Origin of the sequence: Enterobacter sp. MGH119, assembly GCF_001037675.1 — a bacterium.
GTDB classification, from domain to species: Bacteria; Pseudomonadota; Gammaproteobacteria; order Enterobacterales; family Enterobacteriaceae; genus Enterobacter; species Enterobacter hormaechei_C.
Genome location: NZ_KQ089930.1, coordinates 55024 through 170366 on the forward strand (window position 1 = coordinate 55024; position 115343 = coordinate 170366).

Here is a 115343-nt window from a genome sequence, read left to right on the forward strand (position 1 = left end):
CCAACGATTTTGTCCACCGACGGAATGCTCTCCGTTCCCCAGGCCATAGCCGCAATGGCCTGCGCGCCGCCAACTTTGAAAATGCGGTGCGCGCCTGCCAGATGGCAAACTGCAATCATCGCCGGATGGGCGCCCGGGGGCAGACAGGCGATAATCTGTTCACAACCCGCCACCGTCGCAGGAACAATCGACATCACGGGAGCGGAGAGAATCGGATACCGACCGCCCGGCACGTAGCAGCCCACCGTCTGCACCGGGATGATCCGGTGACCGAGATGCACGCCAGGCAGCGTCTCTACCTCCAGCGGCTGCATGGTCGCCAGCTGCGCCTGCGCAAAACGACGCACCTGATTAATCGCAAACTCACTGTCGCGGCGCGTCTGGGCATCCATCCCCTCCAGTGCTTCGGCGATCTCCTGCTCGCTCACCTCAAACTGCGCGGGCACGACCTTATCAAACTGCTGCGAAAAGGCTCTTAGCGCCGTATCGCCTTCGGTTTTCACGCGCTCGATAATGGCGCTGACCTTCTCCGTCAGGGAACGATCGGCCTGCGCATCCTGCCCCTGCGGGCGCTTAATCCAGCTCACCTTATTTAACATTTACGCGTCCTCCATCTGGCCGAGTTTGATCTGCGCCAACAGCGCCAGATGGTCGTAAACCACCCACTCATCAACAATTTTTCCGTTGACGATGTGGTAGTGCGACATGCCCATCACAAACAGTCGTTCTCCGGTCGGCTTGCCCAGTTCGCCGTAACCCAGGTGATGCCCTTCGATGATCCAGCGAACGGCCACTTTGACGCCGCCTTCATCGCACGGGTTGGAACAAATATGCTGCGGCAGCCACGCGCCGTCAGGGATCATCCCCACCAGCGCCAGCGTCTGATGGGTTACCGCCGCGGTGCCGTACAGCTCTTTCATCAGCGGACCGTGCCACTGTACGTTAGGCGCATACACTTCTTTGATCTTGCCAAACATCCGGCGGTTGTAGATCTCATGCAGCCAACGCAGGCACTGCTCCTCAGTATCAGTGTGCGCAATGGATACATCGCACTCCATCTCCGGCGGATATTGCCCCAGCATGCGGCCGTTTTCGCCGATGTCCATCACGCGGAAGCCTTTATCGAACTGCTCTTTTGCCATATTAAATGCGATTTGATCGGTGTTCAGGCCAAGCTGTTTCATTAACGACATGTTGTCGCTGACCACCCACTCCCGATAAATTTTATTCTCGTGGATCATGCAATCCGCCACGGTCCGGGTAACGAAGGAGCGGTTGGTCGGCTTGCCTAAATGGCTGTGCTGGGTATGCCGCCCGCTTCCCGTCACCAGGTGAGAGGTATAAAAACCGTCAACATCATTTCCGTTCCAGATAACCTGGGTTGCCATTCCGCGCCGTTCCGGGAAGGCAATTAAGCGTTGCAGCGTATCCTGTACCACCTGTTCACGGTTATAGAGTGTCCCCAGCGCGTTATACAGCACGCAGTTATGGGTATAGTGAGAATAAATTAAGCCGACATCGCGCTCGTCCCATATTTTATGGGTGCAGCGAACGATATAATCGACAATATCGGTATAGCAGTCATCAAAGCCGCGTAATGATTGCACACGCGGTCTTTTTTCCGGTACCAGATCGACAAAATCACGACGCTCCACCTGTAATACAGGTTCCTCTTTCAGCGATTTCACGCTGCTTTTTTCGGGTACGGCTGGTGCTTTATTTGTTGCTTCGGTGGAAGACATATAAACTCCTGCTCTGTTTTCAGACAATAAGAACCCGCACCCGTAAGTGAGGGTGAATTAAACACGGTTAATATTTGCAGCCGGAATAAGGGGGCTGCCGCCCCATTAATTAAATATTTGCGACCAAATCGCTAATTCATCGATCCCCAGGTATTCACGGAAAATTAAACCATCACGTAATTCAAGCTGGCTGATACCGGTAATTGATATGGGTTTACGGGTCGGCGCACCAAATTTGCCGTAACCGTCATGCCAGGTTAACAACGACCAGCGCAATGAAAGTCGAATCGGCTCATTAGGATCTTTACGCACAATCAGGTGATGAAGTTGCGTTTCGCTGTCGGCAAATGAAGCGCGATAACCGGAAAGCTGTGCGCCAATTTCCTGTTCGCCGGTGCAGAGGCAGTGCCCCGGCGCGTACAGCGTCGCCGCCGGGTGATAGAGACCGGGCACCACGCCGCTGTTACCGCCCGCCCACATCGTTAAGTAGCGCTCAACGACCCCGGCCAGCGCCCCTTCCACGTCGTCGCCCTCGGGCCCGCCCGCCCAGCGGGCGTCCAGCGTCTCAGCAGACACAGATTCCAGCCCAAGCTGCTGGCGCATGGTCGCCAGGTTAAAAGCAAAGTCGCGGACATCCAGCCCCAGTTGCGCCACAATCGCGGCACGATCCTGAAGCAGCCACTCCTGGCGTACGGCACCATCAACACAAATGCGATCGGCCCAGGTGCGGACCCAGACATTTTTCCCCGTCGGCGGGCCAAAAAATCCCTCCCCCTGATGCTGAATGCGGGCTACGGTACGCTGCGCCGCATAGTACTCATCCCCCGGGTTCTGGCTGCACAGAATATCCTCCGTCAGCACCGCTCGCTGCGGGAAGCTGTGCATCGCCTCAAGCGTCAGGCGCATAAACTGGGAAAGCTCATGCAGCTGTTTTTCGGGGGTAGTGAAAACCACTGGCGTGGCGTAAAAATCCGCCAGCTGGCCGATATCTTTCTGCTCCCACACCACGTGCGTCAGCGTCAAAATGAACTGCTGGATAGAGTCGAATTGAGGGCTGAAGCCCCGCAATCTGGTCATGTGCGCTCCTTAGACTGGAATAGCGTTAAACCATTGGTTTCGATAACGCCGCTGCGTGGGCGACGCGCCGAGTGGCGTATCACCAGCGTACCGGGCACCGTAATCTGTTCAGGCTCTATGGTTCCGCTGTCAATTTGTTTCATTAACAGTTCCACCGTGGCATCCACCATCGCGCCGACCGGCTGCGACGCCGAGGTCAACGCATAAGAGGGCCAGCCGGAAGGGCCAATGTCGTCATACCCGACAACGGAGACCTCCTCCGGAATGCGCAAACCAAACTCATAGCGCGCCACATCCATTACCGTGACGGCCATATGATCGTTGGCGACAAAGACCGCATCCGGCGCGGGGGACGTCGAAAACAGGGTATAGGCTGCCCGGGTGGTTTGCTGAGCGTCGTAATTCCCGTGCACCACCCGCACATCGGTGATGCCATGTTCTTCCAGCGTGGAGATGAACCCGCGCTGGCGGGCAATATTGACCGGGGAATCGGCCACGCCGCCCACGTAGGCAAAACGCTTGTGCTCCCCCGCCAGCAGAAACTCGGCAATCTGCCGCGCGGCCGCTTCGTTATTACTGTTGACGCTGGAGGCCATGCCACTCTCTTCGCTGCGGTTAAACAGCACTACCGGGATCCCGGCGGCAAGGCACTCTTCAGATAACTCCAGCGACAGCGTCACCGAGGCCAGCACAATACCATCCACCCGGTACTGCATAATCTGGTCAAAAATACGGTCAACGTTGCCCTCCCGGTCGCCAACGAACAGCAGCAGGTGATAGTTCAGCGTATCCAGCTTTTGCGCCAGCGCCTCCAGCACCTGCGAGTAAAAGGGGTTATCAAAGTAAGAAATGACGACACCGATAATGCGCGAACGAGCCGTGTTGAGCGAACGGGCGATCGCATTCGGGCGATAACCCAGCTCGCGCGCTGCCTTCAGCACTTTTTCACGCGTTGCCGGCGAAATGCTCGCCCCCGGCGTGAACGTTCGCGACACCGCAGATTGCGATACCCCCGCCAGCTGAGCGACCTGTTGGGATGTGACTGCTGCAAAAGTCTTACGTTTCATTACCCCTGATTCCTTATCAACGTCCTGCCCATTTGCGCGTGCTTCAAACGCCTCAGCAAGTGGGTGTTTTTTATACTTACACCACCTTTGCATGCGTATGCAACACAAAAAATTAAAATTCTCACAACAAGATCGAGATCACTTTACAAACATGAAACCTTTTCGTAACTTCAAATCTTGAATACGTATGCAAAGAGTTTTCATACCGTCAATGGTACCGGAGAGAACAGGAGTCGCCCAAAGGATTGAACCGGTAAACGTCGTCCCTGACTGGTTATAACCCATTAATTCTCAAGAGGTTCAAAACCATGTTTCAAGCACTGTTACGCCGTCGGGAAGCCCGGCTCTTTTTTATCATCAGCATCCTGTTCTTTATCTGCATCCATAGCATTGATGCATTCCTGGCCCCCATGATGATCAACCAGGGCATTGAGCCACAGATCATGGGCATCATTATGGGCGCGTCTGGTCTGGCAACCCTTCTGATACGCTTCCCGTTAGGCATTATTTCCGACGTGGTTAAAAGCCGCAGGATCTTCATCCAGATTGGCCTGCTGCTGCCAATTATCGCCTGGCCGATTGCCTGGCTTGAACCCAATGCCATTACGCTGTATCTGGCGAAAGCGGCAGACGGCGTCACGGCGGCGACCTGGGTGCTGTACAACATCCTGTTCATGCGTTACTTCGGTCGCAACGAAGCCCCTGCCGCCGTCGCGCTGCTGGCGCTTGCAGGGCCCATCGGCGTGTTTCTCGGCAACTGTATTGGCGCGGTGCTGATTCACTATTTCGCCAATAACATCGCCTTTTTTGTCTCCTGCATCTCCGCCCTGGTGGCGTTGATCCTGACGACCCGCATTCAGGACGTGCACGACCCGGTTCAGGCCCCCACGCTTAAAGCCTGCATTACCGGCGCGCGCCAGCAGCTGGCCGACCGTTCCGTCTGGCTGATTGGCATTCTGGCGACCGTCGTCATTCTGGTGCCCTTCGCCACCCGCGACACGCTGACGCCGGTCTATGCCGAGCAGCTTGGCGCCCGGGCGGGGATCCTCGCGCTGCTGGGTAACATTCACCTTCTTTTTTACGGGCTGGCCATCGCCCTGTGCAGCTCGGTGTTTTATCAGCGCCTTGGGCTGGTAAAAACCGCCGTGCTCGGCATCGTTTTACAGGTGATATCCACTTTCGGCATTCCCTTCACCAGCAATATCTATGTTATTTACCTGTGGCAGGCGCTGGCGGGGTTCTCGTTCGGTATGGCCTTTGCAGCATTCATGTCGCTCAGCGTAGTGAATACCTCGTCTGATGAACAATCCACGCGAATGGGGCTATTCCAGACCATTTATTCCTGCGGCATGTTTGTCGGGCCGGTAATGATGGGCGTAATGATGCAACATATTAACCTGTCGTCCGGTTATATATTGATTGCCGCCCTTTCCGTTGTGGCCGCTATTGCCACGCCGCTGTCCGCTCGATGGGTATATGCCCGTAAATCGCAAACCTCAGCCCAATTATTAAAAAACGGTGCGTACGCTGCCGCGCCGGATCAATAACCCTTTCTGAAGTAAATACCCTTTCCCGGCTCGCCGGGAGGACAACTGACATCTGAAAAAGGTAAGGAGAAGCGAGTGTCCTGGAAATTAAAAACCGGTAAATCTACCGAAGAGCGCCAGCAAGCCAACCAGCAAATAAGAGAAACGGTTGAACAAATACTTGCGGATATTGAAAAACGCGGAAATAAAGCCATTCGCGAATTATCCATTAAATTCGATCGTTATGACCGTCAGGATTATCGTCTGACGTCCGCGGAGATTGACCGCTGCATAAAACAGTTAAGCCGTCAGGATATTCAGGATATTGAATTCGCCCAACAGCAGGTCGCGAATTTTGCCCGCGCGCAGAAAGAATGTCTGCGGGACCTGGAAATTGAAACGCGTCCCGGCGTTATTCTCGGGCATAAAAATATTCCGATTAACGCCGTGGGATGTTACGTGCCTGGCGGAAAATATCCCCTGCTCGCCTCCGCGCACATGTCGATCATCACCGCCAGCGTGGCGGGATGCTCAAGAATTATCAGCTGTGCCCCGCCGTTTAACGGTCAGCCCGCCCCGGCGATCGTCGCGGCGCAAAAAATGGCTGGCGCAACGGAAATCTATGCCCTTGGTGGCATTCAGGCGATAGGCGCCATGGCGCTGGGCACGGACTCGCTGGCACCGGTCGACATGCTGGTCGGCCCCGGTAACGCCTTCGTCGCGGAGGCCAAACGACAGCTGTTCGGCCGGGTAGGTATCGATCTGTTTGCCGGTCCGACGGAAACGCTGGTGATTGCCGATGACACGGTTGACGCGGAAATGTGCGCCACGGATCTGCTGGGCCAGGCCGAACACGGCGTCACCACCCCTGCCATCCTGCTGACGAACTCGCTCCAGCTTGCCAAAGAGACGCTCAGCGAAGTGGAACGGCTGCTGGAAAAGCTCCCTACCGCCGACATTGCCCGCCAGTCGTGGCAGGACTACGGGGAAATCATCGTCTGCGACAGCTACGATGAGATGCTGCTGGAGGCAGATCGTATCGCTTCCGAACATGTTCAGGTGATGACCGACCGGGACGACTGGTTCCTGGCTAACCTGACCAATTACGGCGCGCTGTTCCTTGGACCACGTACTAACGTGGCCTACGGCGATAAGGTGATCGGCACCAACCACACCCTGCCCACGCAGAAAGCCGCACGTTATACCGGCGGCCTGTGGGTGGGCAAGTTCATGAAAACCTGCACCTTCCAGAAAGTCCTCAGCGACGAAGCCACCGCCGAAATCGGCAGCTATTGTTCGCGTCTGTCGCTCCTGGAGGGGTTCGCCGGACATGCCGAGCAGGCCAATATTCGCGTGCGCCGTTATGGCCAGACGGAAGTTCCCTACGCCACACCGGCCCCGGTCAGGGAAAAGGTGTAAGCCATGACGCTTTTGCAAACGCCCTCTTTCACCCTGCACGGCAAACGCGCGCTGGTGACCGGCGGGTCAAGAGGGATTGGCTTCGCTGCCGCCGTCGCCCTCGCACAGGCAGGGGCAGAGGTCTGGATTGCCGCCCGGGGCCGCGAGGCGCTTGCGCATGCCGCAGGTCTGGCAGCGGAACACAGCCTCGCATTCCACCCGCTGGAACTGGATATTACCGACGCTCAGGAGGTGGAGCGTGTGCTGGCGACGTTGCCCACGCCCGACATTCTGGTGAACAGTGCCGGGCTGGCCCGCCACCAGCCGTTTCTTGAGGTAAACGAGGAAAATTTCGATGCGGTGATGGCGCTTAACCTGCGCGCCACCTTTTTTGTCAGCCAGCGCGTGGCGCGCAGAATGCGGGCGGGCGGTAAGGGGGGATCGATTATTCACATCTCATCGCAAATGGGACACGTTGGCGGCCCCGAGCGTAGCGTGTACTGTGCCTCCAAATTCGCGCTTGAAGGGTTAACCCGAACGATGGCGCTGGAGCTGGGCGATGCGGGGATCCGCGTCAATACGCTGTGCCCGACCTTCATTGAAACCGACCTGACGCGTTCGTCGCTTGCCGATCCGGCGTTCCGCCACTACGTGCTGGACAATATCAAGCTGCGCCGGCCAGGCAGGCTGGAGGACATTATGGGGCCGGTAGTGTTCCTCGCCTCTGAGGCCGCCGGGCTGATCACCGGCAGCGCCCTGATGGTTGACGGCGGCTGGACGGCTACGTGAGGGATGCAATGGAATATCCGCTTCTGGACAATACCGATCTACCGCTGGTGCTGCTTGGTGGCACCCTGTGTAACGCCCGGCTCTGGCAGCCCCTTATTGAAAGGCTGAACATCTCAGCGGTGCTGTGCATCACGCTGACGGGCGCAGAGTCCGCGCCGCAGGCGTCACGGCGGTTATTAAAGGTTCTGCCGCCGCGCTTTCTGCTGGCGGGCTTTTCGCTCGGCGCGATTGTCGCGCTGCAAATGGCCGCCGACGCGCCAGAAAGAGTGAACGGGCTGACGCTGATTTCCGTTAATCCGTTGCCCGTTGCGCCAGACACCCTCGCTTCACGCCGGGAAGCGGTACACACCGCACAGGCGCGGGGCCTGGCCGACTGGCTGGTCTCCTCGCTGTGGCAGAGCTATGTCGCCCCGTCACGTCTGTCCGATCGGATCCTGCAAGAGACTATTTGCCGAATGGCGCAAGAGTGCGGCATTGAGACCTTTGCCGGGCAAACGGAAATGGCCATTCACCGGCAGGACAACCGGACTGCGTTTAACGCCCTCGCCTGCCCCACATTACTTCTAAACGGCGCGCAGGACGTTATCTGCACGCCTCATCATCATCAACTACTGGCAGCAGGCAATGCGAACGTGACCAGGCATACGGTGGAGGCTGGCGGGCATTTTATTCCGCTGGAAACCCCGGATGAGATCGCGCCGCTGCTGCGTCAGTGGATAACGGAGTGCATACAGTGCGCAAAAACAGTTTAAAGACCGCATTTCTGGAAAATACCCCGATCGTTAACGGCTGGCTGGCAATCCCCTCCGGGTATAGCGCGGAAATTATGGGCCATCAGGGTTACGACGCCGTCACCGTCGATTTGCAGCACGGCATGATTGATTTTGCCAGCGCGTTGTCGATGCTACAGGCGCTATCGGCCACGCATGCCGTGCCGCTGGTGCGGGTGGCAGATAACGATCCGGCGCAAATCATGCGCGTATTAGACGCAGGAGCCTACGGCGTAATCTGCCCGATGATCTCCAGCGCGGAACAGGCTCGCCGTTTTGTCGCGGCCTGTCGCTATCCACCGCTGGGGGTTCGCTCCTTTGGTCCGGCCAGAGGTCTACTCTATGGCGGCAGCGATTATCCACAGCACGCCAACGACGAGATCCTGACGCTGGCAATGATCGAAACCCGCCAAGGGCTGGCGGATCTTGACGCCATCCTTGATACCGAAGGGCTGGACGGTGTGTTTATTGGCCCCAACGATCTCTCGCTGACGCTGACCGGCAGTGCCAGCGCCGAATCCCAACATCCCGAAATGCTTGCTGCTATTGAGCGGGTGATTCACTGCTGCCGCCAGCAGCAAAAGATTGCCGGTATTTTCTGCACTTCCGGCGCGGCCGCGGCAGCGCGTATTGCTCAGGGTTTCCAGTTTGTTACCCCTGCAAACGACGTTATGCAGCTGGGTCGCGCCTCACGTGAAGCCATTGCCCTCGCCCGCGGCAACGCCATCCCTACCACCGGTGCATCCGGTTATTAAAAGGAGAAATGATGAAAACTATCCATCTTACCCAGAGCCAGGCACGAACACGGTTAATCGCCCCCGACGATATGGTCTCCTGCAATCTTGCTTTTATTGATTGCAAGCTGCCCGGCTCGCATCTCAAACAAAACTATTCCTTCATCGGCCCGGGTGTAACCCAGTCCAGCGAGCAGGTCGTCAATATTCCCGAGCCGCACGGCTTTAACATTGGCGCGGCGGCTATGCCAAAAGGGGTGACGAATAACCTGCATCTGCATTTCACCGCAGAAGTGTTCCTGATCCATGAAGGGACGTGGCGTTTTCGCTGGGGCGCCAACGGCGAGCATGAAGCTGAATTTAGCGCGCCCACCATCCTCTCAATACCGACCTGGATCTTCCGCGGTTTCACCAACGTCAGTAAAGAAGATACCTGCGGCATGGTATTTACCGTGCTCGGCGGGGACAACACGGGCGGCATCATCTGGCACCCGTCAGTGCTGGCGGCCGCCAGCGAGTACGGTATGTATCTCAGCAAGGATAATATGCTGATTGCGCAGGAGCCAGGTGAGCCAACGCCCGATCCCGCCGCGCTGCTGACGCCGCTGTCAGAGCAATATATTGCCGGTCTGCGTGACTACAGCGTTGAGGAGATGCGCCAGCGTGCGGTAACCGGCGATGACCGCCGCTGGTCAGCACAGGGACTGCTGGATTCGGTGCTGCCGGGACACGGCGGCGAAATTGCGCCGGTTATCGGTTTCGGCATTTCACAGGATCGGGATTCCGCTCCCGCTATCCTGAGCCCGCACGGTTTTTCCGTCGAATGGTTGCGTCTTGCTGACGACCACATTGTCGGTCGCCATCTCTGCCCGGATATTCAGGTGATCATGGTCTTTAAAGGCCAGCTGGAGGTGACCTGGAACGAGGCGGGTAAGGAAGTCAGCATTATCGCCCCGGAACGTTCGGTGATCTCCATTCCGGCAAACAGCTGGCGCCGCTACCGCGCGGTTGATGGCAATGTGGAGTTTATTCTGACGACCCGGGGCGATCAGCGTAAGCGCCTCTACTGGGACGAGGCGATCCTGCACGAGGCGAGAGAACACAATCGCTGTATCGATCCTGATGGCTACGTGGCGGATGCCGACATCCTGCCAGCCACGGCCCGTCGGGCCGGTGCGATACTGGCAAAATGGCTGGCGGAGGCCTGACTGGGCTTGTGCTCGTCATCACGATACTGGCGCAGATTGATCACTGCGCCATTGTGAATACCCACATACAGCCCTGATCGGACCTTCTTAAACGTCACAATTATCCGACCATCCTCTTCTCCAGAACGGTGATATTTTTCCCTGCAATATTTTCTACCGTGAAATTATCCACATACAACAAAATGAGTTTCAGTCCTCTGCCGCTTTCAGCCAAAAGAGAGGCATCGAACGTCGCGTCGTCACGCACCGCCGCGAGACGTTCAGCGGGAAATTTATCGCCATCGTCCGTAAAACGCAGCGCCGCGTCCGAGACGGTAACGATGAACTCCACGGTGAAGCAACGTTCCGGATCCTCATGTAGCGCATGACGAATAATGTTGGTAGCCGTTTCACAGGCGGCGAGATCGAGCGCAAAGCGCCAGTCATCGCTAACGGACAGCGAAGCCATCTGACGCTCAAGCCATGCCGCAAGCGGCGAGACGGAGGTTAACGTGGCGGGAAAAGTAATGTCGTTAGCCACAGTCAACTCACTGATTTAGATGCGAAAGTGCCGTAGCGCGATCCGGGCAAATGCGAAATATGCGATCCATACGGGTCAGGGTGAACATGTTGCGTATACCGGGGTTCAGCGCACACAGCATCATTTCACCTTTACCATTCATCATCTTCAGCAGGGAAACCAGTGCGCCAAGGCCGCTGCTGTCGATAAAATCGATTTTGCTGAAATCGACTATCAGGGCTTTACGATCCACCCCAATCTCCCGGGCAATAGCTTCCTTAAATACCGCCGCCACCGAGGCGTCCAGTCGGCGCACCGAAGGCGTCATAATGTTTACGTCGTCCAGTCGGTCTGTATCAATGTTCATCGTTTACTCCTGTACGCTCAATCACTAATAAGGAAACATCGTCCGCCATGGCCTGCTGTTCACGGTATTTTCCGCTGCGCCAGCGTATAAGATGCTGCGCAAACTGCGGTAAGAGCCGTTCCAGTGCGAGCGTGGCGTCATCCTGAAGCCGACGCTGCAAACGAGCCTGACCAAACTGTTCGTTGTCAGGATTTTCACACTCGGTGATGCCATCGCTAAACAGGCAGAGGCGCTCACCCGGCGCCAGCGAGAAGCTTACGTCTGACCAGCTGAGATCCGGCATCAATCCTACCGGCGCGCCGCCTTCACCTACCGTCCTGACCTCGCCGCCAGGGTTCACAATGAACGGCGTAGGATGCCCGGCCTGGCAAAGCTTGCCTTCACCTGTTGTCAGGTCGATAACACCGTAAATCATGGTGAAATAACTCATTATCTCAACCTCTTCGCTGCAAAAGCGACCATTCAGGATCCGAACGACTTCCGCAGGGGAGGCAACGTCGCTATCGTCTGCAAACAGAAAACGCTCTACCGCCCTGCCATGCAGAAACTGACGGGCCACGGCAAGTGACATCATCGCCGCACCAACGCCGTGCCCCGACACATCTACACAGTAGAATCCCAGGTGATTGTCCAGCGGGAAGACATTGAAAATATCGCCGGACACCCAGGCTGACGGCAAAAAAATCCAGTCTGCAAAGTAATCCCGGTAACGCAACTGATGCGCAGGCAGAACCGACTGCTGGATCCGCGCCGCCACTTCAAGGTCTTGCTCTATCTGCCTTAACGCCTCACTGAGGCGTGCATTACGCGTAGCAAGCGTGGCCTCAAGGGACAGAACCCGTGCCCCCGCGTGCAATCGCGCCCGTAGCTCACTCTGCTCGACCGGCTTGTTGAGAAAATCATCCGCACCGGCGTCAAACCCCACCGTCAGATCGCCCGGCTCTTCGCGTGCGGTAAGCAAAATTAAATAAACATAATGTCCGAACTGACGGCTGCGAACCTCCCGGCACAACGTCAGGCCATCCATTTCCGGCATATCCCAGTCGCTGATCACCAGGCTGACTGGCTGGTTTTCGAGGATCTCAAGCGCGGCAACGCCGTTCTCCGCCTCGTAGACGGTATACCCCCACTGCGTCAGCATTCGGCTAAGCAGGCGACGATAAACCAGTGAGTCTTCAACTATCAGGACGTGCTGTGACAACATACGCCCTCCTAAAGCGGTAAGAACCAGATGACGCTGACGGTGCCTTCCCGGAATTTACCGCTGCCGCTCTGGTGACCGGGGTAACGGGTGCCGGAGTAGTTAGCATACTGAACAGAGAATGAACCTGGCGTATAACCCGCATAGCCAAAACTATAGCTGTAGTCGCCGTTCCAGGGCTGTTGCTGGCTGCTGTCCGGAAACCAGAACGCCGTGGCGCGCACGAAGAAGTGCTGCTTCAAGGTATAACCACACCCGCCCAATACCACGTTCTTGTTTTTGCGGATATCGTTGCTGTCCAGATCGTAATAACGCGGAACCCAGCTGTAGCCCATCTGGCAAATGATAGAGTCGCCTTTGTTAAACAGGAGCGTATTCTCTATCGGTTTCGGCAGTGAAAATTTATACGCCAGCGTCACGGCCCCCTGCTCAAAATAGGTGTGGCGACGGTTTCCTGACGTCCAGAAGCGGTTATCCCCGTAATTGCTGTACACCAGGCTGAAAGTGTTGGCATGCCAGTCATCATAGCCAAAACTGTAACGAAAATCGGCCGTGTAGCGGCTGGTGTCCGTCACCGGCAAACGCGATGTCACGTTCGCAAACCAGTAACTGTAGGGTGAGTATTGCAGGCTGAGATTAAGCGTCTGGTTGTATTTACGTTTCTGCTCTGCGGTGTCCGAGCTGTTAGGAATAGTCATCCACTGCTCTTTTAGTCCCGAACTAAAGCTCAGCGCGCCAGAGAAGACGTCTTCATTACCGGAGAACAGGCGACCCCAGCGGCTGGTGAACACGCCAGCCTGCACCGGCTCGCCGTTCTTGTCACGTAGTGAATCCGCATCGTCCTTCGGCGCCGACTCTGCGCCAGTGGCAACGCACAGCAGTGCGCAGGTCAGCAAAAATTTATCCCGCATCAGCCCTTCCTTAGTTAGGTATCCAGCGCGCGGCGACGTTATATTTCGCCATCAGCCACAGCACGCCCAGCGCCGCAGCGTGAATGAAGGTATTCACTATCCAGTCCTGGCGCCACAGATCGAACGTGACGAACTGGCTTACCAGAAATACGACGTAGACATGCAAAATAAAGGTATAAAGCGAATGTTGACCCAGCGGGATAAGAAACCAGCCTGCGAGGCGATACAGGGGCAGCCAGCACCAGGTCAGCACCAAATAGACGGTCACCATCAGACAGATATCGTTAAGTACCCTGACGGGCCCAAGGCCATTTTTTGCCGCCCAGGTATGATAAAAAGCGTTGAAGTCCTCCGGCGAGAGGCTGTGCATTAGCAGTGCGGGCGGCATAAACGGGTTGGTATGGTTCTGGGCGATAAAGCCAAGAAGCAGCGCAATTATCACCAGCGCCACGAGCACGACCTTACCGGCGGGCGTACGGGCAAAAGAGATCAAATCCTCTTTGTACCAACCGCTGCACATACCCAGCACGAAAATAAACTGCCAGGCCAGCAGCGGAAACGCGAATTCAAACTGAGACGGCGTAGCGCGTACCGGCCACATCTGCCAGCCGCCGTAGACGAGCAACGATAAACCCAGCAGCCAGTAGACGTATCCTTTCTGGAGCATCCCCAAAAACAGGGGGCTTAACAGCAGAAGAAAAATATAGAGCCCAAGGATTTGCGTTTGATGAGGGCCAATTTGCAGGTAGAGGACAATGTTAAACCAGGTTTCTTTAATTTGCGGCGTCACCGGATACAGTGACCAGGTTGTACCTGAGTAACGATCGGTAAAATGGGTCACCTCAAAGACGTTAATAAACGGCAGATATCCTAACAGTAAAAATGAAAGAATAATGATGATATTTATCCGATATATTTTCCATGCACGCAGATAAAGTCCCCAGGATATAGTCAACAATACTGCTTTTTGCAATCTTACACGGTTTAACATTCCCAGCATAAATCCTGAAAGGATCACAAAACCCTCAGCGCCGGTGACCAGACCAAACCTTTCCCAGGTAAATATATTAAATATCGACATCACTTCCGTGTGCGCCACCACCATCATCACTAAGGCGATACCGCGCATAAAATCAATACGTAAATCACGTTTATCCGACGCGATGTAACGCCATGTCGTTGGTTTTTCAACGTCTTTATTTATAAGCACAGGCGCAATCTGGCTCATGGGGCGTCGCGTTCTCCATGCTAAAAAGTTTCTTGTATTTTATTTAGATAGCGTAAACAAAAGCATCTGGCAATTTTTGATAACGCTTCAAATATCATTAAGCGTAGTTAACAGTTATTTTAGCGCGTGTAAACAATCGAGTTTTAACCTCTCTGGAATTATTTCCTCCGCCATCTACACTTACTTTACTTTTTGTTTACGGACGTTATTTTCCGTTTTGCGCTCCCTGTCAGTAACGGGTCTGTTATTAATAACTATCGTGGAAACAGGATATCCTTCTCTATGGATTTTTATTTTACCCGTTTTGAACATCGCCAGCCGCCTGAACCGCTTAAGACACCGCGATGGGTCATGTTAACATGGCAGGTATTGGCGGTTGCCTCGCTGATTTTAGGCGCTAATTATATTTACTGGCGCTGGACAGCTTCCTTAAATACCGACGCGCTGTGGTATGCCATTCCATTGGTGCTGGCTGAAACCCTGGCCTGGATCGGCACAGTGCTATTCACCATAAACCTGTGGAAAGAAGACGATCCGCCGCAAAATCCGCCCCCGATTGAGATCAATGATTGCCTGCGCTCCGAAGACGCGGAAGCCTCAAGACCCATCAAGGTCGATCTTTTTATCGCAACCTATTCAGAAGATGTTGAGCTGGTCAGGCTTTCAATTCGGGACGCCATGAAGATGGATTACCCCGGCCCGCTGGACTACAAGGTGCACGTGCTCGATGATGGCCGGCGTCCGGAGATGAAAGCCGTCTGCGATCAGGAAGGCGCAAACTACATCTCCCGCCAGACCAATATTGGCTTTAAGGCCGGTAACTTGCGAAACGGACTTGAGCAAACCGACGGTGATTTCCTGATCATTTGCGATGCCGATACCCGGGTCTTCCCCACTCTGCTCAGCCACACGCTGGGCTACTTTCGTGACCCTGACGTGGCCTGGGTTCAGACACCGCAGTGGTTCTTCGACCTGCCGGAGGGGGAAAACCTCGCGCGCTGGCTTGGGCGAAAAGCGGGCAAAACGGGATACGGGCTGGGATGGCTCGCCCAGAAGTTCATCGGGCCAGTAACCATCGGCCGCGATCCCTTTTTTAACGATCCGCGCATGTTTTATGACGTCATTCTGCGACGGCGAAACTGGGCCAACGCCGCCTTCTGCTGCGGTGCGGCCTCTGTACACAGGCGCGAAGCGGTAATGCAGGCAGCGCTGCGCAGCTACGTCTGGACGATAGAAGAAGAGATCGATCGCCACACGCGGGACATTCGCGATCCCGTCATGCGTGAAACCCTTCAGGACGCCATGCGTCCCCACGTGGCCTTCGACACGGAACTCACGCCCTATAAATTTCACGTTTCAGAAGATATTTATACCTCCATCCTGCTCCACGGCGATGCCGCCCGCCGCTGGCGCTCGGTAATGCACCCGCGGATCGAATCGAAAATGCTCTCACCGCAGGATATGCTGACGTGGATGATCCAGCGCTTCAAATATGCCGCGGGTTCACTGGATATTCTGTTCCATGACAATATTTTCAGCCGCCGCCGTTTTAAGCTCTCTTTGCCGCAAACGCTGATGTACGCCACCACCTTCTGGTCCTATCTGGCCTGCGTGTGGAACACTGTTTTCCTGATATCGCCCATTGTTTACCTGTTTACCGGCATTCCGCCTGTATCAGCCTGGTCTGAACCCTTTTATCTTCATTTTTTGCCCTTTTTTATTGTTTCGGAGCTGGCGTTTATGTTCGGCACCTGGGGAATATCAGCCTGGGATGGCAGAGCATCGTATCTCTCATTCTTCTCCATGAATTTGCGCGCGCTCAACACAGTCCTGCGCGGAGAGCAGATCAAATTCCACGTTACCCCCAAAGAGAGGCAGACGGGACGGTTTCTATACCTGGTGAAACCGCAAATCGCCATCGTCGTGCTCACGCTGGCGGGGCTGATTTGGGGCGGTATTCAGGTTGCACGTGGGCAGGTTGACGATCCGTCCGGCTACGTTATCAATATCTTCTGGGGTGCAGTCAACATTGCCGCCATGCTGCCGCTGATCTTCGCCGCCATGTGGACTCCGGCTGAAGAAGAGGTGAGCGAATGAGAAAACGCGACGCACTTTTGTCAGCCCGCAGCTACCTCACCATTCTGCTCGGCTTTCTGCTGGGATTCGCTATTGTCGTCTGGGTTGAAAAACAGATGCCGACACGCGTTGAGAGCAGCGCAGGGATATCGCTGAGTAACGATTTCCCACCCTTGCCCGCTCCGCGTGAACTGACATTCGAAGAAGCCATCTGGGCGCGGGTGGCCTGGCAATATTATGTGAACAACACGCAGCCGAATGGCCTGGCCAACGCGCACGACGGCGAACCCTGGCTCAGCCTGTGGAGCACCGGCAGCTATCTTTTTGCGGTTGCAGCCGCCAGGCAGCTCAACGTTCTTACTTCCGAGGAGTTTGATGAACGCATCGCGGCCGCACTGGCGGCCCTCGCAAGCCTTCCACTCAATCCTCAGGGGCTGCCCGCCGCCTATTACCATGCCGACACACTTGAGACCCTGGGCAAACCGGACGCCTCGGCTATCGGCATGGGCCGCCTGCTTAACGCCCTGCAAACGCTGCTGTGGCGTTATCCTCAGCACGCTGGCGCCGTACGCAATCTGCTCGATCGCTGGAAGATGGGCGCCCTGATTGCCAATAACACCACCAGCCAGGCCGCGGTCCCGCTCCACCATTGGGCGCTGGCGACGGACGAGCCGAGAAACAGCTTCGGCTATCGTCTTTATGCAAGCCATACGCTTCGGCTGATCGACAGCGCGGCGGGACTGGCAGTGACGAATCCACCAGAAGGGCAGCAGATGATCGACATCGACGGAATAATGGTGCCCGACGAGGGGCTGCGCACGCCGTGGGGTCGCCAACCTTCGCTTATCAGCCTTCCCTATTTATTAACGGGGCTTGAGCTGGGTTTTGATGCGCAGAGCGCAGAAATCACATGGCGCATAATGCAGATCCAACAGCGTCGACATAGCCTTCGGGTCCGCAAGCCGCCGATCAGCACCGATTACGCCGAGCCCGCGCCGGATTACGTCAACGATCTGCCCAATCGCCAGCCGCTGCAAAATAGCGCTCTGCTTGACGCCACGCCGGAGCAAACGGCGATGACTTCGACCCGCACCGCCTTTGCCTGGTACGCCCTGTTCCGCAACGGCTGGAGCGAAGCACTGCGCCAGCAGGTGCAAAAGCTACAGGTACCAGGCAAGGGCTGGCAGCGCGGGCTTAACCTCAACAGCAGCGTGAACGAGATCGTTGATGCCGATACCAATGCGGTCGTCCTCGAAAGCCTGGCGTACATTGCGCACGGTCAGATGCTTTGTCTGGCCTGCCCTGGCCCCGCCACTCCCCAAACCTCTTCAGCAGGAGCGAAGCCATGAAGCTGAAATCAATACTCTTTTTTCCTCTTCTGGCCGGGCTTGTGGCGTGCTGGCTCTCACTCTCTGCGGCACAGGCAGCGGCTGGACTTCCCGCTTCTGATTACCCACCGCGTAGCGGCGAACTCACGCCTCGCGAGATGGCTATTGCCAAAAACGCCTGGCAATATTTCGTTGCTAACTATCAGCCCACAACCGGCCTGGTAAATGCCGTTAATAAATACCCCTCAACCACTATGTGGGACAGCGCCTCTTATATGGCCGCGATGACGGCCGCAAGGGAGCTGGGGATTATTGATAAAGCTGAGTTCGATCGCAGAATGCTGAAATTACTCGCTACCCTGAACAAACTGGATTTATTCCGCAACGAACTGCCCAATAAAGCCTATAACACCATCACAGGTCAGAAGGTTAACTACCAGAACAAACCTGGCGAGATTGGCTTCTCGGCGCTGGACATCGGCAGGATGTTGATCTGGCTGAAGGTCATTAAGGAGCGCTATCCGGAATACGGCAACAGCATTGATAACGTGCTGCTGGGATGGAACTTCACCAACGTCATCAACCCCTGTGGAATGATGTACGGAGCCTACCTGGAAAATGGCCAGCCAAAGTACGTGCAGGAGGGGCGGCTGGGCTACGAAGAGTATGGTGCAGCGGGCTTTGCGCTGTGGGGCTTTGGCACCTGTCAGGCCAGCCAGCCTCAGCCCTACGAGCTGGCTGAGATCTACTGCGTAATGGTGCCTTATGACTCGCGCGATCCGCGCCTTACCAGCCAGCATAATTACGTCGTAACCGAATCCTATGTGCTTTACGGCCTCGAATTTGGTTTCGACAAACCGACGGACAGGGAAAACAGCCCGCGTGACTACACCCATCCGTGGATGAAAAACTTCGCCGACAGGGTTTACCAGGCGCAGGAGAATCGCTACGCCATCACCGGTATTTTATCTGCTCGCTCTGAGCATCAACTCGATCAGTCACCCTACTTCGTCTACGACACCGTCTTTAGCGACGGCTTCAACTGGAACACCATCACCGATAAAGGCGTGTACGTTCCCAATACGGCCGCCGTCTCTCTGAAAGCGGCGCTCGGGATGTGGGTTCTCTGGAATTCGCCTTATACCGACCGCCTGCTGGACGCCATTGAAAACGCCAACGAGGCGGGCAAAGGCTACTATGAAGGGCTGTACGAAAACGGCGACGGCCCCATCAAAGAATTCACGGCCAATAACAACGGCATCATGCTTGAAGCATTGCTGTTCAAAAAAGAGGGCAAGCTGTTGCAGTTCAACAGCGATAATCCCAAAGATCCCCACTTTGCCCCTTCCCTGTGGGAAAAAAAGCTGGTGGATCTCTTTGAGCCTAATAATGCCTCGCGCAACCGTCCATTCCTGAACAGTACGCCCGCAGTGAAGACATGGTGTGAACAAACCGGGACCACTCTGCGCACCAAACCCGCTTGCCAGGCCTGTCAATGTGCTACCTGTAATACGGACGAGCCTGTGAAACTGCCGCCGGTGACCGCACAATGCTTAAGACCTTAGCCCGCTGGCTGGCTGCCGCCGTCCTCATTCTTATTATCGCCTTCGCCCTGTTCAGCTGCGAAAGCGCAGGGTGGCGCTGGCTGACCAAAGGCGGCTGGCACACCACCGCTCGCATCAGTAGCCTGACCCCACAGGAACGGGAGTGGGCGGGTATCGCCTGGCGCTATTTTGAGAATAACACCCAACCTCAGACAGGGCTGGTCAACGGTAGCGATAAACAGCCACGCGTTACGCTGTGGCAAATGGGCGATACGCTTATCGCCCTGCTGGCAGCCCGCGAGCTGGGTCTGATCCAGGCGGCCGAGTTTGATGCACGGCTGACGCGCCTGCTCGGAACACTCAATCGCCTGACGCTGACCGAAACCCGCACGCCAGGCAGACTCTATTCCAGCCGTACGGCCACGCCCATCGATTTCACAGGAAAACCGGCGCAGCGCGGATGGTCGGCGAAAGATATGGCGCGGCTGATGCTGGCCCTGCGTCTCACTGCCGAGCGAGCACCTGAGTACCGCGAATATCTGGAAAAAATCATCCTGCGCTGGAATTTTTGTCCGGTGATGGATAAAGACGGGGAGCTGTGGTCTGCGTCCGAGCAGAACGAACAGCTGTTGGTACGCGACGAACTGCGGCTGGGTGAAAGCGAATATGCCGCCAGCGCGTTTCGGCTGTGGGGATTCCCGGCGGGCAAGGCATTTTCCCCGCCTTCCCAGAACGTCATCATGTACCAGCGCAGCCTCGCCGTTGACGCGCGCGATCCAAGAACAACCTGGCAGCCATCGCTGCTCTCCACCCTCCCCGCGATGCTCCCGGGTCTGGAGTTTGGCTGGCAGGCCCCCGGAGTGGCCGTCGATATTCAAAAAAGGCTGCGCGCCCGGGCCGAAGGAGTATGGCTCAGCCAAAAAACGCGCTGGGAGCACGACGGCATACTCACCGCACGCGCCGATTTTTACCTCTCTCAGGCGCCATGGCACGTCGAGGACACCGTCTGGGGGAATGGTTACGCCTGGAATACGTTGGGCGATGACGGTAAAAGCTATCCCCGGCTGGCACAGGTGACCACCAAAGCGGTCTTCATGCTCTGGACGCTGTGGGAAAACGAATATACCGATGCCCTGATGGCTATAACCCGACACCTGAATAACCCGCAACAGGGCTGGTTTGAGGGCCGCGTTGAGGCCACCGGCGATATCAACCCGACGCTAACCCTCTCGACGAACGCCATGGTGCTGGAAGCGCTGCTGTACAAACACAACGCCGGACCGCTGTTTGAAAACGGCCTTGTGAAGAATGATGGCTATTTTGCACGCCGCACGTCGGATCCTTTCAATCCGCCCGGCCTCTGTCTGCCCGGCGAACGTGCCTTGAGGGCCGCACCATGAAATTTTATCGCGATCTCTTTGACGCCAGCCTGAACCGCGTCCTGCCGGAGAATGATAAACGGCACTTTTTTGAAACGTTCTGGGAAACGTTTATCCATATGTCACCGGAGACAGAACAGCACTTTGCCCGGGACCAGGGCGGAGATGGCCAGCAGACGATCTTCAAGAGCTTTTTCGCCATGCTTGCCGTTGACGGTGCGCTGTTTGTACCCGATTTTCTGGAACGCCTGGCGCGGGAGCAGAGTGATGAAGGACTAGGCCTGCCACCGCGATTTTTCGGCCTCTGGCGGGAGGCAATGCTCAGGACCGTGCGCGCCTGCGATCCACTTTGCGATGAAGAGATCCTCACAGCCTGGGCGATGGCAATTGCCCCCGGGCTGGAGTTTCTGCGCCGCCAGGCGGAGCTGCACTATAAGGCCAGAGGTGAGTAACCATGCGAGCCACATCCCGTTTCGATCTCAACGCGCTGCCTGTGGGGGTGATGATTTACGATCCCGCCGAGCATCTGCTGGCCTGGAATGACCAGATATCGCGCTTTTACCCGGTGATCGCCCCCTGGCTGATCGCCGGCGCTTCCCTCGAGAGCCTGGCGGAGAAATTTATTGATGCGGGTTATAACATCGACTCCACCCGCCGCCGGACCCTGCGTGAAGCGATCGTTCGCAACTGCCGTCAGTCAAGCCATCGAGAGGTGCGGCAGTCGGGAAACCGGCGGCTCTACGTGCAGCATCAGCGTCTCGCCGATGGCGGCATTCTCAGCCTGCATACCGATATTACCGAGCTTGACGACGCCCAGCGCTCGCGCCAGCAGCTGCACGATGATTTTTTACTGACCGCAGAGTCCATTCAGATCGGCATCTGGAACTGGCAGGTCTCTCACGACAGCCTGGAGGTGAACGATACGTTGCTGGCGATGGTGGGTCAGTCGCGTACGCAGCTGCACTACCCGCTGCGCTTTTTACTGAATCTGGTCCATGAAGAGGATCGTGCCGTCCTGCGCAACGCGATGATCGCCTCCAGGCAGGAGCACATGCCGGTGTTTGAAAGTGAGATTCGCGTGCAACACGCGACGCAGGGCTGGCGCTGGATGCTGGTTTCGGGACAGGTGGTCACCCTCAGTATGCAGCAGCAGGCCGAACGGGTGATCGGCACCCTACAGGACATCACCCGCCGCAAGGAGGCCGAGTTGTTAGCCATTGAAGCGGCGAAAGTGGCCCGGGAGGCCAACGAGGCGAAGAGTGCATTTCTCGCCAACATGAGCCACGAAATTCGCACCCCGATGAACGGCATTCTGGGCATGACTCAGCTCTGCCTCGATACACAGCTCACCCCCGAACAGCGGGAATATCTTTCTCTGGTGATGAGTTCAGCGCAGTCACTGCTGCATATCATCAATGACATTCTCGATTTCTCACGCATTGAGTCAGGTAAGATGACCGTCGATACAGAGCCGCTGGAAATCCGCCCCTTTGTGCAGTCGCTCATCCGCCCGCATATGCCCTCCGCCAGCGAAAAAGGCATTGAACTGCTGGTGGATATCGCTCCGGGGGTGCCGGAAGTGCTCATCGTTGATGGTCCCCGACTACGTCAAATTCTGACTAATCTCCTGGGCAACGCGCTGAAGTTCACCCATCACGGTGAGGTTATGCTGGCAATAGAGCCTACAGAAAGTGAAGGGCACTGGCGTTTTCGCATACGCGACAGCGGCATTGGCATCCCGATGGAGAAACAAAAAGCCATTTTCGAGGCGTTCAGCCAGGCCGATAGCTCTACCACCCGCCGCTACGGCGGTACTGGCCTCGGGCTGACCATTTCTGCTCGCCTGGTAAGTCTGATGGGCGGAGAGCTAACGGTTCAGAGCGAGCCGGGTGAAGGCAGCGAATTTGCTTTTACGTTGCCACTGGAAGGTCAGTTGGCTGTCTCAGCAACCGATGCTCCTGTAGCACGCTTTAACGGCGAATCGGTACTGGTGGTAGACGACAACAGTACCAACCTGCGGCTGCTGGACACCATGCTTCGCCAGATGGGTCTGACACCGACCTGTGTTAACAACGCCGGGGAAGCGTTAAGCCTGACCGCAAAAAGGGGATACTGGCCGCTGATCCTGCTGGATGCCCAGATGCCGGATATGGACGGTGTATCGCTGGCCATTGAGCTCTCTGTTATGCCGCAGGCCGAGCAAAGCCACATCATTATGCTCAGTTCCATGAGCCGCCATTTCGATGCCAATATGCTCAAGCGCATCGGGGTTGCCCACTATTTGCATAAGCCGGTTGCCCAACGTGAACTCTATCAAACCATAGCCAGCGTCCTGGCACCCGCTCCCCTTACCTCTCCCGCGGCTGTGCCCGCTTCTGCGCCCGTTACTGCGCAGGCCAGTCTGCGTATCCTGCTGGCCGAGGACAACCTGGTGAATCAGAAAGTCGCCAGACGCCTGCTGGAGCAGCTCGGCCACCGTTGCGAAGTGGTATCCAATGGCCGTGAGGCCCTCGAACGCTGGCGTGAACAGTCCTGGGATTTGATGTTGGTTGACTTGCAAATGCCAGAAATGGACGGTGAAACGGCCATTCGCCTGCTTCGTGAGGAGACACTGACGCGGGGGCGTAGCCACCAGCCCGCCATCGCGATGACCGCCCATGCCATGCAGGGTGACAAGGCGCGCTGTCTGGCAATGGGCTTCGACGGCTATATTGCCAAGCCGGTAAGTCAGGAGGCGCTCAGGGAGGAGATAGCCCATGTTCTCGCCGGAGAAGATAAGGGTCTGCCAGATGAGGCACAGCTGTTAAAACAGTGCGCGGACGATCCTGAACTGGTTAATGAATTGCTGGCGCTGTTCGGCAACGGTCTTGACGAGGCGGTGGCAGCCATGGCGCTGAACATTGCGCATAATGACCGCGATGCCCTGCGGCGGGCCGCTCATAAGCTTCGCGGCGAAGCCGTCACCCTCGGTTTCATTCGTCTTTCAGAAGTGCTCCAGCAATTGGAGAGTCAGGCGGTCTCGCTGAACCAGACGGGGCTGAGCGTTTTACATGGCGAGCTTATCGAGGAGGCCAGACGCTCTGCGGCCTGGCTGCGCCGCAGAGCACAGGAGGTTAAAGATGATCAGGCTTCTTCTGCTGCTGGCAATTAGCCCTCTGCTGGCCCAGGCCAGCCAGCCCGTCACCTGGTCACTGGCCGGAATGTGGCGCGTGCATGACGCCAACCTCAGCACCTTTGATGGCGCCAGCGCGCCTGACCGCGACTGGCGATCGATTGCGGTTCCGGCCAACTGGTACAGCGCCGGATACGATCATCAGGGTGCCCTCTGGTATCGGCACGAATTTACCCTGCCCAGGCGCGCGCCCGATACCATGGCCACCCTGGTCTTTGATGGCGTGGACTATTTTGCCGACGTCACGCTCAACGGCAGGCATCTTGCCCATCACGAGGGGTATTTTCAGCGCTTCTCGGTAGACATAAGCGATGCTTTGCAGCGACACAATAAGCTCGCCGTGCGGGTGGACAGTCCCTGGGAAGATCCGAAAACAATCTGGCCGCTGCATAAAACGATGGTTAAAGGCGTACTTAACCAGCACGATACCCGCCCTGGCGGGGCCTGGTCAGAGGACGGCCAGGATGCCAACTCCGGGGGGATCTGGTCGCCGGTAAAGCTACATTTGAGCCGCGGAGTGACCATCGACGAGGTAATACTGCGTCCGGACTGGCGTGAAGGGCTGAGCAAACCAGCGCTGCACGCCGAGATCCGCTACCGGGCGTTGTCTGCCGGTGACGTAACTTTGCGCCTGTCGGCCACGCCAGACAATTTTACGGGCCCGCCTGTAAAGCAGAAATTCCCTGTAAACCTTGCGAGAACGGACGGAAAGCCGCAATCGCTTCGCGTCACGCTGCCAATGCAAGGCGCCAGGCTCTGGTGGCCAGTGGGCTATGGCAGGCCAAACCTGTACCGAGTGCGCGCAACCCTGACGGATAAGCAAGGAGTGATGGATACCGCAGTTGCCCGTACCGGGTTACGCAAGATAGTGAAGCAGCCTGACAACAAGGGCTGGCTCTTTAATGACAAACGCCTGTTTATCAAAGGGAGTAATTACATCGGCTCCCCGTGGCTTAGCACCATGACACGCAAAAAATATCGCCGCGATTTCAGGCTGGTGCAGGCAATGAACGCCAACGCGATACGCGTTCACTCGCATGTGGCAGGCCGGGCACTTTACGATGTGGCTGACGAAATGGGGCTGATGATCTGGCAGGATGTCCCCCTGCAATGGGGTTACAATAACAGCGACGCCTTCGCGGATAATGCCGCGCGACAGACCCGCGAGATGGTTGAACAGTTTGGTAATTCCCCGGCCATTATCGTCTGGGGCGGTCATAACGAGCCGCCATGGAATTCACCGTGGATGGAAAAACGCTTTCCCGACTGGAATAAAAACCTGAACCAGACGCTGACGAAACGCGTCGGAGACGCGCTTTCGCAAGATACCTCGCGCATAGTGCATCGTTTTTCTGCGGTGGAAGAACACTACTGGGCCGGATGGTACTTTGGCACCATGCGCGATCTTCTTGGCCCCGCCAAAACCGCGATCATCACGGAGTTTGGCGCTCAGGCGCTACCGCGACTCTCAACCCTGAAAACCATCATTCCCGCCCGCCTGATGTGGCCGAAAAGCACCGCCGCCGACGATCCCGGCTGGACGCACTGGAAATACCATAACTTCCAGCCCTTCCAGACCTTTAAATTTGCCAATATTCCGCGGGGCAATACCATTCAGGAGATGATTGCCAACACCCAGCGTTACCAGGCAGAGCTGGTGGCAATGGCGGCAGAGAGCTATCGTCGGCAGCGCTACCAGCCGGTAACTGCCCTCTTCCACTTTATGTTTGTAGAAACCTGGCCCTCCATCAACTGGGGCGTCGTGGATTATCTGCGTAAGCCGAAAGCGGGCTACTACGCCCTGCAAAAAGCCTATCAGCCCATTCTGCCGTCGATTGAACCCGTGACGGCGGTGTGGCGTCAGGGAAGCGAAGCAACGGTTCGCCTGTGGGCGATCAATGACACCTGGTCCGCCTGTGAGGCGTGTCGTCTGAAGTGGCAGGTGAAGCAAAATGGTCGGGTGCTGGCTAAAGGCAATACAAGCCTCACGCTTCCCCCCGATTCGGGCAGCAGGATCAAGGACATCACCGTCACACCGACCACCAGGCATAACGTTACCATTGAGTATGAGATTTCGGATCGCGCCGGTAACACCGTGGGTTCCAACCAGCGCAATGAGAGAGTGGAAAGCCCTCCTGAGCAATGAATGCTGGCTACCCAACGATGCTATTGATACCCGGCATGTCAGCCTTTCAGCGTGTTAACGAACCAGCATCTGGCCTGGCCGGGCGGATGTTCTTCCAGGTGCACTGCCCGCATGGAAAAACCGGTCCCGACGTCGGGCTGCATCTGCACGTTCAGCGTAACCCGTTTTCCCGCTGCGAAAGCTTCCTCGACCATTGGCAGCGGCATATAACCCCCCCGTCCGTGGAGCTGGCGCCTCAGTTCAACATTCGCGTCACCTCGCTTCAGCCGGGTGCCGTTGAAAGTGAATTATTCGAGCATATCAGTGACAAAAATTATCGTGCACCGATGGAACAGCTGAAGGAGAAGATGACGTTCCTGAAAGCCGATGATGTCGCCGACTCGATTCCTTACGTGTTGCAGGCACCGGAACATGTGAACGTGGCAGAGCTGTTTATTATGCCGCCCGAACAGCCGTGGTAAGAGAGTGAAGCGGGTCAGGCTGATGCCTGACCCGCTACGTTAGTTTGCGGAGGCCGTAGGTCTGATGGTGATTTCGGTGGTATCGACACTCTCAGGCGCCTCGATGATGTGGCGCACGGCGCGAGCGATATCAGCTGGTTTGAGAGCAATAGCCCGGTACGCATCCATCACCGCCATGGTTTCTTCGTGCGTAATGGTCGAGGCCAGTTCGCTTTCCACCACTCCGGGGTTGACGCAGGTCACGCGGATGTTTGAACTTTCCTGACGCAAACCATCGGAAATGGCCCGGACCGCAAATTTGGTCGCACAATAAACTGCGGCCGTGGGCACGACGGACAAGGCACCGATCGAGCCAATATTAATGATCTGCCCCGAGTTCTGGGCTTCCATAATCGGCAGAACCGCGCCAATTCCCCACAGTACCCCCTTAATATTCACGTCAATGGTGCGTTCCCACTCATCCTGCTTGCCAGCCGAAAGCGGAGACAGAGGCATAATGCCCGCATTGTTAATAAGAACGTCAATGCGGCCCCACTTTTCCCGTGCTGCCTCAACGAAGGCGGCCATAGACTGGCGGCTGGTAACGTCTAATACCTGAGCCTCTGCCTCTCCTCCTGCGCTGCGGATTTCATCAGCCAGGGCGTGGATGCGCTCCAGCCTGCGTGCCCCCAGGAAAACTTTTGCGCCTGCCTTTCCCAGCTCTCTGGCAATACCTTCTCCAATACCGCTGGAGGCACCGGTAATTAAGATCACTTTGTTCATGTTTTGCTCCTTCAGTTGAGTTCAAAGCAATCATAGAGTCTCAACATTGTTTCTTGTATCCTGCCTTTACTGGACTCACTGGTTAGCGATGTTAAACAATGAAAATTGATCTTAATTTGTTACCGCTTTTTCTGGCGGTCGCCGAGGAGCGCAGCTTCAGCGCGGCCGCCGGGCGGCTGGGCATCACCCGTTCCGCTGTCAGCCAGGGGATAAGACGTCTCGAAGATGGGTTTCAGACCCTGCTGGTGATGCGCACCACGCGCTCGGTAAGGCTCACCGAAGCGGGTGAACGGTTGCATAAATCGTTGCTGGGGCCCATCGCCAACATTGAGGCGGCCTTTGACGATGTCACCTCGGACAGCATGCCGCGCGGACAGCTCAGGATCGCTGTCACCTCAATAGCGGAAGCGTTTCTTTCTGGCCCACTGCTCGCCTCGTTTGCGGCAGCGCATCCTGCGGTATCGCTTGATGTCTTCGTGTCAGATGAGGAATTCGATATCGTGGCAGCGGGCTATGACGCTGGGGTGAGACTGGGCGAAGTTATCGAAAAAGACATGATCGCGATTCCCCTTACGGGCCAGCAGCGTGAACGGGTGGTGGCTTCACCTTCCTATCTGGCGACACACAGCGCACCGGCGCATCCCCGTGAGCTGGTCGCTCATCGGTGTATCGGCTGGCGCCCTTCCCCGGACGTTGCCCCCTATCGCTGGGAGTTTGAGGAAGCAGGCGTCCCTTTCGATGTGGCAATTGAACCACAAATAACCACTAACGATCTGCGTCTTATGCTCAGCCTCGCGCTGGCCGGCGGTGGCATAACCTTTGCCACCGAGGACACCTTCACACCGTACATTGAATCAGGACAGCTGGTTTCCTTACTGGATGCGTTTCTTCCATCTTTTCCTGGTTTTTATCTCTATTTTCCCCAGCGCCACAATATGGCCCCCAAGCTCAGAGCCCTGATCGAGCACATCCGCCAGTGGCGACAGCTCCCCGCCACGCAACCCACACAGCGTTGAATGGTTCCAACCCTGAATGCAGATTTTCCTCAATCTGCTGCGTCCCTTTGATGAGCATCAACGACAGCACGTCATTACCATGGAAAATGACAACGGACACGATGGGCAGGACTTCACACAAGGATGGAACCTTAAAAATGTACAGACCAATAGTTGTTATCCTCTTTATTCTTTTGACATTAGCCGCCCTCGTGGAAATCGGCTTAATTTCTTTAGGCTAATACCGATTGCCTCTGAAAGGCCACGCTTGCGGCCTTTTATTTATTAAACATGAGAAGAAATCACGTTATTTTTGGAGTGGCAGAAATTAACCCGCACGTAAAAATATATTTTATAAATGAGAGAATTTTAAATATATCATACACCAGATATTTCACCCTAACTTAAATTACTATTAAGCAGAAATTAAACCTAACCAAAATTAAATATTTACCGCACATTTTAATTATTATTATCGCCCCACCAGCACCGTTTTAAGGGTTTCACCTTTAACGCCAAAACCCTTTGCCCACGCGCCCTCATAGCTAACGAAATATATTAACGCTATCAATTAATCGCCCCTGCAATAGCCGTGCTGGGTTTACGAACACTTAATTTGCATATTCAGACATTTATAGCTATATCATTTTCATAACGCAATAAATCAATACCTGCACAAATAATAAGGCTTATAAATCGCAAACATATAAATAAACAACTATTTCCTGTGTAAATAATTAGCTTTGCCCTGAGGTTGCCACTTTTAATCCTGGCGGGCATCGGTCGCGCTAAAGAAAGTAACGGTAAATCCTGTTTATTAAACAGTATTTTCGCCGGGAGCGCGTTCGTCTCTTCAGAAACGATGGCTTTGTTTTACACGCCGTAACCAATCACTCAGCTGGAGTAATAATTGTATGAGCCAAATATCTGTTATATCTAAATTAACTGGCGTGGAAACGACCACGGAAGGGACACAGATAACACTCGATCACTCCTCAATCGTTAAACTTAACGTGGATCGCGCCGACATCTCAGGTTACTCCCGCAGCGGAAACGATCTGGTGATTACCCTCAACTCGGGCGAAGTGATTACCCTCAAGAATTTCTACGTCACCGACGCGCAGGGCGTGAGCCAGCTGGTGCTTGAGGAGAGCGACGGTGCGCTGTGGTGGATTGAAGATCCAACCGGTGCCGCAACCTATGAATCCATCGCCTCCACCGATGCATTACTGGCGGCGTCAGGGAGTGATGCCGGCGGCGCCGCTGCGTGGCCCTGGGTGCTGGGTGGCCTGGCCGCCGCAGGTGGGATTGCTATTGCGGCGGGAACTGGCGGTGGAGGTGGCGGAGATGACGATAACAACAGCCCGAATCCCGGCAATCCGGGAAATCCTTCCGAGCCAGATACCACGCCTCCGGATGCCCCCACCAATCTACAGGTCTCACCTGACGGCAAAACCGTCACCGGTACCGCTGAGCCGGGCAGCACGATTACCCTGAAAGATGCCGATGGCAACACCATCGGAACGGGCAAGGCGGGCAGCGACGGAAAATTTACGATTGATCTCGGTACGCCACTCACCAACGGGGAACAGATCACCGCCACCGCCACCGATCCATCCGGCAATACCAGCCAGGGCGGTCAGGTCACGGCACCGGATCTCACCGCACCGGATGCCCCGGCCAATCTGGAGGTCTCCCCTGACGGCAAAACCGTCACCGGTACCGCTGAGCCGGGCAGCACCGTTACCCTGAAAGATACCGATGGCAACACCATCGGAACGGGCAAAGCGGGTAGCGACGGGAAATTTACGATTGATCTGGGTACGCCGCTCACCAACGGGGAACAGATCACCGCAACCGCCACCGATCCGTCCGGCAATACCAGCCCGGGCGTTCAGGTCACGGCACCGGATTTAACCGCGCCGGATGCACCGGAGATTGTCACCGTCAATGATAACGTAGGCGCCGAAACAGGCCCGCTGAGCAACGGACAACGCACGGACGATGCCCGCCCGACCTTCAGCGGCATCAGTGAAGCCGGCACCGTCATTACCTTCTATGACAACGGGAAACCGATTGGCACCGCAACAGCCGATGCCACAGGGAAATGGAGCTTTACCCCGTCGACCAACCTGTCTGAAGGCAACCACGCCATTACCACCACCGCGACCGATGCCGCAGGCAATACTAGCCCGGCGTCCACGGCGGTAAGCTTCGTGGTCGATACCGTCGCGCCTGGCGCGCCAGCTATCGTCAGCATCACCGATGATGTTGCGCCTGGCACCGGCACACTCGGGAGTGGAAGCAGCACCAACGACCCACGGCCACAGCTCACCGGCACGGCGGAAGCGGGCTCGACGGTCACCATCTATGATAACGGCATTGCCATTGGCACAGCCGTTGTGGGCAGTAACGGAAGCTGGAGCTTTACGCCGTCGGTGAACCTGAGCGAAGGCAGCCACCAGCTTACCGTGCGCGCCACCGACGTCGCCGGTAACACTGGCCCGGCCTCGCCGGTCTTTACCGTCACGGTAGATGTCACCGCGCCGCAAACGCCTTCCGGGTTTATCATTAACGACGACACGGGCGTACTGAAAGGAGCGATCGGTGCCGGGCAGTTTACCGATGCCTCAGAGCCACGTCTGACGGGCAGAGGCGAACCGGGCAGCACGATCACGGTTTACGATAACGGCGTTGTTATCGGCACCACCACCGTTCTGCCGAACGGCACCTGGAGCATCACGCCGACGAGTCCACTGGCAGAAGGCGCACACTCGATTACCCTGCGGGAAACCGATGCGGCAGGCAACCAGAGCGGTCTGTCTCAGCCGATCAACTTTACCGTCGATCTTACGCCGCCAGACATGCCGGTTGCGACGCTCAACTCCGCAGGCACCCAGATCACCGGTACCGCCGAGCCGGGCAGTAAAATCGTCATCACCAACAATGCCGGGCTGCAAATCGGGACCGCCACTGCCGACAGCAACGGCAACTATGTCGTCAACCTGAACCCTGCGCAGACCAACGGCGAGATTATCTCCGTGGTCGCCTCCGATGCCGCAGGCAACCAGAGCTCACCGGCGCTGGTCAACGCAGCGGATATCACCCCACCTGCCGCACCGGGCAACCTGGTGGTGGCGGAAGACGGGGCCAGCGTCAGCGGAACCGCCGAGCCAAACAGCACGATTATCATTAAAGCGCCGGACGGTACGATCATCGGCCAGGCCACCGCCGGCCCGGACGGCACCTTCACCATCCCGATTTCGCCAGCCCAGACCAACGGCGAAGCCCTTGAAGTGACGGCCACCGACGGCAGCGGTAACACCAGCCCGTCTGGCTTTGCCGACGCGCCAGACAGCACCCCACCGCTGGCGCCGGAAAACGTGGTGATCTCTGCCGACGGCACCACCGTAACCGGTACAGCCGAGCCGGGCAGCACCGTCACCATCCGTGAAAATGGCGTGAAGGTCGGGGAAACGGTCGCCGACGATCAGGGGAATTTCAGCGTTGAACTGATCCCGCCGAAAGCCAACGGCGAAGCCCTGACCGCCGATGCCACCGATACCGCCGGAAACACCGGCCCGACCGCGCCGTTTGACGCGCCGGACATCACCGCGGCACAAACCCCGGTCATCACGGGCGTGGTGGATGATGCCCCAGGCGTCACCGGTCCTGTCAGCCAGAACGGTCTCACCAACGACAACACGCCAACCATCAACGGAACGGGCGAGCCTGGCACCACCATCACCCTCTACAGCGGTACTACCGTGCTTGGCACCGCGCTGGTTTCGGCGAACGGTCAGTGGTCCATCACGCTGGAAACCGCGCTACCGGACGGCGGGCACGTGCTGACGGCGACGGCGGTTGACGCCAATAATAACCTCAGCGGGACATCGAACACCTGGAGCATCACGGTGGATACCGCCGCGCCGGGCGCGCCGGCCATTACGCAGGTCATTGATGACGTACCGGGCCGCACGGGTGCGCTCGACACCAATGAAACTACCAACGACACGCTCCCGACGCTGAACGGTACCGGTGAGCCGGGCTCCACCGTGACGATCCGCCTGGACGGACAGGATATTGGTACTGCCGTTGTTAACAGCGGTGGCGCATGGACATTCACACCTGCTACCCCATTAGTGAACGGGCAGCATACGTTCACCGTCGTCGCGAGCGATGCGGCCGGTAACGCCAGCGCACCATCAGCCGGCTTTACCCTTACCGTCGATACCACCCCGCCACCAGCGGCCACCATTGACACCGTCTCCGATAACGTGGGGCCCGTGCAGCTTCCGCTTAACAGCGGGGACACCACCGACGACACGCTGCCGCAGTTGCAGGGAACCGCACCGGACGGCACCACCATCACGATCTATGACGGAACCACCCTGCTCGGCACGGCGGTGCTCGACGGCAGCGGCGGCTGGAGCTTTACGCCAACCACGCCGCTGACGGACGGCCCGCACTCGCTGACGGTCCACGCAACGGATGAGGCGGGTAACACCACCATTTCGCCGCCGTTTGAACTGGCGATCGACACGACCGCGCCTGCAACGCCGGATATTCCTGAGATCACCGTCAACCCGGACGGCGGCACGCCGGGGACGGCCCTGAATCCAGGGGAGACCACCCGGGATACCACGCCAACCCTGAGCGGCTCGGGCACGCCGGGGGATATCGTGAACATTTACGATGGCGCTACTAAAATTGGTGAAGCCGAGATCGATGGCGACGGTAACTGGAGCTGGACGCCGGATGATCCGCTCCCTGACGGCACCTACGATCTCTCCCTGACGGTCACTAACCAGGACAGCGCCGGGAACGAAAGCGCGCCGTCCACGCCGGTGACCATTACCATTGATACTGACGCGCCTGCCCAACCGGGAACCCCAACGGTGACAGACAGCGTAAGCCAGATCACCGGACCCGTGCTGGATGGCGAATCCACCAACGATCCGCGTCCGGTCCTGAGTGGCACCGGTACGCCGAATGACGTCATTACCATCTATGACCAGGTGGGTACAGGCGAGCCGCAGGCCGTGGGCAGCGTTACGGTGGACGGTAACGGTAACTGGAGCTGGCGTCCTGAGAGCAACATTGGCGAAGGGACGCACGAATACACGGCGACCGCCACCGATGAAGCCGGGAATGAATCTGTGCCATCAGCCGGTATCACGATAACGGTCGATACCCTCGCCCCGGATACTCCGGTTATCAGTGCCATTGGTGGCGTGCAGAATGGCGAGTCTACCAACGACACTACGCCAGGCATCGGCGGAACCGGCACCACCGGCGAGACGGTGATCATCTACAACAACGGCGTGGAAGTCGCGCGCGTAGAGGTCGTCAATAATGAATGGTCCTATACCCTGCCGACACAAACCGACGGCCCGCTGAATATCACCGTCGCCGCGGTGGACGATGCCGGTAACGTTAGCCCGGTAAGTCCGGTCTTTACGGTGGAGGTTGATACGCAGGCGCCAACCGTGCCGCAAATTGACGCCGTCTCTGACAGCCAGCTGACCAACAGCGTGCTTTACACCCGCGACGGTACGCCAACCCTCACCGGGATTGGCGAGCCGGGTTCGAGCGTCACCGTCTCCGTTGATGGTGTCGCCTCGCCGGTGGTCGTGGAGGTTCAGCCGAACGGGACATGGTCCTGGACCGCCGACCCTGCGCTCACCGAGGGGCCGCATACCTTCTCAGTGGTCGCGAGTGACGCGGCGGGGAATACCTCCGCCAGCTCCGGCGATCTCAGCGTGACGGTGGATACCCTGCCGCCTGCAACGCCAACGAATATGACCATTGCCGCGGAGGGCACCCCGCTGACCGGGACGGCGGATGACGGAACCACGGTGACGGTTCGTGACGCCAACGGCAATATCATCGGGACCGGGGTCGCGACGGGAGGCTCCTTCTCCATTGCCCTCTCCCCGGCCCAGTTGGATGCCGCGACGCTGACGCTGATCGCCACGGACCCCGCAGGCAATGCCAGCCCGTCAACCACCTTTGACGTGCCGGACTCTCCGCTCGAGCTGCCTGCGGTGCCGGTGATTACGGCGATCAACGATGACGTCGATCCCGTCACGGGCGACGTGAAAGATAAAACCACCAATGACACCACGCCTACCCTTACCGGCACCGCCGATCCGGGCAGCGTGATCGCCATTTATCAGGATGGATCGCTGCTTCCGGTGACCACTGTCGTTGCGGATACCAACGGCAACTGGAGCTACACGCCGCTGTTGCCGCTGACGGAAGGGCCACACACCTTCGCCGTGACCGCTACAAACACCACCACCGGCGCGACCAGCGGGCAGTCGCCTGTCGCGACCGTCACCGTCGACCTTACCGCCCCGACAGCGCCAGCCATCGGTGCGGTGACCGATGACGTAGGTCCGATCACCGGGCCAATCGCCGACGGGCAGAGCACCAACGATAACCGTCCTACCCTGACCGGGACAGGCACGGCCGGGGACACCATTACGGTGTACGATGACGGCGACCCGCTGGGCACCGTTATTGTCGGTCCGACTGGCACCTGGAGCTACACGCCGCCTGCGCTGGACGACGGCAGCCACACCCTGACCGTGACCGCCACCGATCCGGCAGGCAATGAGAGCACCCCGTCGGCCGGGATCACCATTGTGGTCGACACCGTCTCTACCACGCCGGTGATTACCAGCGTGACGGATAACGCAGGCAATGCGGCAACGCCTGTTCCAAGCGGCGATCCAACCAACGACACCACGCCAACCCTGACCGGTACCGCTGAGCCGAACAGCGTCGTCGCCATTTTTGATGGCACCACGCAGATTGGTACCGTGGCAGCAGACGGTACCGGCGCCTGGACATTTACTCCTGAAACCGCCCTCGGCGAAGGGACGCATGACTTTACCGTCAGAGCCACGGATCCGCAGGGCAACGTCAGCCAGCCGTCCAACGCCTGGAGCGTCGAAATCGATCTTACTGCGCCACAGGTGCCGACGATCGTTACGGTCAGCGACAACGCCCCGGGTGGCGTAACCGGCCCGCTTACCGCCGGGCAGGTGACAAATGACACCACGCCAACCCTGAGCGGCACCGGCCAGGCGGGCACCACTATTCACGTTCTGAATAACGGCGTGGAGATTGGTACCACTACGGTCGACGGCAACGGTAACTGGACCTTTACGCCGGATCCGGTCCTGACGGACGGGACGTATAACCTGCGCGTAAACGCCAGCGATGATGTTGGAAACGTCTCCGCCAACTCGCCAGTGTTCGCCTTTACGGTGGATACCACTGGCCCTGCGGCCCCGGTGGTCACCACGGTGATAGACGATGTCAGCCCGGGAACGGGAATCATCGCCAGCAACGGTTCCACCAACGACACCCGTCCAACCTTCAACGGTACGGGGGAAGTGGGCGCAACGGTGCACGTTATTGTCGATGATGTGGAAATCGGCACGGCGGTCGTCAACGCCCAGGGTAACTGGACCTTCACGCCGACCACCGCGCTGGGTGAAGGGCCGCATACCATTACCTTTAACGCCACCGATGCCGCAGGCAATACCGGGGTCACCTCGCCACCGTTCAACCTGACGGTGGATACGACGGTGCCCGAAGCACCGGTCTTTACCCCCGCCACCGACAATGCCGGTCCCGTGCTGGGCCCGGTCGCCTCGGGACAAAGCACAGACGACACCACGCCAACGCTGAACGGCACCGCGGCAGCCAACGCGACCATCACCATCTATGAGAATGGTCAGCAGGTGGGCACCGCCGTGGCGGATGCCAACGGCGTATGGAGCTTCACCACCGGCACGCTGGCAAACGGCAGCCACACCTGGACCGCCACGGCAACCGATGCCGCGGGCAACGTCAGTCCTGCCTCACCGGGCTTTACGCTGGTTGTGGATACGACTGCGCCTGCCGCGCCGGTTATCACCCAGGCGATTGACGATGTTGGCACCATCACCGGGGCGATTGGCTCCGGCCAGACCACGAACGATCCTCTCCCGCGCCTGGTGGGGACCAGCGAGCCGCTGGCCACCGTGAATATCTACGAAGGCACTACGCTGGTGGGCACCGGTACTGCCAATGCTAACGGCAACTGGACCGTGGATATCACCGTGCCGCTGGGCACCGGGTCACACACCTTTACCGCAGAAGCAACGGATCAGGCGGGGAACACCGGCGCGCCGTCCGCCGACTTCAGCCTGACCATTGACACCACGCCGCCAGCGCTACCGGTGCTGACCAGCATCACCGACGACGTCGGTAATGCTGCGACGCCTGTCGCCAACGGCGGGTTAACCAACGATGCACGTCCAACGCTCACCGGTACGGCAGAAGCCGGCGCGACGGTAACCATCTACGACAATGGGGTACAGATTGGCACCGCGGTCGCCACCGGCGGCGCGTGGAGCTTTACGCCGTCCACCCCGCTGGCTGACGGGCCGCATAATCTGACCTTCTCCGCCACCGACGCCGTGGGCAACGCCAGCGCACAGACCGGGGGTTACACCATCAATGTGGATGCCACCGCCCCTGTCGCACCGGCAATCACCTCGATTGTGGATGATGTGGGAACCGTCACCGGCCCTGTCACCGGCACCAACCCAACCAACGACACCCGTCCGACCTTAAACGGTACGGCGGAAGCCAATGCCACCGTACGTATTTACGACGGCACGACGCTGGTGGGAACCGTCACTGCCGATGCCAACGGCAACTGGACGCTGCCGCAAACCAGCACCACGCTGATCGAAGGCGCGCATAGCTTCACCGCCACCGCCACCGATGCCGCGGGCAATACCAGCGCGCCATCGCCGATTATCACGATCAACGTTGACCTGACGCCGCCAGCAGCCCCAACCGGGCTGGCGGTGATCACCAACGGGACGCAGGTTACCGGTACGGCGGAAGCGGGAAGTACCGTCACCATCACCAGCAGCACCGGAACCGTGCTTGGCACAGCCGTTGCGGACGGCAGCGGAAACTTCAGCGCCACCCTCACCCCTCCACAGACCGGCGGGGAGTCACTGATTGTCTTTGCTACCGATAAGGCCGGTAACGCGGGTATCACCACCTCCGTGATTGCCCCGATCACCACGATCCCGAACGCGCCGGTTATCGCTAACATCGACGATAACGTCGGCACGGTGACGGGCAACCTGACCAACGGGAAAACCACCGATGACACCACGCCAACCCTGAGCGGCACGGCGCAGCCGAACGCGACCATCACCCTCTATAACAACGGGGTGCTGATGGGCACGGTCACCGCGAATGCCAGCGGCAACTGGAGCTTCACCACGCCGGTGCTGAGCGAAGGGCCACATGCCTTCACCGCCACGGCGAGCAACGGCTCGGGCACCAGCCCGATTTCCACGTCGACCACCGTCATTGTCGATCTCACTGCGCCAACGGCTCCAACCGGGACCTTCAACGCAGACGGCAGCGTACTGACCGGTAGCGCCGAAGCGGGCAGCACCGTCACCATCCGTCTGGCGGACAATTCAACGGTCACCGCCACGGCAGACAGCAACGGATCCTGGAGCTACACCTTCCTCAATAAACAGACGGAAGGCCAGACGCTGCAAATCACCGCCACCGATGCGGCAGGGAACGTCTCGCTGCCCGGCTCAGCCCTTGCGCCGGTGGTGCCGCTCTCTGCCAGCACCAACGTTGAAGAGCTGGCGCTGACGACCACCGCAACGGTGACCAACTCGCAGTACAGCGACTATGGTTTCCTGCTGGTGGGCGCCGTAGGTAACGTGCTGACGCTGCTCGGCAACGACACCGCGCAGGTAGGTTTCACCGTCGGCAACGGCGGCAGTGCGGATATTGCCGTGAACGCCAACGCCACGGGTGCCGTTCTTTCCCTGCTCAATACCCTTGAGCTGGTGGTACAGCGCTTTGACGCCGCCAACAACACCTGGACCACCGTGGTCGATACCGGACAGCCGCAGTTCGCTGACCTGCTGACCCTCGGCGCGACGGGGGTGTCGCTGAACCTGACCGGTCTGGCGGATGGTCAGTATCGCGTCCTGAGCTACAACACTAACCTGCTGGCAACCGGTTCTTACACCAGCCTCGATGTGGCGGTGAAAGAGACCAGCGCAGGCACCGTGTCCGGCGAAACCAACATTGTCGGTAACGTCATCACCGACGTGGATCCAACCGCAGGCAGCGACAACGCCCCGGCGGGCACCACCGTCACTGCGGTCACCAACGCCCAGGGCACCACCACCAGCGTTACGGCTGACGGCACAGTGATTCAGGGGCAGTACGGCACGCTGACCATCAACCTGGACGGCAGCTATACCTATAACCTGACCAACACCAGCGCCGCCGTCATTGGCCGCACGGAGAACTTTACCTACACCATCACCCACAACGGCACCAGCGCCTCGGCAAATCTGGTGCTGTCGCTGGGCGAAGGCACCAGCAGCAGCGGTATCGTGGCCGTGGACGATACCGCCTCGCTGACCTTCGATACCACCGTGGAGGCGATCAACAACGGCACCTCGTCGCAGGGCGGCTTTACCCTGGTGGGGATCAACCTTGGCAATACGCTGGGGCTGAACCTGCTGGACGATCTGGCCAACCCGATCATCTATAACGTGGAAGAAGGCACCACCCGCACCATGACCGTTCAGGCGTCCGTGGGCGGCGTCGCGCTGGCCTCGGTGTTCGACCTTTACATCTATAAGTTCAACAATGCGACACAGACCTTCGAGCAGATGCGCGTTGAACCCGGCTGGCTGCGCGCGCCGCTGCTGGGCGGCACCTCCCCGCAGCTGACATTGAACCTGCCCGCTGGCGAGTACCTGTTCCTGCTCAATACGGCGGCGGGGATCACCGCGCTGACGGCCTACACGCTGAACGTCTTGCAGGATCATGTCTACAGCGTGGCAAGCGTGAGCGAGAGCACCACCGGCGATGTGCTGGCGGATGATATTGCGCCAGCGGGTACCGTAGTCTCCGACGTTAACGGCGTGGCGGTGAACAGCAGCGGTCTGACGGAGATCACCGGCGAGTACGGTACGCTGCGGATCAACGCGGCCGGAGAGTACACCTACACCCTGAACAGCGGGGTCGGCGCGGACCATATCAGCACGCCGGATACCTTCGTTTACACCATCACCGCGCCTGACGGCTCGAAAGACACGGCATCGTTGAACATCACCCCAACCGCGCGCCCAATGGATGCGGTAAACGATGTCAGCACCGCGATGGACGTCACGACGGTTCACCATACGGCCGCCTATTCCGATACGACGGTCGGGTCGGCGAGCTGGAACGCTGCGCTGCTTGCCTCAACCCAGGGCAGCGGGAGCGGGACCTTCGTGGTGGATCCTAATACCGCGCTGCATAACGTGGTTCTGTCGTTTAACGTCGCCTCGCTGCTGACGCTTACCGGGTTAACGGTGGACTGGACGCTGTCCAACGGCGCAACCACCGTCAGAACCGGCTCGTTTAACGGTGGGTTACTGCTGGGCGGCACGGCGACCATCAACCTGACGGGTCTCGATCTGGAGGCGGGAACCTATACGCTGAGCTATACGGGCAAAATGGGGCCATTGGGGGTAGGAAATATCACCATCACCCCAAGCGTGACCGGCACCAGCTACTCGCTGTCGCAGTTCGACACGACGGGTACCCACACCGTTGACGGCAATATCTTCGACGGCACCGACTCCGCAGGGGCGATGGACCAGCTCCACTCGGTTGATACCCGCGTGAGCATTACCGGCTACGACGGCGTTACCACTACGCTGGATCCGTACACCGGCAGCACGATGTCAAACATCACGGGCCACTACGGGACGCTGGCGATTGCCGCTGACGGCAGTTACACCTACACCCTCAACCCGGGTATTTCGCTCTCTACCATTACCAGCAAGGAGGTCTTTAACTACACCCTGACCGATGCCAACGGTGTTAAAGATACCGCGTCGCTGACCATTGACATGGCGCCGAAATTTGTCAGTTCGGAGCATAACGATGTGATTAGCGGTACGGCCTACGGCGACACGTTGATTTATCAGGTGTTGAACAACACGGCGGGTAACGCCACCGCAGGTAACAGCACGGGCGACCACTGGACGAACTTCTCCCTCACGCAGGGAGACAAGATCGACATTGGCGATCTGCTGGTGGGGTGGAACGGTAGCGCGTCGACGCTGGGGAACTATGTCTCTGTTTCACAAAGCGGTAACAATACTGTGATCTCCATCGACCGTGACGGCACGGGAGCCGCCTACACTAAATCTACACTCGTTACGCTGGACAATGTTCAGACCACCTACGACGAGCTTGTAAACCAGCAACACATCATTACCTGATAGCACCTGCAAGAAATGACCCGGGCGCGCGCAGCGCCCGGGCATAAACAAAAAAGCAGTACTTTTTTATTAGGGACAAGACATGGGAAAGAAGATGCCTTACTGGTGGCTCTCGTGCTGCCTGATATCTGTGCCCGCTATCGCGGCAAACCCTGCGGCGATGATTAATACCGGACAATTAAGCGAAACGCAGGAACTCCCCTCTTTAAATGGCCGCGTGGCGCCCGTAGCCAGCAAAGCCGCCCCCGGCACGCTACAGCTGAATGAAGCGGTTAACCGCGCCGTGACCTGGCATCCGGCCATCAGTGAAGCCGTCGGCAAACTTTATCAGCAGAGCGAAAATGTGGACGTCGCTAAATCGAAATATTATCCGCAAATTAACGCTGGCATGGATAACGGCTATAGCCACGACGGTGACGATAATGGCTTTACCCCCTCGCTGGTGCTTTCTCTTTCGCAAATGCTGTACGACTTCGGCAAAGTCGCAAGCCAGGTGCGCGCGGAAAACGCGGGCGTCGCCCAGCAGCAGGCCAACGTGCTGGTGAGCATCGACACCATCGCCCACGATACCGCCATCGCCATGGTGCAGGTGCAGACCTGGCAGCAGATGGTCGAGACCGCCAAAGAACAGCTGGATGCCCTGTCCTCCATCGGCACCCTGACGAAACAACGTAATGATGAAGGCGCAACGTCACTCTCTGACGTGGTGCAGACCGATGCCCGTATCGAAGGGGCGCGTGCGCAGCTGATGCAGTATCAGGCGAGCCTCGACAGCTCGCGCGCCACGCTGATGAGCTTGCTGGGCTGGGACAGCCTGAACGCGGTCAGCAATGACTTTCCGCAAAGCCTGGCCCGCAGCTACGACATCACCGAGCCGGACGATCGTCTGGTGCCCTCGGTATTAGCGGCCTGGGCGCAGGCCAACGTCGCGCAGGCAAATCTCGATTATGCCAACGCGCAAATGACCCCTACCGTTTCTCTGGAGCCGGAAGTTCGTCACTACCTGAACGACCGCTACGCGGGCAACGAAACGCGGGACCGCACCCAGTACTCCGCGTGGGTTAAAGTGCAAATGCCGCTCTATCAGGGTGGCGGCCTCACCGCCCGGCGTAACGCCGCCGGACACGCGGTGGAATCCGCCCAGTCCACCATCCAGCGCACCCGTCTTGAGGTGCGGCAAAAACTGCTGGAAGCGCGCAGCCAGGTGATGAGCCTGATGAGCACGCTTCAGATCCAGGGCCGTCAGGAAGCGCTCAGCGCCCGCACCCGCGAGCTGTATCAGCAGCAGTATCTCGATCTTGGTTCCCGCCCGCTGCTCGACGTGCTCAACGCCGAGCAGGAGGTGTATCAGGCGCGCTTTACCCAACAGCAAACCGCCGGACAGCTGCATCAGCTTCAGCTCAACTGTCTGTACAACACCGGGCGCCTGCGTCACGCGTTCGATCTTGAAAACCGCACCATCCAGACCGTGGAGATCCAGCCATGAAGCAACGCGATATCCCGCAGGGTGAAAACATGACGGATCAGGCGCTAGAGCAGTGGGCGCAGGCGTTTGGCTACGTGGCGACGCGCTATCGCGTTGCCTGCTCGCCAGGCTCGCTCGTCGCAGGCGCGCCGTGGCTGAAAGGCAAACCGATGGTGCCCGCGCTGACGCAGCTCGCCCGTGAAGCCGGGCTGACATTCCAGTTGCTGACGGCCGATCAGCACGCTATCAACAGCTGGCGTCTGCCGGTGGTGGTGGAGCTGAACGACGGTAAAATCGGCGTCATCGACAATTTCGACGGCGAGGATACGCTTGAGGTCAGCTTTTTCGACGACAGCACGCACACCAACCGCCTGTCGATGAGCGCGATGCTGCCTGCCATCCGCCACGTCATCGCCCTGCGTCCGCTGGCGGCGCTGAAGGACAGCCGCGTGGATGCCTATATATCAAAATACCGCCCGGACTGGCTCTACCGGCTGGTGATGCGCGACCTTCGCCCTTACAGCTGGGTGATGCTGGCTGCACTGTTCATTAACGTGCTTTCCCTCTCGGGCATCGTCTTTTCCATGCAGGTGTATGACCGGGTGATCCCCGCCCAGTCCTATCCGACGCTCTATGTGCTGACTATCGGGGTGCTGATCGCCACGCTGTTTGGCTTTGTGCTGCGCGTGGCGCGCGGACACATTATGGATCTGCTGGGCAAACGCTCGGATCTGCGCGTCTCGGATCGGGTGTTCGGCCACGCGCTGCGGCTGCGCCACAGCGCCATTCCGCGATCCACCGGCAGCTTTATCTCCCAGTTGCGCGAGCTGGAGCAGATCCGCGAGATGGTCACCTCCTCCACCATCTCCACCATCGTCGATCTGCCGTTTTTTATCCTGTTTGTGATTGTGCTGGCGATCATCGCGCCGCAGCTGGCGTGGATCGCTCCGGTGGCGGCGGTGATCATGGTCCTGCCTGGCCTGCTGCTGCAAAAGAAGCTGGCGGAGCTGGCGAAGCAGTCGGCGCATGAATCAACCCTGCGCAACGCGGTGCTGGTGGAAAGCGTGCAGGGGCTGGAGGACATCAAGCTGATGCAGGCAGAGAACCGCTTTTTGCAGCAGTGGAACAGCTATATCCAGATCACCGCCGAATCCGGCCTGCGCACCCGCGAACTGACGCAGAACCTGATCAGCTGGGGGATGACCATTCAGAGCCTGGTCTATGCCGGGGTGATCGTGGTGGGCGCGCCGATGGTGATCGACGGCACCTTAACCACCGGTTCGGTGGTGGCCGCCTCGATGCTCGCCTCACGGATGATCGCCCCGATGGCGACGCTATGCGGCGTGCTGGCCCGCTGGCAGCAGGTGAAGGCGGCCAAAGAGGGGCTGGACAGCATTATGCAGCTGCCGACCGAGAACCAGCGCGAAGAGACACCGATCCGCCAGGACGTGCTGCGCGGCCACTATCTTTTCGAGCAGGCGCAGTTCCGCTATCACCCGGAAGATCCCCGCATGGCGCTGCGCATTAACCGCCTGGAGATCAAAGCGGGCGAAAAAGTGGCGATCCTCGGGCGCAACGGCGCGGGCAAATCAACCCTGTTGCAGGCGATGGCGGGCGGGATGGATCTGGCGGGTGGTGAACTGCGGCTCGACAACCTCAGCCTGCCGCATCTGGACGTGGCTGACGTGCGGAGAAACGTCGGCTTTATGACCCAAAACGCCCGGCTGTTTTATGGCACCCTGCGCGAGAACATCACGCTCGGCATGCCGCGCGCCACCGATAAAGAGATCTTCGAGGTGCTGGAGATGTGCGGCGCGGCCAGCTTTGTGCAGAAGCTGCCAAAGGGGCTGGATTACCCGATTATGGAGAACGGCGTCGGGCTGTCCGGCGGGCAGCGGCAGTCTATTCTGCTGGCGCGGATGCTGCTGCGCGACCCGAATATCGTGCTGATGGATGAACCGACCGCCTCCCTTGATGAACATACCGAGCGGGAATTTATTCAACGTCTCGGGGCGTGGCTCGGCAACCGCACGCTGGTTGTCGCGACCCACCGCGTGCCGGTGCTGGAGCTGGTGGAGCGCGTGGTGGTACTCAAAGATGGCATGCTGGTGATGGACGCGCCAAAAGCCCAGGCGCTGAACAACAGCCGTATGCAGCAACAGCAGCAGGCAACCGGACGGGAGTGGAAAAATGAAAATCAGTCAGCGTGACGTTGCCGCAGTAGAAGATCTGGATAACGCGCTCGACTCCGAAAGCGGTTATACCGGCGCCCGGCGCATTGTTTTCTTCTCCCTGGTGATGTTTGTGGTGCTCGGCGTCTGGGCGTGGTTCGGCGTGCTGGACGAAGTCTCAACCGGCACCGGAAAAGTGATCCCCAGCTCACGCGAGCAGGTGTTGCAGTCGCTGGATGGGGGGATCCTCACCGAGCTGAACGTGCACGAAGGGGATCAGGTGCAGGCCGGACAGGTGCTGGCGCGGCTGGATCCTACCCGCTCGGAATCTAACGTCGGCGAAAGCGCGGCGCGTTACCGCGCGTCGCTGGCCTCCAGCGCGCGTCTGTATGCCGAGGTGAACGATCTGCCGCTCAAATTCCCGCCGTCCCTGGCGAAATGGACCGACCTGACCGCCGCTGAAACGCGGCTCTACAACTCGCGCCGCGCCCAGCTGGAGGATACCCAGCGGGAGTTGCGCGCCGCGTTAGATCTCGCGAACAAAGAACTGGCGATCACCCAGCGGCTGGTGAAAACCGGGGCCGCCAGCCACGTGGAAGTGCTGCGCCTGCAACGGCAGAAAAGCGACCTGGAGCTGAAGCTCACCGACGTACGTTCCCAGTATTACGTGCAGGCCCGTGAAGCGCTGTCGAAGGCCAACGCCGAGGTGGATATGGTGTCAGCGATCCTGAAAGGCCGCGAGGATTCCGTTACCCGCCTGACGGTGAAGTCTCCGGTGCGCGGGATCGTGAAAAACATCAAAGTCACCACCATCGGCGGCGTGATCCCGCCCAACGGCGAGCTAATGGAAATTGTGCCGGTGGACGATCATCTGCTGATTGAAACTCGCCTCTCGCCGCGGGATATCGCCTTTATCCACCCTAATCAGGAGGCGCTGGTGAAAATCACTGCCTACGATTACGCGATTTACGGTGGGCTGCACGGGGTGGTGGAGACCATTTCGCCGGACACCATTCAGGACGAAGCGAAGCCGGAGGTGTTCTATTACCGGGTATTTATCCGTACCAGCCAGGATTATCTGGTGAATAAGGCGGGCAGGCACTTCTCGATCGTGCCGGGGATGATAGCGACGGTGGATATTAAGACCGGAGAGAAAACGGTGCTGGATTATATGATCAAACCGTTTAACCGGGCGAAGGAGGCGCTGAGGGAGCGGTAGTCAAACGCCGGGTGGCGGCTGCGCCTTACCCGGCCTACATTCTCGCAGGCCCGCGCAAGCGCAGCGCCGCCGGGCATTAATCCGCACGCAAGACGTGGAATCCGCCTCGAAGAATTAACCTTTAGTCATGCATCACACTTCCCTTCAGCCATGACCAGGGTAATATTACTCGCAGACAAAAAGCACTTGCGCACAGTGCAGGAGTGCATTACTATCCACTCAGCTTCAAGGACTGGAGCTTACCAGCATTATGATTAATCATTTTCGGGATCAATGGCTTGAGGATTTTTTTCTCTACGGGAGATCGAGCAATGTTATTCCTTTGAATCTGGAAACAGCGCTTGCAAGAAAGCTCGACATCATCAATGCGGCCATGTCGCACCTGGATTTACGATCGCCACCGGGCAATATGTATGAAGCATTGAGTCCTCCGTTGAAGGGATACTCCTCTATCCGGGTAAACAGACAATACAGGCTTGTATTTCGCTGGTCAGAGGGAAAAGCAGACGATCTCTATCTCTCTCCACACAAGTACACGCAACACAAGTGAGGCATCACCTATGACACTTCAACAGGCACTCCGCAAACCCACCATGCCGGGCGAGGTGTTGCAGTATGAGTATCTTGAACCGCTCAATCTGAAAATCAACGATCTGGCAGAGATGCTAAATGTACACCGCAATACCGTAAGCGCGTTGGTCAATAACAATCGCAAACTTACTGCCGATATGGCGATCAAACTGGCAAAAGCCTTTAATACCACTATTGAATTTTGGCTGAACTTACAGCTAAACGTTGATATCTGGGAAGCGCAATCTAACTCCCGCACGCAGGAGGAGTTAAGCCGGATAAAAACCGTTGCGGAAGTCATGGCGAAGCGAAAATCCGGCAAGCCGGACGTCGCCTGATCCGCCCGCGCCACGCAATACGCTTACCCGACACGGGAACGGCGCATAACGGCATCTGCCATTATGCGCATCCGGTTACAGGGAAATTCTCAGGCGTCGAACCGCTTCTTTAAGCTGCTCATCCGTTGGGGTAACGAAAGACATGCGCAGCGTGGTGTGGTCCGGCTCGTTGCAGTAGAAGAACTCACCCGGCACAAACACGACGCCGTTGCTCAACGTTTTTTCCAGCCATTTCGTCGTATTGATGCCGTTATTCATTTTCGCCCACAGGAACATGCCGCCCTTTGGCTTGTGGAACGACATCACATCGCCCAGCTCCGCTTCCAGTTCACTGGCAAAGGTCTGGTATTTCTGGCGGTAGGCTTCGCGGATCATTTTAATCTGATTCGCCAGACGACCGGTTTTCAGATATTCGTACGTCATCAGCTGCGACAGCGTGCTGGTGTGCAGATCGGTGGTTTGCTTGAGGTTCACTACCGCGCGCTTTAGCCACTCCGGCACCAGCACCCAGCCCACGCGGGTGCCCGGCGCGAGGATTTTAGAGAAGGTGGAGGTGTACACCACGTTATCCTCATTGCCGATATCTTTGGCATGAGCAATCAGCGGGCGGAACGCTTCGTCGGTGTAGTTGATCTCGCTGTACGGGTCGTCTTCGATAATCACGAAGTCATAGCGCTTCGATAATTCCACCAGCTGTTTACGACGCGCTTCGGAGAGCGTCACGCCGCCCGGGTTACCAAAGGTTGGCACGATATAAACCGCTTTGATGGTTTTAGTTGCCACCAGCGCTTCTAGTTCATCCACTTTCATGCCGTCGCCGTCGGTACCGACGGATTCAAATTTCGCCTGCGCCAGGCCAAAGACCTGCAACGCGGCGAGGTAGGTAGGCCGCTCCACGACGACCGTATCGCCCGGGTTGATTAACGCCCGCGCCAGCACGTCAAGCGACTGTTGCGAGCCGGAAGTAATGACCACATCATCGGCTTTACAGGCGATGCCGCGACCTTCAGAGATGCGTTGGATCTCTTCGCGCAGCCCCGGGACGCCTTCCGTCAGACCGTACTGGAATGCTTCGCCAAAATGCTGAGACAGCACGGCATCAGCGGCGATTTTTAAACCTTCATGATCGAACAGGTCCGGATTTGGAATACCGCCACCCAGCGAAATCACGCCTGCCATTTTGCTATGTTTTAATAATTCACGGATGGCAGAGGATTGCAGGCCCTGCGCGCTGCTGGCGAGTTTGTTTGCAGACATTCTTTACTTACCTTCTTTTTTTATATTGTGCCCAATCTTAGCAGAATATGGGCAATAAATTCCGTTAGCTTAGGCAGCGGCCGCAAATCCTGGCGCCACAGTAAATGCACCGGCCTCGGCGCGGGCGTAAACGCTTTCAGAACCCGAACCAGCCTGCCGCTCGCCAGCTCTTCCGCCACCAGCACTTCCGGTTGCAGCAGAAGTCCCGCCCCGGCTCGCGCCGCCATGCGTAAGCCGTAGCCGTCATTGCATCGTAAGACGGCATCACGCTTCCAGCGCACTTCGCCTTCCACACCCGGCAGCCGCCACTCGTTACGCGCCGTCCATACCGTGTGCGACAGGCACAGGTGATCCACCAGATCGGCTGGCGTTTGCGGCGTACCGTGACGCGCCAGATAATCCGGCGCGGCGCAGATCGTCATGTTGTAGGGACACAGATATTTCGCCACCAGGTCCTCATTACGGATCTCACCGATACGAATGGCCAGATCGACCCCTTCCTCGACCAGATCAACCATTCGGTTGGTGAGATCCAGTTCGATGCGCACTTCCGGGTAACGCTGCAAAAACGTGGCCGTCAGAGGCGCGATAACGCAGCCGCCAAACGAGGTGGGCGCTGTCACGCGCAGGGTGCCGGCGGGTGTGGCTCGCAGGCGCTCAACCGCGTTTTCAGCAATCGAGACCTGCTCCAGCACGCGCCTGGCCTCTTCGAAATAAACGCGTCCGGCGTCGGTCAGGCTCTGGCGACGGGTGTTGCGCTCCAGCAGCCGCGTACCGAGCTGCGATTCCAGCTGCGTAATATACTTCCCGACCATCACCGCCGACATCTCCAGCCGGGCCGCCGCGCCGGTAAAGCTGCCGCTTTCCACCACCGTGATGAACGTCTCCATGCCGCGAAGCTTATCCATATTCCGAACCTCTGGTTAGCAATCTTCTAACATCAACCCAGTTTATCTGAATTTTTATTTATTAAAGAATGAAGGCTCACAACATAAGGAGTCTGCTATGAAAATCGTCATTATTGGTGCCAGCGGTACGGTCGGTCGTGCTGTGACAGATGAGCTAAGCCGTCGTCACGAGGTGATCAGCGTGGGTCGCACGCAGGGCGACCATCAGGTGGATATCACCTCGCAGGCGAGCGTACAGGCGCTGTTCGAAAAGATCGGCCCGGTGGATGCGATTGTCTCCGCCAGCGGTGGGGTACACTTCGGCCCGCTCGCAACCATGACCGACGGCGAGTTCAACCGGGGCTTACAGGATAAGCTGCTGGGGCAGATTCGTCTGGCGCTGACCGGCCAGCACTACCTGAACGAAGGTGGTTCGATTACGCTGATAAGCGGCATTGTGGCTCACGAGCCGATTGCTCAGGGCGTCAATGCCACCACGGTGAATGCGGCGCTGGAAGGGTTTGTGCGCGCCGCGGCCTGTGAACTGCCGCGCGGGATCCGCATTAACCTGATCAGCCCGACGGTGCTGACGGAATCCGTCGAAGCATATGATGGCTTCTTCCCGGGCTTTGAAAGCGTTCCCGCTGCGACCGTTGCGCAGGCCTACCGCCGCAGCGTGGAAGGGGTACAGAGCGGGCGGGTATATAAAGTCGGCTATTAAGCCTTACGGGCGGCGATCAGCACCAGCATCGGGCGTTCCGCCTCTTCGGCCAGCGCGGGCCAGGCGTCAACCTGCGTCTGCGTTGGTCCCCACTCATTGACTTCGCTTATCGTTAACCCCGCTTTAATCAGTGCGTTAAGCGTGGTGCCCAGCGTGCGGTGGTATTTAATCACCCCGTCCGCCAGCCAGTTGCTGACGCGCTGGCTTTCGTCCTGATAATGGTTCACGCCCCAGAACCGCTCACCGTTGTCGTCGGTGAGCCAGCCCTGACGGGTGGCGCAGGTATAAATCGGGTGCTCCATCGAGAAGACCAGGCTGCCACCGGGTTTTAGCGCGCGCTGAACCCTGGCGAATAGCGTGTCCAGCTCCGGCAGGTAGTGTAGCGCCAGCGAGCTGTAGACCAGATCGAGGCTATTCGCTTTCAGCGCCAGAGATTCCAGATCGCTACGCTGATAGTGAATCCGATTGTCATCAGTCAGTTCAGCCGCGCGGGCGAGCATTTTTTCTGAAATATCAACACCCGTGACGTCAGACGCGCCCAGCTCGCGCGCTGCGCGACAGAACCATCCGTAGCCGCAGCCGAGATCGACAACCGCTTTACCGGTTAAATCTGGCAGCATTGCCTTGAGCGCGGGCCACTCCGGCGCGCCGTTCAGGCCCTGAACCGAGCGCGGAAGCTGGGCATAGCCTTCAAAAAATGCCGGGTTGTCGTAGATGTTTTGCGCCATAACAGACTCCTTTATCGCAACAGTGGCGAGGGTAAAGCACCCCTCGCCCGTTGACAACGTATCCGTCTTATAAATCACAGCCTGCGCCGGATTTTCTCCACCATGGCTGTGGTTGAGATCCCGTAGCGGTCATGGAGGGTGGGCAACGCGCCCGCATCAAGGAACGCGTCCGGCAGCGCGACGGTATCGAAATCCACGTTCACGCGGTTGCGCATCAACAGCGACGCGACGGCTTCGCACAACCCGCCTACGCTGCTGTGGTTTTCCGCCACGATGACCAGCCGTCCCGGCTTCGCAGCCTGCGCCAGGATCGTCTCTTCGTCCAGCGGCTTAATGGTGGGCGAGTGCAGCACCGCCACGCTGACGTTATCCTTACGCAGCTGCTTCGCCGCCTCCAGCGCACGCATGGTCATCAGGCCTGAGGCGACGATCAGGACATCGTTCCCCTCTTCCAGCAGCGCAGCTTTGCCAATCTTAAACTGGTAGTTGTACTGGTCCAGCACCACCGGCACCTTGCCGCGCAGCAGGCGCATATAGACAGGGCCATCGTGCGCTGCCATCGCCGGCACCGCCTGTTCCGTGTCGATTGCGTCACAGGGATCGATAATCGTCATGCCCGGAATACCGCGCATAATCGCAATATCTTCCGTCGCCTGGTGGCTCGGCCCGTAACCGGTGGTTAGCCCCGGCAGCGCCGCACAGATCTTCACGTTCAGGTGCTCTTCAGCAATCACCTGATGGATAAAGTCGTAGGCGCGGCGGGTAGCGAAGACGGCATAGGTGGTGGCGAAAGGAATAAAACCCTCTTTCGCCATGCCGCCCGCGGCCCCCATTAACAACTGCTCGGCCATGCCCATCTGAAAGAAGCGTTCCGGGTAGGCCTGAGCGAAAATATGCAGATCGGTGTACTTCGACAGATCCGCAGTCATGCCTACGACCTCCGGTCGCTGTTCCGCCAGCTTCACCAGCGCGTGGCCGAACGGTGCGGCTCGCGTCTCCTGGCCCTCTTCCGCGATAGAGGCAATCATCGCCGACGTGGTTAAACGCGGTTTTTTCTCCGTGGTCTGGCTCATTACAGCACTCCTTCAGGTTTGTTGGCATCCAGCACAGCGAGTGCCTTTTGCCACTCGTCAGCATCCACGCGAATAAAATGGTTCTTGTCACGCTTTTCGAGGAACGGCACGCCCTTGCCCATCAGCGTGTCGCACAAAATGACGCGCGGCTGGTTTTCCGGGTAGCGTTTGGCGTTATCAAACGCCGTTACCAGTGAAGGGACATCGTTGCCGTTGACGCGCTGCACGTACCAGCCGAAGGAGGTCCATTTATCTTCCAGCGGCTCAAAGCCGAGGATCGCGTGCGAGTTGCCATCCGCCTGCTGGCGGTTAATGTCCACCAGCACGATCAGGTTCGACAGGCCGTGATGTGCCGCCGACATCGCAGCTTCCCAGGTTGACCCTTCGTCCAGCTCGCCGTCCGACATGGAGTTAACGACCCATGCCGCGCTCTGCTTGCGCTTCAGCCCCAGCGCCATGCCAACGCCAATGCTTAAGCCCTGCCCCAGCGAACCGCCGGAGATCTCCATGCCCGGCGTGTAGGTTGCCATGCCGGACATCGGCAGGCGGCTGTCGTCCGCGCCGTAGGTCTCCAGCTCCTCTTCAGGAACGATCCCCGCTTCAATCAGGGCGGCGTAACAGGCAATGGCGTAGTGGCCGTGAGAGAGCAAAAAACGGTCACGCCCCTCCCACTCCGGCTCGCCCGGCTTAAGGTTCATCCCGTGGGCAAACGCGGTGGCCAGCACATCGGCATAGCCCAGCGCCTGCCCGATGTAGCCCTGCCCCTGCACTTCGCCCATGCGCAGCGCGTAGCGGCGAATGCGCCAGGCCGCGGCGGCAACCTGTTGAACTGTGGTATCCGTCATCGTCGTATCTCCTTAATGGATCAGCATCCCGCCGTTCACGTCGAGCGTGATACCGGTGGAGTAAGAAGAGAGGTCGCTGCCGAGGAACAGCGCGGCGCGGGCAATATCCTGCGCGTCTCCGAGGCGGTTAAGCGGAATGCCCGCCAGAATGGACGTTTTCATCTCATCGCTCAGCTTGCCTGCGGTAATGTCCGTCTGGATAAGACCCGGCGTGATGCAGTTTACGCGCACATTGTCGGGCCCCAGCTCACGCGCCATGGCTTTTGCCAGCCCCAGCACACCCGCTTTTGCAGCGCTGTAGTGTGGGCCGCCAAAGATGCCGCCGCCGCGCTGGGCCGATACCGATGAAATGCAGACGATGCTGCCCGACTTTTGCGCGCGCATAGTGGGAATAACCGCCTGGGACATTAGCAGCGTGCCGCGCAGGCTGACGTCAAGCACCGCATCGTAATTTTCGCGTTTGATATCCATCAGCTTGATCGGCTGAGTTATGCCGGCGTTATTCACCAGAATATCGATGCGCCCGTATTTCCCCAGCACCTGCTCAATGGCGGCATTAACCTGTAATTCATTGCTGACGTTCGCCGCAAGGCCCAGATGTTCGTCGCCAAGGCTCGCGGCGGCAGCCCGGCTGGCTTCAGCGTTTAAATCGATAATCACCACTTTCGCACCCTGTTCAGCATATAATTTCGCCGTAGCGAAACCCAAACCGCGTACGGAAGCCGCGCCGGTAATAACGGCGACTTTATTTTTCAGTAGCATACATTTACTCCATTAGGACAAGAGAGATTTAATGTTTTATTTCGGCTCTTCCAGCAGCATAATCATTATTAAGCCAATGGCTGCGCAAATACCGAAATAAATAAACACGGTATTAAAACTACCTGTTTTATCCAGCAGATAACCTGCCAGCATCGGGGAAACAAATCCGCCGAGATTACCGCCGCTATTGATAATGGACGCGGCAATCGGATAGGTTTTACTGTCCGCAACAGCCATTCCATAAGCCGTAAAAGCGGGCCAGCCGATATTCAGACAGAGGCCGACAAAAAATAACCCGACGCAAACCGCGACGGTGCTTTGCGGAATATTCAGCATAATAACCATCATTAAAACGGTGCTGATGGCGGTAAACATCATGGTCGGTTTACGTCGGCGGCCGAGCAGTTTGTCGGAGACGTAGCCGCCAAAAATCGCACCGATAAATCCACCGATGCACGGCATGCTGGCGACCAGCCCCATGCTCATAAACGTAAAGCCTTTCTCTTTCACCAGATAGAGCGGGATCCACGTCATCAGTCCGTACAGCACGCTGACCATCATAAAATAGGCCAGGCAGTCGCCGAGAATATTCTTCGAGGTAAACAGCCCTTTCACCGTGCTTACCGGGGCTAATTCCCGCACGCGGATCAGCCGGTCGAGGCGTGCAAAGCCTGGTGAAATCACGATATTTTCCCGTCTGGCGTCCGGGGTCTCCTGACCGGCGGTAATGGTCTCCAGCTCCGCTTTCGAGACGAATGCGCTCTCGGACGGCCTGGTGCGTACCAGCAGATACCACAGGACGGCAATGACCAGGCCGGGGATCGCAAAGGAGAAGAAGACCCAGCGCCAGCCCCAGGTCATGGCGATCCACACTGCCAGCGGCGGCACGAGGATGGGCGCGAACATGGTGGCGGCGATGTAGACGCCCGTGGCCGTGGCCTTCTCCTTTGGCGGAAACCAGTTATTGATGGTGGAGGCCAGCCCGACCGGGCACGGCCCCTCTGTTAACCCCAGCCCCAGGCGGATACACTTCAGGCCCAGAACCGAGGTTGCGGTGCCCATCAGCCAGGTAAAGGCAGAGAAGCCGAATATCGACAGTGCCACCATGCCGCGAATTCCCTTTTTGGCAATAAAAAAGCCCGCAGGAATTTGGCTCAGGGCGTATCCCAAAAAAAACATGCTGGCGATGGCACCGGCTTCGAAATTATTGATATGAAATTCGTCAATGATAAACGGCAGTACTGCACCAATATTTGTTCGGTCAGCATAGTTAATGGCATAAACAATAAAAATTAATGCCAGCACAACGAAACGGTAATTGGTTTTTTTAGTCTTTATGTAGGGGACAGCTTGTTCTATACGAGACATAACTTACCTCATTATTCGAACACCGTGAGTCGTTTTATTATTGCGTTCAACGTCAATATATCGGCTCACCCATGAAACGCCATTCAATAAAGCTCATTTATTGCTGAGATAAATTTGATTCGCGATACAGCTCAAAAAAAATAACATCGGGATAAAATTGCCCGCTCGCAGTCTCAATGTTATGTTTTTTATCAATTATCGTGTAAGGAGTAGGCCATGTCCGCGCAGGATCGCCAGACGTTATCGCTGCCCTCGCTCAGAAATTTGCAGGCGTTTATCGCCGTTGCTAACGCCCTGAGCATCCATCAGGCGGCGGAACAGCTCAACGTCACGCCTTCGGCGGTAAGCCACCAGATCGCGTCGCTGGAATCGTGGCTGGGCAAGAAATTATTTATCCGCAGCGGCAAAGGGGTTCAACTCACCCCGACGGGAGAAAAATATCTGCGGGAGGTCTCGGCGGCGATGAGCGCCATCGGGCGCGCCACCGATCAAATCGTGAAAGAAAAAGACAATGCTGTGCTTCGCGTGCACTCTTCCCCCACCTTCGGGCTGTCCTGGCTGTTGCGCCGTCTGGGCAGATTCCGCGCCGAATATCCTGATATCACCATCAATCTCACCTGCTCCTATGAGAACCTACAGTTCGCCAGAGATAATATCGACATTGATATCCGTCACGGTATTCCGGACTGGGACGCCTACCGGGTGATGACCATTAAAAACGACACGCTGGTGGTATTGGCCTCGCCGGACTATGCAGAAGAGCATCCCATCAGCACGCCCGCCGATCTGCTGCAACAGTCGCTTATCTCGTCCACCAGCACTCTGGTGAACTGGGAGAAATGGTTCGCCTGGCACAATATCGACAGGCCCTGGCTTAATTTCAGCCTCAGCTTCGACCGCTCCTACATGAGCTTTGAAGCGGCGCGCATGGGGCTTGGGTTTATTCTGGAGAGCAAAATGATGGCTACCGATCACCTGAAGGATGGCTCGCTGGTGCAGGTGCTGCCTGATGAAATGGGTATCGCCATCAACGCGCACCATCTGGTGATGCCGCACATGAACGAACGCGCGTGGAAGATCCAGCAGTTCGTCGAGTGGATTGACCGTGAGTTGCGATTGTCGGGGTATCACCTGTAGCGATACCCCAACGTGGCGTCAGGCGACCGTGCCCCAGACCAGATTCCCCTTGTGGAACGTCGCGGTGCGCGGAGAAATGCGCGCCACCGCCTCGGCGGAACAGGAGGCATCCACCAGCACAAAGCTGGCGTCGTCCTGCGCTTTCGGCCACACGCGTTCACCTTTGTCGTTCAGCGGCAGCACGTCGCCGGTCGCAATTCCCAGCGCGCGGGAGAGCGTCTGCTCGTTCGGGCGGATGTAGAGCTGGGCGTAGAGATTCGCTTTTTCCAGCATGTCCCCCAGACCGTACGGCGACCAGTGGTCGATTACGCTGTCGGTGCCGGTCATCACAAACACGCCCTTGTCCCGCAGCTGCTTCAGCGGCATATGCAGGGTGCCAATCGGCACGGTGGAGGCGATAGTCACCTGCTGCGCCGCCATGCGGGTAGCAATCTCATCCACCTGCTGCTCGTTGAGCGTGGCCAGCGCGAAGGCGTGGCTGATGGTCAGCTTGCCCTTCAGTTGCGGGGTTTTCTCCACGGTTTCGACCATGTAGTTCACCGCCGCCACGCCCGCCGGGCTGGTTTCATGCAGGTGAATATCCACCCCTTTGTCGTAATCCAGCGCAATCTGGAACATGGTATCTAGCGATTTCTCCATCGCGCCGTCGACGCTGGTTGGGTCCAGCCCGCCCACATAATGCGCCCCCGCCTGCATCGCCTCGCGCATCAGCTTTTCAGAATTCGACAGCAGCAGGCCGTGCTGCGGGAAGGCAACGATTTCGCAGTCAAAGCCTGCGCCCCGGCGCGCCAGTACCGCCTGCAAATTTTCCAGGTTTTTCAGGCCGGAAACCGGCTCTATGTTGCAGTGGCTGCGGGCGATGGTGGACCCTTTGGACTGGATCAGGTCGATCAGCTTTTCGGCACGTTCTTGCGTGTAGGGCTGTAACTCCGGCAGCAGCTTCTGCTCCAGGCGGATCATGTCCTGAATGGTGGTGCCCGCCGGACGGTTCAGGGAGCGCCACGAGCCGCCGTAGAAGGTTTTATCCAGGTGAATGTGCATGTCGCGCATCGCCGGAAGCATCAGCTTTTTACCCGCGTCGTAGTGCGGCAGGGTCGCGTCGGCGTGGCTGCCGTTATCGCGCAGGGCGACGATTTTCCCGTCTTTGATCTCCAGCGTTTTCAGCTCGGTGCGGGTGCTTGTCGCCACGCTGCCGTCGTAGTTAAACCCGGCTTCCAGCAGCACGTTGTCGAGATAGTAATGTTTTGCGGTGATGTTCATCGGTTTACCCGTCTCGCAGGTTGCCTTTACAGAATCGGCAGCATACGCGACGGAACCCGTGGCGCCAAACAGCGCGCAGGCAGTAACCATTTTGCCGCTCTGGCTGATAAACTCGCGGCGGCTTTTATTCTCACTCATCTTATCTTCCTTCATTAATAATATGGGTACCCGTTTCACCGCGCAGCGCTGCGGGCAGGCAGTCCGGCGAGGTGATGATTACGCGCCTGCCGCCATGGCGTAAAAATTCCAGCGAAGCGACGATTTTTGGCAACATGCTACCTGCCGGGAAGTGGCCTTCATCCATGTAGCGCGTCATCTGCGCCACGTTGACGGTATCCAGCGCCTGCTGGTTCGGCTTGCCGAAGTTCACGCACACTTTCTCCACGCCGGTGGTGATCACCAGCACGTCGGCGCGGATCTCGCGCGCCAGCAGCGCGGTGGAGAGATCTTTATCGATAACCGCATCCACGCTCTGGTAATCGCCCTGTTCACTGCGCACCACGGGAATGCCTCCACCGCCCGCGCCGATGACCACAAAACCTTTCTGCGTTAGCGCCTTAATCGCATCCGCCTCGACGATGCGCCGCGGCTGGGGCGAGGCCACCACGCGGCGATAGCCCCGGCCTGAATCCTCGACAAAATGCCAGTCCGGGTGCGCGAGCTGTAGCTCGTCGCGCTGCGCCTCGCTGAAGAACGCGCCGATCGGTTTTGTCGGGTGCGTAAAGCCGGGATCGTTTTTATCCACCTCCACCTGGGTGACGACCGTGACCGCCTTTTGCTCGCCACGCGCCGCCAGGCGGTTGTTGAGCGCCTGCTGGATCAGGTAGCCGATGCCGCCCTGGGTATCCGCCACGCAGTTTGCCAGCGGGGTCAGCGGCAGCCCTTCCCGCTCGTGGGCGATTTCGGCGCGGCGCAGATCCAGCCCCACCTGCGGGCCATTGCCATGGGTGAGCACGATGTCATAGTCCGAGGCCAGCATTTCGAGCACCGACTCAGCCACCGCTTTGACCGCCTGCGCCTGATGCTCAATCGACTGGCTGGCGTTGTCTTTGATAATGCTGTTGCCGCCGATGGCGACGACCATAAGCTCTTTCATTTTGTTTCCTTTAGAAGGTGCGTTCTGGTGCCCTCACCCCGGCCCTCTCCCACAGGGAGAGGGGGATTAACAGAGGTATCCAGCACATGCTTCACCACAAACATCCCGCCCATCATCAGGTAGGCCGTGACAAACATCAGGGAACTGCCCTCGGCAAAGCCCACCACCGGGGCGTGGATCACGCCAAACAGCGCCAGCAGCGCGCCTCCTGCGGCGGCGACGGCCCCGCGCAGCGGTTTGTTGAGGATGGCGAAGATGGCGATACAGCCCCAGAGCATGCTGGCGAGCGGCGCGCCGTTGCCGAGATGCATCAGGCCTTCGTAGTAGATACCCTTGCTGTGCAACACGTCGGTGCCGATTTTCGCCGCGCTGGTCCCCGCGGCGCTCATCACGCTGTTCATCATGGTCAGCGCCCAGTTGGCGATCCACGGGAACAGGCAGATGAAGATGACGGGCACCTCCACTTTCGGGGTTTCCCTCACCACCTGGTTGGCGGTGACGACGCCGATAAACACCAGAATCGGCACGATGGCGGTCATCGGTATGATGGCGAGCATAAAGGCCCCCAGCCCGAACAGCGGCACGATGAACATGGTCACGCCGGACGCCAGGGTGTAGCCGATGCTGGCGCCCATCGCTTTCCAGCCAGGATGGCCGACGTAGACCGTCACCGGGAACGGGTTGCCCATCAGGCAGCCGAGCATCGACGCCAGACCGTTCGCCAGCATCACCTTGCGCGTCGGGTATTCATCCCCCGCCGCGTGGGCGCTTTCGATGTTCTCCAGGTCAAAGATGTAGTTCGCCAGACCCAGCGGCACGGCAGAGGCAAGATACGGCAGCGCGTGCGGCAAGCCCTGCAGGAAGCCCTCCACATGCACCTGCGGCGGGTTAAAGCCGAACGATGACATGGACGCTTTGATCGCTTCCGGGCTCTGCAGGCCGGAGATCCACGCCAGGACCGTACCGGCAATCAGCAACAGCAGACCGGTCGGGATTTTGGCGAAAATCGGCTTTTTACCGAACCAGTTGATGAAGATCAGCAGCAGCACGATAAACGACACGGTGGGTGCTTCGAACGCTTGCAGCATCGGGTTCATCGCCAGCAGCAGCAGGCCCAGGCCGGAGAGGCACGACAGCAGCACGGTACGCGGGATCATCTTGCGAATGGTTTCCCCAAGGAAGGAACCGCCCGCGAGGATCATCGCTTCCACAAAGCACCACACCAGGCCAATCTGAATCGCGAAATCCGCATCGCCGGTTTGCTGGTAAACCGGCATTAAGACCAGGAAGGTCACGGTAAAAATCGACGGCGCGCTCGGGCCGGACGGCAGCGCGGTGACGTCCGTTCGTCCGGTAGCGCGCGCCATTTGCAGGCCAAACCACGTATAGCAAAGACTCGCCACCAGCACCGCCAGCCCGAAGGCTGGCGCGATGCGTCCATAAACAATCTCCTTCGGGATGCCGACGACAAAAATGAGCAACCCCATCATGGTCAGCAAATTGGTCAGGTTGTTGGTCATCAACCCGAAATAAGCTGCCCAGTCACCTCTTTTCCACTCCAGTTTCATGTTTTTCATGGATGCATGCCTTATAAAAAGTAGCGATCGCGGAAGGTCAACAGCGCCTTTTCAAAACAGCTAAACGGCGGGTGAACGATGCCCGCCCCTATCATGCCGATGCCCGCGTCCTTATGGGCAATGGCGGTATTGATGACCGGCAGAATGCCGCTGCCCGCGACCTTCGTGATGTCGATGGCGGTCGGGATCCCCATAAAGGAGAGCAGCGGAATGGTGACGTTCGGGTTTTCGCCGAGGGTGATTTCGCGCATCTGGCGAGAAAAATCGATGGCTTCCTCCACCGTGCCGCCCACCAGTGCCACGATTGCCGGGGCCGTCGCCATCGCAAAGCCGCCGATGCCGTAGGTTTCGGTGATGGCGCTGTCGCCGATATCCAGCCCGGAGTCTTCCGGCTTATAGCCCGCGAACATCGGGCCGATCACCTGCTGCGCCGGGCCGGTGAACCACTGCCCCGGCAGGCCGGAAACGCGCAGGCCGAACTCGTAGCCGTTGCGCGCCATGGTGGTGACGACGGTGCTGTACTCAATGCCGTGGGCGGCATCCAGCGCGGCCTTACACATTGCCATCCACGTCGGACCGGAGAAATAGTCGCTGCTGGCGACAAACTCGAACACTTCACGCTGCTGCGTCACCGAATAGCCCGCCTGGATCAGCCCCGGCGTCAGCGCCTGAATAAGCAGCGTGGTGCCCGCGTTGTTGCGGTTGTGGCACTCGTCGCCCATATGCAGCGCCTGGGCCAGCATCAGGCGCAGGTCGATTTCGCCGATAATGTTCATGGCGTCGCGCAGCATCGGGCCGAGCACGTCGCGCATCCAGTTCAGACGATCGATCACGCTCTGGTCGTTGGCCCCCATGCGCAGGATCTTCGCCATCTGCTCGCTGAGGTTGGTGAAGGCGCGGTTGCCGTAAGTTTTGTTCTCAACGATGTGCATAAACATCGACGCGGAGGTGACGCCCGCCATAGAGCCCACACAGTCGTGCTCGTGGCACGGCGAGAAGGTGATGTCACCTGACGCCGCCAGCCTTGCGGCGTCCTCCAGATCCGTCGCCAGCCCTTCAAACACCAGCGCGCCGGTAACCGCGCCTTTCATCGCCCCGCACATGTTTTCCCAGGTAACTGGCGGACCGGCGTGCAGAATGGTCGTGCGGGTCATGCCCGGCACCACGTTGATGGCCTGGTCATAGCCCACCAGCACCGGATGGGACTGAATAATCCGCTCCAGGGCAATTTTGTTCGCGGCGGCAATTTTCTCCGCCAGCGGTTTTTCCGCCAGCTGGTCGAGCGCTTTAACAACCTGCATATTGCCCTGCCCCGGCGGCGTCCAGTCGAGCTGGGTCACGGGAACGTGCTGCTTTTTGAGGTCGTCGCTGAACATCGCAATGCCGACGTTAATGACGTTTAGCGGCTGGTTGAATAAAGTGGTCATTATGCTTTCTCCCCTTTGCAGACAAATTCGCGTGCCAGTAATCCGGTGTTGGTGCTGCTGCTGGCCCAGATGACGCCTGCGTCGGTCAGCAGCTGGCACTGCTGCGCCAGCGACTGCGGATCCTGATCGGTGCCGAGCACGTAGCCGAGAATTTCCAGCGGACGGTTGTCGGCGTTCGCGATCGCCTGTGCCTCTTTGATCGCCTCGATCATCACCCCCACCGGATCGTCGTGCGCGCCAAAGCCCAGCACGAAGTCCATCACGATGACGCCCACCTGCGGATCGCGCGCCTCCTGTAGCAGGCGGCTGATGCGGTTGGTCGGGTCGATCATTGGGTGTGGCTTGCCGTTGGTGAAATCATCGTCACCGAAATCAAGGAAGGTGTGGGCCTGGCTAACGCTGATATCTTTCAGACGCCTGGCCGGGTCCGGCTGGATGTTGCTGTAAACATCGTCAAACTTCTCCAGCGCGGCAAACATCGCTTCGTCGCACAGGGTGCCGCCGCAGAACAGGCCGCGAATGTATTTCTGCTGCGACGTCAGGCGGGTGCGTACCTCTTCGATCAGCGGCCAGTTGAGCGGATGTAAATCCAGGTCGTCTTTTTTAATGCCGGTAAGCAGCACCGCTTTCAGGGCCGCCTCTTTGGTGCCACGAGCAAACTGCAAACCGTCTTCATCGGCAGGCGGTTCGTTGCGGCCCAGGAAGCACACAACTACAGGCTTGCGGCAGGCGCGTGCCCGGGCCAGCACCTTCTCAGCCACCGCGGGTGCTGGCGGTTTGGAGATGAGCGCTATCACCCGAGTCGCGTCGTCCGCCTCCAGCATGTCGATGGCGTCGAGCATCATCAGGCCGCCGATCTTCTCGCTAAGATCGCGTCCGCCGGTGCCGATTAACTGCGACACGCCGCCGCCGAACTCATGAATGCGCACGCTCAGCTCCTGGCTGCCGGTACCGGAGGCGCCAACGATGCCAATCGGCCCGCGACGCACCGCGTTGGCGAAGCACAGCCCCGCGCCGTTGATAATGGCGGTGCCGCAGTCTGGCCCCATCATCAGCAGACCCTTTTCATGCGCCAGCTGCTTCAGCGCCAGCTCGTCGTCGAGCGATACGTTATCGGAGAACAGCATCACGTTAAGATCGTTTTCCAGCGCCTGACGCGCTTCCCGGGCGGCGAAGGTGCCGTTGACGGAAATCACCGCCAGGTTGCTGTCCGGACGATGGGTTTTGGCGCTGGCAATCGACGCGTAGCGTGCTTCATGGGAGCCCGTGCGCTCTTTACGCGTGAACAGCGCTTCAATGGCGGCCAGGGTTTCATCATTTGCCGCGTCGCCTTTAATCACGATCATCAGGTCGCCATTTTTCGCGTCCGCTAATTCCGGCGTTAATAGCCCGAGGTTTTTTAATACGCCTTTGTTCATTTCCGTCGCCATCGCCACAAACGCCTGCTCGACGCCCGGCAATTTATTGGCTTTGGTGGAAACCGACATTAAGGAAACCGAATCGAAATACGTATTCTTTTTTATGACGATTTTGGTTGGCATTATTTTCACCTGTTTAAGATAAAAGGGGGCCGCCGTCGTGCTAAATGCACGTCGGTAACAATGCGTTTTTTCAGTAACGGCCAGCCAGGGGAAGGCTGACCGAATGCGCTACGCGCCTGCCGCCAGCAGCAGGTCTGCGATCGCGTTGAAGCCTTTTTCCCGCGCCAGTTCGAGCGGGGTTTTGCCGTATTTATCGGTCATGTGCGGGTTCGCGCCGTGATCCAGCAGCAGCTTCACAATTTCCTGCTGCTTTGCGCCGCCGTCGTTTAATACGATGGCCTCCAGCAACGGCGTCCAGCCGACAAAATTGGTGTGGTTGACGTTGATGTCGGTTTTTTCCAGCAGCTCACGCACGATTTCAACGTGCCCTTTTTCACTGGCAGGGGTAATGCCCACGCCGCCAAAGCGCGTCAGACGGTCGAGATCCGGATCCGCCGGAAGGACAATGCGCAGCAGGGTTAAATCATTGGTCAGGCAGCTGATCAGGAAGGGGTTAAAACAGGTCTGGTCCTGTTTATCAATATCCGCCCCGGCGGCAATTAAAAATTCCACACAGGCGTAATGCTTTTTCAGGCTGGCAATAATAATGGCGGTTCTTTTCTGGCGGTTGGTTACGTTAATATCCACGCCTTTTTCCAGGCAGGCTTTTAGCGCGTCGATATTGCCCTCTTCTGCCGCCAGCAGAAATTCTGTAACCAGTGCAGTTGCAGACATATTCAGACTCCCTATGTTTCACTTCTGATGGCCTGAGAATAGCAACAGCCTGGTCATAAAAGAATCCGCTTAAAAATCATTCATCGACACGCAATTCATTGTTGAGTTAAATTCAACGGTCCGGCAGAAACGTGCGTCTGTGCAACCTTTTTCTTATGTTTTACCGCTTTTACACACTTCAGGCTGCATTATCCTTATGGCTGAAAAAGCCTTACACAGCGCGGCCCTAAGTAAAAATACAGAACTGTGACCAACATCAACTATGATGTAACGCCAGTGTTAAAATATGTTCAAAACTGATGGTCACCAGGAGCCATAATATGAATTCCATCTTTACCGAAGAGAATTTGCTGGCCTTCACCACCGCGGCACGTTTTGGCAGTTTTAGCAAAGCGGCTGCCGAGCTGGGCGTAACCACCTCGGCCATCAGTTACACCATCAAACGCATGGAGACCGGCCTGGACGTGGTGCTGTTTGTACGCAACACGCGCAGCATTGAGCTGACCGAATCCGGTTTTTATTTTTATCGTAAAGCGACCGACCTGCTGAATGACTTTCATGCCATCAAGCGCGGGATTGATACCATTTCTCAGGGCATTGAGACGCGGGTGCGCATCTGCATAAATCAGCTTTTGTATACGCCACGCCATACCGCGCGTTTGCTCCAGGTGCTGAAAAAACAGTTTCCCACCTGCCAGATCACGGTGACAACCGAGGTGTATAACGGCGTCTGGGATTCCATCATTAATAATCAGGCCAATATCGCCATTGGCGCGCCGGATACGCTGCTGGACGGCGGCGGCATTGATTATACCGAGATAGGAGCGATCCGTTGGGTATTTGCCATCGCGCCCACGCATCCGCTGGCGTTCGCCCCGGAGCCCATCTCCGAAAGTCAGCTGCGTCTGTATCCCAATATCATGGTCGAGGATACCGCGCATACCATCAATAAGAAGGTGGGCTGGCTGCTTCACGGTCAGGAGGCGATTCTGGTGCCGGACTTCAACACGAAATGCCAGTGTCAGATCCTGGGGGAAGGTATTGGATTTTTACCGGAATACATGACGCGTGAGGCGGTGGAGGATGGGCTGCTGGTAACGCGGCGAATCAATAATCCGCGCCAGGATTCGCGCATGCTGCTCGCCACGCAGCATGCGGCGACCGGTCAGGTCACGCGCTGGATAAAACAGCAATTTGGCCCCGAAGGCGTGCTGACCCGGATCTACAGTGACTTACTGTGGCGTACCTAGCTCTTCGTCTGAACCCAAAATGCGTGGATAAGACCGGGGAAGTAGCCCAGGATGGTCAGAAGGATATTCAGAATAAACGCCCAGCCCAGCCCCTTGCCAAGCAGCACGCCCAGCGGCGGGAGAATAATCGTAAAAACAACGCGCCAAAAACCCATAAATAACTCCGTGCAAGCTAACCAATTGAAAATTATAAAAGACACTTCTCTAAGCGTAGCCAGTTTACGGGTAACTGCCATTCGTCTCTCGCGCTTTTACCTGCCTTTACCCTCTTTACACTGGCTTAAACCCGGCCTTAAATGCTCTACTGTTCTGAAATTGACCGTAAGGAAACATAATGTCTCTTCCTCTTATTTCGCCGCAGCAGGCAAACGCGCTTATTGCTGAAGGCGCCAAACTTATCGATATTCGCGACCCCGACGAGTATGCCCGCGAGCATATTCCGGCGGCGCACTCCATTCCGCTGGATTCGTTACCCGGCGGGCTTAACGCGGCGCCGGGAGAAACGGTGATTTTCCACTGTCAGTCCGGCGCACGAACCTCAAACAATGCTGCTCGTCTGGCGCAGGCAGCATCCCCTGCGAACGCCTGTGTGGCTGAGGGAGGCATTCAGGGCTGGAAACAGGCCGGGCTGCTGACCGTTGAAGATCGATCGCAGCCGCTTCCGCTGATGCGTCAGGTGCAGATCGCTGCCGGGCTGCTGATCCTCTGCGGCGTGGTGTTGGGTTACAGCGTCTCCAGCGGTTTTTTCCTGCTGAGCGGTTTTGTGGGCGTCGGGCTGCTGTTCGCCGGAGTGGCAGGTTTTTGCGGTATGGCGCGACTTCTGAAAGTGATGCCGTGGAACCGACGTACCTGATAAGGAGTATCTGAAAGATTAGGCTGTACCCCGTCCCGGACGTGGGCTATGGTGAAGATCATGACAATGATGAGGAGGTGCTATGTTTTCTGTCGGTGATTATGTCCAACCGCGTCAGGGCGGTCCGAAACTGAAAGTGCTCGAAGTGAATGGTGAAAACATTGTGGCCGTGCAGGCCAGCGATGAGCAGGGCGAGAAATATCACCTGAAAGCGGCGGACGTAGTTCTGTACTCCGAAGAAGGTGACTTTGGCGTCTGCTAAGTCAATAATCGGGCGGAATACACCGCCCGAATAATCATCAGATCAGGAAATCGTCCAGCGATTTACCGTTTGCCAGTGCGGTCGCAATTGGCTTTGGCGTACGTCCCTGACCGGTCCAGGTTTTTTCTTCACCGTTCGCGTCAATAAAACGATATTTCGCCGCACGCGCTTTACGTTTTTTCGTCGGCTGACCCGCCTGCGCCAGGTCACTGCCTAACAGATCGCTCGGAGAAATACCGTCAGCTTTCATCAGTTCCAGCAGAGCATTAATTTTATCCTGCTGTTCAGCGCGTTGACGCTCTAATTCAGCCTGCTCGCTGCGTTTTTCTTCAGTGACAATCCGGAATTTTTCCAGCACTTCTTCCAGAACATCCATGGATAATTCACGTGCCAGCGCCCGGAGGGTACGAATATTATTAAGATTCTGTAACGTTAAAGCCATAATAATGAAAAACCTTTCTTCTTGTGTATAACATAAATCAGGCAACAGAATAATTGATTTTGGTTCTGATATCTACCCACCGTGACGTTTTGACATTATTGTAAATGTTTTAGAATATCCCGTTAATATAACCCTGAAATATATGTCTGTTTTAAAGCGTAATATACCGCCCTTCCCCAGGCCAAAAAACCCTGTTTTAAACCGTTCAAAAAACCGCCTCCAAAATCCCACACAACAAAGGTTTCACACGCGCATAGATAATCTAATTCATTGATATATTTCACTAAAATAGGCGCGAGGAGAGAAAATAACGAAGCGCGCAAAAAACGCACAATTTTAGAGAATTTTATGGCTAAAGCGCCAGTAAATAAAAATTAATCACTACTTGTTAGTTAAAAGCCAGAGAGATACGCTATACACTCAAAACAAACCAACCTAAAGCACTAAAGGCCGCAGGTAAAACGCCACTTTTTTGTCCTGTTCGAGGAGTTCAGACATGTTCTCACCGCAGTCTCGCCTGCGCCATGCGGTAGCGGATACGTTCGCGATGGTCGTTTACTGTTCCGTCGTGAATATGCTGATTGAAATTTTCCTGTCGGGAATGTCCTTTGAGCAATCTCTCTCGTCGCGCCTGGTGGCCATTCCGGTGAATATCATGATCGCCTGGCCGTACGGCCTGTACCGCGATGCAGTGATGCGTTTAGCCCGGCGTATTAGCCCGGCGGGTTGGGTAAAAAACCTGGCGGACGTGCTGGCTTACGTGACGTTCCAGTCCCCGGTGTATGTGTTTATTTTGCTGACGGTGGGCGCAGACTGGCATCAAATCGCCGCTGCGGTAAGTTCAAATATCGTGGTATCCATGCTGATGGGTGCGGTGTACGGTTACTTTCTTGACTACTGCCGCCGCCTGTTCAAAGTCAGCCCTTATAGCCAGGCAAAAGCGTAAGGTAAGGCGACTGGCTCATGCCAGTCGCAGAGTTATTGTACGTCGCCAAACAGCCCTTTCAGGAATCGCTCCAGCGCCATACGCGAGCTGAAACCGTGCGGAATACCATAATGTTCATGCGTCTCGCCGCCTAAATAGAGCGGAAATTGCTGATAATGATCGCAGGTTTTAATATCCGAGGCGGGCTCAGCAAATGACAGGCTTCTGTCTTTGAGTGTCGGGTGAATAATGAGAGCAGTACGCCCCATTCTTGCTTCACGGTTGACGTAAACATAATTCTCACCACGGCGATATCCGTACGCTTTTGATGTTACCTCATCCATGGTGAACCCTTCTTTTTCAAGAACGCGCGCCACCTCATCGGGTCGTAAATACATATCTTTTCCTCATTATCATTCCTGCCCGGCAACCTTACAGTATTCAGCATTAGCAGGGCTTTCAGAATATTCCATAAACTGCCCGATAAGCCGTGACTCGCTTCAGATATTACATTTCTGGACTAAACTAAACGGGAACACAAATTATGGAGGATCGTATGTTTAACAGACCGAACCGAAACGATATTAATGACGACACACAGGATATTCGTAACGATGTCAGCCAATTAGCGGACACGCTGGAAGCCGTATTGAAATCCTGGGGCTCTGACGCGAAGGACGAAGCAGATGCCGCGAAACGTAAGGCTCAGTCTCTGCTGCGTGAAACGCGGGCAAGGATGAACGGCCGCTCACGTACCACTCAGGCGGCCTGCGACATGGCCAGCTGCGCCACCACCTTCGTACGTGAAAAACCGCTTTGTACGCTGGGAACGGTCGCGGCGGTCGGGATTTTTGTCGGCGCCCTGCTTAGTCTGCGTAAGTAAGCGCGCGTTCTTAGCCCCGGTAGCCTCAGGCGCCGGGGCTTTTCTTTGCCTGACAACCTGAAAAAACCGTACAGCCCGCCCTGCCCCGCCAGGCTCATCATCGGGGCCTTATTAATCTGAATTTCCCATATCTTGTGTGGTTGAAACTTATATAAACTACATCTAGTATTCCCTTTAGTAAGACACACACAATATGACGCGTTTACTCGCGCCGTCCTCTCATTATAAATGGAAATGCGAATCATGAGCATTATTATTTACACTCGTAACGATTGTGTTCAGTGCCACGCCACGAAACGGGCGATGGAGAGCCGCGGCGTGGCATTTGAGATGGTCAATATTGATCAGGTGCCCGACGCGGCAGACACCCTGCGGGCGCAGGGTTTCCGTCAGCTTCCGGTTGTGGTTGCCGGCGACACCAGCTGGTCTGGCTTCCGTCCGGACATGATCAACCGCCTTGCCGCTCAGGGCGTCAGTGCATGAGCACGCTGGTCTACTTTTCCAGCAGCTCGGAAAACACGCTTCGGTTTATGGAGCGTCTCGGGCTGCCCGCGATACGCATTCCGCTGAACGAGCGGGAGCGTATTCAGGTAGACGAACCCTACATTCTGGTGGTGCCCAGCTATGGCGGTGGCGGCACCGCAGGGGCTGTGCCTCGTCAGGTGATCCGCTTTCTGAACGATCCCCATAACCGGCAGCTGATTCGCGGCGTGATCGCCGCAGGCAATCGCAACTTCGGCGAGGCCTTTGCCCGCGCCGGGGATGTCATCTCTCAAAAATGCGGCGTGCCGTATCTCTATCGTTTTGAACTGATGGGGACACAGCAGGACGTAGAGAACGTGCGTAAAGGAGTGAACGAATTTTGGCAACGACAACCGCAGAGCGCGTGATTCAGGCAACGCAGGATTACCACGCATTAAACGCCATGCTAAACCTCTATGACCGGGAGGGGCGCATTCAGTTTGATAAAGATCGTGAGGCGGTGGACGCCTTTTTTGCCGCTCATGTGCGCCCGAACAGCATCGTTTTTGGCAGCCAGCAGGAACGTCTCGACTGGCTGGTAAAAGAGGGTTATTACGAAGAGCGTGTCCTGACCCGCTACGACCGCGCCTTCGTGGTGGCATTGTTTGAACGGGCGCACGCCAGCGGTTTTCGCTTCCAGACGTTTCTCGGCGCGTGGAAGTATTACACCAGCTACACCCTGAAAACCTTTGACGGCAAACGCTATTTAGAAAGCTTTGAAGATCGGGTGGTGATGGTGGCGCTGACGCTGGCGCAGGGCGATGAAGTGCTGGCCGAAAGTCTCACGGAGGAGATCCTCTCCGGCCGCTTCCAGCCCGCCACGCCAACGTTCCTTAACTGCGGGAAAGCCCAGCGCGGCGAGCTGGTCTCCTGCTTCCTGCTGCGTATTGAAGACAATATGGAGTCGATTGGCCGTGCGGTAAATTCGGCGCTACAGCTTTCGAAACGCGGCGGCGGTGTGGCATTTCTGCTTTCGAACCTGCGGGAAGCGGGCGCGCCGATTAAGCGCATCGAAAATCAGTCCTCCGGCGTCATCCCGGTGATGAAGATGCTGGAAGATGCCTTTTCGTACGCCAACCAGCTTGGCGCGCGTCAGGGCGCGGGTGCGGTTTATCTGCACGCGCACCACCCGGACATTCTGCGTTTTCTGGATACCAAACGTGAAAACGCCGATGAAAAGATCCGCATTAAAACCCTGTCGCTCGGCGTGGTGATCCCGGATATCACGTTTAAGCTGGCTAAAGAGAATGCCGACATGGCGCTCTTCTCGCCGTATGATGTTGAGCGGATTTACGGCAAAGCCTTTGGCGACGTGGCGATAAGCGAGCTGTACGACGAGCTGGTGGCCGACGATCGCATTCGTAAAAAAACCATCAACGCCCGGGATTTCTTCCAGACGCTGGCTGAAATTCAGTTTGAATCCGGTTATCCGTACATCATGTACGAGGATACGGTGAACCGCGCCAACCCGATTGGCGGGCGCATCAACATGAGCAATCTGTGCTCGGAGATTTTGCAGGTCAACAGCGCGTCCAGCTACGACGAGAACCTCGACTACGCGGACGTGGGCAAGGATATCTCCTGTAACCTCGGGTCGCTGAATATTGCCCACACCATGGACTCTCCCGATTTTGGCCGCACGGTAGAGACCGCCATTCGCGGGCTGACGGCGGTATCAGACATGAGCCACATCCGCAGCGTACCGTCTATTGAAGCGGGCAACGCCGCGTCGCATGCCATCGGCCTTGGGCAGATGAACCTGCACGGCTATCTGGCGCGGGAGGGCATCGCCTACGGCAGCCCCGAAGGGCTGGATTTCACCAACCTTTATTTCTACACCGTCACCTGGCATGCGGTGCATACCTCGATGATGCTGGCGCGCGAACGCCACCAGCGGTTCGCAGGCTTTGAGCAGTCCCGCTACGCCAGCGGAGAGTATTTCAGCCAGTATCTGGAAGGCGACTGGCAGCCGAAAACCGAAAAAGTACGCGCGCTGTTTGCCCGCGCTGGCATCACCCTGCCGACGCGTGAGATGTGGCAACAGCTGCGTGAAGAGGTGATGCGCTACGGCATTTATAACCAGAACCTTCAGGCGGTGCCGCCAACCGGCTCCATTTCCTATATCAATCACGCCACGTCGAGCATCCACCCCATCGTGTCGAAGATTGAAATCCGTAAGGAAGGCAAAACCGGGCGCGTCTACTACCCTGCCCCGTTTATGACCAATGAGAATCTGGCTCTGTACCAGGACGCCTATGAAATTGGCCCGGAAAAGATCATTGATACCTACGCCGAGGCGACTAAACATGTGGATCAGGGGCTGTCGCTGACGCTCTTCTTCCCGGACACCGCCACCACGCGGGATATCAACAAAGCGCAGATCTACGCCTGGAAGAAAGGCATCAAAACGCTGTACTACATTCGCCTGCGCCAGCTCGCGCTGGAAGGCACCGAAATTGAAGGCTGCGTGTCCTGCGCGCTGTAAGGAGAAAGGATGAAACTGTCACGCGTAAGCGCCGTTAACTGGAACAAAATTCAGGATGATAAAGACCTGGAGGTATGGAACCGCCTGACCAGCAACTTCTGGCTGCCGGAAAAGGTGCCGCTCTCCAACGATATTCCGGCCTGGCAAACTCTGAGCCATGCCGAGCAGCAGCTGACAATCCGCGTCTTCACCGGCCTGACGCTGCTGGACACCATTCAGAATACCGTGGGTGCGCCCGCGCTGATGAGTGATGCGCTGACCCCGCACGAGGAGGCGGTAATGTCGAATATCAGCTTTATGGAGGCGGTGCATGCCCGCTCTTACAGCTCGATTTTCTCCACTCTGTGCCAGACCAGGGACGTGGACGCCGCCTACGCCTGGAGTGAAGAGAGCGCGTCATTGCAGCGCAAGGCAGATCTGGTGCTGGAATATTACCGGGCCGACGAGCCGCTGAAGAAGAAGATCGCCAGCGTATTCCTGGAATCTTTCCTCTTCTATTCCGGCTTCTGGCTGCCTATGTACTGGTCGAGCCGGGGCAAGCTCACCAACACCGCCGATTTGATTCGCCTCATCATCCGCGATGAAGCGGTACACGGGTATTACATCGGCTATAAGTACCAGAAAGGACTGGAGAAAGTCATCCCGGAAAAACGCGAGGAACTCAAAGGTTTTGCCCTCGATTTACTGATGGATCTGTATGACAACGAGCTGAGTTATACCGAGGAGCTGTACGCCGGAACGGGCTGGGAAGAGGACGTAAAAGCCTTCCTCTGCTACAACGCCAACAAGGCGCTGATGAACCTGGGCTACGAAGCGTTATTCCCACCGGAAATGGCGGAAGTGAACCCGGCGATCCTCGCGGCGCTGTCGCCCAACGCCGATGAAAACCACGACTTCTTTTCCGGGTCCGGCTCGTCGTACGTGATGGGTAAAGCGGTGGAGACGCAAGACGAGGACTGGGATTTTTAATGAATGAATTAACGTTCATTAATTAACTCTGCATTTCATTATTTTCAGCCGAATATTCCACTACGTACTACACTGTAATTTCCCCGTCATATTCGCCTGAAACACACCGATTCAGGCGAAATTTCCCCATGCAGCAGCAAAAAATTGAGAAAAATTCAAACCGCCCTCAGCCCTTTATTCATGGGAAATTCAGCCGTTTCGCTTGCGGCAAAATTCCGGCCTCCGGCCGGCTCAGGGTTGTCTCAGATTCTGAGTATGTTAGGGTAATGCCAGTTAACTATTTACCATGGTAATCATATCGACGTAAACAAATAACAGGACACTCTCTATTGCATGGCAATTAAATTAGAAGTGAAAAATCTTTATAAAGTATTTGGCGAGCACCCGCAGCGTGCTTTCAAATATATTGAGAAAGGCCTTTCGAAAGAGCAAATTCTGGAAAAAACCGGGCTATCGCTTGGCGTTAAAGACGCCAGTCTGGCCATTGAAGAAGGCGAGATTTTTGTCATCATGGGATTATCCGGTTCGGGTAAATCCACTATGGTTCGCCTTCTCAATCGCCTGATTGAACCCACCCGCGGACAGGTGCTGATTGACGGCGTTGATATCGCCAGAATATCAGACGCGGAACTCCGCGAGGTGCGCAGAAAGAAAATTGCGATGGTGTTTCAGTCATTTGCACTGATGCCGCACATGACGGTACTCGATAATACCGCCTTTGGCATGGAGTTAGCCGGTATCCCCGCTCAGGAACGTCAGGAAAAAGCCCTTGATGCACTGCGTCAGGTCGGGCTGGAAAATTATGCTCATGCGTATCCGGATGAACTCTCCGGCGGTATGCGTCAGCGTGTGGGATTAGCGCGCGCATTAGCGATTAATCCGGATATTTTATTAATGGACGAAGCCTTCTCGGCGCTCGATCCCTTAATTCGCACCGAGATGCAGGATGAGCTGGTAAAATTACAGGCCAAACATCAGCGCACCATTGTTTTTATTTCTCACGATTTGGATGAAGCCATGCGTATTGGTGACCGTATCGCCATTATGCAAAATGGTGAAGTGGTGCAGGTCGGCACACCGGATGAAATTCTCAATAATCCGGCGAATGATTATGTGCGCACCTTCTTCCGCGGCGTGGATATTAGCCACGTATTCAGTGCGAAAGATATTGCCCGTCGAACACCAAACGGCATTATTCGTAAAACGCCAGGTTTTGGTCCGCGCTCCGCGCTGAAGCTGTTGCAGGACGAAGACCGTGAATACGGTTATCTGGTTGAACGCGGCAATAAATTTGTCGGCGTTGTCTCCATCGACTCCCTGAAAACCGCCCTGAGCGAAAACCAGGGAATCGATGCGGCGTTGATTGACGCTCCGCTTGCCGTGGACGCCGAAACGCCGCTCAGCGAGTTGCTCTCTCACGTGGGTCAGGCGCCGTGCGCCGTGCCGGTTGTCGGTGAAGAACAACAGTACGTTGGCATCATCTCAAAACGGATGCTGCTACAGGCTTTAGATCGCGAGGGGACAAACAATGGCTGATCAATCAAACCCATGGGGCACCACTGAAGCAGCGGACAGCGCGGCGCAATCTGCCGATGCGTGGGGTTCGACGCCTGCGCCTGCCGATGGCGGCGGCGCGGCAGACTGGCTCAACAGCGCACCAGCGCCTGCCCCAGAGCATTTCAATATTATGGATCCGTTCCACAAGACGCTGATCCCGCTGGATAGCTGGGTAACGGAGGGGATCGACTGGGTCGTTACCCACTTCCGTCCGGTGTTCCAGGGGATCCGCATCCCGGTGGATTACATCCTTAACGGCTTCCAGCAGCTGATGCTGGGCATGCCCGCGCCGGTGGCGATTATCCTGTTCTCGCTGATCGCATGGCAGTTCGGCAGCGCGGGTATGGGGATCGCCACGCTGATCTCCCTGATTGCCATCGGCGCGATTGGCGCGTGGTCTCAGGCGATGATCACCCTGGCGCTGGTGCTGACCGCCCTGCTGTTCTGCGTGGTGATCGGCCTGCCGATGGGGATCTGGCTGGCGCGCAGCCCCCGGGCCGCGAAAATTATCCGCCCGCTGCTGGATGCGATGCAGACCACGCCAGCGTTCGTTTACCTGGTGCCTATCGTGATGCTGTTCGGCATCGGTAACGTACCGGGGGTGGTCGTGACCATTATCTTCGCCCTTCCGCCAATTATTCGTCTGACCATTCTGGGCATTAACCAGGTGCCTGCGGATCTGATAGAGGCATCGCGCTCGTTCGGCGCCAGCCCGCGTCAGATGCTGTTTAAGGTTCAGCTTCCGCTGGCGATGCCGACCATTATGGCAGGTGTTAACCAGACGCTGATGCTGGCGCTGTCGATGGTGGTGATCGCCTCAATGATTGCCGTTGGCGGGTTAGGTCAGATGGTACTGCGCGGCATTGGCCGTCTCGATATGGGGCTGGCGACCGTCGGCGGCGTCGGGATTGTGATCCTCGCCATCATTCTTGACCGCCTGACCCAGGCTGTCGGTCGTGATTCACGCAGTCGCGGCAACCGTCGCTGGTACACCACCGGCCCTGTCGGGTTACTCACCCGCCCATTCACAAAATAAGGAACAACGATGCGACATAACGTACTTTTTGCCACAGCGTTTGCGACCCTTGTCTCCACCAGCGCAGTTGCCGCTGACCTGCCGGGCAAAGGCATTACCGTGCAGCCGGTGCAGAGCACCATTTCGGAAGAGTCCTTCCAGACCCAGATTGTCAGCCGTGCGCTGGAGAAACTGGGCTATACGGTGAATACCGCCAGCGAAGTGGATTACAACGTGGGCTATACCTCCATTGCCTCCGGCGATGCCACCTTTACCGCCGTGAACTGGCAGCCGCTGCACGACGATATGTATGCCGCCGCAGGCGGTGACAAGAAATTCTACCGTGAAGGCACCTTTGTGACCGGCGCTGCGCAGGGATATTTGATCGACAAGAAAACCGCCGATAAGTATCACATCACCAATATTGAACAGCTGAAAGATCCGAAGATCGCCAAACTCTTTGATACCAACGGTGACGGTAAAGCCGACATGATGGGCTGCTCGCCGGGCTGGGGCTGTGAAGCGGTGATTAACCACCAGAACAAAGCCTTCGATCTGGCTAAGACCGTCGACGTGAGCCACGGCAATTACTCTGCGATGATGGCCGACACCATCGCCCGCTTTAAAGAAGGCAAGCCAGTGATCTACTACACCTGGACGCCGTACTGGGTGAGCGACGTGCTGAAGCCGGGCAAAGACGTGGTGTGGTTGCAGGTGCCCTTCTCTTCCCTGCCGGGCGAGCAGAAAGATATCGACACCAAACTGCCAAATGGCATGAACTATGGCTTCCCGGTGAATACCATGCATATCGTGGCGAACAAAGCCTGGGCCGAGAAAAACCCTGCGGCGGCGAAGCTGTTCTCGGTGATGAAACTGCCGCTGGCTGACATTAACGCCCAGAACGCGATGATGCACGCGGGTAAATCATCCGAAGCAGATATCAAAGGCCACGTGGATGGCTGGATCAAAGCCCACCAGCAGCAGTTCGATGGCTGGGTGAAAGAGGCGCTTGAGGCGCAGAAGTAAAGTACTTTCCCCTCACCCCAGCCCTCTCCCGAAGGGAGAGGGTGTTAGCGTTCCCTCTCCCTTCTGGGGAGAGGGTTAGGGTGAGGGGCTTAACCGCACAAACACACACATAACAATTCCCCAACATTCACCATCATTGGTTATTATGTTTCCGGAAAAATAATCACTTAACTCACGATTCCTGAAACTAATGACAAAAACAACTCAAGGGCTTAGCCCCGCACTCATCCTTTTAATGTCCGTGGCAACGGGTCTGGCCGTCGCCAGCAACTATTACGCACAACCACTGCTCGACACCATCGCACGCGCCTTCGATCTTTCAGCCAGCTCCGCCGGCTTTATTGTCACCGCAGCACAGCTCGGCTATGCAGCCGGGCTGCTGTTCCTGGTGCCATTAGGCGATATGTTTGAGCGCCGGATGCTTATCGTCTCCATGACGCTGCTGGCGGCGGGCGGAATGTTGATCACCGCCAGCAGCCAGTCGTTAACGATGATGATTATCGGCACCGCGCTGACGGGGCTGTTCTCGGTGGTGGCGCAAATTCTGGTTCCCCTCGCCGCGACGCTGGCTTCCCCGGAAAAACGCGGCAAAGTGGTCGGTACTATCATGAGCGGCCTGCTGCTGGGCATCCTGCTGGCGCGAACCGTTGCCGGGCTGCTGGCGAGCCTCGGCGGCTGGCGCACCGTTTACTGGGTGGCGAGCGTGCTGATGCTTATCATGGCGCTGGCCCTGTGGCGCGGCCTGCCAAAGGTGAAGCAGGAAAATCACCTGAACTATCCGCAGCTCCTCGCCTCCGTTTTCAGCCTCTTCACCCGGGATAAACTCCTGCGCACGCGCGCCATTCTGGGGTGTCTCACCTTCGCCAACTTCAGCATCTTATGGACGTCGATGGCGTTTCTGCTCGCCGCGCCACCGTTTAACTACTCAGAAGGCGTGATTGGCCTGTTCGGGCTGGCAGGCGCGGCTGGCGCACTGGGCGCGCGCCCGGCGGGTGGGCTGGCCGATAAAGGTAAATCTCATATGACCACCTCCGCAGGGCTGGTTTTACTCCTGCTCTCCTGGGCGGCCATCTGGTACGGACACGTCTCCGTGCTGGCGCTGATTGTCGGTATTCTGGTGCTAGACCTCACCGTGCAGGGCGTACACATCACCAACCAGACCGTGATTTACCGCGTGAAGCCGGACGCCCGTAACCGTCTGACGGCCGGGTACATGACCAGCTACTTTATCGGCGGCGCGGCGGGCTCGCTCATCTCAGCCTCCGCCTGGCAGCATGCGGGCTGGACGGGCGTGTGCGCCATCGGCGCCATCGTCGCGGCGATAAATCTGCTGGTATGGTGGCGCGGCTATCACCGTCAGGAAGCAATTCACTAAGTTTTACATTGCTTTGGGTCCCCTGGGGTGTAAAGGGGGCCTGCATCTGTTAAGGTAACGGTAATCATTTATCCCAGAAATTTTACTGTGGGTGACATATTTACTACCGGCATGAATAGTTCAGACCCCTGTCCTCACATCCCCTCTTTCGCGGGTACACACCCCACGCTCTCTGTGCTCACCGGGTCACGGATTTACCCGGCGCTTTCTGATGGTGACATACGTTTGGCGGATATAACCGCACAAATAATTCATTTACATTATTTGTCACTGTCGTTACTATATCGGCTGTAATTAATGAGGTTATGCCCAAAATGGATAGTTCGTTTACGCCCATTGAACAAATGCTTAAGTTCCGCGCCAGTCGTCATGAGGACTTCCCGTATCAGGAAATTCTGCTGACCCGCCTGTGCATGCACATGCAGGGTAAGCTGCTGGAAAATCGTAACAAGATGCTGAAAGCGCAAGGGATTAACGAGACGTTGTTTATGGCGTTGATTACGCTGGAGTCTCAGGAAAATCACAGCATTCAGCCATCGGAACTGAGCTGTGCGCTGGGGTCATCCCGTACCAATGCAACCCGTATCGCGGATGAACTGGAAAAGCGCGGCTGGATTGAACGCCGTGAAAGCGATAACGATCGCCGCTGCCTGCATCTGCAACTGACCGAGAAAGGTCACGAATTCTTGCGCGAAGTGCTGCCACCGCAGCACAACTGCCTGCACCAGCTCTGGTCTGCCCTCAGCACCGCCGAGCGCGACCAGCTTGAGCATATTACTCGCAAGCTGCTCACCCGTCTGGACCAGATGGATGAAGATGGCGTCATCCTTGAGGCGCTGCGCTAACGCGACGATCCGCTCAACATTCCAGATTGCTAAAAAGAAAAACTGACAGGCCAGCACGTGAAACTGCTGGCCTTTCTGACAACAGGTCGGCTCAGCCGATGTGAAAATAAAAAGATCGTGGAGAACAACAATGAGCGCAAATGCGGAGAACACCCCCCCGCAGCAACCGGTCAACAAAAAGGGCAAACGTAAGAGCGCCCTTATTCTGCTGACCTTGCTCTTTATTATTATTGCCGTGGCATATGGGATCTATTGGTTTTTAGTCTTGCGTCATGTTGAAGAGACAGACGATGCATACGTGGCAGGGAATCAGGTTCAAATCATGGCCCAGGTGTCAGGCAGCGTGACGAAAGTCTGGGCTGATAACACCGACTTTGTGAAAAAAGGCGATGTGCTGGTCACGCTCGATCCTACCGACGCCCAACAGGCTTTTGAAAAAGCACAGACGGCGCTGGCCTCCAGCGTTCGCCAGACCCGCCAGCTGATGATCAACAGCAAGCAGCTTCAGGCCAATATCGACGTGCAGAAAACGGCGCTGGCTCAGGCGCAGAGCGACCTCAATCGTCGTGTTCCTCTCGGCACCGCCAACCTGATTGGCCGTGAAGAGTTGCAGCACGCCCGCGATGCGGTGGCCAGCGCACAGGCGCAGCTGGACGTGGCGATCCAACAGTACAACGCTAATCAGGCGATGGTGCTGGGTACTTCTCTGGAAAACCAGCCGGCGGTGAAACAGGCGGCGACCGAAGTGCGTAACGCATGGCTTGCCCTGCAACGTACCAAAATCGTCAGCCCGATGACCGGCTACGTTTCCCGTCGTTCCGTACAGCCAGGGGCGCAGATTAGCACCACCACGCCGCTGATGGCGGTAGTTCCGGCGAACAATCTGTGGGTCGATGCGAACTTCAAAGAGACCCAGCTGGCGCATATGCGTATCGGCCAAACCGCAACTGTGGTCAGCGATATTTACGGCGATGACATCAAGTACACCGGGAAAGTGGTCGGTCTGGACATGGGGACCGGCAGCGCGTTTAGCCTGCTGCCTGCACAGAACGCCACCGGCAACTGGATCAAAGTGGTACAGCGCTTGCCTGTGCGTATCGAACTGGATCCTAAGCAGCTGGCAGACCATCCGCTGCGAATTGGCCTTTCCACGCTGGTGACGGTCGATACCGCCAACCGCGACGGTCAGATCCTCGCAAGCCAGGTGCGCAGTACGCCAGCTTATGAAAGTAACGCCCGTGAAATTAGCCTCGATCCGGTCAATAAGCTGATCGATGACATCGTGAAGGCAAACGCCGGTTAAGCCGAAGGTGAGCGTTATGCAACAGCAAAAGCCGCAAAAACCGCTGGAGGGGGCGCAACTGGTCATTATGACCATTGCGCTGTCGCTGGCGACATTCATGCAGGTGCTGGACTCCACCATCGCAAACGTGGCGATCCCTACGATCGCCGGGAACCTTGGCTCATCGCTGAGCCAGGGGACCTGGGTCATTACCTCGTTCGGGGTGGCGAACGCCATTTCCATTCCCATCACCGGCTGGCTGGCGAAGCGCGTCGGTGAAGTGAAGCTGTTCCTTTGGTCGACGATCCTGTTCGTGCTGGCCTCCTGGGCCTGCGGCATGTCCAGTAGCCTGACGATGCTGATTTTCTTCCGCGTCATCCAGGGGATTGTCGCCGGGCCGTTGATTCCGCTGTCGCAGAGTTTGCTGCTGAACAACTATCCGCCCGCCAAACGCTCCATCGCGCTCGCGCTGTGGTCGATGACGGTGATTGTCGCCCCAATTTGCGGGCCAATCCTCGGCGGCTATATCAGCGATAACTATCACTGGGGCTGGATCTTCTTCATCAACGTACCCATCGGTGCGCTGGTGGTACTGATGACGCTACAGTCTTTGCGTGGTCGCGAAACGCGGACTGAACAGCGGCGGATCGACGGCATCGGGCTGGCACTGCTGGTTGTCGGCATCGGCAGCCTGCAAATCATGCTCGACCGCGGCAAAGAGCTGGACTGGTTCGCCTCTACGGAAATCATCGTGCTGACGGTGGTCGCTGTGGTGGCCATCAGCTTCCTGATTGTCTGGGAGCTGACGGACGATAACCCGATAGTCGACCTCTCGTTGTTTAAATCGCGAAACTTCACCATCGGCTGCCTGTGTATCAGCCTCGCCTATATGCTCTACTTCGGCGCGATTGTTCTGCTACCGCAGCTGTTGCAGGAGGTGTACGGCTATACCGCAACCTGGGCGGGGCTGGCCTCCGCACCGGTGGGGTTAATTCCGGTTCTGCTGTCGCCGATTATTGGCCGTTTCGCCCATAAGCTCGACATGCGCAGGCTGGTGACGTTCAGCTTCATCATGTACGCCGTGTGCTTCTACTGGCGCGCGTATACGTTTGAACCGGGAATGGACTTTGGCGCCTCCGCGTGGCCACAGTTTATTCAGGGCTTCGCCGTAGCGTGCTTCTTCATGCCGCTAACCACCATTACGCTTTCCGGCTTGCCGCCTGAGCGGATGGCGGCGGCATCGAGCCTGTCGAACTTCACCCGTACGCTGGCGGGCTCCATCGGGACATCGATCACCACCACGCTGTGGACCAACCGGGAATCGATGCACCATGCTCAACTCACCGAAGCGGTGAACCCGTTCAACCCTAACGCTCAGCAGATGTATAGCCAGCTTGAGGGGATGGGGATGACGGAGCAGCAGGCGTCCGGCTGGCTTGCCCAGCAGATCACCAACCAGGGGCTGATTATCTCGGCAAACGAGATTTTCTGGATATCGGCGGGGATCTTTATCGTCCTGCTGGGGCTGGTGTGGTTTGCCAAACCACCGTTTGGGGCCGGTAGCGGGGGCGGTGGGGCGCATTAGCCCTCATTACAGGACGCCTTACCCGGCCTACGATCGTAGGCCCGGTAAGCGCAGCGCCACCGTGCAACTTCTACGGTTGTCCAAAACGCGACAGCGATTGTCAGTTCCGATAAAGCAGCGCGCCTGAAATCGATTCACGATAGTGAAAAGACAACAGGAGCGCACCATGCTGAACACACCCGCCGACAAATACCAGCCTTACCCCACCCTTTCGTTGCCCGACCGCCGCTGGCCGGAGCAGATTATCACCTGCGCCCCGCGTTGGCTCTCGACCGACTTACGCGACGGTAACCAGGCGCTGGCCGAGCCGATGGACAGCGCGCGCAAGCTGCAATTCTGGGATCTGCTGCTGACCTGCGGGTTTAAAGAAATAGAAGTCGCCTTCCCGTCCGCCTCGCAGACGGACTTTAATTTTGTACGTCAGCTGATTGAGGAGAACCGCATCCCGGATGACGTCACCATTCAGGTGTTAACGCAGGCGCGGGACGATCTTATCCATCGCACTTTCGACTCCCTGCGCGGCGCGAAGCAGGCCACCGTTCACCTGTATAACGCTACCGCCCCGCTGTTCCGCCGTCTGGTATTCGGCATGGAGAAAGCGCAAATCGTCGAGCTGGCGACGCGCGCGACGCGCCTGATTCGTCAGCTGTGTGAAGAGAACCCTGACACCCGCTGGCAGTACGAATACTCCCCGGAAACCTTCTGCTTTACCGAACCGGAGTTTGCGCTGGAGATTTGTGAAGCCGTGGCGGAGATCTGGCAGCCGTGCGCGGCGCGTCCGATGATCGTCAACCTGCCCGCTACCGTCGAAGTGAGCACGCCGAACGTCTATGCCGACCAGATCGAGTATTTCTGCCGCCACTTCAGCCGCCGCAGTGATGTCTGTATCAGCGTACATCCGCATAACGATCGCGGAACGGGCGTCGCCAGCGCGGAGCTGGCCGTCATGGCCGGGGCTGACCGCGTGGAGGGCTGCCTGTTTGGCAACGGTGAGCGCACGGGCAACGTCTGTCTGGTGACGCTGGCGATGAACCTCTACAGCAAGGGCATTAGCCCGAATCTGGATTTCAGCGATATGAATCGGGTGGTTGAAACGGTAGAAACCTGCAACCAGCTGCCCGTCCATCCGCGCCATCCGTGGGCGGGTCGTCTGGCTTACACCGCCTTCTCCGGCTCGCACCAGGATGCCATCAAGAAAGGTTTCGATGCCCGTAAGCCTGGCGAACGTTGGGAGATGCCCTATCTGCCCGTCGACCCGCAGGATATTGGCTGTACCTATGAAGCGGTGATCCGCGTGAACAGCCAGTCAGGAAAAAGCGGAAGCGCCTGGCTTATTGAGCAAAACCACGGCCTGAAATTGCCTCGCGCCCTGCAACAGGATTTTAGCCAGCACGTGCAGCAGGAAACGGATAACCATGGAAAAGAGATGACGCAGAATGCGCTCTGGCAGCTGTTCCGCGCCCGTTACGGCCTGGTGGCGAGCCCGCCATTAGCGCTGCAATCGTACCGCAGCGACAGCCAGCAGGACGGCCAGCTGCGGCTGACGGCAAGCGTCGCCACGCATGGGGGCACCCGCCAGCTGGAAGGCCAGGGAAACGGTTTGCTCTCCGCCGCCGCTCACGGCTTAAGCCGCTGGATCAACGCGTCGTTTGTGATCAAGGATTATCACGAACATACGTTAGGCGAACGCAGCGACAGCCGCTCGGTGGCCTATATCCGCTGCCTGTTCCAGGATGGGACCAGCCGCTGGGGCGTGGGCATCGACAGCGACGTGGCACGCGCGTCGATTCAGGCGCTTTTTAACGCGGTCAGTCGTTCCTGAAGTAATCGCTGGGTGAGAGACCCATTACCCGGCGAAACATTGCCGTAAAGGCGCTGTGGCTGCCATACCCCAGATCCAGCGCCACGCGTAATACCGGCTGGCCCTGCGCCAGCCGCACTAAGGCTTCCAGCAGTCGCGCCCTTCTCACCCACTCGCCGTAGCTCAGGCCTGTCTGCTGCTGAAAATGACGGTTCAGCGTGCGTTCGCTCATCCCCACAATACCTGCGGCCTGGGCGCTGCTCCAGCTTTCTCCCGGGGCCATTCGAATCTGCTGGCAGAGATGGCGCAGCGCTTCGCTTTCCGGCTCGGGCAGGTGAAACGGCAGCACCGGCATGAGACGAATTTCATCGAGGATCAGCTCATAAACACGTTCATCGCGGCTTCCGGGTGCGTAAGATTCAGGAAGCGTAAGGGAGGTCAGGATCAGCTCGCGCAGCAGGGGCGAGATCTGCACGATCTGGCAGGTCGCCGGGAGATCGGCGCGCGCCAGCGGGTCGATAAACAGCGTGCGGGCGGCAACGTTGCCGGTGATGCGCAGGGCGTGCTGCGTACCCGCAGGTAGCCAGACGCCGCGACCGGGCGGCACCACCCAGCAGCCAGATGCGGTATCCACCCGCACGACGCCGGTGAGGCTGTGCAGGAGCTGCGCGCAGTCGTGCTGATGCCACGGCTCGCTGTCGCCATGAGCATAATCATGCGAAAACGGCACAAGCGGGCGATGGGTAAAGGAGAAGGTGGTGGTTGTCGTCATCAGGATTGTAGGCCCGGTCAGCGAAGCGCCACCGGGCATCCACAGGCACGATACTAAATGTGCAGTTCCTGAAGTTTTTCTTTTGGCAGGGCCAGCTCGTCGTTGCTGTTTACACGAACATCACGTTCGATGATATGACGGGCAATCTCCTGAGCTTCTTCCAGAGAGTGCATCTGGTAAGTGCCGCACTGGTAAACGTTCAGCTCAGGGATCTGGTTCTGCTCTTTCACCTTCAGCACGTCTTCCATTGCTGCTTTCCACGCATCCGCGACGCGTTTTTCTTCAGGCTGACCAATCAGGCTCATGTAGAAACCGGTGCGGCAGCCCATCGGAGAGATATCGATGATCTCCACGCCGTTGCCGTTCAGGTGGTCGCGCATGAATCCGGCGAACAGGTGTTCCAGCGTGTGAATGCCTTTCTCTGGCATCACTTCTTTATTCGGCACGCAGAAGCGCAGGTCGAAAACGGTGATCGTGTCGCCGTGCGGCGTGTTCATGGTCTTCGCCACGCGGACTGCTGGTGCTTCCATACGGGTATGGTCGACAGTAAAGCTATCTAATAACGGCATACGTCACCTCCGATAGTGATTTTTTTTAAAATAAACTGAACTCTTCTACGGAATGCGCGTCTGAGTATATGAAAGACGCGCATTTGTTATCATCATCCCTGAATTCAGAGATGTATATTTTGGCCACAGCGATGTGGCCTTTTTCTTTTGGTTCAGGCCTGCTTCGCCAGAAACGCCTCAAACGACTCCGTATCCGCCGCTTCGACCTCTTTCTGACGCACAACGGACGCATCGCGCTCTGCCACAAAATCCGCTTCGCTCAGGATCTCTAACGGCTCCTGCATCAGCATCTCACGGTACTCCGCTGAGAGTGAACGCCCTGTGCCACCAATTCCCTGCTCAATCATAGAACGCAGAATACGTGCTGAGAATGTCCGTTCCGGGTTATCAAAGCTTTCAACCAGTTCGTCGCAGACCTTCTGGTAAGCTTCGCCGCCGTACACGCTATCCAGCGTCTGGGCTACGCGCTTCAGGTCATGGAACAGATCCTTCCCTACCTTAGACAGTGGGAACTGAGCCGTTTCACAGCCAATACCTAACGTCAGGCCCGGCTTGCGCCCTTCCAGAATCACGCGATTCCAGTTGGCACGGGTACACAGCAGTTCGTCGGAACTCATTTCCGGCGCATCCGCCAGTACGCACCAGACCATAAACAGGTCAAGGAAACGAACCTGCTGCTCGTCAACGCCAATCGGTGAGAACGGGTTGATATCCAGCGAGCGCACTTCAATGTATTCGATCCCGCCGCGCTGTAGCGCATCCGACGGCGTTTCACCGCTGCGCGTCACGCGCTTCGGACGAATCGGCGCATACAGTTCATTTTCAATCTGCAACACGTTGGTGTTAATTTGCAGGCGTTTGCCGTCTTTTTCGAGGCCGATTTTTTCGTACTCTTCCGACGGGGTTTTTATCGCCCGCTTCAAGCCTGCCACATATTCGTGCAGATCGTTAAACGTAATTCCGAGATTGCTTTGCGATTTATTGGTATAGCCAAGGTCGCTCAGGCGCAGGGAGGTCGCGTATGGCAGGTAATACATGCCACATTCGGTCTTCTCGAACGGTAGCGTGGTCGGTTTCCCTTGCAGGAACGATGAACAGATAGCCGGGGACGCGCCGAACAGATACGGAATAACCCAGCCAAAACGGTAGTAGTTGCGGATCAGGCGGAAGTAGCCCGCGGAGATCGCTTCTTTATCCGTTTCACCGCACTTCGCCTGCCAGAACGCCATCGGCAGAGAAAAGTTGTAGTGCACGCCAGAGATCGTCTGCATCAATGCGCCGTAGCGGTTTTTCAGTCCTTCGCGATACAGCGTTTTCAGCCGACCAATATTCGAGGTGCCGTACTGCGCCAGCTCGATATCCTGCCCCTGCTCGATATAGCACGGCATGCTGAGCGGCCACATACGCTCGTCGCCGAGGTTGCGGGCGGTGAAGCGATGCACGTCGCGCATGATCGTCAGCATATGATCAATATCACCGTCTACTGGCGTGATGAACTCCAGCAGCGCTTCGGCGAAATCGGTTGTGATCCATTTATGTGTCAGCGCCGAGCCTAACGCCTTCGGGTGTCCCGTAGTCGCTAAGCTACCATCCGCATTTACGCGCAGCGTTTCGCGCTCAAGCCCACGCTGAATCCCCTTCAGTGCCTGAGGGTGATTTTCCAGCCAGGCCAGCGCCTGTGATACGTCCGGGATCAATTTGACCTCCCGCCTGTCAAAAAATTGTCACTCAGCATAATTGTAATGGTTGACGATTGAAGGTCGCGAATTCATTCCACCAATTAGTGCCACCACGTCATACCCTGTAGTGTTACCCATGCCAGTAAAACATAGCGTAACGCCTTGCCAAGGCACAAAAAAAAGAGCACCGGTCCCCAGGAGATGCGCATCCATCCCGCCAGCAGACACAGTAAATCGCCTATTACAGGCATCCAGCTTAATAACAGCGTGGCAGCGCCATAGCGTTTTAGCCAGCCCACTGCCTTTTCCTGCCAGCGAGATTTTTCGCGTAGCGGAAAGAAACGTCCAAGAATAACGTTAGTCAGCCCTCCAAGGCTATTACCCATTGTTGCTATTAAGACCAGCAACCAGGGCTGACTTACGCCGGACAACAGCATCGCCACCAGCACCACTTCCGAATTCCCCGGTAAGAGGGTGGAGCTTAAAAAACTGCTGGCGAATAATGAAGCGAGTGACAGCGCGTCACTCACAGTAAGCGAACGTCCACCGCCGCCATTCCGGCATCACGCGCGGCCTGAATACCAAAATCAGCATCTTCAAACACCACGCATTTTGCAGGTGGAACACCCATTAATTCTGCACAGAGCAGGAAGGTATCCGGTGCGGGTTTATGATGTTTAACATGATCGGCGGCAACGACGGCAGAAAAATAGTGGCGCAGGCCAAGGTGATTGAGTAGCGCTTCAGCAATCGCGCTCTCGCTGCCCGTACCGACAGACATAGGACGACGGCCGTGCCACTCCTTGACGACGTCAATGAGTGGTAAAGGCTGCACGGTGTCTAACAGCATGGCTTTTACCGCGTCGGTTTTTTCACGCGCGAGCTGATGAGGGTCGAGATCGGCCTGATTCAGCTCAATCACGGCCTGTGCGATACGCCAGGTGGGCGATCCGTTGAGGGCAATCATCGCCTGTAAATCGAAACGCATACCGTAACGGCCCAGGACTTCGGTCCAGGCCTGACGATGCGTGGGTTCGGTATCCAGGAGGGTGCCGTCCATGTCGAAGATCAAACCGTCATACTGTGCGTACATCGTGCTCTCGCTAAACGATTAACAAAGCATTACTTTATCGTAAAAGGGGATTTTTGTCGCTGACAGAGAGCGTGATTGCTGACGGAACGTCGAAGGAATAAACAAAGGGGGGAGAAGATGGTGCATCCGGGAGGATTACTCGGCTTACGCCTCGCCCTGCGGGCCGTTGCTAAAGCAACGTTATCCTCCCTGGTGCTTGCGATTAACTCGCATACCTTAAAACAACAGCATCGCTGTTATCCAGAAGAATATGGTGCATCCGGGAGGATTCGAACCTCCGACCGCTCGGTTCGTAGCCGAGTACTCTATCCAGCTGAGCTACGGATGCATCGGGATTTACTACTGTTACTGCTGATACTCGGTATCGCTTCAAAAGCAACACAAAGTAAAATATGGTGCATCCGGGAGGATTCGAACCTCCGACCGCTCGGTTCGTAGCCGAGTACTCTATCCAGCTGAGCTACGGATGCATCGGGATTTACTGCTGTACTTCTCGATACTCATATCACTTCAAAAGCAATATGAAGTAAAAAATGGTGCATCCGGGAGGATTCGAACCTCCGACCGCTCGGTTCGTAGCCGAGTACTCTATCCAGCTGAGCTACGGATGCATCGGGATTTACTACTGTTACTGCTGATACTCGGTATCGCTTCAAAAGCAACACAAAGTAAAATATGGTGCATCCGGGAGGATTCGAACCTCCGACCGCTCGGTTCGTAGCCGAGTACTCTATCCAGCTGAGCTACGGATGCATCGGGATTTACTGCTGTACTTCTCGATACTCATATCACTTCAAAAGCAATATGAAGTAAAAAATGGTGCATCCGGGAGGATTCGAACCTCCGACCGCTCGGTTCGTAGCCGAGTACTCTATCCAGCTGAGCTACGGATGCATCGGGATTTACTACTGTACTGCTCGATATTCATATCACTTCGAAAGCAATATGAAGTAATAGATGGTGCATCCGGGAGGATTCGAACCTCCGACCGCTCGGTTCGTAGCCGAGTACTCTATCCAGCTGAGCTACGGATGCAAAATGGCGGTGAGGCGGGGATTCGAACCCCGGATGCAGCTTTTGACCGCATACTCCCTTAGCAGGGGAGCGCCTTCAGCCTCTCGGCCACCTCACCACACAACGCCTCTTTCGAGTGCTTCGAGCAACTCGTTAAGAGCTTCTCGTCGCTGCGTGGCGCATATATTACTTTCTGGGACTTATAAGTCAAACAATTTTCCACATGCTTTTTTCGTTTGCACAATTCGCACGCAATTCGCATGTAAAAGCCGCAAAGAGAGTGTTTTATAAGCGGATTTTGCAGACATCTTCACAGAATTCTGTTGAGAGAAGCGCGTCATTTGGATGAGATAAGGTTATGAGAGTGGTCAAAAACGAAGCGTTTGAAATAGAACGGTAACTTTATGCAGGAAAAATAACAGGAGGGTTGCGTCTCGCCCGACAGCGAGACGCGACAATATCAGTAACTGGACTGCTGGGATTTTTCAGCCTGGATACGCTGGTAGATCTCTTCACGGTGGACAGATACTTCTTTAGGAGCGTTAACACCAATACGTACCTGGTTACCCTTTACCCCTAAAACTGTCACGGTGACCTCATCCCCAATCATGAGGGTCTCACCAACTCGACGAGTCAGAATCAGCATTCTTTGCTCCTTGAAAGATTAAAAGAGTCGGGTCTCTTGTATCCCGGCATTATCCATCATATAACGCCAAAAAGTAAGCGATGACAAACACGTAAAGTGTAAGCAGTCACGGCATCACATTCTGTTAAACGTAAGTTTAGCCGATATACACAAACTCAACCTGACTTTATCGTTATCGATAGCGCAGTGAGCAAGACGCCATAACGTTACCGCTATGGCGTCTGCTTGTGCTTTGTAGTTATTACAGTTTCGCGCTTACCCAGCTTTCAACGCTGGCTAATGCCGCGGGAAGTGCCGCCGCATCCGTACCACCGGCTTGCGCCATGTCCGGACGACCGCCACCTTTGCCACCCACCTGCTGGGCGACCATGCCAATCAGTTCCCCTGCTTTGACACGATCCGTCACATCCTTAGAGACGCCCGCAATCAGAGAAACCTTACCCTCTGCGACCGTTGCCAGCACGATAACCGTCGAACCAAGCTGGTTCTTCAGATCGTCGACCATGGTACGCAGCATCTTAGGCTCAACGCCCGCCAGATCGCTGACCAGCAGTTTGACGCCCTTAATGTCTACCGCTTTGCTGGAGAGGTTTGCGCTCTCCTGCGCCGCAGCCTGTTCTTTCAGCTGCTGGAGTTCTTTTTCCAGCTGACGGGTACGATCCAGCGCGACACGCACTTTTTCGCCCAGGTTCTGGCTATCGCCTTTCAGCAGCTGCGCGATCTCGTGTAGCTGGTCGCTCTGCGCATGCAGGCTGGCAATTGCGCCTTCCCCGGTCACCGCCTCAATACGACGCACGCCTGCCGCCGTCCCCGACTCGGAAACGATGCGGAACAAGCCGATGTCACCGGTGCGGGATGCGTGAGTACCGCCACACAGTTCGGTAGAGAAGTCGCCCATGCTCAGCACGCGAACGCGGTCGTCATATTTCTCGCCAAACAGCGCCATCGCACCTTTCTTCTTCGCTGCCTCGAGATCCATGATGTGGGTTTCGATTGGCAGGTTACGGCGGATCTGGGCATTCACCAGGTCTTCCACCGCACGAATTTCAGATGGCTTCATCGCTTCAAAATGTGAGAAGTCGAAACGCAGCACTTTGTCATTAACCAGAGAACCTTTCTGTGCAACGTGCGTACCCAGCACTTCGCGCAGGGCTGCGTGCATCAGGTGGGTTGCCGAGTGGTTCAGACGAATGCGCGCGCGGCGAGCTTCGTCAACGTTGGCCTGAACGCCCTCGCCCACTTTCAGAGAACCGGAAACCAGTTTGCCCTGGTGACCAATCGCCTGACCGTATTTCTGGGTATCGCTTACGCTGAAGCTGAAGCCATTGCCTTTCAGTTCGCCTTTATCGCCAACCTGACCGCCCGATTCCGCATAGAACGGCGTTTTATCCAGGATAACAACCGCGTCCTGACCCGCGCTAATGCTGTCTACGGCTTTACCGTCAACAAACAGCGCGGTTACGTTGCTGGTCAGGGCCAGCTCTTCGTAGCCTTTAAATTCAGACGCGCTATCAACGCGGATCATCGCGTTGTAGTCTGCGCCAAAACCGCTGGATTCACGCGCACGACGACGCTGCTCTTCCATTGCGGCTTCAAAGCCTGCTTCGTCAACTTTGATGTTGCGCTCGCGGCAAACGTCCGCCGTCAGGTCAACCGGGAAGCCGTAGGTGTCGTACAGGCGGAAAGCGGTTTCGCCATCCAGCGTGTCGCCCTTGAGTTTCGCCAGCTCGTCGTCCAGCAGCGCCAGACCGCGCTCCAGCGTACGGGCAAACTGCTCTTCTTCGGTTTTCAGAACCTGTTCAACCTGCGCCTGCTGGCGTTTCAGCTCGTCGCCGGCAGAGCCCATCACGCCAATCAGTGGCCCAACGAGTTTATAGAAGAAGGTGTCCTTCGCGCCCAGCATGTTGCCATGGCGGATCGCACGACGAATGATACGACGCAGCACATAGCCACGGTTTTCATTTGACGGGATAACGCCGTCAGCAATCAGGAACGCACAGGAACGAATATGGTCTGCGATAACGCGCAGTGATTTGTTGCTCAGATCGGTTGCGCCCGTTACCTCAGCAACGGCTTTGATCAGGGTGCTGAACAGGTCAATCTCATAGTTGGAGTTAACGTGTTGCAGAACGGCCGCGATACGCTCAAGGCCCATACCGGTATCTACGGACGGTTTTGGCAGCGGCTCCATGGTGCCGTCGGCCTGACGGTTGAACTGCATGAAGACGATGTTCCAGATCTCAATATAGCGATCGCCATCTTCTTCCGCGCTTCCCGGAGGGCCGCCCCAGATGTGGTCGCCATGATCGTAGAAGATCTCGGTGCACGGACCGCAAGGGCCGGTGTCGCCCATCTGCCAGAAGTTATCAGACGCGTAAGGCGCGCCTTTGTTGTCACCGATACGGATGATACGTTCGCGAGGGATACCCACTTCTTTTTCCCAGATGTCGAACGCTTCGTCATCGGTCTCATACACGGTCACCCACAGACGCTCTTTCGGCAGATTGAACCAGTTTTCACCGGTCAGCAGTTCCCACGCGTATTGAATGGCGTCGTGTTTGAAGTAGTCGCCGAAGCTGAAGTTACCCAGCATTTCGAAGAAGGTGTGGTGGCGCGCGGTGTAACCGACGTTTTCCAGATCGTTGTGTTTACCGCCCGCACGCACGCAACGCTGTGAGGTTGTGGCGCGGGAATAATTACGCTTGTCGAGACCAAGGAACACATCCTTGAACTGGTTCATCCCGGCGTTGGTAAACAGCAGAGTCGGGTCATTGTTCGGTACCAGGGAGCTGCTGGCAACAACCTGGTGTCCCTTACTATGGAAAAAATCGAGAAACGCCTGACGGATCTCAGCGGTGCTCTTGCTCATAATTATCCTGAAATCAAGCTAACGAAATGTCGCAGCAGATCTGTATCTGTAAACAGTTGGACGGACCAGCTACTGGAAAAAGTGGGAATAAGATAAGTTTTCTTTAGTGGGAAGTAAAATCCCGCATGCGTTCAATCGGTAAAATTACGCCAGATATCCTGAATATCTTCCATCAGGAAGCCGCGGTAGAGCAAAAAGCGCTGGATTTTAACTTTTTCTGAAAATTCACGCGGCAGCGGCTCACCGTACTTTCGTACCGCCTGCTCACGCGCCAGTTCGCACCAGTCAATTTCACTTTCGCGCATGGCTTTTTCAATCGATTCACGGGCAACGCCTTTCTGGTTCAGCTCCTGGCGGATACGCGCTGGCCCATAGCCTTTACGACCACGGCTGGCAAGAAAGCGAGCGGCAAAACGGCCGTCATCCAGATAGTGATGCTCGTAGCACCAGGCAACCACGCGGTCATAATCTTCCGCGGTGGCATCAATGTCTTCCGGACCGTTTTTGCTCATGACGGGCGCTGACAGTTTCCGCCGCAGCTCCTGTTCGCTATGGTCACGCACGGCAAGAATACGCACGGCCCGATCCAGCAAGCGTGAGTAGGCTGGTCGGCGTGATGTCGGTTCACTCATAAAAAACCTGTCGATTCAGAAATGCAAAAAGGGCCGCATCAGCAGCCCTTCATTTTTATCCGAGAGGATTAAAAGTCTTCGTTGGTTTCTTCAGCATCCGCGCCGTCGACCACGAAATCAGGTTTAGAGTCCTGGTTGTTCAGCAGGAGTTCACGCACCTTCTTCTCAATCTCTTTCGCCGCCGCCGGGTTCTCTTTCAGCCAGGAGATAGCATTAGCTTTACCCTGACCAATCTTGTCACCGTTGTAGCTGTACCATGCGCCCGCTTTTTCAATCAGCTTCTCTTTCACGCCCAGGTCAACCAGCTCGCCGAGGAAGTTGATACCTTCGCCGTAGAGGATCTGGAACTCAGCCTGTTTGAACGGTGCTGCGATTTTGTTCTTCACAACCTTCACGCGGGTTTCGCTACCGACTACGTTATCCCCCTCTTTCACCGCGCCGATACGGCGGATATCCAGACGGACAGAAGCGTAGAATTTCAGAGCGTTACCGCCGGTGGTAGTTTCCGGGTTACCGAACATTACACCAATTTTCATACGGATCTGGTTGATGAAGATCAGCAGCGTATTGGACTGCTTCAGGTTACCCGCCAGCTTACGCATCGCCTGGCTCATCATACGTGCCGCGAGGCCCATGTGAGAGTCACCGATTTCACCTTCAATTTCCGCTTTTGGCGTCAGCGCCGCAACGGAGTCGACGATGATCACATCAACCGCACCTGAGCGCGCCAGCGCGTCACAAATTTCCAGTGCCTGCTCGCCGGTGTCCGGCTGGGAGCACAGCAGGTTGTCGATATCAACGCCCAGTTTACGGGCATAGACCGGGTCCAGCGCGTGCTCGGCATCGATAAACGCACAGGTTTTACCTTCGCGCTGTGCCGCCGCAACAACCTGCAACGTCAGGGTGGTTTTACCCGAGGATTCCGGACCGTAGATTTCTACGATACGGCCCATCGGCAAACCGCCAGCGCCCAGTGCGATATCAAGAGAAAGCGAACCAGTGGAGATAGTTTCCACATCCATGGAACGGTCTTCACCCAGGCGCATGATGGAGCCTTTACCGAATTGCTTTTCGATCTGGCCCAGTGCTGCCGCCAACGCTTTCTGTTTGTTTTCGTCGATAGCCATTATTACTCCTGTCATGCCGGGAGAAGCAACTGCGCTTCACCATGGACTTCTGTTCTGTTGAGGCAATTATACTGTATAGTCATACAGTATCAAGTGTTTTGTAGAAATTGTTGCCAGAGCGTTTTTAACGCGTATTCCGTTGCCTGACGACGCACGCTTTCGCGATCGCCGCTGAAGCATTCCCGGCGGGTGATCCCTTCACCTTTTGAGGTGGCAAAGCCAAACCAGACGGTGCCGACAGGCTTCACGTCGCTGCCGCCGTCCGGCCCCGCGATACCGCTGATGGAGATAGCGTAATCTGCGCGCGCCTCTTTCAGCGCGCCAATCGCCATCTCGATCACCACCGGTTCGCTGACCGCGCCATGCTGCTCAAGCGTGGCTTCACGCACGCCAATCATCTGCGCTTTAGCCTCGTTACTGTAGGTCACAAAGCCGCGTTCAAACCAGGCGGAACTGCCAGCAATATCGGTAATTGCTTTCGCCACCCAGCCGCCGGTGCAGGATTCTGCGGTCGTGAGAGTCGCGCCGCGCTGTTTCAGCGCCAGCCCCACCACTTCGCTTAGCTGCATCAATTCATGGTCAGTCATTCTCGCTCCAGGCCTTAGAAAAACATGCAGCACAAGATAGCACTTTCTCATCAAATATGGGGATGCGCGTCGGGTTTTACGAGGGGGCTTCAGAAAAAAGCCGATGCGGGCGCACCGGCCAGAGAGACGCTTATTTCATGCTGTTAGCGAGGGTGTCCACATTGTGGCGAAACGCCTTGACGTAGGTGTCCGCCACGCCGCCCTTCGCGGACAGCGCTTCCGGGTAAAGTTCACCGCCCGGCTGGGCGCCCGTGGCGGTCGCAATCTGCTTCACCAGGCGCGGGTCAAGCTGGTTTTCCATGAACCAGGTTTTCACGCCGTCAGCTTTAATCTGGTTGATGATCTCCGCTACCTGCGCCGCGCTGGCTTCACTCTCAGACGACAGCCCCTGCGGCGCCATAAACATCACGCCGTAGGCGCGGCTGAAATAGCCGAAGGCGTCGTGGCTGGTCAGCACTTTGCGCTTCGCCTGTGGAATGTCGCTGAAACGCTTTTTAGCCCAACCGTCCAGCTGAGAGAGCTGCGCAATATAGGGTTTACCGGTAGCTTCAAGCGCCGCCGTATCTTCAGGATCGGCCTTCACCAGCCCTGAGAGAATATTTTGCGCATACAGCGCGCCGTTCGCCGCGCTGTTCCACGCGTGCGGATCGGTCACGGTTTTACCGTCCTCTTCCAGCGTGTGCGTTTTCACGCCGTCTGAAGCAACTACCAGCTGGCCTTTGAATCCGGAGGCTTTCACCAGACGGTCGAGCCAACCCTCCAGCCCCAGCCCATTGACCACCACCACGTCAGCTTTACTCAGCGCCGCGCTGTCTTTGGGCGAGGGTTCGAAAGTATGGGGATCACCGTCTGGCCCCACCAGCGTCGTCACCTTCACACGATCGCCGCCAACCTGCTGCGTGATGTCTCCCAGGATGGAAAAGCTGGTCACCACATTAAGCGTTTTCGCCATTACGCCGTGCGTCATCATGCCGAGCGCGAGCGCCACGGCTAACCCTGTACGTTTCATCGTTTCCCCTTGCGTTAAAAAAGCGCCCGCAGGCTATCCGCCAGCCTGCTGCGCGTGCCAAATAAAACTGAAATAAAGAACAATGCGCTGGCGGTCAGCACAATGGAGGGCCCGGCGGGCAGACTCACTGCCCAGGAAAGACTTAAGCCCAGCCACGCGCAAAAAATACCGCTGATACCCGCCATCAAAAGTAACCCTGGCAGTGTGCGCACCCAGCAGCGTGCCGCCACGGCGGGTAACATCATCAGCCCGACGGCCATCAATGTGCCGAGTACCTGAAAACCGGCCACCAGGTTGAGCACCAGCAGCGCCAGAAACAGACCGTGTAACATCCCGGGCAGCCAGCGCGCGTTCACCTGCAACCACGCAGTATCGAACGCTTCACTGACCAGCCCACGATAAAAAATCGCCAGCGTGAGGAGCGTGAACATGCAGACCCCCGTCACGAACAGGGCTGACACGCTATCCACGGCGAGAATGGAGCCAAACAGAAGATGAAGCAGATCGACATTTGAACCGCGCAGCGACACCAGCGTGACGCCCAGCGCCAGGGAACCCAGGTAAAACCCCGCGAAGCTGGCATCTTCTTTAAGAGGTGTACGGCGGCTGACCAGCCCGGCCACCAGCGCAACGGCGATACCGGCAATAAACCCGCCGACAGTCATTGCCAGCAGCGACATTCCGCTGAGCAGATAGCCCACCGCGACACCCGGCAAAATGGCGTGAGAAAGGGCGTCCCCCATCAGGCTCATCCGACGCAGCTGAAGGAATACACCCAGCGCAGTGGTGCTGACGGAGAGCGCCAGGCAAACCACCAGCGCGCGCCGCATAAAGCCGTACTCAATAAACGGCTGGAAGAAGAGATGCCAGATCATGCCACCCTCACCCGCTCGGTTTTCCAGTGCGGCGTATCAGCGTCCAGCCGCAACGTTTGTGGGAAGTGGCGCGAGACGCGTTCGCTGTCGTGCAGTACCGCCAGCAGAGTCTGCCCCTGCATATACATCTCCAGCATCAGATCCATCAGCACGTTGCAGGTCGCTTCATCGACGCCAGTGAAGGGTTCGTCCAGCATCACCAGCGGTGCCTGCTGCACTAAAACGCGGGCAAACAGCATGCGCTGGAATTGCCCGCCGGAAAGTTCATCAATAGTGGAGAACGCCATGGACTCCAGCCCCACGCGCTCCAGCGCGCCGGCAATGCGCATGCGGGCATCCCGACGAAAACCGGCAAACAGAGAGATTGCTGGCCAGCAGCCCATGCTCACCACGTCCTGCACGGTCAGAGGAAATTGCGCCTCCAGCGCGTGACGCTGCGCCAGCCAGCCCACCACCGGACGTCTCCCCTGCCAGCGAAACGTACCGCTGACGGGCGGAATAAAGCCAGCGAGCGTTTTCAGCAGCGTGGATTTGCCGCAGCCGTTGGCCCCGACGATGGCGGTCATGCTCCCGCGTTCAATCACGCCGGACAGCGCGCGCGTAACGGGCTGGCGATCGTAACCCGCCACCAGGTCGTTCATCACGATCATGGCAACGCCACCGCCCAGCGCACGGCCAGGCCGAGAAACAGAATGAGCACCAGCGCCAGCAGCAGCCGAAGCGAGGATGAGAGAGAAAACAGGGACATGGATATCTCAATTCAATAATGTTATAACATAACAATAATGAAAGGCGATTGAGATGTAAACGGCGGGAGTAAAATGGGAGTGTGGCGAAATGTTTCTGCGGGAAACAGGTGCGGGCGGGTGCCCTCACCCCAGCCCTCTCCCACAGGGAGAGGGAGGCATAAGGGGACTTACTGGCTAAACGGTGACGCTGCTGGCACACGCGCCTGAGACACCGCCAGCCCCAGCTGCCACACCGCCATCGCATAGTGCGTGCTGTGGTTGTAGCGGGTAATGGTGTAGAAGTTCGGCAGCCCGAACCAGTACTGATAACCGGTTCCGACATCCAGGCGCAGCAGGCTCACCTGGTCAACATTGCCCAGCGGCTGAGACGGCGTTAAGCCTGCCGCAGCCAGCTGCGCCACGCTGTATTTGGTTTTAAATCCGTTTTCCAGACCAAACGCTTCGCCGTTCGCCTGTACCGCCACCTGGCCGCCCGGCGTCCAGCCATGCGCTTTGAAGTAGTTGGCCACGCTGCCAATAGCGTCTTCGGGATCCCACAGGTTGATGTGACCATCCCCGTTAAAATCTACCGCGTACTGCTTATAGGAGGACGGCATAAACTGGCCGTAGCCCATCGCACCGGCGAACGACCCTTTCAGATCTAACGGATCGTCCTGTTCGTCTCGCGCCATCAGCAGGAAGGTTTCCAGCTCGGAAGAGAAATACTCCGCGCGACGCGGGTAGTTGAAGGAGAGCGTCGCCAGCGCATCGAGGATGCGGGTTTTACCCATAATGCGTCCCCAGCGGGTCTCAACCCCAATAATACCGACGATGATCTCCGGCGGCACGCCATAGACCTGCCACGCGCGGTTCAGGGCGTCTTCATACTGATTCCAGAACACCACGCCATTTTGCACGTTGTCCGGGGTAATAAACTGTTTGCGATAACGCAGCCACGCCCCGTTTGGCCCGGTCGGCACCTGGGCCGTCGGCGCCTGCCTGTCCATCAGGCGCAGCACGTAGTCCAGACGCTTCGCCTGAGACAAAATGGCATGAAGCTGCTGGCGATCAAAACCGTGCTTGCTCACCATTTTATCGATGAACTGTTCGGCCGCAGGGTTATTCGCGAAGTCGCCGCCCATCTGCATCATATTGTGCTGCGGCTCCAGCAGGAATCCTCCGGAAGGCGCGCCCGCCGTTGGCTGAACGGCTTCGGTCTTGGGTTTGCTACTACAGGCGGACAGGAGAATAAGCGCAGGCAACAGCGCTGCATAACGACGCTTGAACATGTGGCATCCATTTAACGAGTTCGGTAAGAACCCAGTATGGTAAAGCATCCCCAACTCCTCAAGGAAGCGGTACGCACCTCCCCAACGCAAATCCGTGCCTTTTTCCACCAAAAATTATTCACCTCACCAATAAACTTTCAAAATAATACATTTTTCTTTCATTGTGAGATCTAATTAACACTTTAAAACCTTTCAAAGTGATTATTATTAGCCGCAGATAGACAAAAACAAACGCCCTACAGGAGAGAAGAATGATAGAAACCATCACCCATGGCGCCGAGTGGTTCATCGGGCTGTTTCAGAAAGGCGGAGAAGTGTTTACTGGCATGGTGACCGGGATCCTGCCCCTGCTGATCAGCCTGCTGGTGATCATGAACGCGCTGATTAACTTTATCGGCCAGCAGCGCATCGAGCGCTTCGCCCAGCGCTGCGCCGGAAACCCGCTGTCCCGCTACCTGATACTGCCCTTTATCGGCACCTTCGTGTTCTGCAACCCGATGACCTTAAGCCTCGGCCGCTTTATGCCAGAGAAGTACAAGCCGAGCTATTACGCCGCCGCCTCCTACAGCTGCCATTCCATGAACGGCCTGTTCCCGCACATCAACCCCGGCGAACTGTTTGTCTATCTCGGGATCGCCAGCGGCCTGACCACGCTTGGCCTGCCGCTCGGCCCGCTGGCGGTGAGCTACCTGCTGGTCGGTCTGGTGACCAACTTCTTCCGCGGCTGGGTGACTGACCTCACCACCGCCATTTTCGAGAAAAAAATGGGCATCCAGCTTGAACAGAAAGTCCATCTTTCAGGAGCCACAGCATGAACCGGATCCGCATTGAGAAAGGCACGGGCGGCTGGGGCGGCCCGCTGGAGTTCGACGCCACCGAAGGCAAAAAGATTGTGTACATCACCGCGGGCACGCGCCCGGCGATCGTCGACAAGTTGCGCGAGCTGACCGGCTGGGAAGCGGTCGACGGCTTCAAGGAAGGCGAACCGCCGGAAGCGGAAATCGGCGTGGCGGTGATCGACTGCGGCGGCACGCTGCGCTGCGGCATCTATCCGAAGCGCCGCATTCCGACGGTAAATATTCACTCCACCGGGAAATCCGGCCCGCTGGCGCAGTACATCGTTGAAGATATTTATGTGTCAGGCGTGAAGGAAGACAACATCACGCTGGTGAATGGCACATCTGCGCCGCAAAAAGCGGCCCCGCGCGAGTACGACACCAGCAAAAAAATCACCGAGCAGAGCGATGGCCTGCTGGCGAAGGTCGGGATGGGGATGGGGTCCGCCGTGGCGGTGCTGTTCCAGTCCGGGCGCGACACCATCGACACGGTGCTGAAGACCATTCTGCCGTTTATGGCATTCGTCTCGGCGCTGATCGGCATCATCATGGCCTCAGGCCTGGGCGACTGGATTGCCCACGGCCTCGCCCCGCTTGCCAGCCACCCGCTCGGCCTGGTGACGCTGGCGCTGATCTGCTCCTTCCCGCTGCTGTCGCCGTTTCTCGGCCCGGGCGCGGTGATTGCTCAGGTTATCGGCGTGCTGATTGGCGTGCAGATTGGTCTGGGGAATATTCCTCCGCACCTCGCCCTGCCCGCCCTGTTTGCCATTAACGCCCAGGCAGCGTGCGACTTTATCCCCGTGGGGCTGTCGCTGGCGGAAGCACGCCAGGAGACCGTGCGCGTGGGCGTGCCGTCCGTGCTGGTCAGCCGCTTCCTGACGGGCGCGCCGACGGTGCTGATTGCCTGGTTTGTTTCCGGCTTTATTTATCAATAAGAGGTGCCTGCCATGACTGTGATTTACCAGACAACCATTACCCGCATCGGCCAGAGCGCGGCGGATGCGCTGAGCGACCAGATGCTGATCACCTTCCGCGAAGGCGCCCCGGCAGATATCGAAGAGTTTTGCTTTATCCACTGCCACGGCGAGCTGAACGGCGAGCTAAAGGCAGGGAGCCAGCTACAGCTGGGCGAGGCGCGCTATGCCGTGACCGCCGTCGGCGACGTCGCCGAGCAAAACCTGCGCGAGCTGGGGCATATCACCCTACGTTTCGACGGCCAGCCGCAGGCGGAGTATCCCGGTACGGTTCACGTAGTGGGCCCGGTTCCGCAGGCTGTCACCCCAGGCTGCACGTTAAAATTTATTTCGTAATAAAGGAGAGACACATGAGTCAGGTTGCCGTTGTCATTGGTGGGGGACAAACCTTAGGCGAGTTCCTCTGCCATGGGCTTGCCGCAGAGGGCTACCGCGTGGCGGTCGTGGATATTCAGAGTGAGAAAGCCGCCCGCGTAGCGGACGCCATCAACACCGAGTTTGGCGAAGGGATGGCGTACGGATTTGGTGCCGACGCCACCAGCGAGCAGAGCGTGATGGCGCTGGCCCGCGGCGTGGACGAGATATTTGGGCGTATCGACCTGCTGGTCTACAGCGCGGGGATCGCGAAAGCGGCGTTTATCAGCGATTTCGAGCTGGGGGATTTTGACCGCTCGTTGCAGGTGAATCTGGTGGGCTATTTCCTCTGCGCCCGCGAATTTTCCCGTCTGATGATCCGCGACGGTATTCAGGGTCGCATCATTCAGATCAACTCAAAATCGGGGAAAGTGGGCAGCAAGCACAACTCCGGCTACAGCGCGGCGAAGTTTGGCGGCGTCGGGCTGACACAGTCTCTGGCGCTGGATCTGGCCGAATACGGCATTACCGTTCACGCGCTGATGCTGGGTAACCTGCTGAAATCCCCGATGTTCCAGTCCCTGCTGCCACAGTACGCCGCCAAACTTGGCATCAAAGCTGAAGAAGTGGAGCAGTACTACATCGACAAAGTGCCGCTCAAGCGCGGGTGCGACTATCAGGACGTGCTGAACATGCTGCTGTTTTACGCCAGCCCGAAAGCCTCGTACTGCACCGGACAGTCGATTAACGTCACCGGTGGGCAGGTGATGTTCTGATCGAGCAGGGTGATGCCCTCACCCTCCCCCTCTCCCACCGGGAGAGGGAATATAACAAGGAGCCGATATGGTAACCGCACTCATCACCGTCGCCGCCCTCGCCTGGATCTGCCAGATGGCGTTTGGCGGCTGGCAGATCTACCAGTTTAACCGCGCCTTTGATGCGTTGTGTCAGAAGGGACGCGTCGGCGTCGGGCGTTCCGGGGGGCGCTTTAAGCCGCGCGTGGTGGTTGCCGTTGCGCTGGATGAACACAACCGGGTGAGCGATTCCCTCATCATGCGCGGCGTAACGATGTTTGCCCGTCCGACCAAAATTCAGGCGATCAACGGCATTTCGCTGCATGAATTACAACCTGATGTGATCTTCCCCCATGATTCACTCTGTCAGAATGCACTATCATTAGCGCTTAATCTGAAACATGGATAATTTCGTTGTGAAAGTTATAAACTTGCGGAATTATCATTTCGCAACGTAAGGAACGAAGCGCCTATGAAACCACGTCAGCGGCAGGCGGCCATACTTGAGCATCTGCAAAAGCAGGGAAAGTGCTCGGTAGAGGATCTGGCCCACTACTTTGACACCACCGGCACGACAATACGCAAGGACCTGGTGTTGCTCGAAAACTCCGGCGCCGTCATTCGTACCTACGGCGGCGTGGTGCTCAATAAAGACGAAGCCGACCCGCCTATCGACCACAAAACGCTGATCAATACTCACCAGAAAGCGCTGATTGCCGAAGCCGCCGTCAAATTTATCCATGACGGCGATTCCATTATCCTCGACGCAGGCAGTACTGTCCTACAGATGATCCCGCTGCTCAGCCGCTTTAATAACATCACCGTGATGACCAACAGCCTGCACATCGTCAATGCCCTGTCAGAGTTCGACAGCGAGCAGACCATCCTGATGCCCGGTGGCACCTTCCGTAAAAAATCGGCGTCGTTTCACGGGCAGCTGGCGGAGAACGCCTTCGACCACTTCAGCTTCGATAAACTGTTTATAGGTACCGACGGCATCGACCTGAACGCGGGCGTCACGACGTTTAACGAGGTGTTCAGCGTCAGTAAAGCCATGTGCAACGCCGCGCGGGAAGTGATTTTGATGGCAGACTCGTCGAAGTTTGGCCGCAAAAGCCCCAACATTGTCTGTAGCCTTGAAAGCGTCGACAAGCTGATTACCGACGCGGGTATCGACCCGGCGTTTAAAAAAGCGCTGGAAGCGAAGGGCATCGACGTGATCGTAACCGGAGAGAAAAATGAGTGATTTTCTGTTAAACGCAGGCCGTCAGACCCTGCTGCTGGAGCTACAGGAAGCCAGCCGCCTGCCGGAGCGTCTGGGTGAGGATTTTGTTCGTGCAGCCAACGCCATTATCCACTGCGAGGGTAAAGTGATCGTGGCGGGTATCGGTAAATCCGGTCATATCGGCAAGAAGATTGCCGCGACGCTTGCCAGCACCGGCACCCCGGCGTTCTTTGTGCATCCTGCCGAAGCGCTGCACGGCGATCTGGGGATGATCGAAAGCCGCGACGTGATGCTGTTTATCTCCTACTCCGGTTCAGCCAAAGAGCTGGATCTCATCATCCCTCGCCTGCAAGAAAAATCGGTGGCCCTGTTAGCGATGACCGGCAAATCCCGATCGCCGCTGGCGCTGGCCGCGAAAGCAACGCTGGATATTTCCGTTGAGCGCGAAGCCTGTCCGATGCACCTGGCACCGACCTCCAGCACCGTCAACACCCTGATGATGGGCGACGCGCTGGCAATGGCGGTGATGCAGGCGCGCGGTTTTAATGAGGAAGATTTCGCCCGCTCCCATCCTGCGGGCGCGCTTGGGGCACGTCTGCTCAACAAGGTTCACCACCTGATGCGCACCGACGATGCCATTCCTCAGGTCAAACTCGACACCAGCGTGATGGACGCCATGCTGGAGCTGAGCCGCACCGGGCTGGGGCTGGTTGCGGTATGCGACAATGACCGCCAGGTGAAGGGCGTCTTCACCGACGGCGACCTGCGCCGCTGGCTGGTGGGCGGCGGCAAGCTGGAGGCGCGGGTATCCGAAGCAATGACCCAGGGCGGACTGACGCTGAATGCCGACAGCCGCGCCATTGAAGCCAAAGAGGTGCTGATGAAGCGCAAAATCACCGCCGCGCCGGTGGTGGACGAGCACGGCAGGCTGTGCGGCGCGATCAACCTGCAAGACTTCTACCAGGCGGGGATTATTTAACCCTTCAGCCCCAGACGTTTCGCCAGCCTGTGGAGGTTGGCGACGTCCATCTCCAGCGCCCGCGCGCACGCCGCCCAGCTGCGGTTATTCTGCTCCAGCGCGCGGGCGATCATCTGACGCTGGAACGCATCCGTCGCCTCGCGCAGGTTTTCGTTCACGCTCTCAGGTATCACCGGCTTCACGGACGGCGTCGTTTCCTCCTGCAGCGCGAAATGGCGCGCATGAATAACCACTTCATCCCCCGAACGCGTAGCCCGCGCCAGCACCACCGCGCGGTGAATCGCATGTTCCAGTTCACGCACGTTACCCGGCCAGCCGTAGCTCAGCAGGTGCGTCCTCGCACCGGGGCTTAGCACCACGCGGGAAAGCCCCATTTTGAGCCGACACTGTTCGCAGAAAAAGCCCGCCAGCAGCACCACGTCGTCGCCCCGCTCGCGCAGCGGCGGCACCGTGAGCGGGAACACGCTCAGACGGTGGAACAGATCGGCGCGGAAATTCCCCGCCAGCACCTCTTCGCGCAGATCGCGGTTCGTCGCCGCCAGCACGCGCACATCCACGCGTAAGCTGCGATCGTCTCCCACGCGTTGAATATCGCCATACTGCAACACCCGCAGCAGTTTGGCCTGGAGCGAAAGGGAGAGTTCGCCAATTTCATCGAGGAACAGCGTGCCGTTATCGGCCATTTCGAACTTGCCGCTGCGGTTGCTGATCGCCCCGGTAAAGGCCCCTTTGACGTGTCCGAACAGCTCACTTTCCGCCACGCTTTCCGGCAGCGCCGCGCAGTTGAGATAGACCAGCGGATTCACCGCACGGGGCGAGGCTTCGTGGATCGCTTTCGCCACCAGCTCTTTACCGGTGCCGGTCTCTCCGAAGATCAGCACGTTCAAATCAGACGCGGCGACAATCTCAATCTCTTTTTTGAGCTGCGCCATGCCTGGCGAAAGGCCGATCATTTCGGTGTGTGCCACCTGCTCAAACGCCGTCGGGCTACCCGGAAGAATATTCTGGCTCTCCAGCTGTTCTATCAGCAGGGCGTTGTTCAGCGCCCCGGCCGCCAGCGCAGCAATCAGCCGTAGCTCTTCGTCGCTGAAGGTATCGAACTGATCCGGCGACATGCCGTCGAGGGTTAACGCACCAATCAGGTTCTGCCCGGCAAACAGCGGCAGGCCGATACAGGCGTGCACCTTCAGGCTCTCCTGCCCGGGGATCAGGCCGTCGTAAGGGTCGGGCAGATCGCTGTCCGCCGGGAAACGCACCACGTCACCCGCACGGGCGATGGTTTCCAGACGCGGGTGGCCCTCCAGGGTAAAGCGCCGCCCGAGTACGTCCTTCGCCAGACCGTCGATAGCCAGCGGAATAAACTGCCGCCCTTCGTAACGCAGCAGCGCCGAGGCATCGCAATCCAGCACGTGACGCAACGTGGAGATCAGCCGCTGAAAGCGGTCCTGATGACCAATACCGGTTTGCAGTTCTATGGCGATCTTCGCCAGCACATCTACGGAAAAGCTCATCTCTGCCTCACTGTCATTTTGACAATACATGGTGTCATATTGACAATTTTTAAGATAGTCAAAATGACTACCTATTTGGGAGCATCAAAATATAAATCCATTATTTTCAATAATTTAAAAAGTTGGCACGCAACTTGATATATGACAGTCATCTTATTTGAGAACGCCGTATTAAGTTGAGGTTGCTATGTCTATTCTGGTTAAAAATAACATTCATTGGGTGGGTCAACGTGACTGGGAAGTACGTGATTTTCACGGGACGGAATACAAAACGCTGCGCGGCAGCAGCTACAACAGCTATCTCATTCGTGAAGGTAAAAACGTCCTGATCGATACCGTCGATCACAAATTCAGCCGCGAGTTCGTGCAGAACCTGCGCAGCGAAATCGATCTGAATGAGATCGACTACATTATCATCAACCACGCGGAAGAGGATCATGCCGGGGCGCTGACCGAGCTGATGTCCCACATTCCGGATACCCCGATCTACTGCACCACTAACGCCATTGACTCCATCAACGGCCACCACCACCATCCGGAGTGGAACTTCCACACTGTGAAAACCGGCGACACGCTGGATATCGGCAACGGCAAACAGCTGATCTTCGTGGAAACCCCAATGCTGCACTGGCCGGACAGCATGATGACCTACATGACCGGTGACGCGGTGCTGTTCAGTAACGACGCCTTCGGCCAGCACTACTGCGACGAACGTCTGTTCAACGACGAAGTGGATCAGACCGAGCTGTTCGAACAGTGCCAACGCTACTACGCCAACATCCTGACCCCGTTCAGCCGTCTGGTCACGCCAAAAATCACCGAGATCCTCGGCTTCAACCTGCCGGTGGATATGATTGCCACCTCCCACGGCGTGGTATGGCGTGAAAATCCAACCCAGATTGTCGAACTGTACCTGAAGTGGGCGGCGGACTATCAGGAAGACCGCATTACGATCTTCTACGACACCATGTCCAACAACACCCGCATGATGGCGGACGCCATTGCCCAGGGCATCAACGAAGTTGACCCGAACGTGGCGGTGAAAATCTTCAACGTGGCGCGCAGCGATAAGAATGAGGTATTGACCAACGTCTTCCGCTCCAAAGGCGTGCTGGTGGGTACCTCCACCATGAATAACGTGATGATGCCGAAAATTGCCGGACTGGTGGAAGAGATGACCGGCCTGCGCTTCCGTAACAAACGCGCCAGCGCCTTTGGTTCACACGGCTGGAGCGGCGGCGCGGTAGACCGTCTCTCCACCCGTTTACAGGATGCCGGTTTTGAGATGTCCCTGAGCCTGAAGGCGAAATGGCGTCCGGATCTCGACGCGCTGGAAATCTGTCGCCAGCACGGTCGCGACATTGCCCGCCAGTGGGCGCTTGCGCCACTGCCGGAAACCGCACCCGCCGCGGCTGTTGCGCCGGAAGCCGTAGCAGAAGCCGCTCCTGCCGCTGCCGACCTCGGCCCTTGCATGCAGTGCAGCGTCTGCCAGTGGATTTACGATCCTGAGCTGGGCGAGCCGTTGCAGGATGTCGCGCCGGGTACGCCATGGAGCGAGGTGCCGGACAACTTCCTCTGCCCGGAATGTTCCCTCGGGAAAGACGTCTTTGATGAACTGGCAACGGAGGCAAAATGAGCCACGGCATCGTCATTATCGGCTCGGGCTTTGCCGCCCGCCAGCTGGTGAAAAATATCCGCAAACAGGATGCTAACGTGCCGTTGACGGTAATCGCCGCCGACAGCATGGATGAGTACAACAAGCCTGATTTAAGCCACGTCATTAGCCAGAATCAGCGCGCCGACGATCTCACCCGCCAGACGGCGGGGGAGTTTGCAGAACAGTTTAACCTGCGTCTGTTTCCGTACACCTGGGTGACCGATATCGACGCCGACGCCCACGTGGTGAACGCGAAAGATAAAACCTGGCACTACGACAAGCTGGTGCTGGCGACGGGGGCATCGGCGTTTGTGCCGCCGGTTGAGGGCCGCGAACTAATGGTCACGCTCAACAGCCAGCAGGAGTATCAGGCCAGCGAGACCCTGTTACGCGACGCCACGCGGGTGATGATTGTCGGCGGCGGGCTGATTGGCACCGAGCTGGCGATGGACTTCTGCCGGGCGGGAAAATCCGTCACCCTGGTTGACCACGCGGCCAGCATTCTGTCAGCGCTGATGCCAGCAGAAGTAAGCAGTCGCTTACAGCATCGTCTGACCGACATGGGCGTGCATCTGCTGCTGAAATCGCAGTTGCAGAGCATGAGCAAAACCGAAACCGGCATTTGTGCGACGCTCGACCGCAACCGCAGCGTGGAAGTGGATGTGGTAATTGCGGCGACGGGGTTGCGCCCGGAAACCGCGCTGGCGCACCGCGCGGGCGCAGAGATCAATCGCGGCGTGAAGGTGGACAGCTACCTGCAAACCACCCAGCCGGATATTTATGCCCTGGGCGGCTGCGCGGAAATTAACGGCCAGGTGCTGCCGTTCCTGCAACCGATTCAGTTAAGCGCCATGTTCCTGGCGAAAAACCTGCTCGGCGGCAACGCCCCGGTGAAATTACCCGCCATGCTGGTGAAGGTAAAAACGCCGGAACTACCGCTGCATCTCGCAGGTGAAACGCAGCGTCAGGATCTGGACTGGCAGATTGCCCTTTCGCCTCAGGGCATGGTGGCGCGCGGCACCGATACTGCCGGTCAGATGCGCGCCTTTGTGGTCAGCGAAGACAGAATGAAGGAGGCCTTCGCGCTGCTGAAATCGTTACCTGCTTAACCCTCGTCATGCCGGGCGGCGCTCCGCTTACCCGGCCTACAGTACTGCCACGCTTACTTAACCTTTGGATTTTATTGTCCACCGCCCCGATGTCCCGGGGCTTTTTTTATGGCTACCCTTTCAGCGTCAGGAGCGCACCACCAGCGCGTCATAACCGCGCCAGCGGTAGTTCGCCATCGAGATCAGCCAGCAGGCGACAAACAGCCCGACCACCACAAATCCGGCATCGCCCAGGTTATCGTTCACCGCGCCAATCAGATCCCACACGCCGCCGCTGAGGGAGAACTTGTCCATCAGCAGACCCAGCGCTTCCAGGCCGCCGATAAACAGCGCCACCACCACCGAAGTGCCGGTGATGGTCATGTTGTAGTACAGCTTGCGCTGCGGCTTGTTAAACGCCCAGCCGTAGGCACCCACCATCAGCAGGTTATCGAGCGTATCCACCAGCGCCATGCCGCTGGCGAAGAGCGCCGGGAAGATCATGATCGACCACACCGACATCCCGCTGGAGGCGCTGGCGGCGGAGATCCCCAGCACGCCGATTTCGGTGGCCGTGTCAAAGCCGAGGCCAAACAGGAAACCGACCAGGTACATCTGCCAGCTTTTATTGACGAGGCGGAAGGTTTTGCCGAACAGCCAGTTCATGACGCCACCCTGTGCAGGCAGCGTGATGTCGCCCTGCGCCGGCCTGCCGTGTTTCAGTGCCTGAAAACTGCGCCAGACGCCGCGCAGGATCACCATATTCACCAGCGCCATCGCCAGCAGGAAGGTGGCGGAGACGGCGGTGCCAATCAGGCTGCCGGTTTCGTGGAACCATGCCATGTTTTTCTGAAACGCCGTGGCGGTAGCGGCGATAGCAATGGAGGCCAGCACCACGATGGTGGAGTGTCCGAGAGAAAACCATGCGCCCACGCCGGACGGGCGCTTGCCCTGCTGCATCATCTTACGCGTCACGGTATCAATCGCGGCGATATGGTCGGCATCCACCGCATGACGCAGTCCGTAACACCAGGCCAGCAGGCTGGCCGCCATCAGCGCCGTACTGTCGCTAAAGGTGTGCCACGCCAGCCCCCAGGCCAGCAGGTTAGCCATCCCGAGAGCCAGCAGCAGGCACGCTGCACGAGGTTCATTGCGTAACAGTCGTAACATTTTAAGTCCTTTGTAAACATGATCGGGCGGCAGCAACCACCGCCTGCCCGAAGGAGATCGCTCCGTCACCTGCGGGCAGGCGCGAAGGAAAAAGAAGCGTGAAATCAGAAAGGTAATGACAAAGGCGCGCGCGCAGCAGGCGGTTGTGAAGGACGCCGCCGCTGAAGCACACCGTAGAGAGCGACCGTCGGCGGGCATGCGTTGCCGCCAGTTCGCTCAGCCCTTTTGCCAGCGCATCGTGAAAGGCCCAGGCGCGCTCGCCGGGCTCCGCCCGCCAGGCCAGCCACTGCTGCCAGAACAGCGCAAGGTTATCCGTCTGGAGCGTCACCGGATGATCAACCCCTGCACAGCGTTCGGCCAGCGCCTCCAGCCGGCACGCGGCTTCGCCCTCATAGCGTTGCGTTTCAATGCCCAGCGCACAGGCCACGGCGTCGAACAGACGACCACAGGAGGAGGCCCGCGGCGCATTGATACCGCGCGACACCGCCGTTGCCAGCAGCGGCCAGTTTTGACGCTGTACCACCTCAGTTTCCGGGTACTGCTGCCAGTCAGGTACGAACGCCAGACAGTGGGCGAGCAAATTGCGCCACGGCTGTTTTGCCGCCAGATCGCCCCCCGGCAGCGCAACGGCTGGCAGACCGCCCAGCCGTTCGCAGTCGCGATAGTTCACCCGCAGGCACTCGCCGCCCCACAGCGCGCCGTTCTCGCCCATGCCGATCCCGTCCAGCGTCAGGGCAATAACATCCCCGCCGTCGAGCGGCCAGCCGTTCTCCGCCAGACACGCTGCCGCATGCGCATGATGATGCAGCACGGTCTCAACGGGCAGCGCCTGCGTCCGGGCCCACTGTCGGGCGTGGTATCCCGGATGGGCATCGCACACCACACGCTCTGGCTGGAAAGCGTAGATCTCCTGCATCGTCGAGAGCGCGCTGCGCCACTGCGCCTCTACGCCCTCGTCGCTCAGATCGCCAAAATGCTGGCTCAGCACCGCCTGGTTGCCACGTACCAGGCAGAAGGTATTTTTCATCTCCGCGCCGGTGCATAACATGGGCGGGATGTCGCGGAATCCGGCGGGCAATGTGATGGCATCCGGCACAAAACCGCGTGCGCGACGCAACATCGTGCCCTCCTGGTCCATCACTGAATCATCCATCCGTTGCAGGATGTCGCGGTTGTGCAGCAGGAAGCCGTCAGCGATGTCACTGAGTTCTTCCAGCGCCTGCTGGTTGTTTATGACGGGTGGATGGCCACTTAGGTTGCCGGAGGTCATCACCAGCGGACGCTGACAGTCCAACATCAGCAAATGCTGGAGCGGGTTCGCAGGCAACATCACGCCGACCGTATTCAGCCCCGGCGCAATCTCCTCAGGAAACGCTGGAAGGCAGGCTTTTGGCGTCAGCATAATCGGCGCAGCGGGTGAACGTAACAGCGTCTGGATGGCCTTCGGCAGATCGTTCGCATGCGGGATCATCACCGCCAGCGGCCTGGTCGGGCGCTGCTTGCGTGCCCGTAATTTCCGAACCGCCTGCGGGTTAAGCGCGTCGCAGACCAGGTGAAAACCGCCCAGCCCTTTGACCGCCACAATCCCGCCGCCTTCCAGCATCGCCACCGCCGCGCTTAACGCCGATTCGCGGGCAGCAGCAGCCTCCCCGGCTCGCCACTCCAGCTGCGGCCCGCAGTCCGGGCAGGCAACCGGCTGGGCGTGAAAACGCCGATCAGCCGGGTTGCGGTACTCCGTTTCACAGGGCACACAGAGCGGGAATGGCGCCATTGACGTGGCCGGGCGATCATAGGGCATGGCGCGGATAATGGTAAACCGCGGCCCGCAGTGGGTGCAGTTGATAAACGGGTAGCGGTAGCGACGTTCGCGGGGATCGCGCATCTCCGCCAGGCACGCGGGACAGGTGGCGGCATCCGGGACGATTTGCGTGTCCATCGCCCCACTCTCGCTGTGGCGGATGACAAACTCGTCCGGCAGCGTATTCCAGCTGTACGGCTGCGTTTCAACGCGATCGATGCGCGCCAGCGGTGGGCAGTCCTGATGCAGCCTCGCGGTAAAGTCCCCCCCATTACCCGCGAGACGCACCAGGACACCCTCTCCGTCGTTGCAGACATCGCCCACAAGCTTCAGCCGGTGCGCCAGCTGCCAGACGAAGGGCCGAAACCCCACGCCCTGCACCTTGCCGCGCACCCGCAGCTGAACGCCGTTGCTGCTCATACGGTTCAGAACAGCAGTGATGACGAGGTGTCGAACGCCGCGCGGCGACGTTTTTCGGCACTCATCTGTTCGAGCTTGTCTCGATCGACGCAGACCAGCGCATGCGTCGGACAGGCTTCCATACACGCCGGACCGGCGTCGCGGTGGTAGCAGAGGTCACATTTATTGGCTTCGGCTTTCTCCGCGCGCACGCTCAGCCCGATACCGCTGTTGCGAACCACCGGGCGAACCACCACCTCCATCGCGCCATACGGACACGCCACCACACAGGTTTTGCACCCGATGCAGCGCTCCTGCATCACATGCACGAAGCCTTTCTCGCGCTTAATCGCCCCGTTCGGACAGACGTTGGCGCACGGCGCGTCTTCACACTGGCGACAGATAGCGGCGGTAGAAATATTCACGCCTTTAATGACGTGGATGCGCGGCAGAAAGGTATCAGGGGTGAGAGAGGCGCAATCCTGCTCTGCCTGATGGGACACCACGCACGCCACTTCACAGGTACGGCAACCAATGCATTTGCTGGCATCGGCCATAATAAAACGGTTCATCTGCTTCTCCGGCATAACTGTTATGCGCGAAGCTATTCATAAACCGTGCCAATATTTAATACTTTGATTTTAAAGCGAAATAAAAAGAAGTAGTTCTGTCATCGTCATTAGTGACGATGACAGATGTCGACGTCAGCGATGCGGGCCGTCAATAACGGAGTCGCGCAGGATAAGCTCGCCGGAGAAGGTTTGCTGAAGCTTAAACTCACCGCCGTCGAGCATGAAAATCAGGCGGCTGATGGTCTCCTGGATCATCTCCGTTACCGGAATACGCACGCTGGAGAGGGACGGCACGATATAGGGCGCGATTGCCACGTCGTCAAAGCCGATGACGGACACCGCGCCCGGCGTGGCGACGCCGCTCTCGTGCAACTGCCTGATGGCGCCAATCGCCATATCGTCGTTACTCGCCACCAGCGCGGTAAACGCTTCGCCGCGGGTGAGCAGCTGAGAGACCGCCGCCGCGCCGCTGGCCGGGCTCCACTTCCCTTCGGCGATCAGCGCGTCACGAACTGCAATCCCGTGCTGCGCCAGCGCGTCCCTGTAACCGGAAAGACGCTCCACCCCGGTGGGTGAATCCAGCGAACCGGTGATAAACGCAATCTCCCGGTGGCCTTTCGCGATGAGCTGCGATACCGCGTCCTGACACGACGCTTTATGATCGGACCAGACGCTGTGGCTGCTGTTTTTCCGCAAACGGCGGTTGAGCACCATGATCGGCTGCTCGCATTTCTCAATGATCTCGTCCAGCGCTTCCACGCTCAGAAAACGCGGGTAGATGATCACCGCGTCGCAGCGCATGTCGAGCAGGTACTGGATCGCCTCGCGCTCCTCTTCGGCGCTGTGCTTGCCGTCCGCCAGGATCAGCTGGCGCCCCTTCTCTTCCGTCATCCGCGCGGCGTTAAACAGCAGCTCGCTAAAGTAGACCCCATGGTACAGGGTGTTCGTCACCACCAGCCCCAGGGTCTGGGTGCGTTTGGTCGCCAGGTTTCGCGCCAGCAGATTGGGGCGATACCCGCTTTCTTCGATGGCCTGAAACACGCGGTCTTTCGTCTCCTGGCTGACGTAACCGTTCCCCGACAGCACCCGGGAGACCGTCGCTTTCGACACGCCTGCCCGCTTCGCCACTTCCAGCATGGTGGTCATAGTGTTATTCCATTCAAAACCGATGAGCCGCAGTGTACTTCACCGCAGAAAAATTGTCGCAGCGACGTTATCACGCTTTTTACGGCCACGAGTGATCGTCATCACGAAACGAAAAAATGCATAAAAAGTGGTCTTGTTTCATTAAAAGAAACTCATGATGATTATGTGAAACCGGTTTCCTACACTTCTCACAACGATAACAGGATCACATCCGATGGCAAAAAATTACGCTGCGCTGGCAAACGACGTTGTTAGCGCGCTGGGCGGTAAAGAGAACATCGTCGCCGTCACCCACTGCATGACGCGCCTGCGCTTCGTTCTGAAAGACGAAAGCCTTACCGACACCGCGCGCCTGAAAAGCATCAGCGGCGTGCTCGGCGTGGTGCGCAACGACAACCAGTGCCAGGTGATCATCGGCAACACCGTGTCCCAGGCATACCGTGAAGTGGTGAGCCTGCTGCCCGCCAACCTGCAACCTGCCGTAGCGGAAGGTCCACAGAAGCTCACGCTGCGCCGGATTGGCGCCGGGATCCTCGACGCGCTGATCGGCACCATGTCTCCGCTGATCCCGGCGATCATCGGCGGGTCGATGGTCAAGCTGCTGGCGATGATCCTTGAGATGACCGGCGTGCTGGGCAAAGGCGACCCGACGCTGACGATCCTGACCGTTATCGGCGACGGCGCGTTCTTCTTCCTGCCGCTGATGGTGGCGGCGTCCGCGGCGGTGAAGTTCAAAACCAACATGTCCCTGGCAATCGCCATCGCGGGCGTGCTGGTTCACCCGAGCTTTATCGAGCTGATGGCCAAGGCCGCGCAGGGCGAGCACGTTGAGTTCGCGTTCATTCCGGTGACGGCGGTGAAATACACCTATACCGTTATCCCGGCGCTGGTGATGACCTGGTGCCTGTCGTACATCGAACGCTGGGTGGATCGCATTACCCCGGCGGTGACGAAAAACTTCCTCAAGCCGATGCTGATCGTGCTGATTGCCGCCCCGCTCGCCATCGTACTGATTGGCCCGCTCGGGATCTGGATCGGCAGCGCCATCTCCGCGCTGGTCTACACCATTCACGGCTATCTGGGCTGGCTCTCCGTTGCCATTATGGGCGCGCTGTGGCCGCTGCTGGTGATGACCGGGATGCACCGCGTGTTTACGCCGACCATCATCCAGACCATTGCCGAAACCGGCAAAGAAGGGATGGTGATGCCGTCGGAAATCGGCGCCAACCTGTCGCTCGGCGGTTCATCGCTGGCGGTAGCGTGGAAAACCAAAAACCCGGAGCTGCGCCAGACGGCGCTGGCCGCGGCGGCCTCCGCCATCATGGCGGGGATCTCTGAACCGGCCCTGTACGGCGTGGCGGTACGCCTGAAGCGTCCGCTGATTGCGAGTCTGATCAGCGGCTTTATCTGCGGCGCGGTGGCAGGAATGGCCGGTCTTGCCAGCCATTCGATGGCGGCGCCGGGGCTGTTTACCAGCGTGCAGTTCTTCGACCCGGCCAACCCGATGACCATCGTCTGGGTGTTTGGCGTGATGGGTCTGGCAGTGGTGCTGTCGTTTGTGCTGACCCTGCTGTTAGGGTTTGAGGATATCCCGGTAGAAGACGAAGCCGAAAAAGCACGCGCCCTGCAAACCGCACCGGTACAGAACAAAGCAGCAGAAGCATAAACTGAAAGCGAGGTAAGAATGTCTGTTTTTCCACAAGGATTTTTATGGGGCGGCGCGCTTGCCGCCAACCAGAGTGAAGGGGCTTACCGTGAAGGCGGCAAAGGACTGACGACGGTCGATATGATCCCCCACGGCGCAAACCGCCTGGCGGTAAAAGTCGGCAAGGAAAAACGGTTTTCGTTGCGGGACGACGAATTCTACCCGAGCCACGAGGCGATTGATTTTTACCATCGCTACAAAGAAGACATCGCCCTGATGGCGGAGATGGGCTTTACGGTGTTCCGCACCTCGATTGCCTGGAGCCGCCTCTACCCGAACGGCGACGAACCGCTGCCGAATCAGGAAGGCATTGCCTTCTACCGCGCGGTGTTCGAGGAGTGCAAAAAGTACAACATCGAGCCGCTGGTGACCCTCTGCCACTTCGACGTGCCGATGCACCTGGTGACGGAGTACGGCTCCTGGCGCAACCGTAAGATGGTCGATTTCTTCGCCCGCTACGCCCGCACCTGCTTCGAAGAGTTTAACGGGCTGGTGAAATACTGGCTGACCTTCAACGAAATCAACATCATGCTGCACAGCCCGTTTTCCGGCGCGGGGCTGGTGTTTGAGGAAGGTGAAAACGAAGACCAGGTGAAATACCAGGCCGCGCACCACGAGCTGGTGGCGAGCGCGCTGGCGACTAAAATCGCTCACGAGGTGAACCCGGAAAATCAGGTCGGCTGCATGCTGGCGGGCGGTAACTTCTATCCCTACTCCTGCAAGCCGGAAGACGTGTGGATGGCGCTGGAGAAAGACCGCGAGAACCTGTTCTTTATCGACGTGCAGGCGCGCGGCAGCTATCCGGCCTACTCTGCCCGCGTATTCCGCGAAAAAGGCGTCGTGATTGTGAAAGACCCGGGCGATGACGAACTGCTGAAAAATACCGTCGACTTTGTCTCGTTCAGCTACTACGCCTCGCGCTGCGCGTCGGCGGACATGAACGCGGGCAACACCAGCGCGGCGAACATCGTGAAGTCCCTGCGCAACCCGCACATTCAGGTGAGCGAGTGGGGCTGGGGTATCGACCCGCTCGGCCTGCGCATCACTATGAACATGATGTACGACCGCTACCAGAAGCCGCTGTTCCTGGTGGAAAACGGTCTGGGAGCGAAAGATGTCATTGATGAAAACGGCGAGATCAACGACGACTACCGCATCAGCTACCTGCGCGAGCACATCCGCGCGATGGGCGACGCGATTGAGGACGGCGTTCCGCTGCTGGGCTACACCACCTGGGGCTGCATCGACCTGGTCTCGGCCTCAACCGGGGAGATGAGCAAGCGCTATGGATTTGTCTACGTCGACCGCGACGACGCCGGGAACGGCACGCTGGAACGGAAACGCAAGAAATCGTTCGGATGGTATAAGAAGGTGATTGCGAGTAACGGGGGGGATCTCGAGTAGCCTGTTGCCCTCACTCCAGCCCTCTCCCACAGGGAGAGGGAGATGGGTTTGGTAGGCCGGGTAAGGCGAAGCCGCCACCCGGCACTGCTCAGAGCGGAGAAAAACCTCCATCTCCAACCCACCCGGCAAGCCGTGAATACACCCCCTCCACCGCCTCTTTCACCGGCGGCGTCATCGGGTAATAAAACCCGACAATATCCGGCTGAATGCCCAAAAACAGCACCTCGCCCACGTCGTCTTTGATCTGATCCACCAGGTAGTTCAGCGGCATATTGTGGGTGGTCATCATAAACATCTCGGCGATGTCGTCCGGGTCAATCAGGCGGATCTCGCCGGGGTTAAGCCCCATATCGGTGGCATCGACGATTAACAGCCTGTCCGGATGCAGTTCACGGATGGCGACCACGTCGTTTTCCGGCGCGCTGCCGCCGTCAATCACCACCCAGTTGCCCGGCGGGTTTGCGGCGCACAGTTCCGCCAGCAGCGGACCCGCGCCGTCGTCGCCCATCATGCTGTTGCCGACACACAGTAAAACGTCAGTCACGTAATCTCCTCACCATCAGGTAGATGGCGCTCTCCTGATGAATATCGTGCAGCATGCCGAGCAGCGTTTTGCTCCACGCCTGCTGCGCCGGGGTTTGTACGCTCAGCGCCGCGTCAAAGGCGTTAGCGAGCATCGCAATGTGGTTGGCGTCGATGACGATCTCGCCATACTTCGGCACGCCCTCCATCTTGCGCCGCGCCGTACTGCCCTCCTCCAGCGTGGCGATCCACGCCAGGTATTCCGGCCACGGGCAGGTTAACGCAGCCTCCAGGCAGTCGATCACCCCGAGGTGGTGCCCAATCGCCAGGCTGTAATAGACCACCTGCTGCGCCGCATCCGGCGTGGCA

General features: G+C 57.6%; 98 protein-coding genes and 7 tRNA genes (2 of these 105 only partly in view). 51 read left to right on the top strand and 54 right to left on the bottom strand.

The features are described from left to right. The 4 genes from hisD (SK53_RS11660) to SK53_RS11675 all read right to left on the bottom strand — a co-directional run. On the bottom strand, window positions 1-599 hold the beginning of the coding sequence (hisD, locus tag SK53_RS11660) for a histidinol dehydrogenase (protein WP_022651679.1). 697 nt of this gene lie to the left of the window's left edge; 599 of the gene's 1296 nt are visible here — the first part of the coding sequence; it begins with the start codon at window positions 597-599; its stop codon lies beyond the left edge, outside the window. Then, entirely contained in the window at window positions 600-1742 is a 1143-nt protein-coding gene (locus SK53_RS11665; protein ID WP_032659993.1) for a nuclear transport factor 2 family protein, read from the bottom strand. 105 nt (window positions 1743-1847) lie between these two features. Further along, window positions 1848-2819, bottom strand: coding sequence for a nuclear transport factor 2 family protein (locus SK53_RS11670; protein ID WP_015571630.1), 972 nt, complete (start codon window positions 2817-2819; stop codon window positions 1848-1850). Continuing rightward, a complete protein-coding gene (locus SK53_RS11675) occupies window positions 2816-3886 on the bottom strand; it encodes a LacI family DNA-binding transcriptional regulator (protein ID WP_003862277.1) in 1071 nt (356 codons plus the stop codon). Before SK53_RS11675 ends, SK53_RS11670 begins: the two co-directional genes overlap by 4 nt. Before the next feature lie 308 nt (window positions 3887-4194). Here SK53_RS11675 and SK53_RS11680 point away from each other — a divergent pair, with 308 nt between their 5' ends. The 6 genes from SK53_RS11680 to SK53_RS11705 all read left to right on the top strand — a co-directional run bounded on the left by SK53_RS11680 (window position 4195) and on the right by SK53_RS11705 (window position 10311). Continuing rightward, the gene (locus SK53_RS11680; RefSeq protein WP_003862274.1) at window positions 4195-5433 is read left to right on the top strand and encodes an MFS transporter; all 1239 of its coding nucleotides are present in this window, start codon (window positions 4195-4197) and stop codon (window positions 5431-5433) included. 75 nt (window positions 5434-5508) lie between these two features. Beyond that, entirely contained in the window at window positions 5509-6831 is a 1323-nt protein-coding gene (gene hisD / locus SK53_RS11685; RefSeq protein ID WP_003862272.1) for a histidinol dehydrogenase, read from the top strand. A 3-nt stretch (window positions 6832-6834) separates the two neighbouring features. Continuing rightward, the gene (locus tag SK53_RS11690) at window positions 6835-7599 is read left to right on the top strand and encodes an SDR family NAD(P)-dependent oxidoreductase (protein WP_003862271.1); all 765 of its coding nucleotides are present in this window, start codon (window positions 6835-6837) and stop codon (window positions 7597-7599) included. Window positions 7600-7607: 8 nt separating this feature from the next. Beyond that, the gene (locus SK53_RS11695; RefSeq protein ID WP_003862268.1) at window positions 7608-8351 is read left to right on the top strand and encodes an alpha/beta fold hydrolase; all 744 of its coding nucleotides are present in this window, start codon (window positions 7608-7610) and stop codon (window positions 8349-8351) included. Further along, window positions 8333-9124, top strand: coding sequence for an HpcH/HpaI aldolase family protein (locus tag SK53_RS11700; protein WP_048209482.1), 792 nt, complete (start codon window positions 8333-8335; stop codon window positions 9122-9124). Before SK53_RS11695 ends, SK53_RS11700 begins: the two co-directional genes overlap by 19 nt. Window positions 9125-9135: 11 nt before the next feature. After that, window positions 9136-10311, top strand: coding sequence for a cupin domain-containing protein (locus tag SK53_RS11705; protein ID WP_048209485.1), 1176 nt, complete (start codon window positions 9136-9138; stop codon window positions 10309-10311). Between the two features lie 100 nt (window positions 10312-10411). Here SK53_RS11705 and SK53_RS11710 read toward each other — a convergent pair whose 3' ends face one another. From SK53_RS11710 to opgC, 5 genes are read right to left on the bottom strand one after another with little or no spacing between them, the layout of a single operon-like run. After that, window positions 10412-10831: an ATP-binding protein gene (locus SK53_RS11710; RefSeq protein ID WP_022651685.1), complete on the bottom strand. Its 420-nt coding sequence runs from the start codon at window positions 10829-10831 to the stop codon at window positions 10412-10414. A gap of 7 nt (window positions 10832-10838) precedes the next feature. Continuing rightward, complete coding sequence (locus SK53_RS11715) at window positions 10839-11177, bottom strand: STAS domain-containing protein (protein WP_003862258.1); 339 nt, start codon at window positions 11175-11177, stop codon at window positions 10839-10841. Further along, the gene (locus SK53_RS11720) at window positions 11167-12381 is read right to left on the bottom strand and encodes a PP2C family protein-serine/threonine phosphatase (RefSeq protein ID WP_032609966.1); all 1215 of its coding nucleotides are present in this window, start codon (window positions 12379-12381) and stop codon (window positions 11167-11169) included. The genes SK53_RS11715 and SK53_RS11720 overlap by 11 nt, the downstream gene beginning before the upstream one ends. Window positions 12382-12389: 8 nt before the next feature. Then, the gene (locus SK53_RS11725) at window positions 12390-13289 is read right to left on the bottom strand and encodes a hypothetical protein (RefSeq protein ID WP_048209486.1); all 900 of its coding nucleotides are present in this window, start codon (window positions 13287-13289) and stop codon (window positions 12390-12392) included. A gap of 10 nt (window positions 13290-13299) precedes the next feature. Next, window positions 13300-14517, bottom strand: a complete 1218-nt coding sequence (gene opgC, locus SK53_RS11730; RefSeq protein ID WP_003862253.1) for an OpgC domain-containing protein — start codon at window positions 14515-14517, stop codon at window positions 13300-13302. Window positions 14518-14799: 282 nt separating this feature from the next. On the opposite strand from opgC, the gene SK53_RS11735 reads away from it, so the two are divergent. The 8 genes from SK53_RS11735 to SK53_RS23940 are packed head-to-tail and all read left to right on the top strand — an operon-like array spanning window position 14800 to window position 26623. Further along, entirely contained in the window at window positions 14800-16614 is a 1815-nt protein-coding gene (locus SK53_RS11735; protein WP_023323634.1) for a glycosyltransferase family 2 protein, read from the top strand. Continuing rightward, window positions 16611-17942, top strand: a complete 1332-nt coding sequence (locus tag SK53_RS11740) for a DUF3131 domain-containing protein (RefSeq protein WP_003862249.1) — start codon at window positions 16611-16613, stop codon at window positions 17940-17942. The genes SK53_RS11735 and SK53_RS11740 overlap by 4 nt, the downstream gene beginning before the upstream one ends. Next, window positions 17939-19486 (top strand): DUF3131 domain-containing protein, encoded by a 1548-nt coding sequence (locus SK53_RS11745; RefSeq protein WP_048209488.1) that lies wholly within the window; start codon window positions 17939-17941, stop codon window positions 19484-19486. The genes SK53_RS11740 and SK53_RS11745 overlap by 4 nt, the downstream gene beginning before the upstream one ends. Further along, entirely contained in the window at window positions 19471-20865 is a 1395-nt protein-coding gene (locus SK53_RS11750) for a DUF3131 domain-containing protein (RefSeq protein WP_048209491.1), read from the top strand. Before SK53_RS11745 ends, SK53_RS11750 begins: the two co-directional genes overlap by 16 nt. Then, window positions 20862-21296 (top strand): globin family protein, encoded by a 435-nt coding sequence (locus tag SK53_RS11755; protein ID WP_048209493.1) that lies wholly within the window; start codon window positions 20862-20864, stop codon window positions 21294-21296. Before SK53_RS11750 ends, SK53_RS11755 begins: the two co-directional genes overlap by 4 nt. Window positions 21297-21298: 2 nt before the next feature. Continuing rightward, window positions 21299-23995 carry a hybrid sensor histidine kinase/response regulator gene (locus SK53_RS11760; RefSeq protein WP_045346154.1) on the top strand — a complete coding sequence of 899 codons (2697 nt, stop codon included), beginning with the start codon at window positions 21299-21301 and terminating at the stop codon, window positions 23993-23995. Next, the gene (locus SK53_RS11765) at window positions 23964-26162 is read left to right on the top strand and encodes a glycoside hydrolase family 2 protein (protein ID WP_048209494.1); all 2199 of its coding nucleotides are present in this window, start codon (window positions 23964-23966) and stop codon (window positions 26160-26162) included. The genes SK53_RS11760 and SK53_RS11765 overlap by 32 nt, the downstream gene beginning before the upstream one ends. A 35-nt stretch (window positions 26163-26197) precedes the next feature. Continuing rightward, window positions 26198-26623 (top strand): SDR family oxidoreductase, encoded by a 426-nt coding sequence (locus SK53_RS23940; protein ID WP_050583628.1) that lies wholly within the window; start codon window positions 26198-26200, stop codon window positions 26621-26623. Window positions 26624-26662: 39 nt separating this feature from the next. Here SK53_RS23940 and SK53_RS11775 read toward each other — a convergent pair whose 3' ends face one another. Beyond that, complete coding sequence (locus SK53_RS11775) at window positions 26663-27385, bottom strand: SDR family oxidoreductase (RefSeq protein ID WP_003862234.1); 723 nt, start codon at window positions 27383-27385, stop codon at window positions 26663-26665. 98 nt (window positions 27386-27483) lie between these two features. Here SK53_RS11775 and SK53_RS11780 point away from each other — a divergent pair, with 98 nt between their 5' ends. The 7 genes from SK53_RS11780 to SK53_RS11810 all read left to right on the top strand — a co-directional run bounded on the left by SK53_RS11780 (window position 27484) and on the right by SK53_RS11810 (window position 46481). After that, window positions 27484-28401: a LysR family transcriptional regulator gene (locus SK53_RS11780; RefSeq protein WP_023323641.1), complete on the top strand. Its 918-nt coding sequence runs from the start codon at window positions 27484-27486 to the stop codon at window positions 28399-28401. Window positions 28402-29294: 893 nt separating this feature from the next. Further along, window positions 29295-40718, top strand: a complete 11424-nt coding sequence (locus SK53_RS11785; protein ID WP_048209496.1) for a BapA/Bap/LapF family large adhesin — start codon at window positions 29295-29297, stop codon at window positions 40716-40718. A gap of 82 nt (window positions 40719-40800) precedes the next feature. Further along, window positions 40801-42204 carry a TolC family outer membrane protein gene (locus SK53_RS11790; RefSeq protein ID WP_048209498.1) on the top strand — a complete coding sequence of 468 codons (1404 nt, stop codon included), beginning with the start codon at window positions 40801-40803 and terminating at the stop codon, window positions 42202-42204. Further along, window positions 42201-44393 carry a type I secretion system permease/ATPase gene (locus tag SK53_RS11795; protein ID WP_022651699.1) on the top strand — a complete coding sequence of 731 codons (2193 nt, stop codon included), beginning with the start codon at window positions 42201-42203 and terminating at the stop codon, window positions 44391-44393. Before SK53_RS11790 ends, SK53_RS11795 begins: the two co-directional genes overlap by 4 nt. After that, window positions 44374-45573 (top strand): HlyD family efflux transporter periplasmic adaptor subunit, encoded by a 1200-nt coding sequence (locus SK53_RS11800; RefSeq protein ID WP_003862224.1) that lies wholly within the window; start codon window positions 44374-44376, stop codon window positions 45571-45573. Before SK53_RS11795 ends, SK53_RS11800 begins: the two co-directional genes overlap by 20 nt. Window positions 45574-45823: 250 nt before the next feature. Further along, entirely contained in the window at window positions 45824-46123 is a 300-nt protein-coding gene (locus SK53_RS11805) for a type II toxin-antitoxin system RelE/ParE family toxin (protein ID WP_015571638.1), read from the top strand. 10 nt (window positions 46124-46133) lie between these two features. Next, window positions 46134-46481 (top strand): HigA family addiction module antitoxin, encoded by a 348-nt coding sequence (locus SK53_RS11810; protein WP_048209500.1) that lies wholly within the window; start codon window positions 46134-46136, stop codon window positions 46479-46481. A gap of 75 nt (window positions 46482-46556) precedes the next feature. On the opposite strand, the gene SK53_RS11815 is transcribed toward SK53_RS11810, so the two are convergent. After that, on the bottom strand, window positions 46557-47738 hold the full coding sequence (locus SK53_RS11815) for an aminotransferase-like domain-containing protein (protein WP_023314694.1): 1182 nt from the start codon (window positions 47736-47738) through the stop codon (window positions 46557-46559). A 20-nt stretch (window positions 47739-47758) separates the two neighbouring features. Continuing rightward, window positions 47759-48646, bottom strand: a complete 888-nt coding sequence (locus SK53_RS11820; protein ID WP_048209501.1) for a LysR substrate-binding domain-containing protein — start codon at window positions 48644-48646, stop codon at window positions 47759-47761. 97 nt (window positions 48647-48743) lie between these two features. On the opposite strand from SK53_RS11820, the gene SK53_RS11825 reads away from it, so the two are divergent. Continuing rightward, a complete protein-coding gene (locus SK53_RS11825; protein WP_023314696.1) occupies window positions 48744-49346 on the top strand; it encodes a short chain dehydrogenase in 603 nt (200 codons plus the stop codon). Here the strand turns inward: SK53_RS11825 and SK53_RS11830 are convergent. From SK53_RS11830 to SK53_RS11850, 5 genes are all read right to left on the bottom strand, one after another. After that, on the bottom strand, window positions 49343-50074 hold the full coding sequence (locus SK53_RS11830; protein WP_023314697.1) for a class I SAM-dependent methyltransferase: 732 nt from the start codon (window positions 50072-50074) through the stop codon (window positions 49343-49345). The genes SK53_RS11825 and SK53_RS11830 overlap by 4 nt on opposite strands. A gap of 74 nt (window positions 50075-50148) precedes the next feature. Continuing rightward, window positions 50149-51147: a transketolase family protein gene (locus tag SK53_RS11835; protein ID WP_022651706.1), complete on the bottom strand. Its 999-nt coding sequence runs from the start codon at window positions 51145-51147 to the stop codon at window positions 50149-50151. Continuing rightward, window positions 51147-51992 carry a transketolase gene (locus tag SK53_RS11840; protein WP_022651707.1) on the bottom strand — a complete coding sequence of 282 codons (846 nt, stop codon included), beginning with the start codon at window positions 51990-51992 and terminating at the stop codon, window positions 51147-51149. The genes SK53_RS11835 and SK53_RS11840 overlap by 1 nt, the downstream gene beginning before the upstream one ends. Window positions 51993-52004: 12 nt before the next feature. After that, a complete protein-coding gene (locus SK53_RS11845) occupies window positions 52005-52754 on the bottom strand; it encodes an SDR family NAD(P)-dependent oxidoreductase (protein ID WP_003862216.1) in 750 nt (249 codons plus the stop codon). Window positions 52755-52790: 36 nt separating this feature from the next. Then, window positions 52791-54122 carry an MFS transporter gene (locus tag SK53_RS11850; protein ID WP_048209503.1) on the bottom strand — a complete coding sequence of 444 codons (1332 nt, stop codon included), beginning with the start codon at window positions 54120-54122 and terminating at the stop codon, window positions 52791-52793. A 216-nt stretch (window positions 54123-54338) separates the two neighbouring features. Here SK53_RS11850 and SK53_RS11855 point away from each other — a divergent pair, with 216 nt between their 5' ends. Continuing rightward, window positions 54339-55259 carry a LysR substrate-binding domain-containing protein gene (locus tag SK53_RS11855; protein ID WP_023323646.1) on the top strand — a complete coding sequence of 307 codons (921 nt, stop codon included), beginning with the start codon at window positions 54339-54341 and terminating at the stop codon, window positions 55257-55259. 18 nt (window positions 55260-55277) lie between these two features. Here the strand turns inward: SK53_RS11855 and SK53_RS11860 are convergent, their stop codons facing one another. The 6 genes from SK53_RS11860 to SK53_RS11885 form a co-directional block, all read right to left on the bottom strand. Next, on the bottom strand, window positions 55278-56657 hold the full coding sequence (locus SK53_RS11860) for an amidohydrolase family protein (protein WP_048209505.1): 1380 nt from the start codon (window positions 56655-56657) through the stop codon (window positions 55278-55280). A 1-nt stretch (window position 56658) separates the two neighbouring features. After that, window positions 56659-57615: a carbamate kinase family protein gene (locus SK53_RS11865; protein ID WP_022651711.1), complete on the bottom strand. Its 957-nt coding sequence runs from the start codon at window positions 57613-57615 to the stop codon at window positions 56659-56661. Further along, window positions 57612-59192, bottom strand: coding sequence for a hypothetical protein (locus SK53_RS11870; RefSeq protein WP_048209506.1), 1581 nt, complete (start codon window positions 59190-59192; stop codon window positions 57612-57614). The genes SK53_RS11865 and SK53_RS11870 overlap by 4 nt, the downstream gene beginning before the upstream one ends. 11 nt (window positions 59193-59203) lie before the next feature. Then, entirely contained in the window at window positions 59204-60619 is a 1416-nt protein-coding gene (locus SK53_RS11875; protein ID WP_045346172.1) for a YlbE family protein, read from the bottom strand. Next, complete coding sequence (gene fdrA / locus SK53_RS11880) at window positions 60619-62160, bottom strand: acyl-CoA synthetase FdrA (protein WP_045331235.1); 1542 nt, start codon at window positions 62158-62160, stop codon at window positions 60619-60621. The genes SK53_RS11875 and fdrA overlap by 1 nt, the downstream gene beginning before the upstream one ends. A 108-nt stretch (window positions 62161-62268) precedes the next feature. Continuing rightward, window positions 62269-62874 (bottom strand): ankyrin repeat domain-containing protein, encoded by a 606-nt coding sequence (locus tag SK53_RS11885; RefSeq protein WP_022651715.1) that lies wholly within the window; start codon window positions 62872-62874, stop codon window positions 62269-62271. Between the two features lie 320 nt (window positions 62875-63194). On the opposite strand from SK53_RS11885, the gene SK53_RS11890 reads away from it, so the two are divergent. Further along, the gene (locus SK53_RS11890) at window positions 63195-64124 is read left to right on the top strand and encodes a LysR substrate-binding domain-containing protein (protein WP_015571650.1); all 930 of its coding nucleotides are present in this window, start codon (window positions 63195-63197) and stop codon (window positions 64122-64124) included. On the opposite strand, the gene SK53_RS11895 is transcribed toward SK53_RS11890, so the two are convergent. Next, complete coding sequence (locus SK53_RS11895) at window positions 64121-64279, bottom strand: YqaE/Pmp3 family membrane protein (RefSeq protein WP_003862203.1); 159 nt, start codon at window positions 64277-64279, stop codon at window positions 64121-64123. The two genes, SK53_RS11890 and SK53_RS11895, sit on opposite strands and share 4 nt — an antisense overlap. A gap of 179 nt (window positions 64280-64458) precedes the next feature. Between SK53_RS11895 and SK53_RS11900 the strand changes: the two genes are divergently transcribed. Both SK53_RS11900 and SK53_RS11905 read left to right on the top strand, forming a co-directional pair. After that, window positions 64459-64977: a rhodanese family protein gene (locus SK53_RS11900; protein WP_048209508.1), complete on the top strand. Its 519-nt coding sequence runs from the start codon at window positions 64459-64461 to the stop codon at window positions 64975-64977. Window positions 64978-65059: 82 nt separating this feature from the next. Continuing rightward, on the top strand, window positions 65060-65239 hold the full coding sequence (locus tag SK53_RS11905) for a hypothetical protein (protein WP_003862199.1): 180 nt from the start codon (window positions 65060-65062) through the stop codon (window positions 65237-65239). Window positions 65240-65276: 37 nt separating this feature from the next. Here the strand turns inward: SK53_RS11905 and stpA are convergent, their stop codons facing one another. Next, window positions 65277-65681, bottom strand: coding sequence for a DNA-binding protein StpA (gene stpA / locus SK53_RS11910; RefSeq protein ID WP_022651717.1), 405 nt, complete (start codon window positions 65679-65681; stop codon window positions 65277-65279). Window positions 65682-66177: 496 nt separating this feature from the next. Between stpA and alaE the strand changes: the two genes are divergently transcribed. Continuing rightward, window positions 66178-66627 carry an L-alanine exporter AlaE gene (gene alaE / locus SK53_RS11915; protein ID WP_022651718.1) on the top strand — a complete coding sequence of 150 codons (450 nt, stop codon included), beginning with the start codon at window positions 66178-66180 and terminating at the stop codon, window positions 66625-66627. 32 nt (window positions 66628-66659) lie between these two features. Here alaE and SK53_RS11920 read toward each other — a convergent pair whose 3' ends face one another. Beyond that, window positions 66660-67004 carry a DUF2002 family protein gene (locus SK53_RS11920; RefSeq protein ID WP_006811693.1) on the bottom strand — a complete coding sequence of 115 codons (345 nt, stop codon included), beginning with the start codon at window positions 67002-67004 and terminating at the stop codon, window positions 66660-66662. Between the two features lie 158 nt (window positions 67005-67162). Here SK53_RS11920 and SK53_RS11925 point away from each other — a divergent pair, with 158 nt between their 5' ends. From SK53_RS11925 to leuA, 13 genes are all read left to right on the top strand, one after another. Further along, window positions 67163-67489: an ElaB/YgaM/YqjD family protein gene (locus SK53_RS11925; RefSeq protein ID WP_017382769.1), complete on the top strand. Its 327-nt coding sequence runs from the start codon at window positions 67163-67165 to the stop codon at window positions 67487-67489. 243 nt (window positions 67490-67732) lie between these two features. Next, window positions 67733-67972, top strand: coding sequence for a glutaredoxin-like protein NrdH (gene nrdH, locus SK53_RS11930; RefSeq protein ID WP_017382770.1), 240 nt, complete (start codon window positions 67733-67735; stop codon window positions 67970-67972). Further along, entirely contained in the window at window positions 67969-68379 is a 411-nt protein-coding gene (gene nrdI / locus SK53_RS11935; RefSeq protein ID WP_003862188.1) for a class Ib ribonucleoside-diphosphate reductase assembly flavoprotein NrdI, read from the top strand. The genes nrdH and nrdI overlap by 4 nt, the downstream gene beginning before the upstream one ends. Beyond that, window positions 68352-70496, top strand: coding sequence for a class 1b ribonucleoside-diphosphate reductase subunit alpha (gene nrdE / locus SK53_RS11940; RefSeq protein WP_048209510.1), 2145 nt, complete (start codon window positions 68352-68354; stop codon window positions 70494-70496). Before nrdI ends, nrdE begins: the two co-directional genes overlap by 28 nt. Before the next feature lie 9 nt (window positions 70497-70505). Beyond that, a complete protein-coding gene (gene nrdF / locus SK53_RS11945; protein ID WP_032660089.1) occupies window positions 70506-71465 on the top strand; it encodes a class 1b ribonucleoside-diphosphate reductase subunit beta in 960 nt (319 codons plus the stop codon). Window positions 71466-71798: 333 nt separating this feature from the next. Next, complete coding sequence (proV, locus tag SK53_RS11950; protein ID WP_022651720.1) at window positions 71799-73001, top strand: glycine betaine/L-proline ABC transporter ATP-binding protein ProV; 1203 nt, start codon at window positions 71799-71801, stop codon at window positions 72999-73001. Further along, a complete protein-coding gene (proW, locus tag SK53_RS11955) occupies window positions 72994-74058 on the top strand; it encodes a glycine betaine/L-proline ABC transporter permease ProW (RefSeq protein WP_015571659.1) in 1065 nt (354 codons plus the stop codon). The genes proV and proW overlap by 8 nt, the downstream gene beginning before the upstream one ends. Window positions 74059-74067: 9 nt before the next feature. After that, window positions 74068-75063 carry a glycine betaine/L-proline ABC transporter substrate-binding protein ProX gene (gene proX, locus SK53_RS11960; RefSeq protein WP_017382774.1) on the top strand — a complete coding sequence of 332 codons (996 nt, stop codon included), beginning with the start codon at window positions 74068-74070 and terminating at the stop codon, window positions 75061-75063. A gap of 190 nt (window positions 75064-75253) precedes the next feature. Beyond that, window positions 75254-76438, top strand: a complete 1185-nt coding sequence (locus tag SK53_RS11965; RefSeq protein WP_022651721.1) for an MFS transporter — start codon at window positions 75254-75256, stop codon at window positions 76436-76438. Between the two features lie 314 nt (window positions 76439-76752). Continuing rightward, entirely contained in the window at window positions 76753-77283 is a 531-nt protein-coding gene (gene emrR, locus SK53_RS11970; protein WP_017694792.1) for a multidrug efflux transporter EmrAB transcriptional repressor EmrR, read from the top strand. Between the two features lie 130 nt (window positions 77284-77413). Further along, window positions 77414-78586 (top strand): multidrug efflux MFS transporter periplasmic adaptor subunit EmrA, encoded by a 1173-nt coding sequence (gene emrA, locus SK53_RS11975; protein WP_022651722.1) that lies wholly within the window; start codon window positions 77414-77416, stop codon window positions 78584-78586. Between the two features lie 16 nt (window positions 78587-78602). Continuing rightward, window positions 78603-80150, top strand: coding sequence for a multidrug efflux MFS transporter permease subunit EmrB (gene emrB, locus SK53_RS11980; protein ID WP_006811709.1), 1548 nt, complete (start codon window positions 78603-78605; stop codon window positions 80148-80150). Between the two features lie 166 nt (window positions 80151-80316). Beyond that, window positions 80317-81972 carry a 2-isopropylmalate synthase gene (gene leuA / locus SK53_RS11985; protein WP_048209512.1) on the top strand — a complete coding sequence of 552 codons (1656 nt, stop codon included), beginning with the start codon at window positions 80317-80319 and terminating at the stop codon, window positions 81970-81972. Here the strand turns inward: leuA and SK53_RS11990 are convergent. The 21 genes from SK53_RS11990 to mltB all read right to left on the bottom strand — a co-directional run bounded on the left by SK53_RS11990 (window position 81959) and on the right by mltB (window position 96840). Continuing rightward, the gene (locus SK53_RS11990; protein ID WP_003862181.1) at window positions 81959-82723 is read right to left on the bottom strand and encodes an AraC family transcriptional regulator; all 765 of its coding nucleotides are present in this window, start codon (window positions 82721-82723) and stop codon (window positions 81959-81961) included. The two genes, leuA and SK53_RS11990, sit on opposite strands and share 14 nt — an antisense overlap. Before the next feature lie 53 nt (window positions 82724-82776). Next, the gene (gene luxS, locus SK53_RS11995; protein ID WP_003862180.1) at window positions 82777-83292 is read right to left on the bottom strand and encodes an S-ribosylhomocysteine lyase; all 516 of its coding nucleotides are present in this window, start codon (window positions 83290-83292) and stop codon (window positions 82777-82779) included. A gap of 152 nt (window positions 83293-83444) precedes the next feature. Further along, complete coding sequence (gene gshA, locus SK53_RS12000; protein ID WP_023314710.1) at window positions 83445-84989, bottom strand: glutamate--cysteine ligase; 1545 nt, start codon at window positions 84987-84989, stop codon at window positions 83445-83447. 83 nt (window positions 84990-85072) lie between these two features. After that, window positions 85073-85501 (bottom strand): YqaA family protein, encoded by a 429-nt coding sequence (locus SK53_RS12005; RefSeq protein ID WP_017692791.1) that lies wholly within the window; start codon window positions 85499-85501, stop codon window positions 85073-85075. After that, a complete protein-coding gene (gene yqaB / locus SK53_RS12010; RefSeq protein WP_045335677.1) occupies window positions 85498-86064 on the bottom strand; it encodes a fructose-1-phosphate/6-phosphogluconate phosphatase in 567 nt (188 codons plus the stop codon). The genes SK53_RS12005 and yqaB overlap by 4 nt, the downstream gene beginning before the upstream one ends. A gap of 251 nt (window positions 86065-86315) precedes the next feature. Next, window positions 86316-86392, bottom strand: a tRNA-Arg gene (locus SK53_RS12015). A 65-nt stretch (window positions 86393-86457) separates the two neighbouring features. Beyond that, a tRNA-Arg gene (locus tag SK53_RS12020) sits at window positions 86458-86534 on the bottom strand. A gap of 64 nt (window positions 86535-86598) precedes the next feature. Then, window positions 86599-86675: transfer RNA gene (locus tag SK53_RS12025), tRNA-Arg, on the bottom strand. A 65-nt stretch (window positions 86676-86740) separates the two neighbouring features. Beyond that, window positions 86741-86817 (bottom strand) — tRNA-Arg (locus SK53_RS12030). 64 nt (window positions 86818-86881) lie between these two features. Then, window positions 86882-86958, bottom strand: a tRNA-Arg gene (locus SK53_RS12035). A 64-nt stretch (window positions 86959-87022) separates the two neighbouring features. After that, window positions 87023-87099 (bottom strand) — tRNA-Arg (locus SK53_RS12040). Window positions 87100-87103: 4 nt separating this feature from the next. Beyond that, a tRNA-Ser gene (locus tag SK53_RS12045) sits at window positions 87104-87196 on the bottom strand. A gap of 342 nt (window positions 87197-87538) precedes the next feature. Next, the gene (gene csrA / locus SK53_RS12050) at window positions 87539-87724 is read right to left on the bottom strand and encodes a carbon storage regulator CsrA (RefSeq protein WP_000906486.1); all 186 of its coding nucleotides are present in this window, start codon (window positions 87722-87724) and stop codon (window positions 87539-87541) included. A 241-nt stretch (window positions 87725-87965) separates the two neighbouring features. Further along, window positions 87966-90593 carry an alanine--tRNA ligase gene (gene alaS / locus SK53_RS12055; RefSeq protein ID WP_022651724.1) on the bottom strand — a complete coding sequence of 876 codons (2628 nt, stop codon included), beginning with the start codon at window positions 90591-90593 and terminating at the stop codon, window positions 87966-87968. Between the two features lie 131 nt (window positions 90594-90724). Beyond that, window positions 90725-91225 (bottom strand): recombination regulator RecX, encoded by a 501-nt coding sequence (gene recX, locus SK53_RS12060; protein ID WP_017382782.1) that lies wholly within the window; start codon window positions 91223-91225, stop codon window positions 90725-90727. Window positions 91226-91293: 68 nt separating this feature from the next. Next, on the bottom strand, window positions 91294-92352 hold the full coding sequence (gene recA, locus SK53_RS12065; protein ID WP_015571667.1) for a recombinase RecA: 1059 nt from the start codon (window positions 92350-92352) through the stop codon (window positions 91294-91296). Between the two features lie 89 nt (window positions 92353-92441). Next, a complete protein-coding gene (gene pncC, locus SK53_RS12070; RefSeq protein ID WP_003862172.1) occupies window positions 92442-92939 on the bottom strand; it encodes a nicotinamide-nucleotide amidase in 498 nt (165 codons plus the stop codon). A gap of 130 nt (window positions 92940-93069) precedes the next feature. Continuing rightward, entirely contained in the window at window positions 93070-93948 is an 879-nt protein-coding gene (locus SK53_RS12075; RefSeq protein ID WP_023314712.1) for a metal ABC transporter substrate-binding protein, read from the bottom strand. Between the two features lie 14 nt (window positions 93949-93962). Then, window positions 93963-94823: a metal ABC transporter permease gene (locus SK53_RS12080; protein ID WP_023323654.1), complete on the bottom strand. Its 861-nt coding sequence runs from the start codon at window positions 94821-94823 to the stop codon at window positions 93963-93965. After that, window positions 94820-95473 carry a metal ABC transporter ATP-binding protein gene (locus tag SK53_RS12085; RefSeq protein WP_023323655.1) on the bottom strand — a complete coding sequence of 218 codons (654 nt, stop codon included), beginning with the start codon at window positions 95471-95473 and terminating at the stop codon, window positions 94820-94822. Before SK53_RS12085 ends, SK53_RS12080 begins: the two co-directional genes overlap by 4 nt. Before the next feature lie 266 nt (window positions 95474-95739). Beyond that, the gene (gene mltB, locus SK53_RS12090) at window positions 95740-96840 is read right to left on the bottom strand and encodes a lytic murein transglycosylase B (protein WP_057979986.1); all 1101 of its coding nucleotides are present in this window, start codon (window positions 96838-96840) and stop codon (window positions 95740-95742) included. A 251-nt stretch (window positions 96841-97091) separates the two neighbouring features. Here mltB and srlA point away from each other — a divergent pair, with 251 nt between their 5' ends. From srlA to gutQ, 7 genes are all read left to right on the top strand, one after another. Then, window positions 97092-97655 carry a PTS glucitol/sorbitol transporter subunit IIC gene (gene srlA / locus SK53_RS12095; RefSeq protein WP_003862164.1) on the top strand — a complete coding sequence of 188 codons (564 nt, stop codon included), beginning with the start codon at window positions 97092-97094 and terminating at the stop codon, window positions 97653-97655. Next, window positions 97652-98611, top strand: a complete 960-nt coding sequence (locus SK53_RS12100; RefSeq protein ID WP_032610009.1) for a PTS glucitol/sorbitol transporter subunit IIB — start codon at window positions 97652-97654, stop codon at window positions 98609-98611. The genes srlA and SK53_RS12100 overlap by 4 nt, the downstream gene beginning before the upstream one ends. Before the next feature lie 12 nt (window positions 98612-98623). Continuing rightward, window positions 98624-98986: a PTS glucitol/sorbitol transporter subunit IIA gene (gene srlB, locus SK53_RS12105; RefSeq protein WP_022651730.1), complete on the top strand. Its 363-nt coding sequence runs from the start codon at window positions 98624-98626 to the stop codon at window positions 98984-98986. A gap of 14 nt (window positions 98987-99000) precedes the next feature. Beyond that, a complete protein-coding gene (srlD, locus tag SK53_RS12110) occupies window positions 99001-99780 on the top strand; it encodes a sorbitol-6-phosphate dehydrogenase (RefSeq protein ID WP_003862162.1) in 780 nt (259 codons plus the stop codon). 67 nt (window positions 99781-99847) lie between these two features. Next, window positions 99848-100207: a transcriptional regulator GutM gene (gutM, locus tag SK53_RS12115; RefSeq protein ID WP_048209515.1), complete on the top strand. Its 360-nt coding sequence runs from the start codon at window positions 99848-99850 to the stop codon at window positions 100205-100207. Between the two features lie 63 nt (window positions 100208-100270). After that, window positions 100271-101044, top strand: a complete 774-nt coding sequence (locus SK53_RS12120; RefSeq protein ID WP_047654160.1) for a glucitol operon DNA-binding transcriptional repressor SrlR — start codon at window positions 100271-100273, stop codon at window positions 101042-101044. Then, window positions 101037-102002, top strand: a complete 966-nt coding sequence (gutQ, locus tag SK53_RS12125) for an arabinose-5-phosphate isomerase GutQ (RefSeq protein ID WP_048209516.1) — start codon at window positions 101037-101039, stop codon at window positions 102000-102002. Before SK53_RS12120 ends, gutQ begins: the two co-directional genes overlap by 8 nt. Here gutQ and norR read toward each other — a convergent pair. Then, window positions 101999-103513 carry a nitric oxide reductase transcriptional regulator NorR gene (norR, locus tag SK53_RS12130; protein ID WP_048209517.1) on the bottom strand — a complete coding sequence of 505 codons (1515 nt, stop codon included), beginning with the start codon at window positions 103511-103513 and terminating at the stop codon, window positions 101999-102001. The two genes, gutQ and norR, sit on opposite strands and share 4 nt — an antisense overlap. 187 nt (window positions 103514-103700) lie before the next feature. On the opposite strand from norR, the gene norV reads away from it, so the two are divergent. Then, entirely contained in the window at window positions 103701-105149 is a 1449-nt protein-coding gene (norV, locus tag SK53_RS12135; RefSeq protein ID WP_022651734.1) for an anaerobic nitric oxide reductase flavorubredoxin, read from the top strand. Further along, entirely contained in the window at window positions 105146-106279 is a 1134-nt protein-coding gene (norW, locus tag SK53_RS12140) for an NADH:flavorubredoxin reductase NorW (protein ID WP_048209518.1), read from the top strand. The genes norV and norW overlap by 4 nt, the downstream gene beginning before the upstream one ends. A gap of 126 nt (window positions 106280-106405) precedes the next feature. Here the strand turns inward: norW and SK53_RS12145 are convergent, their stop codons facing one another. The 4 genes from SK53_RS12145 to SK53_RS12160 all read right to left on the bottom strand — a co-directional run bounded on the left by SK53_RS12145 (window position 106406) and on the right by SK53_RS12160 (window position 111343). After that, on the bottom strand, window positions 106406-107428 hold the full coding sequence (locus tag SK53_RS12145) for a HoxN/HupN/NixA family nickel/cobalt transporter (RefSeq protein ID WP_023314717.1): 1023 nt from the start codon (window positions 107426-107428) through the stop codon (window positions 106406-106408). Window position 107429: 1 nt separating this feature from the next. Next, window positions 107430-109646 (bottom strand): carbamoyltransferase HypF, encoded by a 2217-nt coding sequence (hypF, locus tag SK53_RS12150; RefSeq protein WP_023323660.1) that lies wholly within the window; start codon window positions 109644-109646, stop codon window positions 107430-107432. Between the two features lie 5 nt (window positions 109647-109651). Then, complete coding sequence (gene hydN, locus SK53_RS12155) at window positions 109652-110197, bottom strand: electron transport protein HydN (protein ID WP_017382793.1); 546 nt, start codon at window positions 110195-110197, stop codon at window positions 109652-109654. Between the two features lie 132 nt (window positions 110198-110329). Further along, window positions 110330-111343 (bottom strand): LacI family DNA-binding transcriptional regulator, encoded by a 1014-nt coding sequence (locus SK53_RS12160; RefSeq protein ID WP_022651738.1) that lies wholly within the window; start codon window positions 111341-111343, stop codon window positions 110330-110332. A 214-nt stretch (window positions 111344-111557) separates the two neighbouring features. Between SK53_RS12160 and ascF the strand changes: the two genes are divergently transcribed. Together ascF and SK53_RS12170 are read left to right on the top strand one after the other, a co-directional pair. Then, a complete protein-coding gene (ascF, locus tag SK53_RS12165; protein ID WP_023314719.1) occupies window positions 111558-113009 on the top strand; it encodes a PTS cellobiose/arbutin/salicin transporter subunit IIBC in 1452 nt (483 codons plus the stop codon). Window positions 113010-113027: 18 nt separating this feature from the next. After that, the gene (locus SK53_RS12170) at window positions 113028-114452 is read left to right on the top strand and encodes a 6-phospho-beta-glucosidase (protein WP_045335695.1); all 1425 of its coding nucleotides are present in this window, start codon (window positions 113028-113030) and stop codon (window positions 114450-114452) included. Window positions 114453-114540: 88 nt separating this feature from the next. Here SK53_RS12170 and hycI read toward each other — a convergent pair whose 3' ends face one another. Both hycI and SK53_RS12180 read right to left on the bottom strand, forming a co-directional pair. Then, window positions 114541-114996: a hydrogenase maturation peptidase HycI gene (gene hycI / locus SK53_RS12175; RefSeq protein WP_003862145.1), complete on the bottom strand. Its 456-nt coding sequence runs from the start codon at window positions 114994-114996 to the stop codon at window positions 114541-114543. Then, window positions 114989-115343: the 3' portion of a formate hydrogenlyase maturation HycH family protein gene (locus tag SK53_RS12180; protein ID WP_003862143.1), read on the bottom strand. Its footprint extends 56 nt past the window's final position; only the last 355 of its 411 coding nucleotides appear in the window; the start codon falls outside the window, past its right edge; its stop codon occupies window positions 114989-114991. The genes hycI and SK53_RS12180 overlap by 8 nt, the downstream gene beginning before the upstream one ends.

Excerpts from the sequence above, each read along its gene's own strand:
- SK53_RS11750 (WP_048209491.1), top strand. The coding sequence starts at position 19,471 with ATGCTTAAGACCTTAGCCCGCTGGCTGGCTGCCGCCGTCCTCATTCTT.
- SK53_RS11830 (WP_023314697.1), bottom strand. The coding sequence starts at position 50,074 with ATGGCGCAAAACATCTACGACAACCCGGCATTTTTTGAAGGCTATGCC.
- SK53_RS12100 (WP_032610009.1), top strand. The coding sequence starts at position 97,652 with ATGAACCGGATCCGCATTGAGAAAGGCACGGGCGGCTGGGGCGGCCCG.
- SK53_RS12120 (WP_047654160.1), top strand. The coding sequence starts at position 100,271 with ATGAAACCACGTCAGCGGCAGGCGGCCATACTTGAGCATCTGCAAAAG.
- SK53_RS23940 (WP_050583628.1), top strand. The coding sequence starts at position 26,198 with ATGTCAGCCTTTCAGCGTGTTAACGAACCAGCATCTGGCCTGGCCGGG.
- SK53_RS11825 (WP_023314696.1), top strand. The coding sequence starts at position 48,744 with ATGAAAATCGTCATTATTGGTGCCAGCGGTACGGTCGGTCGTGCTGTG.
- SK53_RS11905 (WP_003862199.1), top strand. The coding sequence starts at position 65,060 with ATGTTTTCTGTCGGTGATTATGTCCAACCGCGTCAGGGCGGTCCGAAA.
- ascF (WP_023314719.1), top strand. The coding sequence starts at position 111,558 with ATGGCAAAAAATTACGCTGCGCTGGCAAACGACGTTGTTAGCGCGCTG.
- recX (WP_017382782.1), bottom strand. The coding sequence starts at position 91,225 with ATGAGTGAACCGACATCACGCCGACCAGCCTACTCACGCTTGCTGGAT.
- yqaB (WP_045335677.1), bottom strand. The coding sequence starts at position 86,064 with ATGTACGCACAGTATGACGGTTTGATCTTCGACATGGACGGCACCCTC.
- gutM (WP_048209515.1), top strand. The coding sequence starts at position 99,848 with ATGGTAACCGCACTCATCACCGTCGCCGCCCTCGCCTGGATCTGCCAG.
- proX (WP_017382774.1), top strand. The coding sequence starts at position 74,068 with ATGCGACATAACGTACTTTTTGCCACAGCGTTTGCGACCCTTGTCTCC.
- SK53_RS11790 (WP_048209498.1), top strand. The coding sequence starts at position 40,801 with ATGGGAAAGAAGATGCCTTACTGGTGGCTCTCGTGCTGCCTGATATCT.
- SK53_RS11860 (WP_048209505.1), bottom strand. The coding sequence starts at position 56,657 with ATGAGTGAGAATAAAAGCCGCCGCGAGTTTATCAGCCAGAGCGGCAAA.
- SK53_RS11865 (WP_022651711.1), bottom strand. The coding sequence starts at position 57,615 with ATGAAAGAGCTTATGGTCGTCGCCATCGGCGGCAACAGCATTATCAAA.
- SK53_RS11890 (WP_015571650.1), top strand. The coding sequence starts at position 63,195 with ATGAATTCCATCTTTACCGAAGAGAATTTGCTGGCCTTCACCACCGCG.
- SK53_RS11715 (WP_003862258.1), bottom strand. The coding sequence starts at position 11,177 with ATGAACATTGATACAGACCGACTGGACGACGTAAACATTATGACGCCT.
- SK53_RS11760 (WP_045346154.1), top strand. The coding sequence starts at position 21,299 with ATGCGAGCCACATCCCGTTTCGATCTCAACGCGCTGCCTGTGGGGGTG.
- SK53_RS11665 (WP_032659993.1), bottom strand. The coding sequence starts at position 1,742 with ATGTCTTCCACCGAAGCAACAAATAAAGCACCAGCCGTACCCGAAAAA.
- SK53_RS11705 (WP_048209485.1), top strand. The coding sequence starts at position 9,136 with ATGAAAACTATCCATCTTACCCAGAGCCAGGCACGAACACGGTTAATC.
- SK53_RS12075 (WP_023314712.1), bottom strand. The coding sequence starts at position 93,948 with ATGAAACGTACAGGGTTAGCCGTGGCGCTCGCGCTCGGCATGATGACG.
- SK53_RS11900 (WP_048209508.1), top strand. The coding sequence starts at position 64,459 with ATGTCTCTTCCTCTTATTTCGCCGCAGCAGGCAAACGCGCTTATTGCT.
- hypF (WP_023323660.1), bottom strand. The coding sequence starts at position 109,646 with ATGAGCAGCAACGGCGTTCAGCTGCGGGTGCGCGGCAAGGTGCAGGGC.
- emrA (WP_022651722.1), top strand. The coding sequence starts at position 77,414 with ATGAGCGCAAATGCGGAGAACACCCCCCCGCAGCAACCGGTCAACAAA.
- gutQ (WP_048209516.1), top strand. The coding sequence starts at position 101,037 with ATGAGTGATTTTCTGTTAAACGCAGGCCGTCAGACCCTGCTGCTGGAG.
- SK53_RS12080 (WP_023323654.1), bottom strand. The coding sequence starts at position 94,823 with ATGATCTGGCATCTCTTCTTCCAGCCGTTTATTGAGTACGGCTTTATG.
- SK53_RS11805 (WP_015571638.1), top strand. The coding sequence starts at position 45,824 with ATGATTAATCATTTTCGGGATCAATGGCTTGAGGATTTTTTTCTCTAC.
- mltB (WP_057979986.1), bottom strand. The coding sequence starts at position 96,840 with ATGTTCAAGCGTCGTTATGCAGCGCTGTTGCCTGCGCTTATTCTCCTG.
- srlA (WP_003862164.1), top strand. The coding sequence starts at position 97,092 with ATGATAGAAACCATCACCCATGGCGCCGAGTGGTTCATCGGGCTGTTT.
- SK53_RS11920 (WP_006811693.1), bottom strand. The coding sequence starts at position 67,004 with ATGTATTTACGACCCGATGAGGTGGCGCGCGTTCTTGAAAAAGAAGGG.
- opgC (WP_003862253.1), bottom strand. The coding sequence starts at position 14,517 with ATGAGCCAGATTGCGCCTGTGCTTATAAATAAAGACGTTGAAAAACCA.
- leuA (WP_048209512.1), top strand. The coding sequence starts at position 80,317 with ATGCTGAACACACCCGCCGACAAATACCAGCCTTACCCCACCCTTTCG.
- SK53_RS11775 (WP_003862234.1), bottom strand. The coding sequence starts at position 27,385 with ATGAACAAAGTGATCTTAATTACCGGTGCCTCCAGCGGTATTGGAGAA.
- SK53_RS12160 (WP_022651738.1), bottom strand. The coding sequence starts at position 111,343 with ATGACCACCATGCTGGAAGTGGCGAAGCGGGCAGGCGTGTCGAAAGCG.
- norW (WP_048209518.1), top strand. The coding sequence starts at position 105,146 with ATGAGCCACGGCATCGTCATTATCGGCTCGGGCTTTGCCGCCCGCCAG.
- SK53_RS11925 (WP_017382769.1), top strand. The coding sequence starts at position 67,163 with ATGTTTAACAGACCGAACCGAAACGATATTAATGACGACACACAGGAT.
- proV (WP_022651720.1), top strand. The coding sequence starts at position 71,799 with ATGGCAATTAAATTAGAAGTGAAAAATCTTTATAAAGTATTTGGCGAG.
- srlB (WP_022651730.1), top strand. The coding sequence starts at position 98,624 with ATGACTGTGATTTACCAGACAACCATTACCCGCATCGGCCAGAGCGCG.
- fdrA (WP_045331235.1), bottom strand. The coding sequence starts at position 62,160 with ATGCCAACCAAAATCGTCATAAAAAAGAATACGTATTTCGATTCGGTT.
- srlD (WP_003862162.1), top strand. The coding sequence starts at position 99,001 with ATGAGTCAGGTTGCCGTTGTCATTGGTGGGGGACAAACCTTAGGCGAG.
- stpA (WP_022651717.1), bottom strand. The coding sequence starts at position 65,681 with ATGGCTTTAACGTTACAGAATCTTAATAATATTCGTACCCTCCGGGCG.
- SK53_RS11800 (WP_003862224.1), top strand. The coding sequence starts at position 44,374 with ATGAAAATCAGTCAGCGTGACGTTGCCGCAGTAGAAGATCTGGATAAC.
- SK53_RS11695 (WP_003862268.1), top strand. The coding sequence starts at position 7,608 with ATGGAATATCCGCTTCTGGACAATACCGATCTACCGCTGGTGCTGCTT.
- nrdF (WP_032660089.1), top strand. The coding sequence starts at position 70,506 with ATGAAACTGTCACGCGTAAGCGCCGTTAACTGGAACAAAATTCAGGAT.
- SK53_RS11725 (WP_048209486.1), bottom strand. The coding sequence starts at position 13,289 with ATGCGGGATAAATTTTTGCTGACCTGCGCACTGCTGTGCGTTGCCACT.
- SK53_RS12145 (WP_023314717.1), bottom strand. The coding sequence starts at position 107,428 with ATGTTACGACTGTTACGCAATGAACCTCGTGCAGCGTGCCTGCTGCTG.
- pncC (WP_003862172.1), bottom strand. The coding sequence starts at position 92,939 with ATGACTGACCATGAATTGATGCAGCTAAGCGAAGTGGTGGGGCTGGCG.
- SK53_RS11895 (WP_003862203.1), bottom strand. The coding sequence starts at position 64,279 with ATGGGTTTTTGGCGCGTTGTTTTTACGATTATTCTCCCGCCGCTGGGC.
- norR (WP_048209517.1), bottom strand. The coding sequence starts at position 103,513 with ATGAGCTTTTCCGTAGATGTGCTGGCGAAGATCGCCATAGAACTGCAA.
- SK53_RS11745 (WP_048209488.1), top strand. The coding sequence starts at position 17,939 with ATGAAGCTGAAATCAATACTCTTTTTTCCTCTTCTGGCCGGGCTTGTG.
- SK53_RS11670 (WP_015571630.1), bottom strand. The coding sequence starts at position 2,819 with ATGACCAGATTGCGGGGCTTCAGCCCTCAATTCGACTCTATCCAGCAG.
- SK53_RS11810 (WP_048209500.1), top strand. The coding sequence starts at position 46,134 with ATGACACTTCAACAGGCACTCCGCAAACCCACCATGCCGGGCGAGGTG.
- proW (WP_015571659.1), top strand. The coding sequence starts at position 72,994 with ATGGCTGATCAATCAAACCCATGGGGCACCACTGAAGCAGCGGACAGC.
- nrdH (WP_017382770.1), top strand. The coding sequence starts at position 67,733 with ATGAGCATTATTATTTACACTCGTAACGATTGTGTTCAGTGCCACGCC.
- SK53_RS11740 (WP_003862249.1), top strand. The coding sequence starts at position 16,611 with ATGAGAAAACGCGACGCACTTTTGTCAGCCCGCAGCTACCTCACCATT.
- SK53_RS11870 (WP_048209506.1), bottom strand. The coding sequence starts at position 59,192 with ATGAAAAACATGAAACTGGAGTGGAAAAGAGGTGACTGGGCAGCTTAT.
- SK53_RS11990 (WP_003862181.1), bottom strand. The coding sequence starts at position 82,723 with ATGACGACAACCACCACCTTCTCCTTTACCCATCGCCCGCTTGTGCCG.
- SK53_RS11755 (WP_048209493.1), top strand. The coding sequence starts at position 20,862 with ATGAAATTTTATCGCGATCTCTTTGACGCCAGCCTGAACCGCGTCCTG.
- luxS (WP_003862180.1), bottom strand. The coding sequence starts at position 83,292 with ATGCCGTTATTAGATAGCTTTACTGTCGACCATACCCGTATGGAAGCA.
- alaE (WP_022651718.1), top strand. The coding sequence starts at position 66,178 with ATGTTCTCACCGCAGTCTCGCCTGCGCCATGCGGTAGCGGATACGTTC.
- SK53_RS11785 (WP_048209496.1), top strand. The coding sequence starts at position 29,295 with ATGAGCCAAATATCTGTTATATCTAAATTAACTGGCGTGGAAACGACC.
- SK53_RS11795 (WP_022651699.1), top strand. The coding sequence starts at position 42,201 with ATGAAGCAACGCGATATCCCGCAGGGTGAAAACATGACGGATCAGGCG.
- csrA (WP_000906486.1), bottom strand. The coding sequence starts at position 87,724 with ATGCTGATTCTGACTCGTCGAGTTGGTGAGACCCTCATGATTGGGGAT.
- SK53_RS11735 (WP_023323634.1), top strand. The coding sequence starts at position 14,800 with ATGGATTTTTATTTTACCCGTTTTGAACATCGCCAGCCGCCTGAACCG.
- SK53_RS12085 (WP_023323655.1), bottom strand. The coding sequence starts at position 95,473 with ATGATCGTGATGAACGACCTGGTGGCGGGTTACGATCGCCAGCCCGTT.
- SK53_RS11845 (WP_003862216.1), bottom strand. The coding sequence starts at position 52,754 with ATGCTACTGAAAAATAAAGTCGCCGTTATTACCGGCGCGGCTTCCGTA.
- SK53_RS11675 (WP_003862277.1), bottom strand. The coding sequence starts at position 3,886 with ATGAAACGTAAGACTTTTGCAGCAGTCACATCCCAACAGGTCGCTCAG.
- SK53_RS11965 (WP_022651721.1), top strand. The coding sequence starts at position 75,254 with ATGACAAAAACAACTCAAGGGCTTAGCCCCGCACTCATCCTTTTAATG.
- nrdI (WP_003862188.1), top strand. The coding sequence starts at position 67,969 with ATGAGCACGCTGGTCTACTTTTCCAGCAGCTCGGAAAACACGCTTCGG.
- SK53_RS11850 (WP_048209503.1), bottom strand. The coding sequence starts at position 54,122 with ATGTCTCGTATAGAACAAGCTGTCCCCTACATAAAGACTAAAAAAACC.
- SK53_RS11875 (WP_045346172.1), bottom strand. The coding sequence starts at position 60,619 with ATGACCACTTTATTCAACCAGCCGCTAAACGTCATTAACGTCGGCATT.
- hydN (WP_017382793.1), bottom strand. The coding sequence starts at position 110,197 with ATGAACCGTTTTATTATGGCCGATGCCAGCAAATGCATTGGTTGCCGT.
- SK53_RS11765 (WP_048209494.1), top strand. The coding sequence starts at position 23,964 with ATGATCAGGCTTCTTCTGCTGCTGGCAATTAGCCCTCTGCTGGCCCAG.
- SK53_RS11855 (WP_023323646.1), top strand. The coding sequence starts at position 54,339 with ATGTCCGCGCAGGATCGCCAGACGTTATCGCTGCCCTCGCTCAGAAAT.
- emrB (WP_006811709.1), top strand. The coding sequence starts at position 78,603 with ATGCAACAGCAAAAGCCGCAAAAACCGCTGGAGGGGGCGCAACTGGTC.
- SK53_RS11835 (WP_022651706.1), bottom strand. The coding sequence starts at position 51,147 with ATGAGCCAGACCACGGAGAAAAAACCGCGTTTAACCACGTCGGCGATG.
- SK53_RS11840 (WP_022651707.1), bottom strand. The coding sequence starts at position 51,992 with ATGACGGATACCACAGTTCAACAGGTTGCCGCCGCGGCCTGGCGCATT.
- SK53_RS12170 (WP_045335695.1), top strand. The coding sequence starts at position 113,028 with ATGTCTGTTTTTCCACAAGGATTTTTATGGGGCGGCGCGCTTGCCGCC.
- alaS (WP_022651724.1), bottom strand. The coding sequence starts at position 90,593 with ATGAGCAAGAGCACCGCTGAGATCCGTCAGGCGTTTCTCGATTTTTTC.
- emrR (WP_017694792.1), top strand. The coding sequence starts at position 76,753 with ATGGATAGTTCGTTTACGCCCATTGAACAAATGCTTAAGTTCCGCGCC.
- SK53_RS11815 (WP_023314694.1), bottom strand. The coding sequence starts at position 47,738 with ATGTCTGCAAACAAACTCGCCAGCAGCGCGCAGGGCCTGCAATCCTCT.
- SK53_RS11780 (WP_023323641.1), top strand. The coding sequence starts at position 27,484 with ATGAAAATTGATCTTAATTTGTTACCGCTTTTTCTGGCGGTCGCCGAG.
- SK53_RS11820 (WP_048209501.1), bottom strand. The coding sequence starts at position 48,646 with ATGGATAAGCTTCGCGGCATGGAGACGTTCATCACGGTGGTGGAAAGC.
- SK53_RS11720 (WP_032609966.1), bottom strand. The coding sequence starts at position 12,381 with ATGTTGTCACAGCACGTCCTGATAGTTGAAGACTCACTGGTTTATCGT.
- recA (WP_015571667.1), bottom strand. The coding sequence starts at position 92,352 with ATGGCTATCGACGAAAACAAACAGAAAGCGTTGGCGGCAGCACTGGGC.
- SK53_RS11690 (WP_003862271.1), top strand. The coding sequence starts at position 6,835 with ATGACGCTTTTGCAAACGCCCTCTTTCACCCTGCACGGCAAACGCGCG.
- SK53_RS11885 (WP_022651715.1), bottom strand. The coding sequence starts at position 62,874 with ATGTCTGCAACTGCACTGGTTACAGAATTTCTGCTGGCGGCAGAAGAG.
- SK53_RS11680 (WP_003862274.1), top strand. The coding sequence starts at position 4,195 with ATGTTTCAAGCACTGTTACGCCGTCGGGAAGCCCGGCTCTTTTTTATC.
- norV (WP_022651734.1), top strand. The coding sequence starts at position 103,701 with ATGTCTATTCTGGTTAAAAATAACATTCATTGGGTGGGTCAACGTGAC.